The organism is Maribacter sp. Asnod1-A12 (genome assembly GCF_045063735.1).
Lineage (GTDB): Bacteria > Bacteroidota > Bacteroidia > Flavobacteriales > Flavobacteriaceae > Maribacter.
In genome coordinates this window covers 1-115343 of record NZ_JBEFNZ010000006.1, presented here as the reverse complement: position 1 = coordinate 115343, position 115343 = coordinate 1, and the positions used below count along the sequence as shown (strand labels likewise).

The 115343-nt window shown below is 34.0% G+C and carries 90 protein-coding genes and 1 tRNA gene (1 of these 91 running past the window's edge); 42 read left to right on the top strand and 49 right to left on the bottom strand.

The features are described 5' to 3' along the window. On the top strand, positions 1 to 702 hold the 3' portion of the coding sequence (locus ACJJVP_RS00490; protein WP_405416106.1) for an ABC transporter permease. Its footprint begins 1797 nt before the window's first position; only the last 702 of its 2499 coding nucleotides appear in the window; its start codon lies off the left edge, out of view; the stop codon is at positions 700 to 702. Positions 703 to 733: 31 nt separating this feature from the next. On the opposite strand, the gene ACJJVP_RS00485 is transcribed toward ACJJVP_RS00490, so the two are convergent. Beyond that, on the bottom strand, positions 734 to 1324 hold the full coding sequence (locus tag ACJJVP_RS00485) for a hypothetical protein (RefSeq protein ID WP_405409919.1): 591 nt from the start codon (positions 1322 to 1324) through the stop codon (positions 734 to 736). Positions 1325 to 1389: 65 nt separating this feature from the next. Between ACJJVP_RS00485 and ACJJVP_RS00480 the strand changes: the two genes are divergently transcribed. The 3 genes from ACJJVP_RS00480 (at position 1390) to ACJJVP_RS00470 (ending at position 3656) form a co-directional block, all read left to right on the top strand. Beyond that, positions 1390 to 1641, top strand: a complete 252-nt coding sequence (locus tag ACJJVP_RS00480; protein WP_405409918.1) for a PLDc N-terminal domain-containing protein — start codon at positions 1390 to 1392, stop codon at positions 1639 to 1641. 128 nt (positions 1642 to 1769) lie between these two features. After that, a complete protein-coding gene (locus tag ACJJVP_RS00475) occupies positions 1770 to 3125 on the top strand; it encodes a DEAD/DEAH box helicase (protein WP_405409915.1) in 1356 nt (451 codons plus the stop codon). Between the two features lie 273 nt (positions 3126 to 3398). Continuing rightward, a complete protein-coding gene (locus ACJJVP_RS00470) occupies positions 3399 to 3656 on the top strand; it encodes a hypothetical protein (protein ID WP_405409914.1) in 258 nt (85 codons plus the stop codon). 167 nt (positions 3657 to 3823) lie between these two features. Here the strand turns inward: ACJJVP_RS00470 and ACJJVP_RS00465 are convergent, their stop codons facing one another. From ACJJVP_RS00465 to ACJJVP_RS00415, 11 genes are all read right to left on the bottom strand, one after another. Beyond that, the gene (locus ACJJVP_RS00465; RefSeq protein ID WP_405409913.1) at positions 3824 to 5413 is read right to left on the bottom strand and encodes an amidohydrolase family protein; all 1590 of its coding nucleotides are present in this window, start codon (positions 5411 to 5413) and stop codon (positions 3824 to 3826) included. A 114-nt stretch (positions 5414 to 5527) separates the two neighbouring features. Further along, positions 5528 to 6748 (bottom strand): sensor histidine kinase, encoded by a 1221-nt coding sequence (locus tag ACJJVP_RS00460; RefSeq protein ID WP_405409910.1) that lies wholly within the window; start codon positions 6746 to 6748, stop codon positions 5528 to 5530. 313 nt (positions 6749 to 7061) lie between these two features. After that, positions 7062 to 10421 (bottom strand): preprotein translocase subunit SecA, encoded by a 3360-nt coding sequence (secA, locus tag ACJJVP_RS00455; RefSeq protein WP_405409907.1) that lies wholly within the window; start codon positions 10419 to 10421, stop codon positions 7062 to 7064. A gap of 216 nt (positions 10422 to 10637) precedes the next feature. Further along, positions 10638 to 10862 (bottom strand): DUF2795 domain-containing protein, encoded by a 225-nt coding sequence (locus ACJJVP_RS00450; RefSeq protein ID WP_027064442.1) that lies wholly within the window; start codon positions 10860 to 10862, stop codon positions 10638 to 10640. Between the two features lie 133 nt (positions 10863 to 10995). Continuing rightward, on the bottom strand, positions 10996 to 11571 hold the full coding sequence (locus ACJJVP_RS00445; protein WP_405409905.1) for a cob(I)yrinic acid a,c-diamide adenosyltransferase: 576 nt from the start codon (positions 11569 to 11571) through the stop codon (positions 10996 to 10998). 73 nt (positions 11572 to 11644) lie between these two features. Next, entirely contained in the window at positions 11645 to 11794 is a 150-nt protein-coding gene (locus ACJJVP_RS00440) for a hypothetical protein (protein ID WP_396635081.1), read from the bottom strand. Between the two features lie 30 nt (positions 11795 to 11824). Then, complete coding sequence (locus ACJJVP_RS00435; protein ID WP_405409903.1) at positions 11825 to 12319, bottom strand: hypothetical protein; 495 nt, start codon at positions 12317 to 12319, stop codon at positions 11825 to 11827. A 147-nt stretch (positions 12320 to 12466) separates the two neighbouring features. Beyond that, the gene (locus tag ACJJVP_RS00430) at positions 12467 to 12727 is read right to left on the bottom strand and encodes a hypothetical protein (RefSeq protein WP_405409901.1); all 261 of its coding nucleotides are present in this window, start codon (positions 12725 to 12727) and stop codon (positions 12467 to 12469) included. A 413-nt stretch (positions 12728 to 13140) separates the two neighbouring features. Further along, the gene (locus tag ACJJVP_RS00425) at positions 13141 to 13401 is read right to left on the bottom strand and encodes a hypothetical protein (RefSeq protein WP_405409899.1); all 261 of its coding nucleotides are present in this window, start codon (positions 13399 to 13401) and stop codon (positions 13141 to 13143) included. A gap of 155 nt (positions 13402 to 13556) precedes the next feature. Continuing rightward, entirely contained in the window at positions 13557 to 15428 is a 1872-nt protein-coding gene (locus ACJJVP_RS00420) for an ABC-F family ATP-binding cassette domain-containing protein (protein ID WP_405409898.1), read from the bottom strand. A 16-nt stretch (positions 15429 to 15444) separates the two neighbouring features. Continuing rightward, complete coding sequence (locus tag ACJJVP_RS00415) at positions 15445 to 16629, bottom strand: DUF4105 domain-containing protein (RefSeq protein ID WP_405409896.1); 1185 nt, start codon at positions 16627 to 16629, stop codon at positions 15445 to 15447. Positions 16630 to 16851: 222 nt separating this feature from the next. On the opposite strand from ACJJVP_RS00415, the gene ACJJVP_RS00410 reads away from it, so the two are divergent. The 5 genes from ACJJVP_RS00410 to ACJJVP_RS00390 are packed head-to-tail and all read left to right on the top strand — an operon-like array spanning position 16852 to position 22398. Then, complete coding sequence (locus ACJJVP_RS00410; protein WP_396635076.1) at positions 16852 to 17589, top strand: CDP-alcohol phosphatidyltransferase family protein; 738 nt, start codon at positions 16852 to 16854, stop codon at positions 17587 to 17589. A gap of 27 nt (positions 17590 to 17616) precedes the next feature. Further along, a complete protein-coding gene (locus ACJJVP_RS00405) occupies positions 17617 to 18129 on the top strand; it encodes a DinB family protein (protein WP_405409895.1) in 513 nt (170 codons plus the stop codon). A gap of 31 nt (positions 18130 to 18160) precedes the next feature. Next, on the top strand, positions 18161 to 19225 hold the full coding sequence (locus ACJJVP_RS00400; protein WP_405409893.1) for a flavin monoamine oxidase family protein: 1065 nt from the start codon (positions 18161 to 18163) through the stop codon (positions 19223 to 19225). A 7-nt stretch (positions 19226 to 19232) separates the two neighbouring features. After that, positions 19233 to 20177, top strand: a complete 945-nt coding sequence (locus ACJJVP_RS00395; protein ID WP_405409892.1) for a tRNA dihydrouridine synthase — start codon at positions 19233 to 19235, stop codon at positions 20175 to 20177. A gap of 40 nt (positions 20178 to 20217) precedes the next feature. Continuing rightward, the gene (locus tag ACJJVP_RS00390) at positions 20218 to 22398 is read left to right on the top strand and encodes a B12-binding domain-containing radical SAM protein (protein ID WP_405409890.1); all 2181 of its coding nucleotides are present in this window, start codon (positions 20218 to 20220) and stop codon (positions 22396 to 22398) included. A 53-nt stretch (positions 22399 to 22451) separates the two neighbouring features. On the opposite strand, the gene ACJJVP_RS00385 is transcribed toward ACJJVP_RS00390, so the two are convergent. Continuing rightward, positions 22452 to 24149 carry an alkaline phosphatase D family protein gene (locus ACJJVP_RS00385; protein ID WP_405409888.1) on the bottom strand — a complete coding sequence of 566 codons (1698 nt, stop codon included), beginning with the start codon at positions 24147 to 24149 and terminating at the stop codon, positions 22452 to 22454. Positions 24150 to 24279: 130 nt separating this feature from the next. Here ACJJVP_RS00385 and ACJJVP_RS00380 point away from each other — a divergent pair, with 130 nt between their 5' ends. Genes ACJJVP_RS00380 through ACJJVP_RS00370 form a run of 3 tightly spaced genes read left to right on the top strand, consistent with a single transcriptional unit; the run spans position 24280 to position 26427 of the window. Beyond that, entirely contained in the window at positions 24280 to 24783 is a 504-nt protein-coding gene (locus ACJJVP_RS00380; RefSeq protein WP_405409887.1) for a GyrI-like domain-containing protein, read from the top strand. Continuing rightward, the gene (locus ACJJVP_RS00375) at positions 24780 to 26063 is read left to right on the top strand and encodes a nitrate/nitrite transporter (protein ID WP_405409885.1); all 1284 of its coding nucleotides are present in this window, start codon (positions 24780 to 24782) and stop codon (positions 26061 to 26063) included. The genes ACJJVP_RS00380 and ACJJVP_RS00375 overlap by 4 nt, the downstream gene beginning before the upstream one ends. Next, entirely contained in the window at positions 26041 to 26427 is a 387-nt protein-coding gene (locus ACJJVP_RS00370; protein WP_405409884.1) for a DUF4345 domain-containing protein, read from the top strand. The genes ACJJVP_RS00375 and ACJJVP_RS00370 overlap by 23 nt, the downstream gene beginning before the upstream one ends. Positions 26428 to 26439: 12 nt before the next feature. On the opposite strand, the gene lptB is transcribed toward ACJJVP_RS00370, so the two are convergent. From lptB to ACJJVP_RS00350, 4 genes are read right to left on the bottom strand one after another with little or no spacing between them, the layout of a single operon-like run. Further along, entirely contained in the window at positions 26440 to 27180 is a 741-nt protein-coding gene (lptB, locus tag ACJJVP_RS00365) for an LPS export ABC transporter ATP-binding protein (protein ID WP_036153061.1), read from the bottom strand. A gap of 51 nt (positions 27181 to 27231) precedes the next feature. Next, complete coding sequence (locus ACJJVP_RS00360; protein WP_036153063.1) at positions 27232 to 27582, bottom strand: carboxymuconolactone decarboxylase family protein; 351 nt, start codon at positions 27580 to 27582, stop codon at positions 27232 to 27234. Continuing rightward, complete coding sequence (tatC, locus tag ACJJVP_RS00355; RefSeq protein WP_036153066.1) at positions 27566 to 28447, bottom strand: twin-arginine translocase subunit TatC; 882 nt, start codon at positions 28445 to 28447, stop codon at positions 27566 to 27568. Before tatC ends, ACJJVP_RS00360 begins: the two co-directional genes overlap by 17 nt. Beyond that, positions 28447 to 29424: an SIS domain-containing protein gene (locus ACJJVP_RS00350; protein WP_405409882.1), complete on the bottom strand. Its 978-nt coding sequence runs from the start codon at positions 29422 to 29424 to the stop codon at positions 28447 to 28449. Before ACJJVP_RS00350 ends, tatC begins: the two co-directional genes overlap by 1 nt. Positions 29425 to 29597: 173 nt before the next feature. Between ACJJVP_RS00350 and recQ the strand changes: the two genes are divergently transcribed. After that, entirely contained in the window at positions 29598 to 31808 is a 2211-nt protein-coding gene (gene recQ / locus ACJJVP_RS00345) for a DNA helicase RecQ (protein ID WP_405409881.1), read from the top strand. A gap of 87 nt (positions 31809 to 31895) precedes the next feature. Here the strand turns inward: recQ and ACJJVP_RS00340 are convergent, their stop codons facing one another. The 4 genes from ACJJVP_RS00340 to ACJJVP_RS00325 form a co-directional block, all read right to left on the bottom strand. After that, positions 31896 to 33206 carry a carboxypeptidase-like regulatory domain-containing protein gene (locus tag ACJJVP_RS00340; RefSeq protein WP_405409879.1) on the bottom strand — a complete coding sequence of 437 codons (1311 nt, stop codon included), beginning with the start codon at positions 33204 to 33206 and terminating at the stop codon, positions 31896 to 31898. A 95-nt stretch (positions 33207 to 33301) separates the two neighbouring features. Continuing rightward, positions 33302 to 34045 carry a 23S rRNA pseudouridine(2604) synthase RluF gene (rluF, locus tag ACJJVP_RS00335; RefSeq protein WP_405409876.1) on the bottom strand — a complete coding sequence of 248 codons (744 nt, stop codon included), beginning with the start codon at positions 34043 to 34045 and terminating at the stop codon, positions 33302 to 33304. A 16-nt stretch (positions 34046 to 34061) separates the two neighbouring features. Next, a complete protein-coding gene (locus ACJJVP_RS00330) occupies positions 34062 to 35195 on the bottom strand; it encodes a serine hydrolase (RefSeq protein ID WP_405409875.1) in 1134 nt (377 codons plus the stop codon). A 15-nt stretch (positions 35196 to 35210) separates the two neighbouring features. Next, positions 35211 to 35450, bottom strand: a complete 240-nt coding sequence (locus tag ACJJVP_RS00325; RefSeq protein WP_405409874.1) for a hypothetical protein — start codon at positions 35448 to 35450, stop codon at positions 35211 to 35213. Positions 35451 to 35675: 225 nt separating this feature from the next. Here ACJJVP_RS00325 and ACJJVP_RS00320 point away from each other — a divergent pair, with 225 nt between their 5' ends. The 7 genes from ACJJVP_RS00320 (at position 35676) to ACJJVP_RS00290 (ending at position 49811) form a co-directional block, all read left to right on the top strand. Then, complete coding sequence (locus ACJJVP_RS00320; protein WP_405409873.1) at positions 35676 to 36557, top strand: peptidyl-prolyl cis-trans isomerase; 882 nt, start codon at positions 35676 to 35678, stop codon at positions 36555 to 36557. Then, positions 36526 to 37989, top strand: coding sequence for a peptidylprolyl isomerase (locus tag ACJJVP_RS00315; protein WP_405409871.1), 1464 nt, complete (start codon positions 36526 to 36528; stop codon positions 37987 to 37989). The genes ACJJVP_RS00320 and ACJJVP_RS00315 overlap by 32 nt, the downstream gene beginning before the upstream one ends. Positions 37990 to 37993: 4 nt before the next feature. After that, entirely contained in the window at positions 37994 to 38947 is a 954-nt protein-coding gene (locus ACJJVP_RS00310; protein ID WP_405409869.1) for an AAA family ATPase, read from the top strand. Positions 38948 to 39316: 369 nt separating this feature from the next. Next, positions 39317 to 42094, top strand: coding sequence for a bifunctional aconitate hydratase 2/2-methylisocitrate dehydratase (locus ACJJVP_RS00305; protein WP_405409867.1), 2778 nt, complete (start codon positions 39317 to 39319; stop codon positions 42092 to 42094). A 320-nt stretch (positions 42095 to 42414) separates the two neighbouring features. Then, complete coding sequence (locus ACJJVP_RS00300; RefSeq protein WP_405409866.1) at positions 42415 to 46689, top strand: RICIN domain-containing protein; 4275 nt, start codon at positions 42415 to 42417, stop codon at positions 46687 to 46689. A gap of 215 nt (positions 46690 to 46904) precedes the next feature. After that, positions 46905 to 49178, top strand: a complete 2274-nt coding sequence (locus tag ACJJVP_RS00295) for an aconitate hydratase (protein ID WP_405409865.1) — start codon at positions 46905 to 46907, stop codon at positions 49176 to 49178. Between the two features lie 78 nt (positions 49179 to 49256). Continuing rightward, positions 49257 to 49811 carry a TlpA disulfide reductase family protein gene (locus ACJJVP_RS00290; RefSeq protein WP_036153091.1) on the top strand — a complete coding sequence of 185 codons (555 nt, stop codon included), beginning with the start codon at positions 49257 to 49259 and terminating at the stop codon, positions 49809 to 49811. A 24-nt stretch (positions 49812 to 49835) separates the two neighbouring features. Here ACJJVP_RS00290 and ACJJVP_RS00285 read toward each other — a convergent pair whose 3' ends face one another. The 4 genes from ACJJVP_RS00285 to ACJJVP_RS00270 are packed head-to-tail and all read right to left on the bottom strand — an operon-like array spanning position 49836 to position 53499. Then, positions 49836 to 50282, bottom strand: coding sequence for a beta-carotene hydroxylase (locus ACJJVP_RS00285; protein WP_405409862.1), 447 nt, complete (start codon positions 50280 to 50282; stop codon positions 49836 to 49838). Next, positions 50282 to 51121: a phytoene/squalene synthase family protein gene (locus tag ACJJVP_RS00280; protein WP_405409860.1), complete on the bottom strand. Its 840-nt coding sequence runs from the start codon at positions 51119 to 51121 to the stop codon at positions 50282 to 50284. Before ACJJVP_RS00280 ends, ACJJVP_RS00285 begins: the two co-directional genes overlap by 1 nt. A gap of 6 nt (positions 51122 to 51127) precedes the next feature. Next, positions 51128 to 52585 (bottom strand): phytoene desaturase family protein, encoded by a 1458-nt coding sequence (locus tag ACJJVP_RS00275; RefSeq protein ID WP_405409859.1) that lies wholly within the window; start codon positions 52583 to 52585, stop codon positions 51128 to 51130. A gap of 14 nt (positions 52586 to 52599) precedes the next feature. Beyond that, positions 52600 to 53499, bottom strand: a complete 900-nt coding sequence (locus tag ACJJVP_RS00270; protein ID WP_036153101.1) for a MerR family transcriptional regulator — start codon at positions 53497 to 53499, stop codon at positions 52600 to 52602. A gap of 252 nt (positions 53500 to 53751) precedes the next feature. Between ACJJVP_RS00270 and ACJJVP_RS00265 the strand changes: the two genes are divergently transcribed. From ACJJVP_RS00265 to ACJJVP_RS00250, 4 genes are read left to right on the top strand one after another with little or no spacing between them, the layout of a single operon-like run. Continuing rightward, positions 53752 to 57525 (top strand): leucine-rich repeat domain-containing protein, encoded by a 3774-nt coding sequence (locus ACJJVP_RS00265; RefSeq protein WP_405409856.1) that lies wholly within the window; start codon positions 53752 to 53754, stop codon positions 57523 to 57525. A 4-nt stretch (positions 57526 to 57529) separates the two neighbouring features. Further along, positions 57530 to 58753, top strand: coding sequence for a DUF2201 family putative metallopeptidase (locus tag ACJJVP_RS00260; RefSeq protein WP_405409855.1), 1224 nt, complete (start codon positions 57530 to 57532; stop codon positions 58751 to 58753). Between the two features lie 12 nt (positions 58754 to 58765). Then, entirely contained in the window at positions 58766 to 59887 is a 1122-nt protein-coding gene (locus ACJJVP_RS00255; protein WP_405409853.1) for an AAA family ATPase, read from the top strand. 6 nt (positions 59888 to 59893) lie between these two features. Continuing rightward, positions 59894 to 62425, top strand: coding sequence for a leucine-rich repeat domain-containing protein (locus ACJJVP_RS00250; protein WP_405409852.1), 2532 nt, complete (start codon positions 59894 to 59896; stop codon positions 62423 to 62425). A gap of 122 nt (positions 62426 to 62547) precedes the next feature. Here the strand turns inward: ACJJVP_RS00250 and ACJJVP_RS00245 are convergent. Continuing rightward, positions 62548 to 62631, bottom strand: a tRNA-Leu gene (locus ACJJVP_RS00245). Positions 62632 to 62713: 82 nt separating this feature from the next. Continuing rightward, positions 62714 to 63559 carry an AraC family transcriptional regulator gene (locus ACJJVP_RS00240; protein WP_405409849.1) on the bottom strand — a complete coding sequence of 282 codons (846 nt, stop codon included), beginning with the start codon at positions 63557 to 63559 and terminating at the stop codon, positions 62714 to 62716. 133 nt (positions 63560 to 63692) lie between these two features. On the opposite strand from ACJJVP_RS00240, the gene ACJJVP_RS00235 reads away from it, so the two are divergent. From ACJJVP_RS00235 to ACJJVP_RS00185, 11 genes are all read left to right on the top strand, one after another. Beyond that, entirely contained in the window at positions 63693 to 64610 is a 918-nt protein-coding gene (locus tag ACJJVP_RS00235) for a dihydrodipicolinate synthase family protein (protein ID WP_405409848.1), read from the top strand. A gap of 120 nt (positions 64611 to 64730) precedes the next feature. Beyond that, the gene (locus ACJJVP_RS00230; RefSeq protein WP_405409846.1) at positions 64731 to 66308 is read left to right on the top strand and encodes an aldehyde dehydrogenase (NADP(+)); all 1578 of its coding nucleotides are present in this window, start codon (positions 64731 to 64733) and stop codon (positions 66306 to 66308) included. Positions 66309 to 66329: 21 nt separating this feature from the next. Then, on the top strand, positions 66330 to 67337 hold the full coding sequence (locus ACJJVP_RS00225) for a 4-hydroxyproline epimerase (RefSeq protein ID WP_405409844.1): 1008 nt from the start codon (positions 66330 to 66332) through the stop codon (positions 67335 to 67337). Between the two features lie 10 nt (positions 67338 to 67347). Continuing rightward, the gene (locus ACJJVP_RS00220) at positions 67348 to 68595 is read left to right on the top strand and encodes an NAD(P)/FAD-dependent oxidoreductase (protein ID WP_405409842.1); all 1248 of its coding nucleotides are present in this window, start codon (positions 67348 to 67350) and stop codon (positions 68593 to 68595) included. A gap of 124 nt (positions 68596 to 68719) precedes the next feature. Beyond that, positions 68720 to 69121 carry a response regulator gene (locus ACJJVP_RS00215; protein WP_405409839.1) on the top strand — a complete coding sequence of 134 codons (402 nt, stop codon included), beginning with the start codon at positions 68720 to 68722 and terminating at the stop codon, positions 69119 to 69121. A gap of 80 nt (positions 69122 to 69201) precedes the next feature. After that, positions 69202 to 69744: a heme NO-binding domain-containing protein gene (locus ACJJVP_RS00210; protein WP_405409837.1), complete on the top strand. Its 543-nt coding sequence runs from the start codon at positions 69202 to 69204 to the stop codon at positions 69742 to 69744. Continuing rightward, complete coding sequence (locus ACJJVP_RS00205) at positions 69737 to 71713, top strand: PAS domain S-box protein (protein ID WP_405409835.1); 1977 nt, start codon at positions 69737 to 69739, stop codon at positions 71711 to 71713. The genes ACJJVP_RS00210 and ACJJVP_RS00205 overlap by 8 nt, the downstream gene beginning before the upstream one ends. Positions 71714 to 71724: 11 nt before the next feature. Beyond that, on the top strand, positions 71725 to 72855 hold the full coding sequence (locus ACJJVP_RS00200) for an FIST signal transduction protein (protein ID WP_405409833.1): 1131 nt from the start codon (positions 71725 to 71727) through the stop codon (positions 72853 to 72855). Continuing rightward, complete coding sequence (locus ACJJVP_RS00195; RefSeq protein WP_405409831.1) at positions 72855 to 73919, top strand: ATP-binding protein; 1065 nt, start codon at positions 72855 to 72857, stop codon at positions 73917 to 73919. Before ACJJVP_RS00200 ends, ACJJVP_RS00195 begins: the two co-directional genes overlap by 1 nt. Then, positions 73916 to 74236 (top strand): Hpt domain-containing protein, encoded by a 321-nt coding sequence (locus ACJJVP_RS00190; protein ID WP_405409830.1) that lies wholly within the window; start codon positions 73916 to 73918, stop codon positions 74234 to 74236. Before ACJJVP_RS00195 ends, ACJJVP_RS00190 begins: the two co-directional genes overlap by 4 nt. Beyond that, positions 74237 to 74950 (top strand): LytR/AlgR family response regulator transcription factor, encoded by a 714-nt coding sequence (locus ACJJVP_RS00185; protein ID WP_405409828.1) that lies wholly within the window; start codon positions 74237 to 74239, stop codon positions 74948 to 74950. Positions 74951 to 74973: 23 nt separating this feature from the next. On the opposite strand, the gene ACJJVP_RS00180 is transcribed toward ACJJVP_RS00185, so the two are convergent. The 3 genes from ACJJVP_RS00180 to ACJJVP_RS00170 all read right to left on the bottom strand — a co-directional run bounded on the left by ACJJVP_RS00180 (position 74974) and on the right by ACJJVP_RS00170 (position 79487). After that, positions 74974 to 75387, bottom strand: a complete 414-nt coding sequence (locus ACJJVP_RS00180) for a response regulator (RefSeq protein WP_405409825.1) — start codon at positions 75385 to 75387, stop codon at positions 74974 to 74976. Next, positions 75384 to 77177 (bottom strand): ATP-binding protein, encoded by a 1794-nt coding sequence (locus tag ACJJVP_RS00175; RefSeq protein ID WP_405409823.1) that lies wholly within the window; start codon positions 77175 to 77177, stop codon positions 75384 to 75386. The genes ACJJVP_RS00180 and ACJJVP_RS00175 overlap by 4 nt, the downstream gene beginning before the upstream one ends. Before the next feature lie 249 nt (positions 77178 to 77426). After that, positions 77427 to 79487 carry a tetratricopeptide repeat protein gene (locus ACJJVP_RS00170; RefSeq protein WP_405409821.1) on the bottom strand — a complete coding sequence of 687 codons (2061 nt, stop codon included), beginning with the start codon at positions 79485 to 79487 and terminating at the stop codon, positions 77427 to 77429. A gap of 488 nt (positions 79488 to 79975) precedes the next feature. Between ACJJVP_RS00170 and ACJJVP_RS00165 the strand changes: the two genes are divergently transcribed. From ACJJVP_RS00165 to ACJJVP_RS00150, 4 genes are all read left to right on the top strand, one after another. Further along, a complete protein-coding gene (locus ACJJVP_RS00165; RefSeq protein WP_405409819.1) occupies positions 79976 to 81205 on the top strand; it encodes a glycosyltransferase in 1230 nt (409 codons plus the stop codon). A gap of 269 nt (positions 81206 to 81474) precedes the next feature. Continuing rightward, complete coding sequence (locus ACJJVP_RS00160; protein ID WP_405409817.1) at positions 81475 to 82614, top strand: response regulator; 1140 nt, start codon at positions 81475 to 81477, stop codon at positions 82612 to 82614. Positions 82615 to 82650: 36 nt separating this feature from the next. After that, on the top strand, positions 82651 to 83907 hold the full coding sequence (locus ACJJVP_RS00155; RefSeq protein ID WP_405409814.1) for a sugar isomerase: 1257 nt from the start codon (positions 82651 to 82653) through the stop codon (positions 83905 to 83907). Positions 83908 to 83968: 61 nt separating this feature from the next. Then, on the top strand, positions 83969 to 85198 hold the full coding sequence (locus ACJJVP_RS00150) for a glycosyltransferase (protein ID WP_405409812.1): 1230 nt from the start codon (positions 83969 to 83971) through the stop codon (positions 85196 to 85198). Positions 85199 to 85266: 68 nt separating this feature from the next. On the opposite strand, the gene ACJJVP_RS00145 is transcribed toward ACJJVP_RS00150, so the two are convergent. The 3 genes from ACJJVP_RS00145 to ACJJVP_RS00135 are packed head-to-tail and all read right to left on the bottom strand — an operon-like array spanning position 85267 to position 91127. After that, the gene (locus ACJJVP_RS00145; protein ID WP_405409810.1) at positions 85267 to 86808 is read right to left on the bottom strand and encodes a glycoside hydrolase family 2 TIM barrel-domain containing protein; all 1542 of its coding nucleotides are present in this window, start codon (positions 86806 to 86808) and stop codon (positions 85267 to 85269) included. Next, positions 86789 to 88036 carry a hypothetical protein gene (locus ACJJVP_RS00140; protein WP_405409807.1) on the bottom strand — a complete coding sequence of 416 codons (1248 nt, stop codon included), beginning with the start codon at positions 88034 to 88036 and terminating at the stop codon, positions 86789 to 86791. The genes ACJJVP_RS00145 and ACJJVP_RS00140 overlap by 20 nt, the downstream gene beginning before the upstream one ends. A 1-nt stretch (position 88037) precedes the next feature. After that, a complete protein-coding gene (locus ACJJVP_RS00135; RefSeq protein WP_405409805.1) occupies positions 88038 to 91127 on the bottom strand; it encodes a hypothetical protein in 3090 nt (1029 codons plus the stop codon). A gap of 285 nt (positions 91128 to 91412) precedes the next feature. Between ACJJVP_RS00135 and ACJJVP_RS00130 the strand changes: the two genes are divergently transcribed. Continuing rightward, the gene (locus ACJJVP_RS00130) at positions 91413 to 92579 is read left to right on the top strand and encodes a response regulator (RefSeq protein WP_405409803.1); all 1167 of its coding nucleotides are present in this window, start codon (positions 91413 to 91415) and stop codon (positions 92577 to 92579) included. 114 nt (positions 92580 to 92693) lie between these two features. Beyond that, positions 92694 to 94940, top strand: coding sequence for an FUSC family membrane protein (locus ACJJVP_RS00125; protein ID WP_405409801.1), 2247 nt, complete (start codon positions 92694 to 92696; stop codon positions 94938 to 94940). Positions 94941 to 94950: 10 nt separating this feature from the next. Here the strand turns inward: ACJJVP_RS00125 and ACJJVP_RS00120 are convergent, their stop codons facing one another. The 16 genes from ACJJVP_RS00120 to ACJJVP_RS00045 all read right to left on the bottom strand — a co-directional run bounded on the left by ACJJVP_RS00120 (position 94951) and on the right by ACJJVP_RS00045 (position 109893). After that, entirely contained in the window at positions 94951 to 95577 is a 627-nt protein-coding gene (locus ACJJVP_RS00120) for a CatA-like O-acetyltransferase (RefSeq protein ID WP_405409799.1), read from the bottom strand. Positions 95578 to 95668: 91 nt separating this feature from the next. Beyond that, on the bottom strand, positions 95669 to 96805 hold the full coding sequence (locus tag ACJJVP_RS00115) for an SMI1/KNR4 family protein (protein WP_405409797.1): 1137 nt from the start codon (positions 96803 to 96805) through the stop codon (positions 95669 to 95671). A 219-nt stretch (positions 96806 to 97024) separates the two neighbouring features. Beyond that, positions 97025 to 97873, bottom strand: a complete 849-nt coding sequence (locus ACJJVP_RS00110) for a hypothetical protein (RefSeq protein ID WP_405409795.1) — start codon at positions 97871 to 97873, stop codon at positions 97025 to 97027. A gap of 194 nt (positions 97874 to 98067) precedes the next feature. Continuing rightward, on the bottom strand, positions 98068 to 98658 hold the full coding sequence (locus tag ACJJVP_RS00105; protein WP_405409793.1) for a GNAT family N-acetyltransferase: 591 nt from the start codon (positions 98656 to 98658) through the stop codon (positions 98068 to 98070). Between the two features lie 258 nt (positions 98659 to 98916). Further along, entirely contained in the window at positions 98917 to 99780 is an 864-nt protein-coding gene (locus ACJJVP_RS00100) for a hypothetical protein (RefSeq protein WP_405409791.1), read from the bottom strand. Positions 99781 to 99789: 9 nt separating this feature from the next. Continuing rightward, a complete protein-coding gene (locus tag ACJJVP_RS00095) occupies positions 99790 to 100500 on the bottom strand; it encodes a hypothetical protein (RefSeq protein ID WP_405409789.1) in 711 nt (236 codons plus the stop codon). An 85-nt stretch (positions 100501 to 100585) separates the two neighbouring features. Then, positions 100586 to 101347 carry a DUF4272 domain-containing protein gene (locus tag ACJJVP_RS00090; protein ID WP_405409786.1) on the bottom strand — a complete coding sequence of 254 codons (762 nt, stop codon included), beginning with the start codon at positions 101345 to 101347 and terminating at the stop codon, positions 100586 to 100588. A gap of 318 nt (positions 101348 to 101665) precedes the next feature. Then, complete coding sequence (locus tag ACJJVP_RS00085) at positions 101666 to 101965, bottom strand: hypothetical protein (RefSeq protein WP_405409783.1); 300 nt, start codon at positions 101963 to 101965, stop codon at positions 101666 to 101668. A gap of 485 nt (positions 101966 to 102450) precedes the next feature. Continuing rightward, a complete protein-coding gene (locus ACJJVP_RS00080; RefSeq protein WP_405409781.1) occupies positions 102451 to 103110 on the bottom strand; it encodes a hypothetical protein in 660 nt (219 codons plus the stop codon). Positions 103111 to 103126: 16 nt separating this feature from the next. Continuing rightward, the gene (locus ACJJVP_RS00075; protein ID WP_405409779.1) at positions 103127 to 103573 is read right to left on the bottom strand and encodes a hypothetical protein; all 447 of its coding nucleotides are present in this window, start codon (positions 103571 to 103573) and stop codon (positions 103127 to 103129) included. A 477-nt stretch (positions 103574 to 104050) separates the two neighbouring features. Further along, entirely contained in the window at positions 104051 to 105295 is a 1245-nt protein-coding gene (locus tag ACJJVP_RS00070) for a mechanosensitive ion channel family protein (protein ID WP_405409776.1), read from the bottom strand. A gap of 394 nt (positions 105296 to 105689) precedes the next feature. Further along, a complete protein-coding gene (locus ACJJVP_RS00065) occupies positions 105690 to 106304 on the bottom strand; it encodes a hypothetical protein (RefSeq protein ID WP_405409774.1) in 615 nt (204 codons plus the stop codon). Between the two features lie 119 nt (positions 106305 to 106423). Beyond that, entirely contained in the window at positions 106424 to 106783 is a 360-nt protein-coding gene (locus ACJJVP_RS00060; protein WP_405409772.1) for a hypothetical protein, read from the bottom strand. Between the two features lie 17 nt (positions 106784 to 106800). Then, positions 106801 to 107184 carry a GreA/GreB family elongation factor gene (locus tag ACJJVP_RS00055; protein ID WP_405409770.1) on the bottom strand — a complete coding sequence of 128 codons (384 nt, stop codon included), beginning with the start codon at positions 107182 to 107184 and terminating at the stop codon, positions 106801 to 106803. Positions 107185 to 107476: 292 nt separating this feature from the next. Continuing rightward, positions 107477 to 108802 carry a sigma-54-dependent transcriptional regulator gene (locus tag ACJJVP_RS00050; protein WP_405409768.1) on the bottom strand — a complete coding sequence of 442 codons (1326 nt, stop codon included), beginning with the start codon at positions 108800 to 108802 and terminating at the stop codon, positions 107477 to 107479. A gap of 2 nt (positions 108803 to 108804) precedes the next feature. After that, positions 108805 to 109893, bottom strand: coding sequence for a sensor histidine kinase (locus ACJJVP_RS00045; RefSeq protein WP_405409765.1), 1089 nt, complete (start codon positions 109891 to 109893; stop codon positions 108805 to 108807). An 840-nt stretch (positions 109894 to 110733) separates the two neighbouring features. On the opposite strand from ACJJVP_RS00045, the gene ACJJVP_RS00040 reads away from it, so the two are divergent. Then, positions 110734 to 115343 (top strand): hypothetical protein (locus ACJJVP_RS00040; RefSeq protein WP_405409763.1); only part of this gene is annotated, 4610 nt, incomplete at its 3' end.

Genomic DNA, 115343 nt, shown 5'->3' with positions numbered 1-115343 from the left:
GCAGATAACGTGGCAAATGATGCTTTAGTCACTATTGGTGACACACTGGTATTTAATGTACAAGGGAAACTTATGACTACTGTTGTAGGTAATATTCGTCAAGTAGATTGGGCACGTATGCAACTCAATTTCTCTATTGTATTCCCAAAGGGAGTTTTAGAGAATGCACCACAGTTTCATGTGGTAACTACAAATGCCCCAGATAAAAAATCATCAGCAGGTTTACAGCGAGAGTTGGTAAAGAAATTCCCTAATGTTTCTATCATAGATTTAAGACAGGTAGTAACCTTGGTCGAAGATATTTTAGATAAAATTTCATGGGTCATATCTTTTATGGCATTCTTTAGTATTCTTACAGGTATCATTGTATTGATAGGATCTGTTCGTAACAGTAAATACCAACGAATTCGTGAAAGTGTTTTACTAAGAACACTTGGTGCTCAGAGTAAACAGATCTTAAAAATTAATGCTCTGGAATATTTGTTCTTAGGTGTTTTAGGTACTGGAGTAGGAGTAGTACTTTCTTTACTAAGTAGTTTCCTATTGGCTTATTTTGTTTTTGATACCCCGTTTGTTCCATCTTGGGTGCCATTTTTGGTGGTATTGCCGGGTATTACATTATTAGTCTTGGCAATCGGTTTAATGAATAGTAGAGGAGTATTAAATAGTCCGCCACTGCAGGTGTTACGAAAAGAGGGGTAATATGGGAATGTTTTAACCTTTAAATATTCGATTAGTTATTGGTTGAAGTAGGTTGGCCAATATAGGTATAGTAAGTGTGTTCTGTATTCGGGTCTAGAAATCTATACAGTTGTGTTCGTATTGTTGGTAGTTGAAAGTCTTCTTCATTAAATACCTCTAATAATAGTGATGCATAATCTGAACGGTTAAATTTTCCTTTTTCTTTAGTAATTTCAGATGCTCGTTGATTAAATAGTATGCTTTTTGGCTGAGCTTTATTTCTATACTGTATTAATGGCACCGTTTTCATAGTTTGGGCGAGTTTATACTTATAGCGCTTAGCATTTATCTTTAAAGAATCTCCCAAAGCAAAATCACTTACTATTTCATAAGTACTATCATTACTTATTTCGTTTAATAAGCTGACATAGTTTTTATAAGTACCATCTGTAATTATGTTTTTGGAAATCAATTCTTTTTCAAAATCATCTAATATGGTTAATAGGGCGGCGTGGTATTCAGGATACTCTTTTTCTATGGCGCTATTGATAGCTTCGTCATATGTCATATTAGTTGCTTGGGCGGCTAATTCATTAAAAAATATAAAAAACATAAATATGAATAAGTATGTGTGTGTTTTCATGAAGTAAGTATATGTTGTTCTATTTGAAAAATATTATTTTCTATGTTGTTAATTTTTATAACTTTATGAAATACGTGATTTTTATAAATCATGCAATTATGAATATACCAGCAGATTTTTCATTTACATTATTTTTTTGGCAAACTTTTTTAATTGCAGCGCTGTTTGTTTGGGTGTATTGTTTAGTTGATATTGCGCGCCATGAATTTAAGAATGACGGTAAAATCACATGGTTGCTAATTGTACTATTTCTACCCATTTTAGGTTCGGTTCTTTATTTATCCACAGGAAAAAGTAGACGTATTTTAAAAGTCTAACTTTAAACTCCTTTAATATTTTCTGCTTTCATAGTTACTTTTGACTTAATTACCGATAAATCTCTCACTATTCGTAATTTGTCAACTAATCAACATAGCTTTGCACTTGAAATACAAAAGTGATTGTTATGCCGTTGTTTACCGATTTAAAAATATCTAGAAACTTAGAAAAAGCTCTTGATGATTTAGGTTTTGAAAATACTACTCCCATTCAAGAAAAAGCTTTTCCTATAGTAATGAGTGGTAGTGATGTAGTTGGTATTGCACAAACAGGTACGGGTAAAACTTTTGCTTATTTGCTTCCTATTTTAAATACACTGAAGTTTTCTAAAGATATTCACCCTAAGGTTATTATTCTAGTACCTACACGAGAGCTTGTGGTACAAGTAGTGGTAGAGGCGGAGAAGTTGGCTAAATATGCAGGTATTCGCATTCTTGGTGTATTTGGCGGTAAGAGTATGTTGCGTCAAAAAGAGGCTTTGGCCTTGGGTACGGATGTTCTCGTAGCAACACCTGCAAGATTGTATGATTTAATTCTTACCAAAGCAGTTCAATTAAAACAAGTGAAGAAGCTTGTAATTGATGAGGTCGATGTCATGCTTGATCTAGGCTTTAGGTTTCAGCTCGTAAATATTTTCGAGCTATTACCACAGAAGAGACAGAATATTATGTTTTCTGCGACGATGACCGATGATATTGAATTGTTCATTACCGATTTCTTTACCGGCGTTCAAAAAATTGCCATTGCCGTTAGTGGAACTCCTTTAGAGAATATTACTCAATATGGCTACGCTACAGCTAACTTTTATACAAAAGTAAATTTGTTGGTCCACTTATTACAAGATGAAGAAACCTACCATAAGGTTTTGGTATTTGTTTCAAGTAAGCGAAGTGCCGATTTACTGTTTAAAGAGTTGGCAGAATTCTTCAGTGAAGAAATCTGTATAATACACTCCAACAAAACACAGAATTATAGACTACGTTCCATAAATCAGTTTGACGAGGGTAAGAACCGTATTTTGGTAACTACAGATGTTATGGCACGTGGATTGGATTTACAAGAGATATCTCACGTAATTAATTTTGATACGCCAACATACCCAGAAAACTACATGCACCGAATTGGTAGAACGGGTAGGGCAGAGAAAGAAGGTACTTCAATTTTAATGTATACACCAAAAGAAGAAGAAGCAAAAGACGCTATAGAAGAGTTGATGTCGCATAAGGTAAATCTACAACCTTTGCCTGACGGCGTTGAAATTGCCACTCAACTTACTTTTGATGAGCAGCCAAAGCATAGAGAGCGAGAAAATCCGCTTAATATAAATGAAGAGGAACGTGGAGCAAGTTTTCATGAAAAATCCGATAAGAATAAGAAAGAAAATCAAGGTGGTTCTTATAAACGTATTATTAAAAAGAAATACACCAAACCAAAGACCCGTGGAGATAAGAACTACGGTAAACGTGGTAGAAACAAAAAATAGGAATATTTACTTCATTATAATGAATTCTTTTTTCCACTTCTATAGTTGCTTTTAGAGCCCAATTATAGGGGTGTCGTAAATTTCATGTACTCAAAAATATCGATTAAATACACTTCAAATCGGTGTGTTGTTTTTAGACCAAAAACCATTCGTCGACACTTTTTGTCTATTCGTCACAGATTTTTACGCTAGCCGAAAATTATAGCAGTTTAGCGAGGGGAAGAGGCATTATCCTTGACCTGAAACTACTTTTATATTGTTCAATATTACAATATGAAAGCAATATTCACCTTACTGATAGTTATTTTCGCCGGAGCATTAGCATTGGCACAAACTCCCCTGACAGATGATAAAATTAACACTACTGAAGTGGGTGTTGTTTTGGCTGATAGCTCTGACAATACTGGCAACGAAAAATCGTTTGAAATCACTGATGAAACGTCAGTAGCGCGTTTATACAGATACGCAAATGCTAGAATTAACAAAGAATTAGCGTTCGCTACAAAGAAATCATACGGTAAGTTGGCATAATCTTTGCCATATATTAAAAGGTGCAATGAAGCACCTTATAAATTTTAAATTATGATGATACTTTCAATTTTAATACCAGCACTTATTGTTATTGCAACTATTGCTTTTACTTCAAAAAACGAAAAAAAAGTACGTCCTATTAAAGTACCTGTAAACAAGCGTAAATTTTAATTTTTAACGCCAGGCTGCTTAATAGTATAGTTACTTTTAGCTTTAGCTTCATCTACTTGGCGCTTTACATCTGCCAGTAGCGCTTTGGAATCATAAATGATTCCGTCTTTTACGGTGTATTTTACACCACCAACCCGAACCACCTCATTGTCCTCGGTAAGTTTTATAGCTCCCGTACCATATAATACTTTGAAATTTTGTAGCGGATTTTCCTCAACAATGACAAAGTCTGCCAATTTGCCTATGGTTACCGAACCTAATTTGTCATCCATACCTAATGCCTCTGCACCTTTTAATGTTGCAGATTGTATAATTTCTAAAGGATGAAACCCAGCTTCTCGCATTAATTCCAGTTCTCTTATATAGGCAAATCCGTATAATTGAAAAATGAATCCGGAATCTGATCCTGTGGTTACTCTACCACCTCTGTTTTTATATTCATTGATAAAGGTCATCCAAAGTTTATAATTTTTTCTCCACGCAACTTCTTGTTCCGTTCCCCAATCATGCCAGTACGATCCATGAGATACTTTGCTAGGCTGATAAAACTCCCATAAAGATGGTAATGTATAATCTTCATGCCATTCAGCACGTCTAGCTCGCTGCAAATCTCTACTAGCCTCATAGATATTGAAAGTTGGGTCCAAGGTGAAATCAAGTTCCAATAGTTCGTTCATTACATTGTTCCAATGTTCAGAATAAGGTGCTGCAGCTTGTTCCCATAATTTACCTGCATTTTCAAAGCGATCTTGTTCGTTTTGGTAATTGTAGTCCAACGGAAAATCTTGTACCGTTCTATCGTCGAACAAAGCTTCTGGAAGTCCGTACCAATGCTCCATAGAGGTTAACCCTGCTCTGGCGGAATGTAAAACATTCCAACGGGCAACACTCATTTGTGCATGGTGGCAAGCAGAGCCTAGTCCTAATTTTTTGTTCTCGTCTAATGCCGCTGCCATAATTGCCGGTTCTGCTCCAAAAAACTTGATGCCATCAGCACCTTTTTTAGCATTGGCACGTACCCATTCTCTTGCTTGATCAGGGGTAGATATCGGAATATCATTTAACGGATTAAAAGATTTACTCGTTTGCCCAAAGGCTGTGTAGGATATAATACGCGGAGCTATAATTTCATTTTTTTCGCTTTTGCGTTTTAAGTCAAGGGTGACATCAATACCTCTACCGGCAACTTCGCGCGCGGTAGTTACACCATGAGCCATCCAAAGTTTAAATACATAATCAGGGTCTGCACCTTGAGCATCACCGCCAATATGTGTGTGCATATCAATAAAACCAGGCATTAAATACATGCCGGTGCAATCTAGTTCTTTTCCACCTGCTTTTAATTGCGGTCTTTTAGAATCATCGATTGCTACACCAGGGTAGCCAACAACTTTTACGTCTTTAATGATATTGTTTTCTACTACTATGTCTATTGGACCTTGTGGTGGTGCACCGTTGCCATTAATAAGCATTACACCTCTAATAATCAATTGCGAATGTGGACCATCGCCTTCTAATGATTGAGCATTAACGGAAAGCAAGACTGAAAAAATCAATGCCGTAGTAAGCAATAATTTGCGGAACATAAAGTGGTTGTTTGAGTTAGTTACCTTAAATATAACCAAAGCATCAGAAATTGAGGTAACTGTATACCAACTTTAAGTGTGAATAATGAATTTGGTATTTAAGGGGTATATTCTTTAAGCAACTGGAGATAATTCTTGCTTAATTTCTTGAAATCTAATAACATAATTAGTCCCTTTCTTAGAATTATCGCGTTTTATAGTGCCGCGTAATTGTCTTGTAAGATTATGAATTAATTTTAAACCTAAAGACTTTGTGTTTTTATGATTTATAGTTTCGGGGAAACCTATACCATTATCACCAATTTCTAGGATATAACAGTTTTCTTTTTCTATATCCTGTTGAAGCTTAATACTGATTTCACCTTCGTTATCACTTTCAATGCCATATTTTAAGGCATTGGTCAATGTTTCATTAATTAAAAGTCCTAATGGAATGGCGGTATCTATACCCAATTTTATATCGGGAATATCAATTTTTAAGTCAACATTGTTGTCATTGCCTTTTATGGAGCGAATTAAATACTCTCCTAACTCTTGTACATAAGATTTGTATTCAATATGGCTGATATCATTACGCATGTATAGCATTTCATGAACCATTGCCATGGCGATTACACGATTTTGAGTGCCCTTTAATAGCCCTTTCATCGGACCTGTTTCGATATTTCTAGATTGAAGACTTAATAAACTAGACACGGTTTGTAAATTGTTCTTAACCCTATGGTGAACCTCTTTTAAAAGATTTTCTTTCTCATGTACTTGGTTTGCCAATGCCCTTTTTGAACTATACATAGCATTATACGTTTTCAAAAGTGTTTTGCCCAAAGTGTTACCTAAAATGAAAACAGCAAATAAAACGGATACAAGACTAAAAACAGAACTCGATTCTTTTGGAACTAAATTTTCTGTAATACGTAATTCAGGTATAGATTGTGTAAAAACCAAAAGAATCAGTACGGTTATTATGTTAAAGTAAACTCTGCCATATTTAGTACTATTTATGAATCCGCCAAAGGCTATTAAAGGTATCATGAATATAAACGGACTATTAATTCCGCCACTAAAAAGGGTTACTGATACTGCAGTAATTAAACCTATTATAGATGAAAAATTAAATGTTGGTACTATATTTTTATGGAATCTAAAGTATAATAAATTAATAATATTTAAAATAGCAAAACCTGCAAGTGCAAAAGGTATAATTTGAGTAATGTTCAAAAAGAAATAGCATAAGGCTCCAAATAGTATGGAGATAATGCTTGTGGTATAATTTACCCTTAAAAATAGTTTGGTTTTATCCTGTAGACGTTCTTTGTCAATGGTAAATCCGGACATAGATATTATTTATGTACTAGAAAACATACGTATTACGTAATGTAAATCTAATTATGTTTTTATCATTATACTAGTATTTTCTACTTAAGTATGATAAAATCGACTATTATTATTTTGAATAACATATTTTTTCAGCCTAAATTTTGGTTAAAAATATGAAATGAACTGTTAATGATTCAATTCAATACATAATCTTGAAAAAAGATTTAATTGTAAATGAATTTCTATTTTGTTTATTTATAGCTTGTTATAAACAGTAAATAAAAAAGACATCCATTTGGATGCCTTTTTAAAACTTATAATGCTATGTGAATTAGTCTTGAGTCAAAACCCATGATCCATTTTGTAAAAGTGGTTCTGCTTGTTTAAACTTTACCGTTTTACTCTCGCCACTCATTACATTTTTAATGGTAACACGCTCATTTCTTCCAATTTTTGGTTGTTCCCTTGTAATAGTTTCGGTAACTGCAGGACGTTCAGCCTGATTTTGACTAACTGCTCTACTACGTGCTGCTAATTCATCACTATTGGGAATTTCCTCTTTTGTAGTCTGTAAATTCTCTTTACGTTGAACATTTCTTTCCTCTTGGATAGCACTAGCATTTTCAGAAGGTAATTCTCCTTTAAATAAGAAAGAAACAACATCTTTATTCACTTTCTCTATCATGGATTTAAAAAGTTCAAATGCTTCGAACTTATAAATCAATAAAGGATCTTTTTGTTCGTGAACCGCTAATTGAACCGATTGCTTTAACTCATCCATCTTACGTAAATGTGTTTTCCAAGAATCATCTATAATAGCTAGTGAGATGTTCTTTTCAAAATCCGTAATCAATTGCTTACCATTAGTATCGTAAGCCTCTTGAAGGTTGGTTACTACATTCAAACTTTTTATTCCGTCAGTAAAAGGAACTACAATACGCTCAAAGTTATTGGCATTATCTTCATGTACCTTTTTAATTACCGGAAAAGCTGCAGCGGCATTGCGCTCCATTTTAGCATTGTAATGTTCGTATGCTGCCTTATAAATTTTACCTGTAATTTCTTGATTGGACAATTTGCCAAACTCAGCTTCATCTACTGGTGCCGTAATAGAGAAGTACTTGATCAATTCAAATTCTAAATTCTTATAATCACTAGCAGCTTTATTACTTTCTACGATAACTTCACAGGTATCATAGACCATATTAGCGATATCTAGCTTTAAACGCTCGCCTTGTAATGCGTGGCGCCTTCTTTTGTAAACAACTTCACGTTGCGCGTTCATAACATCATCATACTCCAATAAACGCTTACGTACACCAAAGTTGTTCTCTTCAACTTTTTTCTGAGCACGTTCAATAGATTTGGTCATCATGCTATGCTGAATAACTTCACCATCTTCCAAGCCCATTTTATCCATCATCTTGGCAACCCTGTCCGATCCAAATAAACGCATTAGGTTATCTTCCAATGAAACATAGAATTGAGAGCTTCCTGGATCTCCTTGACGTCCGGAACGACCACGTAACTGTCTGTCTACACGACGAGAATCATGTCTTTCCGTACCAATAATCGCCAGTCCGCCTGCTTTCTTAACAGCGTCAGACAATTTAATATCCGTACCACGACCTGCCATGTTGGTTGCAATGGTTACTACACCGGCATTACCTGCCTCTGCAACTACATCTGCCTCTTTCTTATGAAGTTTAGCGTTCAGTACATTATGCGGTACTTTACGAACACTTAATAATTTAGATAATAATTCTGATATCTCTACAGAAGTCGTACCAATAAGAACAGGTCTGCCTGCGTTACTTATTTTGGTTACTTCTTCAATTATAGCATTGTATTTTTCTCTTTTTGTCTTGTAGATAAGATCATTTTTATCTTCTCTGGCTATAGGTCTGTTGGTTGGGATTTCCATTACATCTAACTTGTAGATTTCCCAGAATTCACCAGCTTCCGTAACCGCCGTACCTGTCATACCGGCAAGCTTACTATACATTCTAAAATAGTTCTGTAAAGTAACCGTTGCAAAAGTTTGAGTTAATGCCTCAATTTTCACGTTTTCTTTCGCTTCTATTGCTTGGTGTAATCCGTCAGAATATCTACGACCGTCCATAATACGACCGGTTTGCTCATCAACGATCATTACCTTATTATCCATTACCACATATTCGGTATCCTTTTCAAATAGGGTATAAGCCTTTAACAACTGGCTCATGGTATGTATACGTTCACTCTTAATAGTGAAATCTTTAAAAAGCTCTTCTTTTAATTCTGCCTCTTTTTCAATCTCTAGATTTTGACTTTCAATTTTGGCAATCTCTCCACCAATATCTGGCATAACAAAGAAATCTTTATCCTGCTCACCAGAAATATAATTAACTCCTTTATCGGTCAATTCTATTTGGTTGTTCTTCTCGTCGATTACAAACAATAAATCTTCATCAACAACCGGCATTTCCCTGTTGTTGTCCTGCATGTAATAATTCTCTGTTTTTTGAAGCAATTGCTTAACACCCTCTTCACTCAAGAATTTAATTAATGCCTTGTTCTTTGGTAGACCACGGTAAACTCTTAGTAATAAGAATCCACCTTCTTTAGTGTCACCTTCCGCAATCAGTTTTTTAGCCTCTGCCAAAACTCCCGTTAAATGCTGACGTTGCTTTCTAACGATCTCGTCAACCTTTGGTTTTAGTTCATTGAATTCATGACGGTCACCCTCTGGTACCGGACCAGATATAATCAATGGTGTACGGGCATCATCTACCAATACAGAATCGACCTCATCTACCATGGCATAATTATGTGGGCGTTGTACCAAATCTTTTGGTGTGTGCGCCATATTATCCCTTAGGTAATCAAAACCGAATTCATTATTGGTACCGTATGTAATATCCGCATTGTAAGCTGCACGTCTACCATCAGAATTTGGTCTGTGGTAATCAATACAATCTACAGAAAGTCCATGAAATTGGAATATAGGTGCCATCCAAGCACTATCTCTTTTTGCTAAGTAATCATTTACAGTTACCAAATGGGCACCGTTACCACTTAAAGCATTTAAGTATAACGGCAATGTTGCAACTAGGGTTTTACCTTCACCCGTTTGCATCTCTGCAATTTTACCTTGGTGCATGGCAATACCACCAATAAGCTGTACATCATAATGCACCATGTCCCAAGTAACTTCTTTACCGGCAGCATCCCAAGAATTTTTCCAAACTGCATTGGTGCCTTCAAGAGTAACATAGTCTTTAGTACCTGACAAAGTTCTGTCATATTCTGATGCTGTCACCTCTAAGGTTTCGTTATTGGCGAAACGCTTGGCAGTTTCCTTAACAACGGCAAAAGCTTCAGGTAATATCTTATTTAAAGTCTCTTCAGAAATCGTGTAAGCTTCTTCTTTTAACTTATCTATTTCTGTATAAATGTCTTCGTTTTTATCAATGTCTGTAGAGTTCTTTACCTCTTCTTCCAAAGCACTGATCTGATCGGTTTTTTCTTTGATAGATTCTTGAATAGCCTTCTTGAAATCTATTGTTTTCTGTCTAAGTTCGTCATGACTAAGACTTTCTAATTTTGATTCGAACGACTTTATCTGGTCTACTAAAGGCTGCAATTCCTTTACATCTTTTTGTGATTTATCACCAACGAATGCCTTTAGGATGGAATTAATGAAACTCATATATTTTAATCTATTAGAATTGAAGCTTTTCTGACTAATATATTAGCTAGAATAGCTTTCAAAATATTTTATAATCGACAATTGTAATCGATGCTGTTAAAGAGCAAAAGGTATTCCAGTCTTGATTTTTCGACCAAATTACCTAAGAACCTGTCAAAATTACATAAAAAAAAAGCCTCCGAGGAGACTTTTTAGTAGTTATTATGATATCGAATATTAATATTCGTCCTCGTTCCAGAGGTAGTCTTCTTCCGTTGGATAGTCAGGCCAGATCTCTTCGATAGATTCATATATTTCGCCACCTTCTTCTTCCATAGATTGTAAATTTTCTACAACTTCAAGAGGGGCTCCAGTTCTGATGGAGTAATCTATTAACTCATCTTTACTTGCCGGCCAAGGTGCATCACTTAAATAAGATGCTAATTCTAATGTCCAATACATAGTAATTGTTTGATTTTAATTTTTTGCAAAAGTAATTTTTAAATTGAGACAGCAAAGAAATTAATAATAAATTTCGTCATAGCTCATGCTTTTTTTGCAATTATTAATTGATAACGAATAAATTACGAATTTATTAGTCCTTTTTTTTAGGAACCCATTTAATTTCATCCGCTTTAGTATTATACGACAATTTTCGTGCCAATACAAAGAGATAATCTGAAAGTCTATTTATAAAAGATAACACATTTTTATCAAACGGTTCATTTTGGTGCAATAAAGTTGAAATACGCTCAGCTCTTCTGCATACTGTACGGGCAATATGACAGTATGACACGGTTGTATGACCACCAGGTAGAATAAAATGGGTCATTTGCGGTAATTGCGAATCCATTTGGTCAATAGCGTCCTCCAAAAAGTTGATTTCAGCAGTACCTACTTTTGTTATTTTTAAACGCTCCGTACCATTTTTAAGCATTTCTTTTTCAGGATTGGTAGCTAAAATAGCACCAACGGTAAACAAATGTTCTTGTATTGCAATTAGTTGATGCTGGTATATTGGGTCAATATCTTGATCTCTAATGAGTCCGATCCAAGAATTTAGCTCATCTACGGTACCATAACTGTCAATTCGTATATGATGTTTTGGTACACGTGTGCCACCAAATAGTCCGGTAGTTCCGTCATCGCCTGTTTTAGTATATATTTTCATTGAAAGTGAGTGTTAGAAAGAAGTAAAGATTAAACTGTGGTTAACATAAAGGTTTAAAATAATAGCTTGACTTTTATTCTTTGCCACCTTTATTTTTTCTTTCATAATCACCCATAAACTTTCTTGATTTACGGTCTTTAGATTTTCCTTTACTGGTAATACGTATAGCTAAGTAGATAGCGAAAACGACACCAAGGGTAATGTATATAGTATTACTGCTCATTAAGATTTGCTTTAGTCTAAAATTACTGGTTTATATCCGTATTTTAAAATGTTCCTTTACTTGTTCTCTTCTAAAGAATACGGCGCCACAATAAAACATATCTATTGTGACCTTAACATGATTTTCTGCTTTAAGATTTTTCCAAATTTCTAGATTTTTTTTGTTTTTATGTATTCCGTCTAAAAGAAGCATGCAGTCGTTAGATAGAGTATTACGGTTTAGATTTATTCTTTTTAGGTCATTGATATTTGAAAGAATAATATCTGGATTATTTTCAACGGTAGATATATTAGAACAATGTTGTTTAATGAGTTCTTCGGATGTTTTATAATCACCCACAAGAAAAATAGACTTGTAATTAAAATAGTCTATACTCTTAATAAGGACTTTTAAGGTAATGGGAAGTTTTAATTCTCTTTTCTTATAAAGACAGTTGGTAATGTATTCATACACAAATGGCGAATGAATTCCGTGCTGATTATTAGACGTAAGAAGAAATTTAATATAGGATATAAAACGAAACACTAGTTACCTTTTCTAATTTTGTCAAAAGTAAAGATTGTCATTGAACTAGAGTTTGATTTTTGAATTTGACTTTGTATTTAAAAAGTAGGTAATGGTAAGAAATGGGGTAGGTAAGATGTGGGGCGAAAAGGAAATTGAATTATTGTATTAAGAAAGTTTAGCGCTGTTTATTTTTGTTGAGAATTTTAAAGCTTTGATTACTCTGTTGTTTTTGTTCTTATATAATCTAGCAACTTCGATTGTATTTTTAGTTTCAATTGTAGGAACAACCATATCATTACTTTCAATTGTTTCAACCATCTCAACTTGTACAGTTTCGATCTCTACAGAAACGTTCTCATTGTTAGCTTGTGCCTGAGCGAAGAAACATGTGAAGAAAAGAGCGGTTAAAAGAATAATTGATTTCATAATATTTGTTTTACACTGCTAAAGTACAGGCGAGCCCAAACATATTTTGTCGCTCGTCGTTGGGCATCATTTAACTATAGACGAATGGTAATTAGGCATCGTTTATTAATTTTATGGAAAATCAGAAGTCAACTGTCTTCTAGATATTATAGTTCGCTCAGTTACTATAGGTATTAGTATTGCCTGTTTATGTGTTTACGTTGCAGATATTAATAGAAGAATGGATGTTGCCAGGTTATACGGTTAGCTTGATCCAGATTTTTAAACTTAAGCTTGGGTTTGAATTTGAGTTTGTATTTGTATTTGAACTTGATTCTTGAACTTGTTATTTTTGTTTGTATTTTAAAAAGTAGGTAATGGTAAGAAATGGGGATAGGTAAGATTTGAGGAGAAAAGGGAATTGAATTATTGTATTAAGAAAGTTTAGCGCTGTTCAATTTCGTTGAAAATTTTAAAGCCTTGATTACTCTGTTGTTTTTGTTCTTGTACAATCTTGCAACCTCGATTGTGTTTTCAGTTTCAATTGTTGGCACAACAATATCATTACTTTCAATTTTTTCAACCATCTCTACTTGTACAGTTTCGCTCTCAATAGAAACGTTCTCATTGTTAGCTTGTGCCTGAGCTAAGAAACATGTGAAGAAAAGAGCGGTTAAAAGAATAATTGATTTCATAATATTTGTTTTACACTGCTAAAGTACAGGCAAGCCCAAACATATTTTGTCGCTCGTCGTTGGGCATCATTCAACTATAGACGAATGGTAAAAATCATTCGTCTACGGTTTATGTAATTATAAAATCTATTTGGAAATTAACGGATTATTGAAGTCTAACCTTCCATTAATGCAGAAAGCTCAAACCAACGTTCTGTTTTGGTTTCTATGGCATCAGTAACCTCTTTAAGCTCAATAGATAGGCTCTTGATATCATCGCCACTTAAAGAGCTATCAGTGAATTTTTCTTGTAATACTACTTTAGATTTTTCCAATTTTTGAATCTCTCTTTCTAACTTTTTGTACTCTTGCTGTTCTGAATATGAGATTTTTGGCGAAGCATCTGGTTCTTTCCAACTGGTTTTGGTAGTTGTTTGTGTTTCTTTTTGTTCTCTCTTTTCTAAAATCTGACTGTCTTCATAAGCTCTGTAATCTGAATAGTTACCCGGGAAATCTTCTACAACTGCATCACCTCTAAATACAAATAGGTGATCTACAATCTTATCCATAAAGTAACGGTCGTGAGAAACTACCATTAAACATCCTTGAAAATCCATTAAAAAGCTTTCCAATACGTTTAATGTTACAATATCTAAATCGTTGGTAGGTTCATCTAATATTAAGAAATTAGGATTCTGTATCAATATGGTACACAGGTACAATCGTTTACGCTCACCACCACTTAACTTATCTACAAAATCATACTGCTTTTTTCTGTCAAATAGAAAACGCTCCAATAACTGCTGTGCAGAAATCTGTCTGCCTTTCATTAGCGGAATGTAATCACCGAACTCACGAATAACATCGATTACTTTCTGACCTTCTTTTATTTCAATTCCTTTTTGTGTGTAGTACCCAAATTTGATGGTTTCACCCACAATCACCTTACCGCTGTCCGGTTGGTCGCGACCACTTAGAATATTTAAGAAAGTAGATTTACCGGTACCGTTCTTGCCAATGATACCAATACGTTCTCCTTTTTGAAATACATATTCAAACTTATCAAGAATCGGTTTATTCGGAAAAGATTTTGAAATCTTGTGAAGTTCAAGAATTTTGCTTCCCATACGCTCCATGTTCAATTCTAACTGAACTTGGTGGTCTTTTCTACGTTGACTTGCTTTGTCTTTAATAACGGCAAAATCATCTATTCTAGATTTAGACTTGGTAGTACGGGCTTTAGGTTGCCTGCGCATCCAATCCAATTCCTTCTTAAATAATAATTCTGTTTTGTGCTGCTCTACCGCCTCTTGCTCTATACGGGCTTCTTTTTTTTCTAAGTAGTATGAATAGTTTCCTTTATACGGATAAAGCTTTCCGTTTTCTAGCTCAATAATTTCATTACATACACGCTCTAGAAAGTAACGGTCGTGCGTTACCATAAATAGTGTCATGTTTTCTTTAGCGAAGAATTCTTCTAACCACTCGATCATTTCAAGATCTAAATGGTTGGTTGGTTCATCTAGCACTAAAAGATCCGGTTTATTAATTAGCGCATTGGCAAGTGCTAAACGTTTCTTTTGTCCACCTGAGAGTTTGCCGACCTTCGCATTTAAGTCATCTAGTTTTAGCTTTGAAAGAATCTGTTTGTACTGTGTTTCAAAATCCCAGGCTTCAAAACGATCCATTGCATCAAATGCCTTTTGGTAAGCATCTGCATCTTCAGGGTTTAGTAACGCCTTTTCGTAATTGGCCAATACTGTCAATACCTCATTGTCTGAAGCGAAAATAGTTTCTTCTACGGTTAAGTTTGGATCCATTACCGGCTCTTGAGCTAAAAAGGAAACTCGTGTAGATTTACGATAGTTCACCTGACCAGAATCGGGGGTGTCAGCTCCTGACAGTATATTAAGTATAGAAGTTTTTCCTGTACCGTTTTTGGCGATTAAAGCAATTTTTTGGTCTTTGTTGATCCCAAAAGATAGGTTCTCAAAAAGAACATTTTCGCCATAGGATTTCGATATATTTTCAACGGTAAGTAGATTCATGTAGGGTAACTTAATTTTATTTTTTTGCTAGTTGTTTACTCTTAAAATAATAAATCAGATATAAATAACGGATAGCCAATGCTAGTAATACGATAATTAGTAAAATGGAAAAAACTTGAATTTTAAACATCCAAAGTATACAGGTAATGCCCAGTAATATGGTTAAAAATATGATGTAAGTGATTATCCATGACGGAATTTGCTTTTTTATCATCATAAATGCTAAAATAATGTTTGGTGCAAATGCCCACAGCGAATTAAAATTTCCCTTAGTTGCTAAGTGGTCTGTGCCAAACCATAGAAAAAGAATAAGAATACCAGCTAGTCCCGTAATTGCGAATAGCCCGAAGTCCAGCCATTTATTTCTTCTTAAGTTTTTATAATCCGTATAAGTAATATAACAGACCAGCACCAATACTATGCTAAGCCAAAATAAAGGAGTTAGAAATATAGGAGAGCGGAATTCTTGTTCAGGGATATCTAAAATGACGGACTCAGTTTTAACTATCGGCTTTTCTGCTAATGTGGTATGTTTCATTTGTTCGTACACATAAATTGGTAAGAATAAATGTTCGTAGGGCGTTGCTTCTCTATCAATTACAGAACCTAATGCAAGGTCAATACCGAAATTGGACCACGAATTCGGATTTAGTTTCAAACGGATTAACTGACGAAATGTTAGTTGATCTTCTAAATAGTTGTAATCAAAATCAAACGTACTTCCTAATGTCTTTTCAAATACCATTGGTATTCTTGTAGCACAATTGTCAAACAAAAAGTCATACTTGTACTTTTTGTTTTCTGGTAGTAAATTGTGCTCTAAGAAGGTGACAATGCTTTTACGTTGTTCTAAATTGACATCTAGAACTTGCTCTCTGACCCAACGTTTTTCCTGTTTATAGGAATATTCAAAGTATTTAAACGGAATTCTAGATATGGTATACGATAATTTTCCTCTAGTGAAATTAAGATAAAAATTCGGGTCTTCAAAATCATAGGTTCCGTAACCGTACACTTCATCAATACCTAAAGTAGGATCTTGTAGCCTTATAGCACTATGACCAAATTTTGCAGCCAAGTCCTCACCTGTACCTACTGTCAATAAACTAATTTTTGATAATGGAGATAGCTGTGCATTTTGAGTATGTCCCAAAAATACAGTAAAAAGAAATATTAAAAAGAGTATAGTTTTTCTGAACATACCTTAACTAGTTCATACCAACTGCAAAGATGCGAATAATAAGATATTTAATTCCAAAAGCTTCTATAATTTACAAATAGAACAGGAATATAGATTCATATTGAATTTTAAAGTTATCTACTTTAATCTCTATAAAAGTTAGAACCAATAGAATTGTCTTATTTTTATGGCATATTCTGAAGTGAAAATTATTTAAGCAGTTTCTTTGAAAATTAAATTTCTATGAAAAAACATATACCCAATTTTATTACTCTTTTGAATGTGTTCTGTGGCTGTGTGGCTACTATGTTCGCTGTCATGAATAAATTAGAACTTGCAGCTATATTCGTTGCACTAGGTATTTTCTTTGATTTTTTTGACGGATTGGCTGCGCGTGTTTTAGATGTAAAAAGTGAACTGGGTTTACAGTTAGATTCTCTGGCGGATATGATTACGAGCGGACTTGTACCTGGTGTTGTCATGTTTCAATTATTGGCAATGTCTCAAACTAGCGGATGGGGAGATGGTGCTCACTTTTTTATGGAGGCAGGTAAATTTCAATACATTCATTTGATACCGTTTTTTGGATTTATAGTGACAATGGCTTCTGGATACCGATTGGCAAAATTTAATATCGATGAAAATCAGACGTCTTCTTTTATAGGTCTGCCAACTCCTGCAAATGCACTTTTAATTTTGTCACTACCATTAATTCTTCTGTATCAAAACAATGATTTTTTAAATAGCCTTATACTTAATCAGTGGTTCTTAATCATCTTAACTTTGGTAAGTGCCTATCTGCTAAATGCTAATTTGCCGCTCTTTGCTTTAAAATTCAAGAATACAAGCTTTAAGGATAATGCTATGCGTTATATCTTTTTGATAATTAGCTTAGTGCTTATCGTTACCATGAAGTTCATGGCAATTCCTTTAATTATTCTGTTTTACGTAGTAAGTTCTGCTATACAAGAGAGACTTTAAAAATAGAATTATTTAGGAAGATTGATTATGGAAAATGAAGAATATGAATTTTGGTTAAGTGGGCCTATTCAGAGTGTGCCAGATTTGTTGCAACCAGCCGCACATGCCTTATTACAGTCGGAAAGAGAACTTAAAAAGTATACTCAAGATTTCCCAAAAGAATTGCTTTGGGCTAAAGCTGCAGGTAGAGCTTCTGTTGGGTTTCATATGAATCATATTACAGGCGTTTTGGACAGAATGTTGACTTATGTTAAAGGTGAATCGTTATCAGAGGAGCAGTTTCAATTTCTAAAAGCAGAAGGTTCTTTTAATTTAAACACTGAAGTATCTGATTTGCAAGAGCAATTCTCAGTAAAGGTGGCCGAAGCTTTAGCATATTTTAAAACGTTACCAGAATCTTCACTTACTGAAAAAAGAACGGTGGGTAGAAAGAAATTACCGTCTACCGTAATCGGTCTCTTATTTCACGCTGCGGAGCATAGCCAAAGGCATATTGGTCAGTTATTGGTGACCGTTAGCGTACTCCAATCAAAGCTTTGATAAATTATTTTAATTAGTTTTTACTAATAGTATGAATACATCGGTAGTTATTATCGGCGCAGGATTATCGGGTTTGTTAACTGCGTATCGGCTGCAAGAACTTGGATTTGATGTCAAAGTATTAGAGGCACGAGATAGAATAGGTGGTAGAATACATACGTTACAATCTGGGAATACTAAAGTTGAAATGGGAGCTACTTGGTTCAATCAAGCTCATTACCATTTGGCAGATGTTATAGACGAATTTAAAGTTCCGTACTTCGAACAATTTATGACAGGTACATCTTATTTTCAAACATTTTCAAATGTACCACCACAAGAAATAGCGGTTCCAAATGATAGTCCGAGTTACCGATTTAAAAACGGAACTATTGATTTACTCAATTCAATAGCTGCTAAAATAAAACCAAATACTATCTTTTTAAGTGAAGAGGTCAATGAAATAAATGTGAATGATGATGATATTGAAGTGAAGACCAATTCTCGCACATTAAATGCAAATATTGTTATCACTACATTGCCACCAGCAGCGTTAATAGATCAAATAACATTTACGCCTCAGTTACCAAATGAATTGGTTTCATTGGCAGAAGAAACCCACACTTGGATGCAAGATTCCATTAAAGTTGCTCTAGCCTATAAAAAGCCGTTTTGGAGAGCGCAAGGTAAGTCGGGTACGATATTTAGTAATGTTGGTCCGCTTACCGAGTTTTACGATCAATCTAATCTAGAAAATGAGTCGTACGCCTTAGTCGGTTTTGCTTCTGGTAGCTGTGCTCGTTTTACTAAAGAACAACGAATTGAAAAAATCGAGGCACAATTGAAATTGGTTTTTGGGGATGATGCCTTAAATTATGAATCGTATCATGAAACGGCTTGGTATAATGAAGAGTTTACCAAATCTCATAGACAAGCAGATAATTTGTTTCCGCATCAAAACGGAGGTCATGCACTGTATCAAGTACCCTTATTTAATAATAAATTGTTTATTTCTGGTGCAGAAACATCAAAACATCACTCTGGTTACATGGAAGGCGCTATTTTTGCAGCTGAATCTGTTGTTGCAAAACTGAAAGGTTTGCATCAAACCCAGTAATCTATACATGTCAATTACCTTATTATCATCCCCATTACAGGGCTTTACCGATTTTAGATTCCGAAATGCATTCCATAAGTATTTTGGAGGTATCGATACCTTTTACGCGCCATACATTCGCTTAAACGGTAAAATGGTGATTAAAAATTCGTATCAGAAAGATTTACAGCGAGAGAATAATACCACCTTAGAAGTAATACCACAGGTAATGACCGGTGATGCCGATGAATTTCTGTTTGTGGTAAAATATATTCAGAGTTTAGGTTACAAGGAATTGAACTGGAATTTAGGTTGCCCTTACCCAATGGTAACGAAGCAGGGTATGGGTAGCGGACTCATTTGTAACCCCGAAAAAATAGATCATATTTTAAAACGAGCTCATGAAGAAACAGATGTGGTGGTTTCTATGAAAATGAGAATGGGGTATGAAAATGCAGAAGAGATATTAGATGTTTTTCCTATTCTAGATACCTACCCGTTAAAGAATATTGCTATTCACGCACGTATTGGAAAGCAATTGTATAAGGGCGGAGTAGACCTTGATGCTTTTCAGAAGTGTGTTGAAAGTACCAAACATACATTATACTATAACGGCGATATTACTACAGTAGCGAAGTTTCAGGAAATGAAAGAGCGCTTCCCCACAATTGAAAACTTTATGATGGGAAGAGGTTTAATTGCCGACCCATTTCTGCCAAGTATGATTAAAAACAATACGACGGAATATCCAAAAGACCGTTGGAAGATTTTTTCAGAATTTCATGACACCATCTATCAGCAATATGATGAAGCATTATCAGGGCCAACTCCTATAAAAATGAAAATGCGTGGTTTCTGGGAATATTTTGCACTTTCAACTTCTAATCCGCATAAGGCATTCAAAAAAATAAAAAAGGCTAATAATCCAAGAGCATATCAGCAGGCGGTGCGTGAGATATTGAATAATGAATGAGGTAACTGTTATCTTTGCAGCATTGTTCTAAAATAACTTTGTGAAAGACCTTCTTTTAATAACACCACCTTTTACCCAATTAAATACTCCGTATCCGGCAACGGCTTATATTAAAGGTTTTTTGAATACAAAGAGTATTTCTTCTTTTCAGTCCGATTTAGGGATTGAGGTGATTCTAGAACTCTTTAATAAAGATACATTTCAGCAACTTTTTGACATGGCTTTTTCTTCGGATGCCATAGTGACTGAAAATTGCCAAAGAATTTATGCCCTTCGTAATGATTACTTGAAAACCCTAGATGCTGTCATTCTCTTTTTGCAAGGAAAAAATGACACCTTGGCTAGGCAATTATGTACCGATAATTTTTTGCCACAAGCTTCTCGTTTTGAACAGTTAGATGATTTAGAATGGGCTTTTGGTAATATGGGTATGCAAGATAAAGCCAAACATTTGGCAACCTTATATCTTGAAGATCTTTCAGATTTTATTGTAGAATGCATAGACCCCAATTTCGGATTCAGTAGGTATGCAGAAAGATTGGGGCGCAGTGCCAATTCATTCGATGAGCTTTATAGTCATCTTAACGAAGAACCCACTTTTATTGATGAGTTAACGCTAAAGATTTTAAAAGAACAGTTAGAAGAAGTACAACCAAAATTGGTGTGCTTTTCGGTTCCTTTTCCGGGTAATTTATATAGTGCTTTTCGTTGTGCGCAATTTATAAAAGCTAATTATCCTGATATAAAAATTGCTATGGGTGGCGGATTCCCAAATACAGAACTACGTAGCCTTACTGATGTTCGTGTATTTGAGTTTTTTGATTTTATTACATTAGACGATGGTGAGCTTCCTTTAGAATTGGTACATCAATATGTGGTCAATGGGGAAGGGGAATTAAAGCGTGCTTTTCTTTTAGAGGATGGTAAAGTCGTTTATAAGAACGATAGTTTAAGGCAAGATTACAAACAGCAAGATGTTGGTACACCGGATTATGCCGATTTGCAATTAAGCAATTACATTTCGGTTATTGAAATCGCCAACCCCATGCACAGTTTATGGAGCGATGGGCGTTGGAACAAACTGACCATGGCTCATGGTTGCTATTGGGGCAAATGTACTTTCTGCGATATCTCTTTAGATTATATAAAAATTTACGAACCTTTAGCGGTTAGTTTGTTGGTTGACCGTGTAGAAACATTAGTGGAACAAACCGGGGAATCCGGATTTCATTTTGTGGATGAAGCGGCACCACCTTCTTTAATGAAAGCTTTTGCTTTAGAGGTTTTAAAAAGGAATTTAACCATTACCTGGTGGACGAATATTCGTTTTGAAAAGAATTTCACACAAGATTTGTGCTATCTACTAAAAGCATCGGGTTGTATTGCGGTTTCTGGTGGATTGGAAGTGGCATCTGACCGATTGTTAAAACTCATAGATAAAGGTGTGACGGTTGAGCAGGTGGCGCAAGTAACACGCAATTTTACCGAAGCCAACATTATGGTGCATTCCTATTTAATGTACGGCTACCCAACACAAACCATTCAAGAAACGGTTGATAGTTTAGAAATGGTGCGTCAGTTGTTTGAATTGGGTATTATTCAATCTGGTTTTTGGCATCAATTTGCATTAACGGCTCATAGTCCAGTTGGTTTGCATCCAGAGGAATACGGAGTTATGCCAGATTTAAAAACTATCAGCTTTGCGAACAACGATATTGACTTTAAAGATAAAACAGGGGTTGACCACAGTAAGTTCAGTTTCGGATTAAAAAAATCGCTTTTCAATTTTATGCACGGTATCGGTTTTGATATGAGTTTGCAAGAATGGTTCGATTTTAAGATTCCACCTTCAACGATTTCCGCAGACTATATCTATAATTGCCTGCAACAAGAAATTGTTCTGAATACAAAATCTACGGCTAAAATAGCATGGATAGGACCAATGCCTATTGCCAATGAACGTGTGAAGAAGAAAAAAGGCATGACTTGGCAGCAATTAGAATTGGGTTTTCATACAAAGACAGATATGTATGAAATAATAGTAGATAAGGATAAAGGAGAATGGTTGCTTGCTACTCTAGAACAATTGAAACCTGAAAATAAGCCTTTAAGTTATGGTCAGTTGAAAAAAGATTACGAATCTCAATTAGAAGATTTTGAGTTGTTTTGGTATTCTAAGCAAGTAACAGGTTTACGTGATCATGGACTATTGGTATTATAAAAAAATGTCGCGTTGAACATGCAACACGACATTTAATTTTATTTTAGAATTATTTAGGAGTAGCTTAAAGAATATCCTATTTCTGTTGAATAACTTTCTGATAATAAGGTGTTTACAAAAATCCATTCAGACGTTACATCTGTAGTTGTAAATGTTGTCATCATATATCCTCTTCTTGATGCATCAAAATAATTTAATCCGTCTATTAATGCTACTAAAGCTTCTTGAAAACCGGCAATTAGCTCTGGTGAAGAATTTGCACCAAGATATGTTTCAAAGCCTGGTGAGCTAATTGAGGATGTTGCCAATTCTATACCTACTTCCGTTCCATTTTCTGAAGTCAACGTATTTTGCCAAGCATTATGGGTGTCGCCAGCAAAAGTTACTATCTTTTTGCCGTTCAATGCACTATAAATAATCTCTCTGTCAATTGGGTAGCCGTCCCAAGCATCTAAATTATAAGGTATAACGGTAGTTACTCTCGCAATTTCTTCTGCACTTAAGCTAGGGTCATTATTTAATAATCTTAACTTGATGGTCACAAGTTCTGTTAGAATGGCACCAAAATTTTCAGAACCAAATGCAGTTAATAACTCCACCGGTATGTTCATTTTACCCATGAGTACTTGTTGACCTAAAACCTGCCATTTGGCAGAACTACTATTTAGTTCAGATATAATCCAATCTCTCTGTGTTACTCCTACTATAGAACGGTTTGGGTCTGTCAATGCAGTTTGAAATGCTAGGGCATCAAAGCCTGTTGCTGTATAATAATCGCCAATATTTAATTGCTTATCCCTACCTATTAGACGGGTGTCCATTAAAATAAGATTAACAAGGTTGCCAATATTTACAGAACGGTAAATAATGCTATTGTCATCTGCAGTTATTCTGGAGAAAGGTAAAAACTCGCTATATGCTTGTAAAGCATTTTGCTTTCTGACTTCAAAACTGCCTTCCGTAGCTTCATCATGATTTTCTGCTCCTTCTTTATAGGTGTCATTGGCAATTTCATGATCGTCCCAAACACAAATGAACGGTTTCTTTTGGTGGGCTAATTGTAAAGAAGCATCTGATCTATATTGCTTGTATCTAGTTCTATAATCATCTAGAGAAATAATTTCTCCCGCAGGTTCATGAAAACGGTTTAAGAAAGCGTTCTCTTCAGTAGAACCGTATCCTCCTGCACCATATTCGTAGAAGTAATCACCTAAGTGCACAATGATATCTGCGTCTGAATTTGCCATGGCATCATACACATTAAAAAGACCTGCTTGGTAATTTGAACAAGAGCATACTGCTAATTTAGCCTGAGTGGCATCCGTAGGTAATGTGATGGTTTCACCGACAACGGAAATTGAATTGTCTGTTGTACTAATAAATCTATAATATAGTTTTTGGTCTGCATCTAGCTCTGTTAATTCAATGGCCAGAGTGTTGTCCCTAGAATCTTCAGTTGTTATTTTTCCGGTTCTTAATATATTATTGAAATCCGATTGCGTAGAAACTTCCCAGATAATTTCAACATTTGCGGTATTAAAACGGCTCCATATAATAACTCCGGAGCTACTTGGGTCAAAACTGGCTACGCCATAATTGAAGTTTTGTACCGTTAATTGCGATTCGTCATATTCAACTTGTATATTATCATCCTCGCTACAGCTTATAAAGTTTGGAGCTAAAATTAATCCTCCGGAAGCCATTAAGGTTTTTTGAATAAAATTTCTTCTTGTATTTTTCGTCGTTTTCATCTGGTCATTTAGTTTCCTCAAAATTGTTTTAATTCTGATGAATCAACGTTAGTTGAAGTTTATGTTTATGTTATTGAAACTATAGTAGATTGCACGTCTGCTATATTTCGAGATTTTAAATGAATTGGTTATGTTTGATTATTATACTAGGGAGATGGATGTAAGAATTGTAGAAAGTAAAGAACGAAAATTGATTGGTCTTTCACAGGAAATGAGTTTGATAGATAATAAAACTTTTGACCTTTGGAAGAATTTTAGAGGGCGAAGTAAGGAAGTGCTAAATAGGTCGTCTGATGATTTTATATCTCTACAAGAATATCCAGTGGATTATTTTAAAGCGTTTTCTCCTGCAAATAGATTTGTAAAATGGGCTTGTATTGAGGTGGAGGATTTAGAGTTCATTCCAGAGAAAATGAATAGTTTAATTTTAGAAACTGGCTTGTTTGCGGTGTTCAATTACAAAGGAACTGCACAAAATGCGCAGGCTTTTTTCCAATTACTTTACGGAGAATGGATACCAAATTCTGATTATATCTTAGATAACCGTCCTCATTTTGAAGTGCTGGGAGCTAAATATAAAAACAATGATCCAAACTCAGAAGAAGAAGTTTGGATTCCGATAAGAGAAAAATGAAAGACCCCGAAAAAGCGCCTTGGTATTATCTGTTGTTATTGATTTTAGCAGGGGAGAGTGTCTTTATTTTGCCTTTTGTATTACAGCGTGTCTTTAGACCTACCGTTTTAAAAGTATTTGAACTTGATAATGTTTCGTTGGGTTTATGTTTTTCCGTTTATGGCTTTGTTGCATTGGTTTCTTATTTATTAGGAGGGCCTTTAGCCGATAAATTTCAGCCAAGAAAATTAATAGCCATTGCGCTTTGGATGACCGCTCTTGGCGGATTGGTTTTTGCTACATTCCCAGACTATTTAACCTTGCAAGTACTTTACGGCTTTTGGGGTTTTACTACAATTTTTTTGTTCTGGTCGCCTATGATCAAAGCTACCCGTGTTTGGGGTGGTAGTGGTTCTCAAGGCAAAGCTTTTGGTTTTTTAGATGGTGGTAGGGGATTGGTAGGTGCACTATTTGGAACATTGGGAGTGCTTGTTTTTTCTCACTTTATGTCGGCAGATCTAGAAGTTGCCACTTTAGAAGAAAGCAGGTTTGCTTTTCGGTATGTAATATTGACCTCTTCAGCTATAGTATCTTTTATAGGTGTTCTTGTCTGGTTTTTTATGAGATTACCTGAAAGCCTTGAAAACGAGATTGTCGTAGAAAGAATCACCGTTTCTCAAATTAAAGAAGTACTGCGTTTACCTTCGGTTTTACTATTAATGATTATAATTCTATGTGCTTACGTAGGGTATAAAATCACCGATATTTTTTCGCTTTATGCGCAAGATGTAATGTTTTACAATGAGGTGGAATCTGCGGAAGTAGGTACCTTTTTATTATTCGCAAGACCGGTAATAGGTGTTTTTATAGGTGTGATAGCAGACCGTTCTAGACCAACTCTATTTCTATTGATAGGTTTTGTAGTTGCACTGTTAGGTTCTTTGTTGTTCGCATCGGGTATGGTTGCCAATGTTTCATATTTCGTATTCTTGTTCTCTATCATGATTGTGGCATTGGGCGTGTATGCTATTCGTTCTTTATACTTTGCGGTAATGCAAAGCGGAAGAATTCCCTTGGTGCTTACTGGAACTGCGGTGGGGTTAATTTCGTTGATAGGATATACTCCCGATATTTTTGCGGGTCCGGCAATGGGGTATTTATTAGATGCATCACCTGGCTTAGAAGGGCATCAACATGTATTCTGGATGCTAGCCCTATTTTCATTTATTGGAGGAGTAGCAGCATTTAGATATTTTCAACTTTATGGAAAACCATTCAATGACGAATCAGAAAAATCTTAATTTATTGTTATCAGGGGTTGTTGTTATTATAGCCGGTGTAGTTTATGGTGGTCACCCAACATATATTATGCCCGAACTTTTGGGTTTTGAAGTGGTTGATTTGGAGTTAAAGAATATGCTACGTGCGGTAATGGGTATTTATATGTGTGTGGGATTATTTTGGGTATTGGGGTCTCTTAAACCAAAACTTTGGTACGCTGCAACATTATGTAATGTGCTCTTTATGGGCGGAATTTCTTTTGGTAGAATAGTAAGTACGCTCTTTGATGGAGTATCACCATTATTCACTCCCGCCTTATTTTTAGAATTGTTATTCTTTGGTTGGGGATTATATAATCTTAAAAAGTATAAGGAAATAGAGTAGGTATAGCACTTATTAAAAATCCAATTTCTTCTTTCTTAGTTCAAAGTTCTGACCCAGATAAACTTTACGTACCATTTCATCTGCAGCTAATTCTTCTGGTTCTCCTGATTTTAGAATACCACCTTCAAACATTAGGTAAGAACGCTCTGTAATAGCAAGCGTTTCCTGTACGTTGTGGTCTGTAATAAGTATTCCAATGTTTTTGTCTTTTAACTGCGCTACAATACGTTGAATATCCTCTACGGCCACGGGATCTACCCCGGCGAAAGGTTCATCTAGCAAAATAAATTTTGGATCCGTAGCCAAAGCTCTAGCGATTTCTGTTCTTCTTCGCTCACCACCTGATAATAAGTCACCACGACTTTTGCGTATATGACCTAAACCGAACTCTTCTATAAGCGACTCCATTTTCATGTGTTGCTCTTTTTTGCTCAATTTTGTCAATTGAAGTACGCTTAAAATATTCTTTTCAATACTTAGCTTTCTAAAGACAGATGCTTCTTGTGCCAAGTACCCAATACCATTCTGAGCTCTCTTGTACATAGGAAATTTGGTGATTTCCATATCATCTAAATAGATGCTGCCGCCATTGGGTTTTACAAGCCCAACGATCATATAAAAGGAAGTGGTCTTACCGGCACCATTAGGTCCAAGTAACCCTACAATTTCACCTTGATTAACTTCAAGAGAAATTCCTTTAACCACCCTACGACCTCTGTAGGACTTCATTATATTGTCGGCACGTAACTTCATGTTTTCAAATCTATTGGTTATTGGTCTGTTAGAAAAGTAATTGGCGATTTTTTAACCTTGTTGGTTTTCTAATTCTTCCCAATATTCATAAGCTCTTCTCAAATGTGGAATTACAATTGTACCGCCAACTAAAGTGGCAATACTTAAAGTTTCCATGACCTCTTCTTTAGAAACGCCTTCGTTGTAAGAACTTTCTAAATGATATTTTACACAATCGTCGCAACGCAATACGGTTGATGCAACAAGACCTAATAATTCTTTGGTTTTAACATCTAAAGCACCTGCAGCAAATGCATTGGTATCTAAATTAAATATACGTTTTACAACTTTATTGTTATCTGCCAGTAACTTATCGTTCATCTTAGAACGGTAGGCATTAAATTCTTCAATTTGGTTTGACATTTCTATTTTTCTTTTTTTCTTTTTCAGCTTTTTTTCTTTCTTTTCTCAATACCATCGCAGATATAAAAATACTTATCTGGTATAGTACAATTACCGGTATGGCAACTATAATCTGACTTGTAACGTCTGGTGGTGTAATTACCGCAGAAAGTATCAAAACAACTACCAAGGCAATTTTTCTGTACTTCTTCATCAATTCAGGTGTAACTAAACCTACTTTAGTTAAAAAGAAAATGATGATCGGTAGTTCAAATAATATACCACAAGCAAGTACGGATATTTTTAATGTCCCAATATAAGAGTCCAAATCGAACTCGTTTAAAACGGAGTCACTAACAACATAAGACCCTAAGAAGTTAATAGAAAGTGGCGCTACTATGTAGTATCCAAATAAAACTCCTATAAAAAATAAGATAGATGCAATTAAAATAAAACCGCGGGAGTTCTTGCGTTCGTTGGCATGTAGCCCCGGACTAATAAATTTCCACATTTCATATAATATGTAGGGAAATCCAAGAATAACACCTGCCCAGATGGAAGTCCATATGTGGGCAGAAAATTGTCCGCCCATTTCACGACTCTGAATGGTAAATGGAAATTCATCGGCACAGAAAGAGGAATCTATTACCGTAAAAGATTGCACTTTATTCAACCACGTAGCAATATCACAAAAGAAGCGATACGTGGGGAAGTTCATATTTTTTGGTCCGAATATTATAGTGTCAAAAATGAAACCTTTCATTAAAAAGGCAACACTTCCTATGATAACAACTGCCAATACAGATCTTATTAAATGCCATCTTAGTTCTTCTAAATGATCAAGAAATGACATCTCATTCGGTGGCGTGGTAGTTTTGGAACTCATTATAAAATACCTTCGTTTATTAAATTATGTAAATGGATAACGCCAACATACGTATCTTCATCCATGGCTAACAATTGTGATATTCCCTTTTTTTGCATGTGTTCTAAAGCCTTAATAGCCAAGGTGTTTGCAGGTATGGTTTTAGGGTTTGTAGTCATGATGTCTTCTGCAGTCAAACCTTTAATGTTGTCATGTTTGTTTAGCATGCGTCTAATATCGCCATCGGTTACGATACCAACAACTTTTTTGCCATCAAGTACAGCTGTTACGCCCAACATTTTTTTAGAGATTTCAATAATTACTTTTTTGACCTCTTCATCTTTTTGAACTTGTGGGACTTGATTTTTACTTACCAAATCTGCAACTCTTAAATATAATCTCTTTCCTAAAGATCCACCAGGATGATATTTTGCAAAATCAGAACTGCTAAATCCTTTGATTTCTAAAAGAACAATTGCAAGTGCATCACCCATAACTAATTGAGCTGTAGTACTTGTTGTAGGAGCTAGTCCGTTAGGGCAAGCTTCCTTCTCTACATGTGTATTTAAAATAAAATCTGCTTGTTTTGCCAAAAAAGAATCGGTGTTCCCCGTCATGGCAATTAGCTTGTTCGTACCTCTTTTTATGAGCGGAACCAACATCTTTATCTCTGGTGTATTTCCACTGTTGGAAATACAGATAACAACGTCATTGTCTTGTACGGTTCCCAGGTCTCCATGAATGGCATCTCCAGCATGCATGAAAATTGCGGGAGTACCAGTAGAATTCAGAGTAGCGACAATTTTGGTGGCAATGATAGCGCTCTTACCGATACCTGAAATTATTACGCGTCCTTTGGCTTCAATAATGCAGTTAACGATGCTAGCAAAATCATCGGTTAAAAGTGAGGAAAGTTGTGCTATAGCATCACGCTCAGTTTCAATGGTTTTTCTCGCTAAGCCAATAATGGTGTCCGTTGCAATCAATCTATTATTCAAATTATGGATTGTATTCCTAAAAGAATGTATTATCTTTAAGATGACAAAATTAAACAAACTTAATTTTAAATGCCGATTATCGCATAATAATTTAGAAACGCCTAGCTAGGCAATTTGTAATTTTGTTCGCTTATAAAATTTTAAAGTAAGTAGTGTCCCCTTAAATGTAAAATGTGACAGACAGTAAAGAATTTGACAATATCGATTTACATTCCTCATTAAAAAAATATTTTGGTTTTTCTCAGTTTAAAGGACTTCAAGAAGAGGTAATTAAAAATGTTTTAAAGCAGAATAATACGTTTGTAATCATGCCAACTGGTGGTGGTAAATCTATGTGTTACCAGTTACCTGCCCTTATGCAAGAGGGTACGGCAATTATCGTATCTCCGTTGATCGCTTTAATGAAGAATCAGGTAGATGCCATACGTGGGGTTTCTTCTGAGGTAGGAATAGCCCATGTTTTAAATTCCTCATTAAATAAAGGGGAGGTAAAACAGGTGAAAGAAGATATCACAAATGGAGTCACTAAACTATTGTATGTTGCACCAGAATCTTTGACTAAAGAAGAGAATGTAGAATTTCTACGTTCGGTAAAGGTCTCATTTGTAGCGGTAGATGAAGCGCATTGTATATCTGAATGGGGTCATGATTTTAGACCTGAGTATAGAAATTTGAAATCTATAGTTGCACGATTAGGAGATGATATTCCTATCATCGGACTTACAGCAACGGCAACCCCAAAGGTTCAAGAAGATATAATTAAGAATTTAGGTATAGGTGGAGCAAAGCTTTTTAAAGCTTCTTTTAACCGACCTAATTTATTTTACGAAGTACGAACCAAGACAGAGAATATAGAAGCGGATATTATCCGTTTTGTGAAACAAAATTCTGGTAAATCAGGAATTATATATTGCCTTAGTCGTAAAAAGGTAGAAGAGTTAGCTCAAGTATTGCAGGTAAATGGAGTAAGTGCCGTGCCATACCATGCAGGTTTTGATGCAAAAACAAGATCTAAATATCAAGACATGTTCTTGATGGAAGATGTAGATGTGGTTGTTGCCACCATTGCCTTTGGTATGGGTATAGATAAGCCAGATGTGCGTTTTGTTATTCATCATGATATTCCAAAAAGTATTGAAAGTTACTATCAAGAAACAGGTAGAGCTGGTCGTGATGGTGGAGAAGGGCATTGTTTAGCTTATTATTCTTATAAGGATATTGAAAAGCTAGAGAAGTTTATGTCTGGTAAACCTGTTGCTGAACAAGAAATAGGAAATGCTTTATTGCAAGAAGTGGTGGCGTATGCAGAAACCTCCATGTCTAGACGTAAGTTCATGCTTCATTATTTTGGAGAGGAATTTGACGACGTAAATGGTGAAGGTGCCGAAATGGATGACAATACCAGAAATCCTAAAGAGAAAGAAGAGGCGAAGGATAATGTTGAGAAGTTGCTTAAAGTAGTAACGGGTACAAGTGAAAAGTTTAAATCTAAAGAGATTGTAAACGCCTTGCGTGGTAAAACAAATGCAATAATATCTTCACATAAGACCAATGAAAAAGAGTTTTTTGGAATTGGTTCTGATAAAGATAAAAGCTATTGGATGGCACTTATTCGCCAGACATTGGTTGCCGGATTATTAAGAAAAGAAATTGAACAATACGGCGTATTACATGTAACGGATAATGGTAAGGAGTTTTTAACTAAGCCATCATCTTTTATGATGACCAAGGATCATGTTTACAATGCCGAAAATGATAATGCTATTGTTGGTGCCGCTAAATCTGGTGGTATTGCCGATGAGAAATTATTGAAGCAATTGAAAGATTTGCGAAAAGCGCAAGCAAAGAAAATAGGTGTTCCACCATTTGTAGTTTTTCAAGACCCTTCATTGGAGGATATGGCGTTGAAATATCCTATTTCACATGAAGAAATGTTGAATGTTCATGGAGTAGGAGAAGGTAAGGCTAAGAAATACGGTAAGCCATTTATTGCTTTTATTGCCACTTACGTTGAGGAAAATGAAATCATTAGACCAGATGATCTTGTAGTTAAAAGTACAGGGGCTAATTCTGCCTTGAAGTTATATGTTATACAGAATGTAGATAGAAAATTACCTTTGTCTGATATTGCATCGGCAAAAGGATTGGAAATTCCTGATCTTATCAAGGAAATGGAGCAAATTGTATATAGCGGTACAAAGTTGAACCTTAATTATTGGATCGATGAGATTTTAGATGAGGATCAACAAGAAGAAATACATGAGTACTTCTTAGAGGCAGATAGTGATAATCTTGAGGAAGCAATGACCGAATTTGACGGTGAGTATGAAGAAGAAGAGTTAAGATTGTATCGATTAAAATTCATCAGTGAAGTAGCGAACTAAACAATAATACCCCTAGTAAATAAAAATCCCTTTGTAATTCTGTTATAGAATAACAAAGGGATTTTTTTTAACACTACTTAAAACTTTCTATCTCGCAGCTGTACCACTGATAGATTTACCTTTTCTTAATTGTCTTTGTATTTTTTTGATGGCGGATTCTATTGATTTTTCTGGTTCAATAATATTATATTCTCCCCAGAAATCTGGATCAGCAAAGCCAATAGCTTCATCACTTAGTATAATGGAAGACTTCATTCTATCTTTATATTTGGGGAAGGCATTGTCAGTATTTTTCTCCCAATCTGTAATGGCCATTTCACAATTCATGCTGTATACCGAGTTGAATAAGCGTTTGTCCCAATCTATTTTAAACTCTAATAGCACATTGCTATACCCATAGTACCATTTTCCATCTTTTTCTCTGTAGTCTACACGGTAAGAAACCTCTGTTGGCCATACGTCAGCGTTTTTTGGTTTTCTTCTTACAAACATTTGAGATGCCAATCTTTTATCTGTAATGTTTAGAGAGTAAATAGCACTGGTTAAAATCTTGTTTTCAGCATCGATATATAATTTACCGTTATATAATGGGTCTATAATTTCAGGCTTTTGCTTGAAATCAATAACATAAATTAGTTGGTCATTTACTCGTGTAGAAGTGTCAAATGAGAAATCATAATAAGCTAATGTCTCCGGAGTAAAAATGTAGTTAGGGTATTTTACCATGTCTACGAACAAGGTATTGAACGGTCCTCCTTGAAGTTTTAAAGCAACAGTATCTAACTTAGCGTAGTCAGTGCTTTTTCGTGCTTTATAAAGTTCCAGCGCATCTGTTTTTTTAGATGAATACGGAGTTTTGTAAATATTCACTACCGCTTCGGAAAGACTTACGTTTGTTCTTCTTTTTTTAATAGTTTCTCTGTAAAAGGCAGTCATTACAGTACTTTCGTTTAAATAATTGTCCCCTTTTTTGTTCAGTGTCTCTTTTACCAAGGCTTCAGCATCATTTGGGGCATCTATACTTGCCTCTGATAAAGCCATAACAAATTCTGTCATGAAGATTTTATTCTTCTTTTCCTCTAATTCTGTAATAGAAATTTGTTTCGTTTTATATCCTAAAAAGGCAATAGTTAAGTTGTTCTCAGTGTACTCATTTGGAACTTTCAGCGAAAACTGTCCTTCAGAGTTGGTGATGGTGGTTACATTGGTGTTGTCAACGGTTAGTGTAGCGAAAATTAATGGTTTCTTACTATCAGCGTCTAAAACTTCACCGGTGTATTCGGTGTAATTACTAGTCTGTGCCCACATATTATTTGCTCCTATTCCTATTGAAAAAAGAAATACCAATAAATACTTTATGGAATGGTTCTTAAATGAAAAATTGTATTCTTGTGACATAACGCATCTTTTCTTTATAAGGTAGTGATTAATAACCAATTAAAGGGGTGTTTACTGTTAAATCATTAGTGTTGGGAAATGATAATATGGCGAAATTACTTTTTGCCATCAAATGTTTTAGATGAGGTACTTACCAGTCTATTGATTTCCTTTAATTCTTCTTCGGTAAGATCACGCCATTTTCCAACGGGTACATCTAATTGCACGTTCATAATTCTAATGCGTTTCAACTTCTTTACCCTATAATCTAAATATTCGCACATTCTACGAATTTGCCTGTTTAGACCTTGAGTTAGAATGATCCTGAATTGATACGTACTTACTTCAAAAACTTCACATTCCCTGGTTACTTGATCAAGAATTGGAATTCCTTTTCTCATCCTATTTAAAAAATCTATCGTTATAGGTTTGTCTACCGTTACCAAATACTCTTTCTCATGATTGTTACGCGCGCGTAGAATCTTGTTTACGATATCGCCATCATCGGTTAAAAATATAAGTCCCTCACTTGGTTTGTCTAATCTCCCAATTGGGAAAATACGCTTTGGGTAGTTAATGTAATCTATAATATTATCCTTTTCTACACCTGTATCTGTGGTACAAACAATACCGATGGGTTTGTTGAATGCCAAATACGTAGATTTTCCCTTAGGTCCTTTAATTAATTCGCCATCAACTTTAACAACATCACCGGCTGATATTTTAGTTCCCATTTCTGGCACTTCTCCGTTTATGGTTACTCTGCCTTGGTCAATCAATTTGTCTGCAGCCCTACGTGAGCAATAACCAGCTTCGCTAAGGTATTTGTTTATTCTAGTTTTATTGGTGTTGTCTTGCATAATCAGCGTGCTGTTTCTAATGTTGATTTCGATTTACTTCTTGTTGGTAGATCTCTCTTCCTAATTGTGCTAAAAACGGAATTCCGATTTCGTCATACTCATAGGCATCGTCATTGAAGATGCCGTCTTTATTCACTAAAATTGTTGCGGTTAAAAGAAAGTCGATATTCCTTTCCGTGTCTTTTATATATGCGCAATCGGTTAGCGTACCGTAGGCAAATCCTACTTTATTATAAATTTCAATTTGCTGGGGAATGTCTTTTCTAGTATCGCCATATATGAAAAACTTACAATAGCCATCGTAATATGTGGTTGGGTCATAACCTACTTTTTGAGGAACGGTATGCATTGCTGTCAATAAATGTTCACGTTGTTCATTACTAAGGTCAAATTGTTCTGATGCTTTATACTTTTGAGGAAATATCACTCTTTTTAAAAGGTTGTGTTGCGATTGAATAGGGAAATAGTTTTTCAAACTAAAATCGAATGGTTCTTTAATTAACTCTTCATCTTCATAATAACCTACGCCCTTTTCAATATCTAAGAGTTCTAACTTTTTAGGTGTTTTGTTGAGTAATGAATTGGTAATGCCCGTTGTTGAATCGTTTAAATAGATAATTAAGGGCTTTGTTCTTAAATCATCTGAATGATAACCTAATCTGTGGCTAAGTCTAACAGGTGATATTTTTTTATTGTTTAAACTCTCATTGATGGCTTCAAATCCTAAGAATTCCACCAATCTATTGTTTGCTAAATTATCGCTAACAGCAAAAATTTTGGATACATCTTTGGCAAACGTACTTTCAATAGTGTCACCTTCTATGTAATACCTGGTATTTATAGTTAAGCTGTCTATATTATTTAACTTTTCTAGAGCTAGTACGGCAGTTGGGAATTTAACTGTGCTTGCAGGATAAAAATACATGCTGTCGTTTACCTGAAAATCATAATCGGTAAAAAAGACGCTATCATTTCTTCTATCAATTTGTGTGTATCTAATTTGAACTTGATAGTTTTCAACACTATCCATCACCCTTTTTATTTTAGGATTATCAGAAGATAGTGCAACCTCAAGAAAATTTAAATTCCGTTGTTCTTGAGCGCAAGAAGATAAAAGGACACCACATATAAAAAGAAGAAAGTGCTTCATGTTACTATGTTTTATTTATGGAATATAGACTTCACCGCGGTGAGGTTTCAATAAGTCTCTGACCATAATCATTTCCTTTTCCTCCACGACCATAAATGCAATACTGTACATGTCGTTTATTTCCTTAAAACCGGTAATGCTTAAAGCTGTTTTTTCTGAAGCTATGAATTCATTTAGGTGCTTAACATGATGTTCTGCCGTTTTTAATGCAGCAGGACCTCTAAAGTCCCATATTAGTTTTATCTGTCGGTTCAAGAATATGTTGTGTTAGGTTATAAAATAAGTAGCAAATTTACCTAAAAAATGGCAGTTTGTGGTTAGTAATTAATGAGATTACTAAGGGGAGAATTACTATTTTTAGTTGATTATTAGCTATTTGTTATATCTTGTGAGACCTAAAAAAATGTGTTAAGTAAATCCTTATGCATTTGCATACGATTTGGTTATTGCTATTTTTGCTCGATGTTTTTTAAGAAATCAATGTTTTTACTACGTAAGTTTTACCCTATTGTGACCATAGGGCTAATTTCTTTTGCTTTCGTTTCTTGTGACGGTCTGTTTAAGAAAGATGAGGAAAAGAAGGTTATTGCTAGGGTAGGCGAGTCTTTTTTATATGAAGATGATCTGGCGCCGTTAATCACAGAGAATATGACAAAAGGGGATAGTGCTTCTTTTGCCGTTAACTATATAAATAATTGGGCTTCTAAGCAGTTGTTACTTTCTAAAGCAAAAATTAATCTATCAGAAGAAAAACTGGCAGAATATAATGCTTTGGTAGATGACTATAGAACTGAACTATACACAAGTGTTTATAAAGAAGCGTTGGTGGCACAGGCTACGGATTCGGTAATTACGGACGAGCAGTTAAATGCGTTCTACGAAAATGCCAAAGAGAATTTTAAGCTTAAAGAGCGTATTGCAAGAATACGTTTTGTTGCTTTGCCAAAAGGATTTTTAGATCAAGATGAGGTAGGGAAACGGTTAAAAAGATTTAAAAAAGACGATGTTAGCTATTTAGATTCTATTGGTGTTCAGTTTACTAAATTGAATTTTAATGATTCTATATGGGTGCGCTACACTAGAATATTTGAAGAAATACCCCCAATTAACCCAGACAATGCTAATAAGTACTTAAAAAATTCACAATTTTTTGAATTAGAGGATTCAATCGGGGTATATTTGGGAAAAATAGAGGAAACTAAAGATGTTAATGACATAGCACCTTTGTCCTTTATTAAACCTACAATTGAACAAGTTTTATTAAGTCGTAGAAAAATGGACTACCTACGCAAATTAGAAACTGAATTATTAGATGAAGCAATCAAGGATAATGAATTTGAAGTTTTCGAAAATAAAAAATAGTATTTACATAGGGGCGGTTTTACTGTTCTCAGGTATGGCAACAGCGCAAGATTCTATACCGAATGTTTCTGCTGATGAAGCAGAGCCAATGGAAGCTATAGCTGAAGCAGCGCCAGTAAAAAAAGACTCCGCAACTAATTTTAAAAGAATTAAACTAGATGGTATAGCCGCGGTTGTTGGTGATTACGTAATCTTAGATTCTGATATTGAAAAAACATTGATCGATCTTAAAAGTCAAGGGGCATCTACAGAAGATATTACTCATTGCGGACTTTTAGGTAAGTTGATGGAAGATCGTTTATACGCTAACCAGGCAGTTCAAGATAGTATCTTGGTTTCAGATGATGAGGTAAACGCTACTGGTGATCGACAATTACAATCTTTGGTACAACAAATTGGTTCAATGGACAAGGTTTTGAAGTACTATAAGAAAACCGACGAAGCTAGTTTTAGAGAAGAACTTTATAAGATTAATAAACTGCGTATGCTATCTGAGCGTATGCAACAAGACATTATTAAAGAGATTGAAATTACACCTGAAGAGGTTCGTCAGTTCTTTAATAGGATTCCTGAAGATGAGCGCCCGGTATTTGGTGCTGAGTTAGAAATTGCTCAGATTACTAAGGAACCAGAGCCATCTGATGAAGAAAAGCAGAAGGTAGTAGATAAGCTGAATCAGATTAAGGCCGATGTTGATGATAACGGCTCTAGTTTTAGTGTTAAGGCTATTTTATATTCGCAAGATCCAGGTTCTAAGTCTAAAGGTGGTTTTTATAGTATTACGAAAGACACAGGTTTTGATAAGAAGTTTAAAGATGTTGCCTTTAGTTTGAGAGAGGGTGAGGTTTCTGAGCCATTTGAGACTACTTTCGGGTTTCATATTATTTTTATCGAAAAAATTAGAGGTCAAGAACTAGATTTAAGACACATATTGATTCAACCGGAAATCTCTCAAGATGTTCTGGACCAAGCCAAGGCGGAATTAGATACTATCCGTAAGAAAATCATTAACGAAGAATTCACTTTTGCTGAAGCTGCGTTAAATTTTTCCGATGAGAAAGAAACTAAATTTGATGGAGGTCTTTTGCGTAATCCTGTAAACTTTGATTCTAAATTCGAATTAACGAAAATGGATCCTACATTATACAACCAAGTTCAGAATTTGAAGGATAATGAAATTACATACCCTGTATTAGAACAGGATCAAAGAGGTGGTGCTCCAAAATATAAAATATTAAAAATTACCAACAGGTATGATGAGCACGTTGCTGATTTCTCTAAGGATTATACTAAAATTCAAGAATTGGCATTGACTGAAAAGAAATATAATGCCATTAAAAAATGGATGGATAAACATATTGAAGATACTTATATTAGCGTTAATGATGAGAACAAAGGTTGCGATTTCGCTAATAAATGGGTAAAAGAATAAATATATGTCTGACGTTGCTGCAATAGAACGACTAGTAATAAAACATGCTGAGCTTAAAAAAGAAATAGCCAAAATCATTGTAGGTCAAGATGAGGTTATTCAACAAATATTGCTTTCCATTTACTCAGGTGGTCATTCATTGTTGGTAGGCGTGCCTGGCTTGGCAAAAACTTTGATGGTAAACACCATTGCTCAAGCCTTAGGTTTAGATTTCAAAAGAATACAGTTTACTCCAGATTTAATGCCAAGTGATATTCTTGGTAGTGAAGTTTTAGATCAGAATAGAAACTTTAAGTTTATTAAGGGTCCGATTTTTTCAAATATTATTTTGGCAGATGAGATTAATAGAACTCCGCCAAAAACTCAGGCAGCACTTTTAGAGGCTATGCAAGAGAGAGCGGTAACGATAGCCGGTCATCAGCATAAATTAGATTTACCATACTTTGTGCTGGCAACACAAAACCCAATTGAGCAGGAGGGAACTTACCCTTTGCCAGAAGCTCAATTAGACCGTTTTATGTTCGCCATAGAATTAAAATACCCATCTGTAGCCGAAGAAATTCAAGTAGTAAAAAATACAACAGCAGATAGAAAACAAGTGGTGAAGCCGCTGTTCAATGCAAAAGATATAATTGCTATTCAAGAATTGGTACGTAGAATACCAGTTGCTGATAATGTTGTAGAGTATGCTGTTAAATTAGTAAATAGTACAAGACCTAATCTAGATTCTGCTTCAGATTACGTAAAACAATATTTAGATTGGGGAGCAGGACCAAGAGCATCTCAAAATCTAATTTTGGGGGCGAAGGCAAATGCTGCTATTCATGGCAAGTTCTCTCCAGACATAGAAGATGTACATGCCGTAGTTAAAGGTATTCTTCGTCATCGTATAATCAAAAACTATAAAGCAGAGGCTGAAGGTATCAATGAAGAGGATATTATAAGTAAGCTACTTTAAAAACCAGCTTACTTTCTGCATTTTTGTGAAGAATTAAACAAAATAATACTAAGTATTGTTTGATATCTATCAACTTTCTACTTCATTTGAGAAAAAGCACCTAATCATACTTATTTAATTTCAAATGCGTTCTATATTACGTAATTTTACGGAATTGCGTTAACTTAAAATTAATTAACAGATGACATTCGGCATGGGTAGATTTAGAAAGGTATATGTTGTTCTTATTCAGTAAAATATATATTTAAAATTAATTCAATCTGTTAATTTGTTGTAATAATGATTTTCATTTCATCAACAAATCTTCAGAAAGAAATACAAAATCATATTACATGGCTATGTACAAATTAACATACAAATTACTTTTTAATGAGCATTTATAAAGATTACCTAAAGGAGATAGAAGAGCGTAAAAGTCAAGGTCTTCATCCAAAGCCAATTGATGGGGCAGAATTACTTAGTAAGATAATCGAACAAATCAAAGATGTAGATAATGAGTACAGAGAAAGTTCTCTTGACTTTTTCATCTATAATGTTTTACCTGGAACTACTAGTGCTGCCGGTGTCAAAGCAAAATTTTTAAAAGAAATTATTCTTGGTGAAACAGTTGTAAAAGAAATTACGCCTTCTTTTGCTTTTGAACAATTGTCTCACATGAAGGGTGGACCCTCTGTTGAAGTATTGTTAGATATCGCTTTAGGTGATGATTTAGATTTGGCAAAACAGGCTGCTGAGGTTTTAAAGACTCAGGTATTTCTTTACGAAGCAGATACTGCACGTTTAGAAGAAGCTTTAGGGAAAGGAAATGCTATCGCAAAGGGAATTATAGAGAGTTATGCAAAAGCAGAATTCTTTACAAAGTTACCAGAGGTTGATGAAGAAATAGAAATTGTAACTTTTGTAGCAGGTGTTGGTGATATTTCTACCGATTTATTATCTCCAGGTGCAGATGCACATTCTAGATCAGATCGTGAATTACATGGTCAGTGTATGTTTGAGCATAACAAAGAAATGCAGAATGAATTGTTGGCTTTAAAAGAGCAACACCCTGATAAGCGTGTAATGTTAATTGCCGATAAAGGTACAATGGGCGTTGGTTCTTCTAGAATGTCCGGTGTAAATAACGTAGCGTTATGGACGGGAGTTCCTTTTAGCAAGTATGTGCCATTTATCAATTTTGCTCCGGTAATTGCCGGTACAAATGGTATTGCACCAATTTTCTTGACTACGGTTGGTGTAACCGGTGGTATAGGTATCGACTTAAAGAACTGGGTGAAGCAAAAAGATGCTGAAGGAAATACTATTGTTGATGAAGATGGAGAAGCAATATTAAAAGAAGAGTATTCTGTAGCTACAGGTACGGTTCTTACTATCAATACAAAAACAAAGAAATTATATAACGGGACTACAGCGTTAAAAGATATCTCTACAGCTTTAACGCCACCAAAAATGGAGTTTATTAAAGCGGGTGGCTCTTATGCTGTTGTCTTTGGTAAAAAACTACAAACTTATGCTTGTAAAGTTTTAGGTATAGATGTTCCTCAAGTATATGCTACTTCAAAAGAAGTTTCTATTGAAGGACAAGGTTTAACCGCTGTTGAGAAAATTTTTAACAGAAATGCAGTTGGTACTACACCAGGTAAAACATTACATGCAGGTTCTAATGTTAGAGTCGAGGTAAACATTGTAGGTTCTCAAGATACTACAGGTTTAATGACTTCTCAAGAGTTAGAGATGATGGCTGCTACGGTTATTTCTCCAATTGTTGATACAGGGTATCAGTCAGGATGTCATACAGCTTCTGTTTGGGATGATAAGTCTAAAGCTAACATTCCAAGATTAATGAAGTTTATGAACGACTTCGGATTAGTTACTGCACGTGACCCTAAAGGGAAATATCATGCAATGACCGATGTAATCCATAAAGTATTAAATGATATTGCAGTTGATGATTGGGATGTAATCATCGGTGGAGATTCACATACGCGTATGGCAAAAGGAGTTGCCTTTGGAGCCGATTCGGGAACAGTTGCTTTAGCATTGGCTACAGGTGAGGCTACAATGCCAATTCCAGAGTCTGTAAAGGTTACTTTTAAAGGAGAAATGAAATCTTATATGGATTTCCGTGATGTGGTTCACGCTACCCAAGAACAAATGTTGAATCAATTTGACGGAGAGAATGTTTTCCAAGGAAAAATTATCGAAGTACATATTGGTACATTGACTTCTGATCAAGCGTTTACTTTTACAGATTGGACGGCAGAAATGAAAGCAAAAGCTTCTATCTGTATTTCAGAAGATGACACGTTGATCGAATCATTAGAAATCTCTAGAGATCGTATTCAGATTATGATCGATAAGGGTATGGATAACCCAAAACAAGATCTTAAAGGATTAGTTGATAAGGCAAATAACCGTATCACAGAAATTAAAACAGGAACTAAATCGGCATTAAAGCCAGATGCAGATGCTAAATATTATGCAGATGTTGTTATTGATTTAGATAAGATCGTTGAACCAATGATCGCTGATCCAGATGTAAACAATGAAGATGTATCTAAGCGTTATACGCATGATAATATTCGACCATTATCTTACTACGGGGGTACTAAAAAAGTAGATTTAGGCTTTGTAGGGTCATGTATGATTCATAAAGGTGATATGCAAATTTTGGCTCAAATGTTGAAAAATATTGAGGCACAACATGGCAAAGTAGAGTTTAATGCGCCTTTAGTTGTTGCTCCTCCTACATACAACATTGTTGATGAGTTGAAAGCAGAAGGTGACTGGGAAATATTACAAAAATATTCAGGTTTCGAATTTGACGATAGCGCACCAAAAGGTTTAGCGCGTACTAAATATGAAAACATGTTGTATTTAGAGCGTCCAGGTTGTAACCTATGCATGGGTAATCAAGAAAAAGCAGAACCAGGAGATACGGTAATGGCAACTTCCACACGTTTATTCCAAGGAAGAGTGGTAAAAGATACAGGTGAGAAAAAGGGAGAATCTTTACTGTCCTCTACACCAGTAGTGGTGTTATCAACTATTTTAGGAAGAACCCCTACAATGGAAGAATATGAAGCTGCTGTAGACGGTATTGTGTTGACTAAATTTAAGCCTTCTCAGAAGCAATTGGTTATGTAAGTCTATATAAAAAATTATGTACTAAAAGCCTGGGTTAAGACCTCAGGCTTTTTTTGTGGAAAAATTTATCATATTAATTTTTTTATTTAACCAATTACAGATTTTATGAAACACATGTTGTCTATTAAAGGATATTTTTTTGTTTTAATTGATAATATATCTTCATGTTCAATAGATTTTTTTGGTTGTCTTTTTATTGGAATTTTTTTTACGTTTATGGAATATTAATGTGCAGTTTAACGGATATTATGAAAGTTTATAGCGCTTTATTTAACATTTTTTAAACAAAGTTTATTTTTCTGTTTTTAAAATAGATTATAATGTTAAAATTGACTAAAAAACGAATTATCTTCTTCAGCGCATCAATTGCGTTGTTTTTAACTTTTGCATTTTCCCCCATAATGTTTGGGCCCGGTATTGAAAATGCATCACCCATTGGAGCATACCTAAATGGAACATTTCCAAATGATACGCCTTCTGGAGGTTTAGAAGTTGAAGTGAGTTATACGGTTAGCAATGCCTTTCCTAACTTAACTTTTATTGATCCTGTAGATATGGTTGAATTACCTGGTCAAAATGAGTTTTTGGTAGTTGGCGTACAAGGTCATATCTGGAAAATTGCCAATGATGAAAATACAAGTGAAAAAATAGAACTACTAGACATATCTGACAAGGTAGTTACTTATCAAGATGGAGGTATGCTAGGGGTAGTTTTGCATCCGGAGTACGGAATTGAAGGTTCGCCAAATGCTGAATATGTCTATGTTTTTTATCGTTATAGTCCTGTAGATGGTACCGATCGAACAAGTCATAGGGTAAATGGTTATATGCGTTTGTCTAGATTTAATCTACCTGTAGGGGCAAATGCAATAAATCCATCAAGTGAAGAAGTCTTGATCAATATTTTTGATAGACATGATTGGCATAATGGTGGAGATATGTTTTTTGGACCTACAGACGGATTTCTCTATTTAAGTGTTGGCGATGAAGGTTTGGCAAATGATTTTTATGGAGTAACACAGCAAATAGACAAATGGTTATTTAGTGGAGTTTTGAGGATTGATGTTGATCAAAGAGGAGGTAGTATTAGCCATCCAATTAGAAAACAACCACAAAATGCAGGTATACCTCCAGATGGATGGCCTGATTCATTTACTCAAGGATATTATATTCCTAATGATAATCCTTGGCAAGATGTTAATGGAGGTATTTTAGAGGAATTTTATGCCATTGGTACTCGTAGTCCACACCGTATGACTTACGATGCGGTTACAGGTGATATATGGTTGGGAGATATAGGACAGGGATCAAAAGAAGAGATTAGTCTGGTAAGTAAGGGTGATAACTTACAGTGGCCTTATAGAGAGGGTGATCAAAATGGAGCTAAGGCTATGCCGGATGTCTTGATCGGAAACGAAAAGGAACCTATTTACGCTTTTGGGCGATCAATAGGTAGATCAGTTATAGGTGGCTTCGTATACCGTGGCAACAAGTATCCAGAGCTCTATGGTAAGTATGTTTTCGGTGACCATGAAACACAAAATGTATGGTCATTGACAAAAACAGGTGAGAATAGTGGTGATGTAAACTACTTGTTAAATGTACCTACTCATGGTACTGGTAGTAAAGATGGTATTTCCTCGTTTTTTATAGATTCGGATCAGTATATGTATATTTTAGATTTGTATGGCTCTGCAACCGATGGTGGTGTTATTCGAAAAATAGTTAGAACTGGAGCAATTGTAGATCCACCAGAACAATTATCTCAATTAAATGTTTTTTCCGATTTAGAAAGCTTAACACCTGTAGAGGGACTTATTCCTTATGATGTAAATGCACCTTTATGGTCAGATGGGGCTGCTAAGAAAAGATGGATTGCGCTTCCTAATAATGGAGATCACAATACAGATCTTGAACAAATAGATTTTGAGAAAGAGGAGAATTGGAAATTTCCTTCCGGTACTGTACTGATCAAGCATTTTGAGTTGCCCGTAAACGAGAACAATCTAAATGAAGTAACTAAACTAGAAACGCGATTTTTGGTTTTTACCGAAGATAATAATGCTTATGGAGTAACGTATAAGTGGAATGACGAACAGACTGATGCTTATTTAATAGGAATTGACGAGGAGGTTTCCCAAGACTATACCGTAACAAAAGCAGATGGTACTCAGCAGACTCAGACTTGGAATTTTCCAACAAGGGCACAGTGTATACAATGTCATAATAGTGTAGCGGGTTATGCGCTAGGTTTAAAGACAAGACAGCTTAATAAAGATTATACATACCCTAATGGTATTACTGGTAATCAGTTAGAAACTTGGAATCATTTAAATATATTCAGTAATGATATTGGTGACGAAGCTAAGTTGCCAAAATCTGCGAATATCAATGATGCTAATTCCAGTACGGAAATGAAGGTACGGTCTTATTTAGATGCAAACTGTGCCTATTGTCATAGACCTGATGGCGTGGAAAGTGCATTTGACGGTAGGTCATTAACTGCTTTGTACGATCAATATATGATCGATACTGAAGTGGTTAGCCATGCTTCTTTACCAGGTTATCAGATTATAGAGCCTCATGATTATGAAAACTCTATGATGTATATGCGAGATGCTAGTATGGGAGATGATCGTATGCCTCCTATAGGTAGAAATCTAAATGATGAAGATTATCTTCAACAATTAATAGGTTGGATCGATGGGATTGATTCTAATGGTCCGGCTAGTATTGAAGATGGCTGGTACACTTTTCAAGCAAAGCATAGTGCTAAATTTTTAGCTGTTGAAAATGCTGAATTGAGTAGCAATGCTAAAGTAGTTCAACTAACATCAAGTGTTGATGACAATGCAAATTGGTATGTTGAGGCCATGGGCAATAATAAATATAGAATCATGGTAAGACATTCTGATATGGCATTGTCTTTAAGTGATCTTAGAACTGCAAAAGGGGCTGATGTTGTACAGGAATCATGGAGTGGGGAACAACACCAACTATGGTATTTTGAAGAAAACGAACAGGGCGGGTATTATATTGTAAATGCATATAATGGCTTGGTGCTTGATGTTTTTAGAAACCGGGTAACAGATGGTACAAAGATTCTAAATTGGATAAAAAAGACTGAGAATATTGAAAATCAAACCTGGATTCTGAATAAGTCCAGTTCAGATTTTGCTAGTATTGGAGAAATAGGAAAAGTTAGTGCTGACGATAATTGGTTGAAAGTATCTTTAGATAAAGTGTATTTGGATCCGGTCGTAATTGCTGGTGGCGTGGGATATAATGGCTGGCATCAATCTACAGTTCGTATCCAAAATGTAACAAGCGATAGTTTTGATGTTCGTATTGATGAGTGGGAATGTTTAGACCAGACGCATACTTTTGAAGATATTTCATATATCGTCGTCGAGGCCGGGGTTTACGAATTGCCCAACGGTAAAAAGTTACATGCAGGAAATATTGATGGAGTTGATGATAGCTGGTATACCCATCAATTTTCATCAACCTTCGAAAACGTGCCTTTGGTTTTTGGGCAATGTATTACAGAAAATGAAGCAGAAGCTGTAAATGTTTTCATTGATGAACAAAATACTAATAGTTCTCAGTTACGTTTAAAGTTAAAAGAACAAGACAAAGCAACTGGAGGGCATTCTTTAGAACGTATTAGTTGGCTTGCGGTAGAGGCTGGTTCACACGAAGATGAACAGATTAAATTTGAAATAAAAGGTACTGGTAGAACCATTGACCACAATTGGGAAACTATAAGTTTTACCCAAAATTATAATGATGATTTAATTTTTATAGGAGAAATTGGTTCAGAATATGGCGGAGATGCTGCAACACTTAGGTATCGAAATTTAACCGGTAGTACAGTAGATCTTTTTGTAGAAGAAGAAAGTTGCGGAGATTCAGAAACGAATCATACAACAGAAGAAATTAATTTTATGGTTTTTAATGAACCAGGTGTTTTTTATGGCACAGCGCAAGAGGAAAATCTAGTGGCTACAACTATCAGGGCAAATCTAACATTTGAAAATGATTTTTACTTTACTAATGTTTCAACCCGATCAGATTCATATGTAGTAGATTTAAATTGGACCACTTTGGCCGAAGATAAAATTTCATACTATCAAGTAGAACGTTCATTAGATAATTATAATTTCAATATTGTTTCTGATCAGCCAAGTATGCAATCTCTAGAAGGGTCAAGTTATTCTGGATATGATGAAAACCCGATTATAGGTGATTCATTTTATCGTATAGCAGCTGTTACCGTTAGTGGAGAAAAAATATATTCACAAACGGTTGATATGGATTTTGAAATATTTGATGTAAATATACTGGTATATCCTAATGCCGTTAAGAGAAATGAAATGTTGACATTAGATATTTTAATGGCAGATAGGCAGAATGAAGAATTAATGATCAGTTTGTATACGATGAGCGGTCAATTGATTACATCTTTTAATAAAACAATGGTAAACCCTCAAGAATTTCATCAAATTGATACTGCACGTTTAGAAAGTGGTACTTATATTTTAAATGTTAGAGGTTCTAATTGGTCTCGTTCAAAAGTATTCATTGTTAATTGATTAAATTTTATTTTAGAGACAGGTATGTTTTTCTAATATAATTTGTAAAACAAAGTTAATTACTTATCTGATTTTAAATATAGCCCGGGGTTTTATACTCGGGCTTATTTTTGCTTTTTATAATCATTCTTAATTTCATATGCGCTCTTAAAATCACCTTACATTTTGTATCTTGTACAGGTAAGACAGATTAACAATTTTTATAAATAAATTTTATGGCTTTTGACATAGATATGATTAAAAAGGTTTACGCTTCCATGTCGGAACGTGTAGACAAGGCAAGAGAGGTGGTAGGTAAGCCACTTACGCTTTCAGAAAAGATTTTATATTCTCATTTGTGGGATGGTAGCCCGACCGAAGCATTCACCCGAGGAAAGGATTATGTTGATTTTGCTCCGGATCGTATTGCTTGTCAAGATGCTACTGCCCAAATGGCTTTATTGCAATTTATGCAAGCCGGTAAGCCAAAGGTTGCAGTACCAACAACAGTTCATTGTGATCACTTGATCCAAGCTAAAAATGGTGCTACTGCAGATTTAAAATCAGCGAATACGACTAGTGCAGAGGTTTTTGACTTCTTGGAGTCTGTTTCAAATAAATACGGAATCGGTTTTTGGAAGCCAGGTGCAGGTATTATTCATCAGGTAGTATTAGAGAATTATGCTTTCCCGGGTGGGATGATGATTGGTACGGATTCACATACTGTTAATGCAGGTGGGTTAGGTATGGTTGCTATTGGTGTTGGTGGTGCGGATGCTGTTGATGTAATGGCAGGTATGGCTTGGGAGCTTAAGTTTCCAAAATTAATAGGTGTTAAGTTAACCGGTAATATTTCTGGTTGGACAGCACCAAAAGATGTTATATTAAAAGTTGCTGAGATTCTTACCGTAAAAGGTGGAACAGGGGCTATAGTGGAATATTTTGGCGAAGGAGCCAAAAACCTTTCTTGTACAGGGAAAGGAACTATTTGTAACATGGGAGCAGAAATAGGGGCAACCACTTCTACCTTTGGCTATGATGAGTCTATGGAGCGTTATTTAAGAGCTACCGATAGGGCTGATATTGCAGATGCTGCAAATACAGTGAAAGAACATTTAACCGCAGATGCTGAGGTGTACGCAAACCCTGAGCAATATTTTGATGAGGTTATTGAGATAGACCTTTCTAAATTAACACCATTATTAAATGGTCCTTTTACGCCAGATTTATCTACGAAAGTAGGTAGCGATATGACAGAAAAGGCTACTTCTCAAGATTGGCCTTTGGCTGTTGAATGGGGATTAATCGGTTCTTGTACGAACTCTTCTTATGAAGATTTATCTAGGGCTTCCTCAATTGCTCAACAAGCTATTGATAAAGGAATTAAAATGAAGTCGGAATTAGGAATCAACCCTGGTTCTGAACAAGTAAGATATACAGCTGACCGTGATGGTATCCTTGGAATATTTGAAAAGTTGGATGCCAAAATATTTACTAACGCGTGCGGACCATGTATTGGTCAATGGGCGCGTTACAATGACCCTAAAAATGCACCTAAAAATAGTATTGTCCATTCTTTTAATAGAAACTTTGCTAAACGTGCAGATGGTAATCCAAATACTCACGCCTTTGTTGCTTCGCCGGAAATTACGGCGGCAATAGCTATTTCAGGACGATTAGACTTCAATCCGATGACGGATAAGCTAATTAACCAAAAAGGAGAGGAAGTTATGTTTGATGAGCCTACGGGATGGGAATTGCCGCCTAAGGGTTTTGCAGTAGAGGATGCAGGCTACCTTGCTCCCAATGAAGATGGGTCGGGCGTAGAGGTAAAAGTAGCTTCTGATTCAGAAAGATTACAATTGCTAGAGCCATTTATTCCTATAAAGGATGAAAGTTTAATGGGCGCTAAGTTATTGATTAAAGCATTTGGTAAGTGTACTACGGATCATATCTCTATGGCAGGACCATGGTTGCGTTTTCGTGGGCATTTAGATAACATTTCTAACAACTGTTTAATTGGTGCCGTAAACGCATTCGGCAAAAAGACCAATATGGTCAAGAACCAATTGAACGGAGAGTTTGGCGGAGTGCCAGATACTGCACGCGCATATAAAGCGGCAGGTATAAGAAGTATTGTTGTTGGTGATCACAATTATGGTGAAGGATCTTCACGTGAGCATGCTGCAATGGAGCCACGTCATTTAGGTGTTGCTGCAGTAATAGTTAAATCGTTTGCTCGTATTCATGAAACAAATCTTAAAAAGCAAGGTATGCTTGGGTTAACGTTCGCTAATGAAAGCGATTATGACCTTATTCAAGAAGACGATACTTTTAATTTTATAGACATAGCAGAATTTGCACCGGATAAGCAGTTGACCGTTGAGGTTGTTCATGCCGATGGTAGCAAAGATGTTATCAAAGTAAACCATACTTACAATGCAGCTCAAATAGGGTGGTATAGAGAAGGTTCTGCTTTAAACGTTATTAAGAGGGAAAATGCCTCATAATTCAACAACTCAAAATTTGTAAGGAAAACTCCTGATATTAATCAGGAGTTTTTTAGTTTTGATGCCTATCTAACTTTTATGAAGAGACAAACGGTTTTTACCTTATTGATCATTGCTTTTGTACTTTCTTTTTTTGTTACCCCTTTAGGTGATTATAGCAAGATTATTCTCAACAGGGTTTTTGCCACATCCCCAACTATTATACAACCAGAAAACCGAGGTAAGATAACTGACTACGACTGGAAGTTGAAAGATGCAAATTGGAAGTTTTTTAATTTTGACGAAGCCAAAGGGCAGGTTGCCTTTATTACTTTTTGGACATCGTGGCATATGCCTTCTCAAGCGCAATTGAAAGACATACAATATCTTTATGATACTTATGGTGACAAGATGAAGTTCTATGTAATTACCAATGAAGAGAGGGCTCCAGTAGAGCTTTTTATGGAAGAACAGGGTTATACTTTTCCTGTAACTTATCAAATTATTGGAGAACCAAGCCCTATATCATTACTAAAACCACCAGGGTCTTATGTAATTGATAAAAATGGTGCCATTGTAATTCACCAAAATGCCATTGCTGATTGGGATAATGAAAAAGTTGATGAGCTTCTAAATCAACTTATCGCAGAATAAATATTGGTGCTATCTACTTAAAACTTATTTTTTAAAATATTTAAAGGGTACAAAAAGCATCCCAAAACATTCGCCATCCCCTTTACCAATATGCTTATGATGCATTTTATGCGCTCTTCTAACCCCTCTGCTATACCAATTATTAGCGTTTCTAAAGAGTTTAAAACGTTGGTGAATGAAAATGTCATGCACTAGAAAATAGGCTATACCATAAGCTAGTATCCCGAATCCTAATGGGTAGCCATACCAAAAACCGGTAGTGCCTGCATAAAACAAAGACATACTAACGATAGCGTAGAAAATAAAAAAGGCATCATTCCTTTCAAACCAAGAATCGTGGTCTTTTTTATGATGATCTTTATGAAGACTCCATAAAAAACCATGCATTACATACTTGTGCGTGAACCACGCCATAAATTCCATGAACAAGAATGTTCCTAGAAAAATCAATATCCAAATCAATATATTCATTATACTAAGTTCATTTTAAATTTAACATAAGAACGCGCCAGTAGTCCAAATTTTTGATAATTAGGTACTCGTATCCGGGCGTTTTTAATTTCCAAAGAGGGTGTGCCTTGTAATTTTTTAAGCAGTTTATAGTAATACTTGTAAGCGGTATAGACTCCAAATTTAGCTTCAGCAGGTAAATCTACGATACCTTGGTAGCCTAATTTAAAATCAGCTTTAATCTCCTCAACGATTCTTTTTTTAGAAGCTTCGTCCAATTCCTTTAAATTGGTATTTGGAAAATAAGATCTATTTAATTCTTCAAAATCGGCTTTAACATCGCGTAAAAAATTCACCTTTTGAAATGCCGAACCCAATGCCATGGCAGATTCTTTCAACTTGTTATATTCTTCAACATCACCCTTTACAAACACCTGTAGGCACATTAAACCAACTACATCAGCAGAACCATAAATGTATTCTTTGTATTCAGCATCGGTACGGTAGATATTCTTAACTAAATCCATTCGCATGCTTTTCATAAACGAATCAACCAAATGTTTAGGAATACTATACGTGTGGAAGGTATGTTGAAATGAATTTAAAATTGGATTGAGACTGATTTTATCTCTTAAAGATGCTTCAAGCTCTTGTTCAAATTTATCAAAAAGTATTTCCTTATCATAGTCATGAAAAGTATCTACAATTTCATCGGCAAAACGTACAAAACCGTAAATATTATAAATATGAAAACGAATAGATGGGTGAAGCATCTTTGTTGCCAAAGCAAAAGAAGTACTGTATCGTTTGGTAACGACTTTACTGCACTGGTACGAAACTTGATCAAAAGTATCTTTCATATATCACTAGTTGTCCTTAATAATTAATTCTGACACTAATTTTCCAGATATTAAAGCTGGTGGTACTCCGGGGCCAGGTACTGTCAGTTGTCCTGTAAAGTAAAGGTCGGTGACCTTTTTACTTCTTAAATTTGGTCTCAAAAAAGCGGTCTGTGTTAAGGTGTTTGCCATACCATAGGCATTTCCTTTGTATGAATTGTAGCGTTCTACAAAATCATTTACACAGAATGTTTCTTTGAATATAATATTATTTCTAATGTCTTGACCGGTTCTTTCTTGAAAACGATCCATTATAATGTCAAAATATTGTTTTCTTAGTTCCTCGGTGTCTTCTAACGCTGTTGCAATTGGCACCAGGAAAAAACCTGTTTCACAACCTTCTGGCGCCATGCTCGCATCTGTTATAGAAGGAAAATTAGCATAGAATAACGGATTTGTAGGCCATTTTGGATTGTCATAAATTTCCTTGGCATGTAACTCAAAATCCGTATCAAAAAATAAATTATGATGTTCTACATTATTTAATTTTTTGTCAAATCCAATATAAAATAAAAGAGACGAGGGTGCAAAAACCTTTTTCTCCCAATAATTCTGACTGTATTGCTGGTATTTTTCATCCAACAAACTTTCTGAATGCTGATAATCTGCACCGCTTAAAACTTTGTCTGCCTTGTAGGTTTTATCATTACATATTACACCGGAAGCTTTGCCGTTATCAACTATAATTTTACTTATAGGTGAATTTGTATGTATTGTTACACCCAATTCTATTGCTAAGCTTTCCATAGCTTTGATTACCTCATACATGCCACCTTTAGGGTGCCATGTACCTAAGCCAAAATCTGCAAAATTCATGAAATTATAGAATGACGGTGTATTACTAGGCTTGGCGCCAAGAAACAATACAGGAAATTCTAACGTTGATACCAATTTTGAGTTTTTAAAAGACTTACGTACTTGTGAGCTAATAGTTTTAAAAAATTGGTCGACTTTTAAAATCGTTTCTTTAGTTACCAATTCTAAAGGTGATAATCCTGGTCTTAGAACCACTTTATTGATGGCAATGTCATAATTTTCTTGCGCTTTATCAATAAACTTTTTTAGCGCTTTTGAGCTACCTGGCTCTATGCGTTCAAATTCCTCGCAAATTTTATTCATGCTATCACCAATGGTAATAACATCATCTGAAAAGAAAATTTTATAGGCCGGACTCAACTTGTCCAATTGATAGTAATCTGATGTTTGTTTATTGAAATCAGCAAAAAACTTATCAAAAATATCGGGCATCCAATACCAGCTAGGACCCATATCAAAAGTGAATCCGTCTTTTATAAATTGCGATGCACGACCACCAACGGTATCATTTTTTTCAAATATGGTTACGTCCCACCCAGCTTTTGCCAAGTAACATGATGCTGATAATGATGAAAAACCAGAACCGATTACAATACAACTTCTATTCATTTATTTCTGTAAGATTATAGGTTGTTAACTAAGCTGTCAATAGAAGTAAAAGTTCTACAGAAGTTGGGTTTTGTATCTTCTTCAATGAAATTTGTCTGTCTACCTAAAATCCAAAAGTTTGGATTGTTATACTTGGAAACTAATTCAGAAAAGTCTTCTAGATATTTGTTAACCTTATCTTTTTCTGGAAAAACTGTAAAATAAGATACAAAATAGATGTCATCAAAATACTTCAGCACATCTTCTAGATTCTCCATAGGTATTGTGGGACCTAAATAGATGCATTTATATCCTTTTAAAATGATTTCGTAGTTAATATATAATAAGCCTATATCGTGAATTTCGTTCTCGGGTAAAAAAGCCACAAATACTTTATCCTTTTTTGTAGGTTCTAAATGTTGAAGCTTTTCGGTGTTTAATAAAATCTTTTGTTTAATTAAACTACTCATAAAATGCTCATGAGCCGGACTAATAGTATCCGTCTGCCATAGCAATCCAAGTTCATTTAATAAAGGAACAAAAGTCTCTTTAAAGATTTCTCTAAATGAATTTTCACTTAATAGGGCATTGTAAGTATTAAAGAACATAGTCTGATCAAAATTGACCATGGCTAGTTTAAAAGCATTAATTGCCTGACTTTTATGACTGTGTTTTGCTACTATTTCGCGAACCACGTACGGAATATCCTTATCAGAAATCTTAGCAATTTTAGAAATTTTATGTCCGTTGTTATAAAGTAGTGTAACATTAAGTAGCTTTTGAAGGCTAGAAAGGCTATACGTTCTAATGTTAGTATCGGTACGTTCAGGAGATAAAAGATTGTATCTTTTTTCCCAAATTCTAATGGTGTGTGCTTTAATTCCAGAGAGGTTTTCAAGGTCTCTAATACTAAATTGCTTTTTTACATTGTTCATGCTTTCTGAAAAAGGATTAAACAAATCTACAATTTATTAAAATGCCATGGGGTACTTAGTAGTTAAAATTATCAAAATAAAATTGTGATTTTGATTTTGAGATTATTTGTAATTGAAAAAAGGTATAAGGTTTGAAAAAGATATTTATAAAAAAATCGGATATATAGATTTAAAGCAAAAGGTAATACAGGAATTAATTGCTAATAATTAATCAAATATATTAACGTTAGAGTTATATCCTAAATATAGATTATGCAATATCAAAAGATGCCGGCAAATGATGAATTAATTGAAACAGGTGATTTACGTAGGGTAAAAAGTTTAATAGGTAACAAGGTTCGTTTTGTGTTACAGAATCGCAAGTTGAAAAGGTTAGCTATAAATACAACTGATTTCAATATGTTACCTCATCTTGAGTTTGATTTAAGCTATAATAAAACATTAAATCATGAAGAATTATTTATTCAGTTGTCTAAATTAAAGAACTTAAAAGGTCTTGGATTAATTAAAAATGCAACAAAAGAATTGCCTGAAAGCATTGGAAATCTCAAAGCCCTTGAAATTCTTGACCTAAGGAGTAATGGCTTAAAAATATTGCCACCATCTTTTTCTTCTCTAGATTCATTGACTTTTTTAAATTTAAGGAACAATAATTTAACTACATATCCTGAACAGTTAAATGGATTTAAAAATCTTAAGTATTTAAATCTTCGTTTTAATAAACTAAAGAAATTACCGGCTACTTTTTTTAATTTAAAAAATCTTGAAGAACTTGATCTTTCCTCTTCAGGTTTATCAGTTTTGCCAGTGGAGATAGGGAACTTGACTAATTTAAAGGTGTTGTATCTTGAATCGAATAAATTAAAATCACTACCTAAAGAAATTGCTAATCTAAAAAATCTTGAAACTATACATTTAAAAGGTAATGCTGAACTTGACCTAGAGCAAGTATGTAAAGTATTGGCTGGGTTACCTAGTCTGAAACACTTCAGTTTTAGGCAATGGAAACTTAAAGATTTACCAGAATCATTAGGAGATATGACACAGTTGGAATCTTTAGATTTAGAAGAAAACAACCTAGTTGTACTTCCTGATTCTTTGAAAAAATTGAAAAATCTAAAAGAGATAAAATACCAAGATAATCCGGAATTAAATCTTGAGTCATTAATAAACAATTTAGCAAGTTGGCCACAAATTAAAGAATTCAGGTTTTATAGAATGTCATTGTATAGTGATGAGGAAGCTCGTCAAGATTCACCTAATAATTTAGGATTACTTAAAAATCTTGAATCACTATCATTTAGTTATCTAAGAGGATTGAAGAATATTTCTGAAACTATAGGAGAATTAAATGACCTTAAAAGTTTAAACATTATAAGTACGGGAGTAATTGAGCTTCCCAAAACCATTGGTAAGTTAGAACAATTGGAATCTCTTGTAATAAGAAATAATCCTGATCTTACCCAAATTCCAGAATCATTATACAACCTAACAGATTTGAAAGAGTTGCATTGGTTAGGTAATGGTTTAGCCCTTAATTTTTTAAAAGTAGTAGCTTTTGAGAAGCTTGAAAAAATTACTGCAGGTACAATATCGAATGCAGATTTTAAACTAATATCACAACTATTAAACTTAAAAGAAATATATTGGCGTGATGAGGAAATAACTAGTTTTCCTGAAGAGTTTTACAGCTTAAAACATATTGAATCTATACAATTTTCAGCTTTTCCTAACTTAGATATTAATCAGGAAATTGACAAACTGGCAAAAATGAGTTCCATTAAAAAGCTGGAATTTAATTTCAGGGAACCACGTACTTTAGATTGGTACATAGAAAATCTTCAACAATTTCCTAATTTGGAATACGTTCAAATTGTAACTCAAGATAAGGTAATTCCGTCTTCAATAGTAAAATTATCATTTATAAAGGAATTGAAAATTGACATCCAGGGTAATACTTATAATGATATTAAAGACATTCAATTACCACTAGAGTATGCAATTCTACCTCAAGGCTGGATAAAGTTTACAAGGCTGTTTAAAGTACTAAAAAGTGCAGAAGAAGCTCTTATTACAATTGATAAACTACAGATCAAGTCTGAGCAAGAAAGAATGATTGCTTTTGCTCTTTTATCTGGTTACTACAAACCACTTTTTGAAATTTTAAAAAACCCTTTTGAAGAAGGTTTTACAGATGGTTCGGTGGTATATGTATCAGGTAAACCTAGTATGGGAACCCTTAAGAATTTAAAGGATATACTAGGTGAAAAAGGCTTCAAAGTTAAAACTAAACCTATAGATGTTTCTTATGTTCTTATAAACCCAAAAGTAGATTTGAAAGATATTGAGAAGTTATTCAATAAAGGTTTTAACTTCTTTCTTGAAGATCATTTAAAAGAGCAACTTATAGAAGAAGATACGCCTTATTTATTAGAAGAAAGTAGTACGGAGCTTATACAACAGATTACTCGATTGTTAAAAGCCAAAGATGAAGATCAATTAGCTTTAATACTTCCCGTAATTGAGGGTGGAGGTGCTAATAGGTTAATTATAAGCTATCTCGTAGCTATCCATTTGTTTCATACAGATATTGGAATAAGAAAAACTTCTCGTAATCTTTTTAAAAAATATGCTTCTTCAGATTTACAAAATCATATAAAGAATACTTGGAAAGATAGTTATAAGAAAAAAGAACTTGAAAATTTCAAAAAAATATATCATCATGATGAAATTGATCTATGTGCTTTTATTTTAGCCTTTAAAATGATTAGATGGCACCAAGCCAATAAGGAAGGTAGAATTAGTGATTATTTTATAAATTCTTTTGGACGTGTATACTTAGAAAAGGTAGGGTTTAACCAAATAACAGAGTCGTTAAACGAATGCGATTTTATTCACACTTTAAGAATAATGCCCTCTGAACCAATACGAGAAGAGTTTCTAAGAAAGAAAATACATAAACTACCACTGCATACACTAAATGTAGAACAATCAATGGATAGTTTTCCTGCCTCGTTCCTTGAAATACCAACATTAGAAAAGCTTAGTATTGGTCACTGGCAAGCCTCTGGTGATATGCGAATTCCCGATTTGTCTCAAATAAACAGTTCTCTGAAAGAGCTGATTATTGTCAAACTTAATTTAAAAGATGTAGACAATTTAAAAAGTTTAATAAATATAACTCGTTTACATTTAAACTATACAGGGCTATCCAATATTTCATTTATTGAATCTTACAAGAAATTAGAATTTTTGAATTTGAGTAACAATCAAATTACAGAGCTACCATCGTTTATTGAAACATTTGAATCATTAGATTTTTTATCGCTTGATCAAAATCCTTTAGAAAATATTACGATTAACTTTAATAAACTTCAGAAGTTACGTTCCCTTAATTTGTCAGATTGTAAATTAAGCGACTTACCAGATACTTTTGAAAATTGTTTGAGACTAGAAGAGGTTACTTTAAGAAACAATGAATTAAAAAATTTACCAGTAAGTTTATTCAGTACTAAGGGTTTGTCTTACAGAGGTCGAAGCATAAATGCACAGAACAATCATTTGAGTTCTATTGGGGTCGTTGAGAAAGGAAAGAAGCACGGTTTTTTAGGTTCTTTATTTCAATCGAATGAAAAGACAAAACATGATTTAGCATCTGTAATGCTCAATAGAATTAACTTAAATCAAAACGACTTTAAAGAGATCCCTACTCTATTCTTTTCTTTTAAACAGATAAGAGAATTAAATATGCAGGAAAATGCTATTGAAAAATTGCCTGACGAGTTCGAGAAACTAAAGGTTGATGAAATAAGGTTAAGCAAGACGATTATTTCTAAAATACCTATTTCAATATTTAGATCTGAAGCAAGATATATTGGTATACTTAGCGATGCTGACACTATTGAAATACCTGACGAAAGTGATATTCCGTTTCACGATTCCAGAATTTTTGTTGATGGTTCTGAACAAGAAAAAGAGAAAATGACCAACTTTAGAAAAGCGGTAAACGAGAAACAAAATAGATGATTTTATGAGTATTGATAATGGAAGAATACTTGAAGAAGTCACAAGAACAAGCATATCCTTGTTATTAAAAGAGCCTTTTTATTCTCATTTGTTTAGTTGCATGAATAAAGAAATTGTTGATTCTGATGACGATGTTCAAACAATGGGGGTTGGTATTACGGGAAATGCACACACGCTATATATCAATCCTATATTTTGGGATAATTTCTTAACTGATGAAAAACATAGGTATGGAGTTATTAAGCATGAGGTGTTACATATTATCTTTAAGCACACGTTGGTCAATGTCAAAAACTTTAACAAGCATCTTTTAAATATTGCTATGGACATAGTTGTAAATCAGTTCATAGAAAGAAATCAATTGCCAGATGAATCCATTTTTTTAGAAACGTTTCCTGAGTTGCAACTGGAAAAAGATAGAACACACCACTATTATTATGATAAACTGATCGAGCTTAAAAATGAATTAAATGGCAAGTTTAAAGATTCAGAAGCAGCAAAAAATTATAATAATATACAGGAAACTTCACACGGACTAAATAGACATGACAAATGGGTTGAAATTTATTCGCAAAATAATATAGATAAAAGCTTAACAGAAGCTCAAATAGAAAACCTCATTAATATTGCAAATAAGAAAACTTCGGTTAAGGTTTTTGGAAATTTACCTGCAGGTTTACGATCCTGGCTTGAACAAATACTAATAAAACCAAAACCTTTAGTTGATTGGAGAAGGGTTGTTAAACTTTTTTCTGAAAGTAGTTGTAAAACCAAGATTAGAACAACACTTAAAAGACCTTCTAAAAGGTTTGGCACTGTGCCTGGTATTAAAATTAAAAAGCTTAAAAAGCTATTAATTGCAATTGATACATCAGGGAGTATACATAAAAGTGAGTTAGCTGACTTTTTTAATGAAGTATATCATATTTGGAGACAAGGAGCAGAAATAGAAGTTGTAGAGTGCGACGTTGTGATAAACCGATCTTATGCCTATAAAGGCGTTACACCAACTTTTGTGACAGGCGGTGGAGGTACTGATTTTAATGCTCCTATAGAATATGGAAATAAAACCTTTAAACCAGATGGGTTAATTTATTTCACCGATGGGGTTGCACCAAAACCTAAAACTCATTCGCGCTTCCCTATTTTGTGGGTTATCAGTAAAGAAGGAATTGAAACAGATAGTAACGACTTTAAAAAGTTACCAGGTCGTAAAGCAAAATTATAAGTATAAGCTAATATGGAAAAAAATAATCAATTTAATTACATAACCTATGGGGCTACTGTAAATGCCGATAAAGTAAGGGATTTTTTAAAACATTTGACAGATTGTAGTTTTGGAAAAAAAAGTCTAAACAGGCCTACACCAGCTTGTATTTGGGGAATGCATGGTATTGGAAAAACTGAATTGGTAAAAGAATTTGCTTTAGAGAATGGGTTTGAATTTATATATATAGCACCTGCTCAATTCGAAGAGATGGGCGACTTGGTCGGTATGCCGCAGATTAAAGATGTTAATGATAAAAACACCACCCAATTTGTAGCACCAGACTGGGTTCCTACCAAGAAAGGACCAGGAATTTTACTTATTGACGACATCAATAGAGCTGATGATCGAATATTAAGAGGGATTATGCAATTACTTCAAAATTATGAATTGGTTAGTTGGACCTTGCCAGAAAACTGGATGATAATTTCGACCGCAAACCCAGATGGCGGTGATTATTCTGTTACTACAATGGATGATGCTATGCTTACAAGAATGATTCATGTTTCTATGGAATTTGATGTGAAAACATGGGCTAGATGGGCAGAGAAAAAAGAAATAGATCCAAGGGGTATCGCCTTTGTTTTAAATTATCCTGAGGTTGTAACCGGTCAAAGAACAACGCCACGTTCTTTAGTTCAGTTTTTTCAGTCCATTAATTCTATATCTGATTTAAAAAAATCTCTTGATTTAGTCAAAATTATTGCAGATGGTTGTCTTGATCAAGAAACTTCTGTGGCTTTCATTAATTTTATTAATATGGATTTGGATAAGCTTGTTGCGCCTGAAGAAATTCTTAATACTATTGATTTTAAACTAATTAACGGAAGATTAAAAGAATTGATAGATGGTAAAACAAAACGATTAGATATATTATCAGTAATTCTCACCCGTTTAACTAACAGTTTGATCTATAATAAAACTGAGCTTAGCAATAAACAGTTTGATAATCTGCATAAATTTATAATGTTGCCATTTATTCCTAACGACCTACGTTTATCTATGGCTCAAGACCTAGTAAACGCAGATAGAAAAGATTTAAAAAGACTTTATGCTATTCCTGAAATAGGTAAACTTATTTTAACAAAAATGTAAATTGCTATGTTTAAAAAACAAACCAATATTTCTGGGAAAGTCGAAACGGAATTAAAAGAATCGATTGATTATTCAGAATTTGTGTTTTATAACGAGACACATCTTCAAATTAGAGATTATAAAAAAAAGCTGTCGGTTTTACCTAATGATTTTTTTGAACAATTTTCAGATGCAACAACATTAGATCTTAATGCTATGGCATTAATAGAAATTCCAACTTCTATTCTAGCCTTAAAGAAATTAAAAAGAATATCTTTTTTAGGAGGTAAATACAAGTCATTACCAGATTTGTCTGAACTACATTTATTGGAATCAATTTCCATAGATAGAAATAACCAAATAAATTTAGACAAGGATATTGCTAAGATTAAGCATTTACCAAACCTTCTGCATTTTAAATTAGGTAGTTATAGAGGGAAAAAGTTTCCGAGTGTTCTATCTGAATTAAAGACACTTAAGCATCTTGTACTTGGTTATGGGCTTGAGAAAAAGAAGGATATGGATGGGTTGGTTAGTGTTGTAAAGAAAATGCCCTGGTTAGAAAGTTTAAATATTGACTTTAATCTAAACCCTGAAGATATACAACCTAATTTTCTTGAACTTGATTTTTTGAATTATTTAAATTTTAGAAGTTATTTTTCTGAAGATAAAACGCCATTATGTCTTGGCTTAACTAGGCATGTTGAATTTAAGGAAAATAAGAGGCTTAATGACTTAGTGACTTCTTTTAGGCATAAGTATATCAATTCTGAATTGTCGAATGACACTAAACAAACGCTGTTTTGCTTTTATAAAAAGAATTTTCTTGAGCTGAAAGATATATTGCCTGATAAATTGGATTCTGCTTTGGAGAGTAACGAAATAACTGGTATTGTGTTACTTACAAAAGTAAAAGGGTTTACAAAGAAGAAATGGGCAGAGTTACTTAATGATACGTGTTTTTATTTGGCAGACGAAAGTGATAAAGAGAATAAAGTATTTGTGGTTGGTAGTGAAACCGAATATAATGACTTTGAAAAGCTTATTATTAGTAATAAGAATGTTGTATTTAAAGATCACTTGCAAGATTTAATCGTAAAGCTTGAAGATCCATGGTTATTACAGGATGACAATGCAGGTCTTAATGATCAGTTATTAAAACTCTTGTCAAGCAATTTAGATGAGAACTATAAAATTGCATTTGAAATTATTGAAGGCGGTGGGGCTAATAAAACGATTCAGTCACTACTTGCCGCAATAATGACTACCCATCCTGACAAAAAGATAGCTAAGAAGGCAACAAAGTTATATGAAAAATATGGTTCACAACTTTTTGTTCAACATGCTAAAGTAGGTGTATCTGGAAGTTTGCGAAAATCGGGCAGCACGCAACATAAATTAGCTCATTTGCTAAATCACCCAGAAATAGATGAGTTTGTTTTTAGGTTTATGCATCATGCTATAGCAACATCTAATCGAAATATTAAAGATGTTTTACATAATGTGTTCGAGGTAAAGAAAAACACTATTAAAGTAATTCCAGAAGAGATCAAATATTTTAATCAGATTCAAACACTTCGTTTTTATTCATGTCCTAATTTAGATCTTAATTCTGCTATTCCTCATTTTAAAGAGATGGCATCATTAAAACACTTGGTTTTGAACGGTTCACATTTGACTATACCGAGGTCGGTGGGTGAATTAGTTCATATAGAATCATTGGAGGCTGAGCAAAATGAATTTGAAGATGTATCTGAATTAAAGAAACTTGAAAATCTAAAAACATTGAACGTAGCGGGTTGTAAGCTTGTTGATTTAAGCTGGTTGTCATCTTTGAAAAATTTGAAGTCTTTGAATTTGAGTAGTAATAAAATAACTCAACTCCCAAAAGAGTTAGAAGAATTGAAGCAACTTACTGAAATTCATATAAAACAAAATAAATTAAGCAAGATGGATACCGGGTTGCTTAGTTTACCGTATTTGAAACTAATAGATTACTCAAACAACTTAATTAAAGAGATTGATTATAATTTCTTTAAGCATAAACTTGAAGTTCTCTTATTGAGGTCTAATAAAATAGCATCATTTGATATACAAGAATTTGAAAAACATAATATTACAACTGTGTCATTGAAAAAGCTAAATTTTGCTTCTAATCAAATTGCAGCGTTTAATTTAGGTGATGTTAATTTTTTTCAACTTGGATCTCTCGATATATCTAAAAATAAGATTAAAGAGTTACATTCTTCGGTGTTTTTAAAAACAAGAGTGCATGAATTTTTTGCAAGCAACAATCAAATAGAAGATATACCTGATAGTGTTATTAAACGACCTTATTTTACCAAATTTTGGATTCAAAACAACAAAATAAAAGAGTTAAGAGAATCATTTGCCAAAATCCGTATTGATAATGCAGATTTAAGTAACAATGAGATTGAAAAAATGCATTCTGATTTTTTTATTAAAAAAGAAAAAGATTATTCAAGATTATATTGGAAGATAAAAAACAATCCTATTTCTATTGAATTAAAAGGTGCATCAGGTCTGTACGGGAGGTGAAGAAATACTTTTAGCTAGAATAAAGTTAACAAGAGTTTATTTAATTCAAGAGTAATTTTGACTGTTGATAAAGCTTTGGTTTATATCATAAAAAAAGGTTAGACCTAAATCTAACCTTTTTGTGCCCACGACTGGAGTCGAACCAGCACGTCCTTACGAACACTACCCCCTCAAGGTAGCATGTCTACCAATTCCACCACGTGGGCATACCTGTAGTAAATTGAATGGCAAATATAGAAACCTATATTTCAATTTAAAATTAATACCGTTATAAATAATGAAGTTATCTTAAGATGAATTAGACTGTTGGTATTGCGTAGGTGTAATTCCTTTTATTTTTTTAAACTTTTTATTGAAATTAGAAATAGAATTGAACCCAGAAAGATCGGCTATCATATTAATATTCAGCTCTTTATTGGAAATCAATAATTGGCAGGCATGTGCAACACGTAGTTCTATTAGAAATTGAAAAAAGGTCTTGTCTGTTCGTTGTTTAAAAAAACGACAGAAGGCATTTGGTGTCATATATGCCATTTTTGCTATCTCATCTAATGAAATTGGTTGATGGAAGTTTTTGAATACGAAGTCAAAAATGTCTTGTAACCGCTTACCTTCTGTAGAACTCAACGTTTTAGAGTATATAAACTTACTAAGAGGTTCTATATTTACTTTACTTAGTTCTTCTAAAAGATATAAAAAGGAAACAAAAAGGTTTAGTTTTTGTTGCGACTGTATTTCTAATAGTTGTTGAGCAATCTTTTTTTGATTTGATGTTACTTTAAATCCGCCGGCGGCATTAGCAAAGAAGTTGCCTAAGTCATTTAAATATGGTAGCTTAAAGAATGATGTGCCAAAGGATTTTTCAGTAAAGAATACAGTTAACATATGCGCATCTTGCTGCCCTGGTATGCTTTTAAAAACATGTGGCATGTTACTGCCAATAACGTAGATATCTCCCATAGAGAATTGATGAATGCTATCGCCTACCAACAACTTTCCGTTACTGTTTATGATGTAGCTTATTTGTATTTCTTCATGTTGATGAAGCTTGTTATAAAAAACAGGTTCCTTATCTACTTGAACTATTAAATGTTCATCCAAGGGCTTTGGTATTTTAAAAGGAAATACTTTCATATGCATCTAATTTATCACTATAAAATAAATATTGAATGATAAGATGGTAGAATAGTACCATGTCTGGATAATATGACAACATATAGTTCAACATGCTATAGCTAATTTTGGATATTAAATAAAAGAAAACAAAATGAGTATTTCATGGACAGGGGTAATGCCAGCAGTTACCACAAAATTTACAGATAAAGATGAACTTGATCTAGATATGTTCTCCATAAATATTAAGGCCCAACTAGATGCAGGTGTAAGTGGAATAATTTTGGGTGGTACTTTGGGTGAAGCTAGTACACTTACCTATGAGGAGAAGAAAGTTTTAATGAGGGAGACCGTAAAACTGGTAGAAGGAAAAGTACCCGTTATCATAAACATTGCCGAACAAACAACTAAGGGTGCTATACATGCTGCGAAAGTAGCTAAAGAATGTGGTGCTACAGGTTTAATGATGTTACCTCCAATGCGGTATAAAGCAAATGACCATGAAACAGTTACGTATTTTAAAGAAACTGCCAATAGTACAGATTTGCCGATTATGATTTATAACAACCCTATAGATTATGGTATAATGGTTACTCTTGATATGTTAGAGGTGTTAACGGTTTGCGAGAATATACAGGCGGTAAAAGAATCTACTAGAGACATATCTAATATTACCCGTATTAAAACAAGATTTGGAAATAGACTTAATGTGTTAACAGGTGTTGATACTTTAGGTTTAGAAAGTACACTAATGGGAGCCGATGGTTGGGTTGCCGGCTTGGTATGTGCTTTTCCGGCAGAAACTTGTGCAGTTTTTGAACTGGCCAGAGCTGGTAAAATTAAAGAAGCTTTAGAAATTTACCGATGGTTCTTACCATTATTAGAGTTGGATATCAGTCCGCAATTGGTGCAGAACATAAAAATGGCAGAGGTTGCAACGGGTATTGGCACAGAAAATGTCCGTGCACCAAGATTACCTTTAGTGGGCGCAGAACGAGAAAGAGTAGCGGCTATTATAAAACAAGGAATGGCAACTAGACCAACATTGCCAAATTATAAGGAAATCAATTAAGCAAATAGTACTTTTTGATATCTAAGTAAGAAATATGCATATGGATAGAAATGTAAGGAAAGAATAGAAATTTGTTTCAGCATCTTTATTTACTTTTGAGTAACACCATAAATATAGAAAATGATAAGCGGTACAAATGCAATAGGGAGCAAATCTTCAAAGAAAGGAAATAAAACTTTTAAGACTTTTGATCCTAAACAAAATAAGGATACAGAGTGGACATTCTACGAAGCATCTGCTAACGAAATTGATGAAGCCGTTGATTTGGCAACAAACGCTTTTAAAGTATATAAAGATTTTTCAGGAGCTAAAAAGGCAGGGTTTTTAGAAGCTATTGCCGATGAAATTGAAGCAATTGGAGATGACCTAATATATACCTATTGTAAGGAATCGGGTTTACCAGATGGTAGGGCAAGAGGTGAGCGTGGACGTACCATGGGGCAACTTCGTGCTTTTGCCAATTTATTAAAAGACGGTTCTTGGGTAGAGGCTGTTATTGAAAAAGCACAGCCTAATAGAGAACCCATGCCAAAATCTGATATTAGAAAAATGCTATTTCCTCTAGGTCCGGTGGTGGTCTTTGGTGCAAGTAATTTTCCATTGGCATTTTCTACAGCTGGGGGAGATACGGCAAGTGCTCTTGCTGCAGGCTGTCCAGTAATTGTAAAAAGTCACCCAATGCATGCTGGTACCGGTGAACTGGTATCTTCTGCTATTATTAAGGCAGCTGAGAAAACGGGTATGCCAAATGGTGTATTTTCTAATTTGAACAGTAGCGGTATAGAAGTAGGGCAACAATTGGTGAAACACCCAAAAGTAAAAGCTGTTGGTTTTACTGGAAGTATAAATGGTGGTACGGCATTGTATAGATTGGCAAATGAAAGAGATGAGCCTATTCCCGTATTTGCAGAAATGGGGAGTATAAACCCAGTGGTTGTATTACCATCAGCTTTAGAAAACGATGGTGATGCTTGGGCAACTAAATATGCTTCTTCAATTACTTTAGGTGCTGGTCAGTTTTGTACCAATCCTGGTTTGGTGTTGGCAGTTAAGGGAGATAAGTTAGATGGATTTATAAAAACATTATCAGAAGAAATAGTAAAACTGGAGCCTACTTGCATGTTGCATCCAAACATCTATGCAAAGTATAATGAAGGTAAAAAGGAATTGTCAGCACAGAGCGGAGTAACTATTACTGCCGATTATAAGAAGGATACAAATGCGAATACTGCTAAACCATCGATTTTAAAAGTGAGTGGTGCAGATTTTTTGGCAAATACAAAATTACATAGAGAAGTTTTTGGACCATTTTCCGTAGTAGTTGAGTGTGAGAATACGAGTGAATTAGAAGCTATCTTAAATCATCTAGAAGGGCAGTTAACAGGAACTATTTTAGGCTCTGAAGAAGATTTAGAGAATAATTCTGGCGTTGTAGATGCTTTACAGAGTAGGGTAGGGCGAATTTTGTTCAATGGTGTACCAACTGGTGTAGAGGTTAATTCTTCTATGGTCCATGGAGGTCCGTTTCCTGCAACTACAGATCCTCGTTTTACATCTGTAGGTACATCGGCTATTAAAAGGTGGGTGCGTCCCGTTTCTTTTCAAGATTGGCCAAATAAATTATTACCATTGGCTCTGCAAAATGAAAACCCTTTTAAAATTACCCGATTGGTAGAAGGGGAATACACTAAAAACTGAAACATATAACACACTCTTAATATGGCCAGTAGCACTTTTGTTTGTATCGATGCTCATACTTGTGGTAATCCTGTTAGGGTTATAAAACAAGGCGGTCCAGATTTAGTTGGTGTTACTATGAGCGAGAAACGTCAGCATTTTCTAAGGGATTATGATTGGATAAGAAAAGGGTTGATGTTTGAACCAAGAGGTCATGATATGATGAGCGGTAGTATTTTTTATCCGCCAAGCGACCCAAATAATGATTTCGGTATTTTGTTTATTGAAACTAGCGGATGTTTGCCCATGTGCGGTCACGGAACTATTGGTGCCATTACCATTGGTATTGAAGAGGGGTTGATACAGCCTAAAACTCCTGGTGAAGTTCGTATGGAAACTCCTGCTGGTTTGGTACATATTACATACCAGCAAACCGGAGAAAAAGTTGATTGGGTAAAATTGACCAATGTAAAATCTTACCTTGCAGCTACCGAACTAACGGTTGACTCTTCTGCGTTGGGTGTATTGGTTTTTGATGTATCGTACGGAGGAAATTTTTATGCCATTGTAGATTCACAAAAGAATTTTACCGGTATACAAGACTATTCTGCCAATCACCTAATTCAGTTCAGTCAAGAAATTCGGGAAAAAATCAATCTGAAATATCCTGATTTATTTATACATCCAGAAAATGCAACCATTAAAGATGTGAGTCATATTTTGTGGGCGGGGAAAACAATATCCGATAAAGCTACTGCTAGAAATGCTGTGTTCTATGGCGATAAAGCTATTGATCGCTCTCCTTGTGGTACGGGAACATCTGCCCGCATGGCGCAATGGTTTTCCAAAGGAAAATTGAAAGTAGGTGATGATTTTATACATGAAAGTTTCATAGGGTCTCAATTTATAGGTCGTGTAGAAAAAGAAACTACTTTAGCGAGTATCCCTGCTGTAGTACCTAGTATAAAAGGGTGGGCAAAAATATATGGTCAGAATACGATTACTATTGATGATGATGATCCGTACGCTCACGGTTTTCAAGTAATTTAATATACAGAAAATGAAAAGTGTTGTTGTTATTGGAGGAGGAATTGTTGGGCTCAGTACTGCGTACTATCTACATAAAGAAGGTTTTGAAGTAACGGTCATTGATAAAGGCGACATAACTACTGGCGCATCATTTGTGAATGCAGGTTACATTACCCCAAGTCATATTATACCACTGGCATCGCCAGGTATGATAGCTAAAGGTATTAAGATGATGTTCAATTCTGCTAGTCCGTTTTACATGAAACCGAGATTAGATACGGATTTTTTAAAATGGTCCTGGTATTTTCATAAATCATCTACACCTGAAAAGGTTGAAAAGGCAATTCCGGCAATAAAAGAAATTAACCTAATAAGCAGAGAATTGTTCACCGATATTAAAAATTCTGGAGATTTGGGTGATTTTCAACTTGAAAGAAAAGGACTTCTAATGCTTTACAAAACTGAAGCTGCTTACCTACATGAAAAGCAAGTTGCGGAAAGGGTAGCCTTTGAAGGACTAGAAGTGTCTGATTTGAACAAGTCAGAATTGCTAAAGCTAGAACCTAACGTAAACATAGCTGCAGAAGGAGCTATACATTATGAATGTGATGGCCATACAACACCAACGGAAATTATGCCCAAATTGCTGGCATACCTTCAAGGTGAAGGTGTCGTCATTAAAACAAATGAAGAAGTTGTTGATATAAAGAGCTCAGGCAACAAAATAATAGAAGTTATTACAGATAAGGATAATTATCAACTAGATGAGGTAGTATTAGCTGCAGGTTCATGGAGTGGGGAACTTGCTAAAAAAATGAAACTAAAACTGCCTTTGCAAGGTGGTAAGGGGTATCGAATTAATGTAGAGCGTGATACGGGAATTTCAATACCGGCTATTTTAATGGAATCTAAAATGGCGGTTACGCCCATGAACGGGTTTACTAGATTTGCAGGTACCATGGAGTTTTCTGGCAATAATAACATTGTACGAGACGTACGCGTAATGGCCATTGCAAATGGAGCCCATTCTTTTTATCCAGATTTGACAATCAACGAAACTGAAATTAAAAATGTAAAAACAGGTTTAAGACCGGTTTCACCAGATGGCTTGCCTTATATTGGCAAATCAACTAAAATTAAGAATTTAACGATAGGTACAGGTCATGCAATGATGGGGTGGAGTTTAGGACCCGCAACAGGTAAGTTAATTGCAGAGTTATTGTCTGGTTATAAGACGTCTATGGATATAGCTGCTTTTGATCCTGACCGTACATTTTAAGTAAACCGCTAAATGCTCAACGGTATGTATTTACCATTCACCGACACTTAATTGACATTCGTCTATACTGGTCAAATTATTTAAAACTAATCTTCCACCTTTGTAGTATCAAAAATAGACAACAATGGACATCCTTTTAATAGAAGACGATTTAATAGAAGTAATGAAGTTGAAACGTACAGTTTCTAAACTTAATTTAAAGCATAATATCGTAGAAGCCAAAAATGGCGAGTCAGCATTAACATATTTACGTTCTGGTGAAAAATTACCAGATATTATATTGTTAGATTTAAATATGCCAAGAATGAACGGTATTGAATTTCTATCTATTTTAAAGGCAGATGAACAATTGCGTTATTTACCTACAGTTATTTTAACCACATCTGAAAATAGAGCAGATTTACTAAAATGTTATGAAGTTGGTATAGCAGGTTATGTAATTAAGCCTTTAAAATATGAGGATTATGAGTATAAGTTAAATGCTGTTTTAGAGTACTGGACCGTTAATCAACTAGTGAAAGGCTAACAAAAAAGCGCATTTCACAACATTTTCCTTCATTTCTGTATTAATTTTCCTACGTTTGATAATAAATCAAATGTTCTCAAATGAAAGGTATAGTATTCACGGAGTTTTTAGAAATGGTCGAATCCGAGTTCGGGTTAGAAACTGTTGATAATATTATTGAAAAGTCAAATCTTCCTTCAGAAGGAATTTACACATCTGTTGCCACCTACGAATTTAACGAAATGGTGGCATTGATTACCCAATTAAGTAAAGAGGTAGACTTACCAGCTGGAGATTTGATTTATGCATTTGGACTTTATCTATTCTCAAGTCTTAAAAATGCACACCCAGAAGTCATTCAAAGTTACCTGTCACCAATTGGTCTACTATATTCTATAGAAGACCATATTCATGTACATGTAAAAAAGCTTTATCCTGAGGCTGAACTGCCTACATTCAAAATTTTAGAAAAGACCGATAATTCAATTTCAATGATATACTCTTCTTCTAGAGGATTATATAGATTGGCTCATGGTCTTATTGAAAAAGCATTTGAGCATTTTAACGGTAAGGCAGATATTACCTACGAATTACTTAAGGATGATGGTACCGAAGTAAAATTTGACGTTGTACAACATGGATAGTAAAGAAGTTACTCTTCTTAAGAAAGCCCTAGAAAGGCAAAAAAAGGCAAGACAGCAAGCCGAAAGAATTCTGGAGGAAAAGTCTCATGAGCTTTACGAAGTTGCTAGTCATTTAAGAGAGTCTAATCATAAGCTAGAAAATTTATTGAGCCAAAAGACCTCTGAACTAGATGGTGTTTTTATTAATATTATAGACCCTTATGTGGTGATGGATTTATCATATAATGTGATAAGTATGAACCAGTCTGCAAAAAACTTCTTAGGGTTCGATAATAATAAAGAAGAGATCAATCTTTGGAAACTGGTACATAAAGATTACATGGAATATACCATGGAATCTTTTAGTAGCCTGCGAGAAGTTGGTATGCTTAAAAATTATAGAGCCAAAATTTTAATTAAAGGCGGTGCTGAAAAGTGGGTCGAAATTAATGCTGGTTTGGTTTTTGATAAAGATAAAAAACCGATTGCTGCACAAGGTATAGTAAGGGACATTACCCAAGAAATGGAAGTTAGGGAGTTATTGTCGGAACAAAAGCGCCAATTAGATATTATCGTTAATAGTTCACCTTTAGGTATCATTTTAGCAGATGTAAATAGTATTATTAAGGTCAATCATACCATGACTTCATTGTTAGGATATTCCTATGATAAGTTTATGAACATGAACGTTAAGGATTTTACCGATGCAGAAAGTTTAGAAGAAGCCGACAAGCTTTTAGCAAAACTTAATAACGGTGAAATAGATAAATATAATATTCACCAGAGATTTATTAAAAGTAATGGGGAGCAATTGATGGTGAAGCTATCTGTGAGTGCAGTTAGGAATATCTATAAAGAAATCAGCTATATCGTAATGATGGTTGAAGATATCACCAAGCAAGTCGAGGCAGAAGAGCGTTTAAAAGCAGAAAGGGAAAAGTATAGTGGTATCATTGCCAATATGAACCTTGGTTTATTAGAAGCGAATCGAGAAGGTGTAATTCAATTGGTAAACCAAAGCTTTTGTGATATGATCGGCTTTGAAGAAGGCGAATTGCTTCATACAGATGCTAAATCTTTTGTAAGTTTTGAAGATAAAAATAAGGTTGCCGAACATATTAAGACCCGTGCAAATGGGAAATCAGACTCTTATGAAGTGCAAGTAATTACAAAATCTGGAGAAAAAAGGTACTGGATGATTAGTGTTGCACCACGTTATAGTAAAGATCATGAGGTAATTGGATCTATTGGTATTACCATGGATATTACAGAGCAAAAAACACTAGAACTTCAAAAAGAACAATTAGTAAAAGATCTAGAGAACAGTAACCAAGGTTTACAAGAGTACGCGCACATAGTTTCCCATGATCTTAAATCGCCGCTTAGAAGTATAAGTGCATTGGCAACTTGGTTAAGTGACGATTATAAAGATGTGTTAGATGAAGGTGGTAAACAGAATCTTGAATTGATGCAGGAGAAAGTCGCCTCTATGGATAAATTGATCCACGGTATTCTAGAATATTCTACAGCTAATAGTTCAGCTTTAGATGACTCTAAAGTAGATTTAAATGGGGTAATATCAGATATTGGAGAAACCATATTTATTCCTGAGCACGTAAAATTAGTCGTGCCTGAAACGCTACCTGCCATTATGGCAGATAGAATTAAGGTGCATCAAGTTTTTCAAAATATTATTGGTAATGCCGTTGTGCATATTGAAAGAGAGGTAGGGCTGGTTGAAGTGCTATTTAAAGATGATGGCGAATTTTGGCAATTTACTATTAGAGATAATGGTGTTGGTATCCCAGAAGAGTATCATAAGAAGATATTCGACATCTTTCAATCCATCGGTAATAATGAACGATCAACGGGTATTGGACTATCTATCGTTAAAAAGATTATTGACCGTTACCAAGGTAAGGTTTGGGTAGATAGTGTTGTTGGTGAAGGAACCCAATTCCATTTTACAATTAAAAAAGACCACAATTAATAACGCTTCATATGAAAATAGTTCAAGCAATAAAAAAGGCTAATGAGTCTTTTGTACTTCAAAGCACCACAAAATTAAAAGAGCCATTAGTATTGGTTTTTGGTAATAGATATCTATTGGAAAGTGAACATATTTTTAATGAAGTAAGAGAGCTTTTTCCTGATGGGCATATCGTTTTTGGTACTACATCTGGAGAAATTATTGAGGATAAAGTATTAGAAGGCACGGTAGTATTGACAGCTATTGAATTTGAAAAAAGTGCTATTGTTGTAAAACGATGCAATGTAGCCGATTATAATAATGATGATAAAAAAATGGGAATGAGATTGAAATCTCAGTTTCCAAAAGAGAATTTAAAGCATTTGTTCGTTATTTCTGAAGGAAGTACGGTAAATGGTAGTGCACTAATCGAAGGTGTTGAACACGTAGAAAATACAAGTTTTGGTTTATCTGGTGGATTATGTGGCGATGATGATCGTTTTGAACGTACCCTTGCATCTTATAACGAAAACCCAAAAGAGGGTGAAATTGTCGCCATAGGTTTTTATGGCGATACCTTAGAAATTTCTAGTGCCAATTACGGAGGGTGGACCACCTTTGGGCCAGAACGTATTATTACAAAGTCTAAGGGAAATGTTCTCTTCGAGCTTGATGATAAACCCGCATTAGACCTTTATAAAACCTATTTAGGTGAGAAAGCTGATGAACTACCAAAGTCTGCATTGCTTTATCCATTAAGTGTAAAAGCAACAGAAGACTCAGATCCTTTGGTACGAACTATTTTGAATATAGATGAAAAAGAAAATACGATGACACTTGCAGGAGATGTACCTGAAGGGGCTAGAGTGCAATTAATGATGTCGTCGGTAGATGATATAGTAAATGGAGCTTTTCATGCAGCAGAATTGGCTATGAAAGACAGAAAGAGCTCTCCTGAACTTGCTTTGTTAATTAGTTGTATTGGTAGAAAATTAGTGATGGACCAACGAACAGAAGAAGAATTAGAGGAAGTGAAGGCGGTAGTAGGGGATAACACAGTAATAAGTGGGTTTTATTCATATGGGGAAATGGCACCTTTTAGTGGGCAAGATAGTTGTAAATTGCACAATCAGACCATGACACTAACTTTATTCAGTGAATAATGCATTCTCTTTTAAAAAGACAAATACGAAAATACTTACCTGCTAAACTAAGGGAGCATCCAGAAATGGATGGTTTTTTAGAAGCTATAGAAAAATCATATGAGAATTATGATGATAAATTTTCTATGCTTCATAGAGCCTCTACCATTAGTTCTGACGAACTATTTGAGGCTAATAAAAAATTGCAAAAAGAAGCTTTACAGCAAAAAAGTATTTTGGTCTCTTTAGAAGATGCCATTCGAAGTTTAAGGAAGAATTTAAATGAAGATCAATCATTTGATATTGATTTTCAAGATGAGCTAAATACAGAAGAGCTTGCATCTTACATTAGCAGTTTAGCATTGAAGGTTTCCGAGATGACGAGTGAAAAAGATAAGTTGGTCACTAACCTAGAAAACCAGAACGAATCTTTAAATAATTATGCCCAAATGGTATCGCATGATTTAAGGTCGCCAATACGAAATATTAGTGCCTTGATGAATTGGATAATGGAAGATGAAAAAGATAATTTTTCTGAAGCAAGTAAGGAAAACTGCTCATTAGTATCTGACAATCTTACAAAAATGGATAAGTTGGTTACGGGTATACTCAACCATGCTACAATGGGTGAAACCAATGAGCAACGTATAACATTTCTTTTAGAGGATAGTTTAAGGGATATTGAAAAAACAATTTTTGTTCCTGACAACTTAACGTTTAAATATCCTGAGAATTTACCTAAAATGGAATTTGAGAAAGAACGGTTAGAACAATTGTTCATGAACCTGTTCTTAAATGCCATTACGGCTACAGAACATTTAGCAAATGGGGAAATTAAAATTGGTTATGAACCTGATGAGGTGTTTTGGAAGTTCAGTGTTTCAGATAATGGAAAGGGAATACCTAAAAAACACCAAGATGGCATATTCCAAATGTTTAAAAAATTAGAAACCAGTAATAACGCTACAGGTATCGGACTTGCAATTGTAAAGAAAATTACGGTTCTTTATGAAGGTAGTGTATGGTTGAAGTCTGAAGAAAATGTAGGAACTACATTTTTTATAACTTTAAAAAAGAATTTATGATAGAACAACCAAACCTACACTATGTTGACGAACTTGCAGGTGACGATGTTGAGTTCAGAGGTCAGTTCATAGAAATAATCAAAAACGAATTTCCCCTAGAAAAAGAAGAATATATTGGACACATTTCTAATGCCAGGTTCAAAGAAACTGCAGAAATTGTTCATAAATTGAAGCACAAATTTAATATTTTGGGCATGCAAAATTCTTATAAACTAGCCGTTGCCTATGAGATGGAATTGTTGGAAGGTAAGCACGATAGTAAATCTGAGTTTAATGAAGTTCTAGATACTATTGAAGAATATATTAAAACCATATAAATGAACTGTATTATTATTGATGATGAAGCAATGGCTAGGGCAATTGTAAAGCAACTGTGTTCAAAAGTTCCAGAGCTAGATGTCATTGAAGAATTTGATAATGCCATATCTGCCATTAAGTTTTTAAACCAGAACACTATCGATGTTATCTTTTTAGATATACATATGCCAGGATTTAGTGGTGTTGATTTTGTGCAGACCCTTAAAAACCCTCCCAAAGTGGTCATGACCACATCTGATACCGATTTTGCAATAGCAGCTTATGAATATGAGTGTATTGTTGATTATTTAGTGAAGCCAATTACATTAGAACGTTTTGAGAAAAGTATAGATAAAGTTAAAAACAGTCTTGCTCAAAAGCCACAGGCTCAGATGCCAGCATCTCAACAAAATTCTCCAGAGGGCGAAGACTTGTATATAAATATTGATAGAAGGTTGATAAAATTGAAGCTTAATGAAATTTTGGTCATTGAAGCTAAAGGAGATTATATTGATGTTAAAACAGAGAAAGAAGAACACAGGGTACATACTACCCTAAAGAAAATAAAGGAGAAATTACCAGAAAAGTTATTTCTTCAGATACACCGTTCTTACATTATCAACTTTACCAAAATTATTGATATTGAAGACAATAGTGTATTGATTGCCAAAAATGTTGTACCTATTAGTCGCTCTAATCGTCCAGAATTAATGAGGCGATTAAATTTGCTTTAAGGCTTAAGACAAGAAAATCTTTTTCACCAATTTTCGTGATAAATCTTTTTAAATATTTCTGCTAATTGAACTTTGTCAACTGGTTTGACTACATACCCAGTTAGCTCTTCAAAGTGCGAAGCTCTTTTAATATCACTATCGCGCATAGATGAACTTACCATATATATATTTATGTTGTTAATGATTTTTGATTTGAGTTTTTTAAACTCATTTAAAAACCCCCAACCATCTAAAAAGGGCATGTTAATGTCTAAAAATATGACCTCAGGTAACTCTATTTTTTCATTGGTACAGTTAGATATATACTCTACAGCTTGTTCACCATCTGTAAAAGTGCTTACTACCAATTCTTTTGATAATTGATGGATGGTTTTTTCCATTAAATATAAATACAATTCGTCGTCATCGACTAGCAAAATGTTTGGTTTCGTGTTCATTTTTCGAATATTAATTTAAATGTAGTTCCTTCTCCTACTTTACTATCTATTGTTATTGTTGCATTCAATGCTTCTAATTGAGATTTTACCAAGAATAATCCCATTCCTTTTCCAGAGATATTTCTATGGAATCTTTTATATAATTTAAAGACATTTTCACCATGTCTACTAAGGTTTAAGCCTATACCATTGTCTCTAACATATAGCACTTTTTGGTTGTTTTCCAGGGCAGATTCAAACTCAATGTATGAATCAACGTTATCTCTTTTATACTTTATCGAATTAGAAATAAAATTATGTACAATACTCTGCAAATAGAGTTTTGAATAGGTAATATGATTCCATCCCTTCAAGTCTAGCCGTACTTCAAAACCACTATTGTTCAACAGTGTTTCTGTAAATTCATGTTTCACCTCTTCTATTAGTTCTTCCAAATTTATGTCTGCTATTTTTATCTCTTTATTATCGAGAATAGATACATAGTCGTTGATGTCTTCAGTTAAATGAGTTATGCTTTTGGCAACATCATCAAGTTTAGGTAATAATTGATGTAATACCTCTGGGTTTTTCTCTTTCTGAATCATTTCTACAATTACAGACATACTAGTTACCGGTGAACGTAGATTGTGAGAAATCAAATAGTTGAAATCACTCAATTGCTTATTTCTAATTTCTAAGCTATTGTTCATTTCATTGACCATAACGTTATTCTCTTCTAACTTGTCTTTACTTCTGGTTAATAAAATGTTCTTACTTTCTAACTCTCTGTAGAAAAGTTCTTTTTCTATTTTCTTTTTTTGAAATACATAGCATAGCATAAGAAGACCTGCTATAGAAATGATATTAAATATCAACAGACTTCGAAATAAAGGTTGTAATTCGGCTTTTACTACTCTGGGAGGAACTTCCAAAGCCATAAGCAAATTAGACTGGGTTATTACTTCTGTAGGTAGGTTAGATTGAGAACCAAACGTAAATGTCGCTCCATTTAAATTAATGGATTGCTGCGTCCAAATATGACCATTTTCAACAAAAGTGCTGTCTCGAATATGAGTTATTGCTTTGGTGTTTAAAATACCGTCTATGTACCTATTTTTATTTTCAGATTCATAGGGTAAATCTTCTTCTATGGTACTTGCTGTTATAACTTTAAAATTCTCATCTAATAAATAAATATTTTTTTCTTCAACTTTGGCTTTTATTTGGTCTAGAATTTTTTTCATTTTAAAATTGATGACCACTAAACCAATTTGATTTTCATCAATATCAAAAATAGGAGCCACAGCTCTCATTACTGGTTTATGCGGTTTTTCAATTTTCCCATTTTCCTTATTTAAGCTTATTTGAGAAAGATATATTTGATTTTTTTTTAATTGTAACCCTGCTTGAACATAGGTATGTTGATTTTTATCTTGTAAAGGGTTAATAATAAGAGTATCGTTTCCTACCCGTTGGGCTCTAAAAAATTCTTTTCCTTCTAAATCTATAAAGCGAAATTGATCATAAATAGTTATATATTCAATAAGTTCTAGATATGCATTTAAGAAAGAAGAATGCTCTGCTAAAGGATCAAAATTCTTTGGATATTTTAAACTGGCCCAATATTGGGTATTACGTAAAAAAGAATAGTACTTTTCTTTAAAAGAATCTTTCTTCATCGTGTTTGCACGAATCTGACGCTCCATAATAGCATCAATTTGTTCTGCCTTTTGAGAGTGATATAAAAAAAGGGTAAGCGCAAAAAGTGGCACATAAAGGCCAATAAACAATTTTAAAACTCTCTTCCACATATAAGCACATTTATAGGCTCATTTCCAATAGTATTTCTAGTGCAGGGGATGCTTTCTGTTCTTACGCTAAATTAAGTAATTTTCTTACATTAATGATGGTATTAGCAAGGTTTTTAATAAGATTTATAGATTTTAATATAAGATGGAAATTTTTTGTAAGAATTTCTATTTTTGTAGTCCGCTAAATATCTTATCGAATAAAGATGTTTGAAACGGTATAAAAATTTGTAATTGAATATTGGATTCTGACTACTCTAAATCCAATTTTTTATAAAAAAGTGGTTTCTTTAGAAACAACCATTTAGCCTTTAAACCTATTTCGGTGAACTCAAAACCAGCAGCGGTCGCAGAGGCAATGTTGCTGTATTTACCATAAACGTTTAGACTAAAACGCTTAGAAAACTGATGTTGAACAGAAGCTTCTGCCCTAAATATATTTGTGTTAGGGTCATCTTCAACTTTTTGAATACCGGTAGCGGCACTTGCTATGTAGGTTGTTTTCTCAGATATTTTACCACGTACATCGGCAAAAAGTTCAACAGCCTGATATTTTTCAGGACTAAAATAAATGGTAGGTACTTGTTCTTTAAAAGTAATGTATTGGTAATTAATACCCATTTTTAAAGCTGGTTTTTTAAGTACGTTATAATATAGAGAAGTAAATAATAAATTTCTAATATTATCGTCACTTTGCTGTGTGTGCATTAATTGCGTATACCAACCAAAGTTAACATTAGTGCCTAAATTGTAATTTAAACCATAATGATTCTGAACAATTTCTTGTTCAATTAATTCGGCATTAAAACTTTGTACTTCTCTTTGATAACCAAGTGTTAGATTCTGTAATTTAAATGGTTGTAAATCTAATTTAACATCTAAAACAGGTTGTGTATAGGCGTCATCTGAAAACCTTGAATTGTTTAAGCCGAGTACCGTCTTTAAAATCGTTTTCGGAAAAATCTTATATTGTAAACCAACTAGTGCTACATGCGATGTCGCTTTATTGTCAGTAACCGTATTTTCTGTGGATCGAAAGAAGTAAGAAACTGTTGTTCTAAATTTGGTGGAGAAAGGTACGTCTATGGTAGTATTTGTATAAAAGGCGGTATTATTACCGTTATCAAAAGTGTAAGCGGCATGCTCTTCGATTGTTGGTGTATGCATTATATTCAACTTCTCAATAAAACCTTTGGCATCTTTTTGATTTTCATAAAATTTTAAAGTTTGATTGGCCATATTGTACGCTGGTATAATCTTATCTGATGCAAACAGGGCATTTGCTTTCCCTAAATTACCGTCAAAAGAAGCACTGTCGTTCACTAAAATTCTGTCATAACTTTCTACACTTGCTTTTGAATCACCAGTGTACAGCCCCAAAGTAGCTTTTAAGGCATGTATCCAATTTCTATTTGGAAAATGGGCTTCTAAACTATCTATTTTTTTACGGGCAGGTATAAATTTTTTATTCCAGATCAAGGCTTGTACGTAACGATCGTAAGTGTTTTCAGTAAGTGGTACGTCATCAATTTTATCCACTTTTACAGTTGCGCCTTTAGCAATAATTAGCGCCTCTTTGTCATTTTCATCTAAATGTTCTGCCAAAGCAATACCATTTAAAGCGGTAATGGAATCTTTTGGAGTGGTGGCATACCTAACATACATGTTCTTTGCTTTGTCTGCCTGTTTTGTAATTAGATAAAGATTAGCCAAGTTGATGAGTACATCTTTATCTTCAGGGAAATCTTCAAATATTTTTTTAAGTATCTGCTCTCCCTTACCATACTGTTGGTTATTTACATAGGCATTGGCATAACCTAACCTCATAAATTTTCTGGAGACTTTTGCACTTTCATTATCTGGCTGTAATGCTATCGCTTTTTCAACCCAGCTTAAGGCAGATTTATATTCTTTTAAATTACTCAATGTATTTGCATAACCTAATACGGCACCAAATTTAGTAGGGAATTTTTCAACTAAATCTGCGTACAAGGGTTTAGCCTGTTCATATTCTTTAGCCCATAAAAAAGATTCATTGTAGTTGATCAATATCTCAAAATCGCCAGGGTAATCTTCTAAAAGGTCAGAAAAAAGACCTGTTGCCTTTTTGGGTTCTCCACTTAGTCCAACAGCTCGTCCATAACAAAGTAACGCAGTTTTATTATTAGGGTCGGTTTTAAGGTATTCACCAAAAAAAAGTTCAGCTTCTTGAAAATCACCTTTCTCCAATAAACCAAAGCCTTTGGTCATATCAGACTGTGCTCTTAGAAAGCTAGAGGTTATAAGAATAAGAAATACTACTTTACGAATCATTTAAAAGTCAGATTAATACTACAAATACCTAACGGTAATTATTGAAATTTATTAGTCCATTTCAATATTGTAAGAATAAAATAGTACCCTCTATTATAAATAGGGGATAACAGCATTGAAAGAAGGTGACTGTGTTTGTGCTTAAACGCTTTATTGTAAAATGATATCATTTCTGCAAATTTGGTTAGAATCAGGAAGGTATTTATTTTAAAAATATTCGAATAGATATATTGTCATTTAGGGCTGAGAATGGTTTTATGAAATTACCAATCTTTTAATTTTATGTTATTCTTACCTTAGTTAGTTATGATAATATTGAATGTAAGTACCTGATGTTCATGTTTGTAAATACTTCTGGTTTAGTTAAACGAGCTATTGTTCCCATTCGTCTACAGTAACGCTTCATCCACCCAAAATAGCCCCAATAACCTTTGTCTTAGTTGGATATTTGTATCAGAATTAACCCAAGGGAATTTAAAACTTAACCTATGAAACTTGCAATTGTAACCGCTTATCCGCCAAGTAAAGTGACATTGACCGAATACGGCTATCACTTAGTAAGACATTTTAGACTTCAAAAAGAAGTAACGGAAATTGTTTTAATTACTGACAAGACCGAGGGTGCTAAGGATCTTGCTTTTAATGAAGAAGGATGTAAGATTACTGTAAAAGAATGCTGGAATTTTAATGATTACAAAAACATATTCAAGATTAACCGTGTTATTAAAGAAACAAAACCCGATGCTGTCCTTTTCAATCTTCAGTTTTTAAAATTCGGAGATAAAAAAATACTTGCTGCAATGGGGTTAATGGTACCACTAATATGCAAATTAAAAGGTATACCTACTATATCATTGCTACATAATATTTTAGAGCAAGTAGATTTGGAGAATGCTGGTATTACTTCTAATAAGCTAATGCAGAAGGTTTATAATGGTATTGGAAATGTATTAACAAGATTTGTTTTGGCTTCCGATGTTGTTGCGGTTACCATTAGTAAATACCAAACCATATTAGAACAAAAATATCAATCTAGAAATGTAGCCTTAATTCCACATGGTTCTTTTGAAACTCCACTAGAGCCTGATTTTACATTACCCGCTGGACCAAAAAAAGTAATGGCTTTTGGAAAATTCGGTACTTATAAAAAGGTAGATATTTTGATTGAAGCGGTAGAGCTGATTAGACAACGTACCAAACAGGACATTGAAATTGTAATTGCCGGTACAGATAGTCCTAATACCCCAGGGTATTTAGATAGTATGAAAAATAAATATGCAAATGTTGATCAATTACTTTTTACAGGTTATGTAGCTGAAGAAGATGTTCCTGTACTATTTGGTGAAAGCGCGGTTGTTGTTTTTCCTTATACATCTACCACAGGCAGTTCTGGTGTATTGCACCAAGCAGGTAGTTATGGTAAAGCTGTTGCATTACCAGATTTAGGAGATCTTAGCATTCTGGTTAAAGAGAAAGGTTATAAAGGCGAATTTTTTGAGCCTGAAAGTGTCGAATCTTTGGCAGACGCCATTGAGAATATTCTTGAACATGACTCGTATAGAAAGTATTTGGCCAAAGAAAATTATAAAGCGGCTTGTTCACTACCCATGTCAGCAATTACAAAAATGTATGTTGAATACTTTAAAGCTTTGCAGTTAGCAAAATCTAAAGGTTTTACGTTAGATGTACCTTTAGTAGAAAAAGAAATAATGTCTTAAGTTTTTGGTTAGGTTTAGTGTAAAGGGGGTAGTGTGGTTAGCTACCCTCTTTTTTTTTGTAAAAATTTCAAAACTCCATATAATTTAGATGTTAGATTTCTTAAGTGAAATTCCTACAATAAGAAAAAATTTTATTTTTTCTTATTTATGTTATTAATCAGTTGATTACGATAATTGTAGTAAAAATTTTTTTCTGATTATTTTGTAAAACTTACAATTTTTTTAAAATATTACGTTATATGTAAGTTAAATCTTACCTAATAAAAAACATGAAAATACTAACTATTGACGATCAGCAACTTATATTACTGTCTGTTGAAAAACGACTTACCGAATTAGGCTATGATGTAAAGACTGCTGATTCTGGATTAAAAGGAATAGAATTATATGATTCTTTTGAGCCAGATTTAGTTCTGGTAGATATTAATATGCCCGATATTTCTGGGTTAGAGGTCGTACGACATATTAAAAGTGGTGACCGAAATAATACACCGGTTTTAGTGATGTCAGGAAATACCGAAGAAGCTATTATTATGGATGGCTTTACCTTGGGTATTGATGACTATATGAAGAAACCCGTGAGTTTATCTGAAATGTCCGCTCGTATAAAAAGACTTATTGGTGCTCCAGTTATTGAAATGAAGATAGAACCCACCAGCAGTGGTCGAATGTTACAAAAAAACTGTGTTGGTGTAGTTATACCTTGTTATAATGAAGAAGAACGTCTTTTAGGTAAAGAGTTCAGAGATTTTGCACATAGTAATCTGGGCTACCACCTATGTTTTGTAAACGATGGTAGTACAGATAAAACTCTTGAAGTATTAGAAGAGTTGAAAAAAGGGAACGAAAGCAATATTAGTATATATGATTGTGAGAAAAATGGAGGTAAAGCAGAGGCGGTTCGTCTAGGTATGCTACATATGGCTAAAGACACACAATTAGATTATATAGGCTTTTTAGATGCTGACCTCTCTACCGATTTTAGAGATTTTGATGATTTGGTAGAAACGCTTGATAAGTCAAATTTTAAGATCGTTAGTGGTTCAAGAATGAGTAGAATGGGTGCCGATATCACCAAAGAGTCTGCTCGTAAGATTATTAGTATGACTATTAATTTAATCATTAGAACTATTTTACGAATGCCTTTTAATGACACACAGTGTGGCGCCAAAGTAATGGACCGCTCTGTAGTACCATTACTCTTCAACAAACCTTTTATTACCAAGTGGTTGTTCGATGTTGAGATGTTTATTCGTATGAGAAAACATTATGGTAAAAATGAAGCGATTAAGCTCATTTGTGAACAGCCTCTTAAAAGATGGATACACGCTGATGGATCTAAACTATCCATGAAAGATTCAGTGAAAATTGTTGGTCAACTTGCTAAAATTGCGGTTGTATATAGATAATAACACCTCATAACCACCAAAAACTACCCTATCAAAATGACAGCAATTAAACTAGCTTTAAAGCGAATCTCCTCTAAACAATTGTTTATGGGTAGTGCTTTGCTTGTAAATGGCGGAAATTACCTTTACAATCTACTGCTAGGTAGGTTGTTAGGTCCAGAAGCCTTTGCAGATGCTGCATTATTGGTCACTTTGCTATTAGTACTTTCTTTTGTTGGTATGACATTTCAATTGGCGACTACAAAATTTGCGGTTTTATTTACAGATTATACGTGGGTCGCTTTTAAGAATACCATGTATAGGTATGCATTGATATTTGGTGTATTTACAGGTATTCTTGTGCTCATTTTTTCCAAGAATCTTCAAGAACTGTTCAATACCCAAAATCATTATATGTTTATGATTTTTGCGGTTGCTATACCTTTGTACTTTGTTATGAGTGTAAATAGAGGAAGATTTCAAGGTGGGCATGATTTTGGAAAATTGGCAGGTACTTACCAAACGGAAATGTGGAGTAGACTACTGCTTACTTTTGCCCTTTTGCTTTTGGTGCCTTTTGAACCGGGTATTTTAATTGCAACTGGTATCGCACTTTCTTTTGTGTTCGGACTTTTTCCGTCAGATTTTAAAGGTGTTCAGGTATTTTCTAAAGATAAGTTAGCCGCGGTAGATTTAAAGCAGGTTTGGATATTCATTGGTCTTACTGCTGGTTATGAACTTACCCAGATCATAATAAACAATAGTGACATTTTATTGGTCAAGCATTACTTTGATGATAAACAAGCTGGCTTGTATTCATCATTGGCATTGATAGGTAGGGTAGTGTACTTTGTGGCTTGGATGTTTGTAATGCTATTAATGCCAACAGTCATTCAGAAACAAAAAGATGGCGAGCCAACGGCTCCGGTGCTGTTTAAGTATGTATTCTTTATTGGTGGCTTGTCTACCTTTATTGTATTTGTGTGTTTTCTTTTTCCGAACTTGATTATCACCTTAATGTTCGGTGATGCTTATTTGTCTATTGCACATTTGTTATGGAAGTATGCCTTAGCAACTTCATTATTTGCAGTATCTAATATATTCGCTTACTACTTTTTATCATTAAATCAATTCTCGCCCGTAATACTATCTGGATTGTTAGGCTTCTCTCAAGTTGCTTTGATCATGCTATATCATGATAACCTAGAAACGGTAGTTCATATGCAAATCATTGCTATGGTCATTTTACTGGTAGCTCAACTACTGTTTTTTATCATCAAGAATAAAGCGGATTCTAAAGTCATTAAAGAATAAAAGAATCAAAAAGGGATTGGTCCCCAATAAAAAAAGTCCTGTTTAATAAAATATAACTCAAATGAAATTAGCAATTGTAACCGCATACCCACCTAGTAAAGTAACCTTAACAGAATATGGTTATTATTTGGTAAAGCATTTTAGACTACAAGAAGAGGTGACAGAATTAATTTTGATCACCGATAGAACTGACGGACCTAAAGATTTAAATTTTGAGGGCGAAGGCTGTAAGATTACAGTGAAAGAATGTTGGAGTTTTAATAGTTATAGTAATATTTTCAGCATCAATAAAACCATATCTAAGGTGAAACCAGATGCGGTTTTATTTAATCTTCAGTTTTTAAAATTCGGAGATAAAAAAATACCGGCTGCAATGGGCTTAATGCTTCCTTTTATATGTAAAACCAAGGGTATACCAACTATTTCATTATTACATAATATTCTTGAACAGGTAGATTTAGAGAATGCAGGTTTTACCAATAATAAAATACTACAAAGTATCTATAATTTTATTGGTACTACGTTGACGAAGTTTGTTTTAGCTTCAGATGTTCTTGCGGTTACCATAAGTAAATATGTAACTACATTAGAAGATAAGTATAAGGTTAAGAACGTAGCTTTAATTCCGCATGGTGCATTTGAAACTCCTCCAGAGCCAGATTTTAAACTTCCTGCAGGTCCAAAACAGGTAATGGCTTTTGGTAAGTTTGGTACATACAAAAAAGTTGAAATTCTTATTGAGGCGGTAGAAGAGATCAGGTCGAGAACCAATGAAGATATTGCAATTGTTATTGCTGGTACAGATAGCCCTAATACACCTGGCTATTTAGATGAAATGAAACAAAAATATAGTCATGTTCCTCAAGTGAGATTTACAGGTTATGTAGCAGAGGAAGATGTTCCAAAGATATTTGGAGATAGTGCAGTAACTGTTTTTCCATATACGTCAACAACTGGTAGTTCAGGAGTTTTACACCAAGCTGGTAGTTATGGTAATGCCGTTGCTTTGCCAGATTTAGGCGATTTAAGTGTATTGGTTAAGGAAGAAGGTTATGTAGGTGAATTTTTTGATGCTCATGATACGTCATCTCTGGCTAATGCCATTGAAAAGATTATTACAGATGATTCATATAGAATTCAGTTGGCAAAACAAAATTATAAAGCGGCATGTTCATTACCAATGTCTGCTATTACACAGATGTATATAGACTACTTTAAGGCTATACAGAAATCTAAAGAAACAGGTTTCAATATAGACATATCAACTGTGGAGAAGAAATTGGTTCATTAAGAATCGATATGGTTAGTATTTGAAGGCTGGTGTGGTAACCAGCCTTTTTTTTGTACCTAAATTTTATCTTATTTATTCTTTATAGCTAGTTCATAGTAAGATGGCTTTTTATTACCTAAAGAATCCAAGCAACCAAAGAAGTGTTGCTTTTTTGTTCTCCAAGGTAGGCTACCGGCAACGGAGCTTGGTACTTTTTCAAAGTCATAAAGTGTCCAGAATAAAAAGGGAATGTTCCCATCTTCTAAATACCCTTGCATTTCTTTATAATAAGCGGCTTGTTTTTCGTCCGAGCCTGAAAATAAGCTCCACATACCATCATAAGAAGAGTCTCCGTATTCCTGTAAAACAATAGGTTTATTTGGAGTTAAATACCTTAATACCTTATAAGATTCTAAAAAGTACTGTGGCTTTTTGTAATAGTGAAATGAAATAAAATCAACTTCTTTAGATAGATTCAAGGCAGCCTCTGGGTTAGACCAACCAATGGTTATTGGGTTTTTAGTATCCCAATTTCTAATTTCTAAAATCAATTGATTTAGCCACTGTATTACATTATCCTTACCACGGGAATCAAAATCTAGATCGGGTTCGTTTTTTATATCCCACCCTAAGAGCGCTGGGTGGTCCTTTACTGCATTTACAATGGCTTCTGCATGTCTGTGTGTCAATGTCCAATTAGATATATCGTAATCACCATAAAAATCGAATAGGGTTATGAGGACATCCAACTTATTATCTTCTGCTTTATCTAAAAGTTTCTTTAAAAGTTCCAACTTTTTGGCATCGACCCTATTTTTTCCAAAATCTTCATATTGAATAAATACACGAATTGTATTTAATCCCATTTCACTAATAATTTGAAAATCATCATTGATTATGGTATCGTTAAAACGCTTTCCAAAAGTGTCCCAAGGGGAGTCTTTTGGATAATAGTTTAGACCTCTTTGCTGTTTTATTTTTTCAAGTTTAGCCTGTATGTTTTTCTTTTCTACATTAGAAGTGTCAATTGGGTTTGGTATCTCTTTTAAGTGCCTAATTCGCCAAAATCCGTCCTCTAAGAGCATCATTACTTGGTAACTAGTAGTGTCTTTTTCTTTAAAAAGGAGGGTTTCACCTTCATAGGTTTCTTGGTACTCCTCTACATTATAGTCTTTAAACACCACCATAGTGCCATCTGCCGTGTAAAAATCTAATGCGGGATTATGGTTTAGGGTAGTGCGCTTGTACCAATGGTTATTCTTTACATTCAAATCAATATTATCATATAATCTAACCCGTGCACTGTCAGTATAAAAATCTTCTATACCGTAACGGTCATTTTTCTTGAATGCAATATTTCTAACATGCCATGCATTCATATAATCATTGGTAATCTCTCCTAATGCTTGCTCTTCCATTGGTCGCCCTGGATTGTCAATATTTAACCAGTTAAGATTTGGCTTATAGACATCATCCATAGGCACTTCTAAATGGAGCATAGAGGTTTTATCTGCACCGGTATTCATAAATGCCCAGGCAGCTCCTATACCATATAGAATAAGTCCGTTGATAGCCAAAAAGGTGACTATTAACACAGTTCTGTATAATGTTTTATTTAACTGTATCGCCATGTATATTCTTTGTAAATTCTTTAGTGATCCCTGCAGCGGTCAATTTTAATATATAGTCGCCCTCTTCAAGAAAATGCTCGCCTAAGAAAATATTGGATACTCCGTTTTTAGATGTAGTTTTTTTGGTGTCTATAAATTCTCCATTGGCATCGTATATGTCTAATTGTAATAGTAATCCGTCAGGAATCAGTTGTTTCATAAAACTTTCAAACGGACCAACATCAATATTTCTATTTCCTTTAGAAAAATGTACGGCGTAGTCTTTTATCGCAGATTGGAATTCAAATTTTGTGGTATTACTTTCAGCGGCTCCTGTTACAAAAGCTTGTACCTCCCATATGGCAGCTTTGTCCGGGTGTAAGGTTTTAGCTTCTGCTACACCGTTAATAGTGGTGCCAATGGTATATAAATATTGGTCTTTTTCATTTTTGATTACAAAAGTTACCAGTGTGCCATTTGTAACTGTATTGCCAAACTCATCTTTTATAATATCTGATATAAAGGTTACAATTTGGTTGCCATCAGCAAAATTATGGGCACTAGAACTGCTAATTGAAAAGTTGACTGCATTTGCAGGGTATACAATGGTTGCCAATTCTTTAGAGGTGGTGCCATTACATTCTGATGTTACTAATATTCTACCGGATTTTAAGGTAGAGGCTACATTATACCATGCAATAAAGCTTTCTGTCGTTATTTGTAATTCATCAATATTTTCTAAAAATTGATATTTAACGGTAACCTCTGTGCCGTCATCCAAAGGATTGTCATAAGCATCTGTAGGTGAGATGGTCAACATAGAGAAATCATTTCTACCTGCTGTTACACTACGGGGACCAAAATATGATTCTACATACGTAGCCTTTGGTGCATTTGTGGCAATAGTATGCGTGCCTTCTTCCAACACCTCGCCATTTAAAACCAATTTCCAATTGAAAGGACCGGCAATTCTAGTAAAGTTTTTAGGAATGCTAAATTCAATGTTATCCGTTTCTTTTTCGTTGGAGTCTAGTAACACACTACCATAAGCATTTTTAACATGTAATTTATAGGTTTCATTGGGGGATTCTGTTTTGAAGGATATGTTGATAGTATCACCTGCAATACTATTTTTTACTTGCGATAGTAGCTCAGTTTGGGGTATATAGGTTTCCTTGGGCTGTTCTTCTTTTTTTTCTGAACAACCAAATAGTACAAGACTTAAAAGTAGTATAATGGTGTTGCGCATACTATTTTGGATTACCTATATAACTGTTGATCTCAAATTTTATAAACTCATATCCTTTTCCTTTAAAGGGTTGGGTTTGCTGTTTGCCGTGTACCAACTTTCTATTAGGGAATAATTTATCGGCAATTGCCTTATTGGGTGAGCCATTAACAAAGCAGTTTTCTAAACTACTGCTAATTACTTCTAAGCTATCTAGTTCTAATGGTTTATAATTAAAGAATTGCTTACGTTGAATTCTAACCCCTTCGGTTACAAACTTATGATCTACCCAAAGTAGTTCGCTATTTTCATCGTAATAAGATATAATCAATTGCGGAATGGTTACTTCTTGCACGCCTGAATTAAACAAAACACCATTAAAACCTTGTTCCGTGTATTCTAAGTCTTGCAAAGCAACATGCTTATATAAATCTGTGTTTGCAGTATTACCCGCAGATTGTAGGTTGAATTTTGTGGGTTGTTGTTCAAAGCTTACAGGGGTAAATTGGTCAGGATCAAACGTTGGTGGTAGGGTGTCTTTTGTAGACGACCATGCTATGCCTTCAAAGTTAATTTTAAAGGTCGTTGTTTCTTTTGGCATCAACTTATGTTTTATCTGATGCTTGGCATTGTAATTCGCTAATTCCTTATTATCATCATTATATAACGTGGCTTTAATTACAATATCTGCTGGGGTATTATCAACATTTTGTAACTCACCAATTATACTATACTGTCCTTTGTATTTGACCAATTTAGCCGATAGAATTTCTAGAACAGGTTGTTTTAGCACATCTTCATGATAGGTTTCTTGGGTGGTGATTTTTCGTCTACCATGATTATAATAGGTGGTGCCATTGGCAGTAAATAGTTGATCTGGTGGTATGTCATTATCGACCTTTAATGATTTTACGTACCACTTATTCTTTCGTTTTACCAGTTCATAAAATTCATTGTTGAATACATTCTCCAAAGGGGTGATCCAACGTGTAGCAACTTTTGCCTTTGCGCTATTTTCTGTTTCATCATAAATTTCTATGCCTAAGGAATCTAATTTTGCATACGAGCTTAAAATACCATCTGTAACCGAAACCTCTAGCATATACTGGGCAATATCAATATTTTCCTCAGGGTCAATGTAGGAGTGCGCCCTGGAAAACTCCTTGAAATCTAATGCGTCATAGTAAGATTCCACCACATTATTGGGTGAAAGCTGGGTAACGTTTTTTACATAAAAAATATACATGCCATACCCCATACATACCAGCACAAGTAATGCCCACCAGTGCGAAAAGGTCAATAGTTTTGATGGAAATTTATTATATGGTAGTTCTAATTTCATGAATGAATGAACCGGTACTTTTCTAGACTTTAACAACCGGACCCATATCATCTGAATATTGACAAAAATGGAGATGAGTACGGTTGATAGCGGAATGATACCCCACATAATTTTCATTATAGTGGGTACATCTTGCTTAGGCATTATTTGCGGTATGGGTGCCACGTTTAGCTTTTCCCAAACCATAATTCCGTTTTCTAGTTGCTGCAGTCGTTGCCAGCCACAGTAGTATAGAATGGGGTCATAGAACTTATCGTTAGAGAATATATATTTTAAATTATATTTTTCTGGTACGGTCAAGAACTGTTGTAATGAACCAATACCTTCAACACCTCTAAATTTAGAGTTTTCTATACGTTCTATTGCCCTTGTTGTTAGTTCTGGTAATCGGCGTGCGGAGTGATAATTCCCATCAACGGTCATTGCCCTAGTCTGTGCAGAAAGCCATGCCATTTGATCGCCAAAACCTAAAGGTAAATATCGCCAAGAGTCATGTGAATCTGCCCCAAGAAAGTTAACAATAGGCAGCATTTTTATTTTAGCGGGTTGTGAGGGTCTAAAGTAACCAAGCGTCATGGTAAATATTACCATAAACAACATACCACCAGCAATTAAGCCACCTAGTACTCTATGATATACGCCACCAAATTTTTCTTGAATTAAGGTTTTTAGATCACCTTCCACCATCCGGTATGCAAACTCTGCGAATAGGGGAAGCGCCATAATTGTCGCCCACAATGTGAATCTATCTAGAGTAAGAATATTAAAGGCCATTTCCCCTAACATCATACGTGGTATCGGGGTTGTACCACCTGTACCTAGTATTGTCAATAGTGCGAAAGATAATCCGAAGAATACATATCTTTTACTAAAATATCGGTAAAAAAAATAGGGTAGAATAAATAGAAAAACACCCCAGGGAATGATGAAAAATACAAGTCCTGATGAAGTTATTTCCAAAAAGTTATCTCGCGAACCATGCGGAATCGCAACTTGGGTAATGGGGTTTCTTTTAGAATTGTACCAGTAGGGGAAAATACAGAATACAAGTAAAAATATTGCCGTACCGCCAAACTTGGCAATACGCCAAAAATGCTGTAATGTGGTACCCCAGAAGACCTTAAATGTTAGAGCTTTGTAAGATGCTACTTTTTCTCTAGCAGCATCCATTACCGCCATACCCATTAATGGAGCGATAAAAAATACCATCCCAAAAAGGGGAGTTACATGGTGAGATGTAACGGTTACCGCAAGCATAGTCGCCGAAGTAATAAAGTAGCGTGTTTTACCAGTTTTGATCCATAAATATATTTCGGTCATGGAATGAAGCAAAATGGATAGTGCCGATATACTGGGTAATTGTCCAAAAATATGAAGGGTCTCAACGAATGTTGAAGAGAAAACAGCCATTACAGCGCCGTAACCTGCTATTCTTCTACTACCGGTCATAAGCAGGGTATACCTATAGGCACCGGTAATAAATAGAACTATGGCTATTAACGCAACAGTATACATGCCAAATTTTAGTCCACCGATGTAAGAGAGTATACCTATGAGTTGATGTACCAATGGTGGATACGACTGTACCGTAAAACCAGTATACCATCTATATTCCCAAGGATCAAACCAACTACTGGCATAATGATCAGCAAAAAATAAATGAATTAATGCGTCATAAGTAGATTCTAAGGTGAAGAAAATCGCAGAACCATGAAAAGCGAGCCCTACAATTAAAGCTAGTATTAAGAGGGTGTTGGTTTTTTTTTTCAAAGGTTAGATTAGAATCAAATTCTACATAAAGGTATTAAATATATAAGATGATGATTACAATTAAAAGGGAATACTTTGAATTTTAATAATAGATTACCTACAATATTATTAGCGATTTTTTAAAAATTAATAAAAATTGAGGCTGTTTGTTTTTAAAGTTGTAGTAGTCGAATATTATAAACCACTCGTCCACAGCAAATAACCACCCACCTTATTTAGATAAAATCTTGAGTTTTGTCAAGTAAATTTGTTGGGGTAAACTATAAAGTAACCAAAACTTAACTTATGAAAATTCTAGCCATAGATGACCAAAAACTTATTCTTCTTTCTGTAGAAAAACGATTAACAGAAATAGGTTATGAAGTTAAAACGGCCACTTCAATTGAAACGGGGATAAAACTATATGATTCTTTTAAACCAGATTTGGTATTGTTGGATATGAATATGCCAGAGATGTCTGGATCTGAAATGGTGTCTTGTACCGGAACAGAAGTAGTAAAATATATTCGAGTTTTTATGAAAAAAAATACTCCGATCCTTGTAATGTCTGGAAATACAGATGAGTCGCTTATCATGCAGAATTTTGATTTAGGTGTTAATGATTACATGAAAAAACCAATTAGCCTAGATGAAATGGCGGCTAGAATAAAAAGAATTATCGGTATACCTGCTAGTAAAGGGATGACAAGAACGGTTTTGTCAGATACTCGAATTTTACAGAAAAATTGTGTTGGTGTGGTAATACCCTGCTATAATGAAGAAGAGCGACTTTCAAGCGAAGAGTTTAAGAATTTTGCCCACAAAAACTTAGGTTATCACCTTTGTTTCGTTAATGACGGTAGTAATGACAACACATTGGCGGTATTAGAAAAGTTAAAACAAGAAAACCCTGCGAATATTAGTATTTATAATTGCAAGCAAAATGGTGGAAAAGCAGAGGCCGTTAGACAAGGAATTTTACATTTGGTGAAAGATGAGCAACTTGATTATATTGGCTTTTTAGACGCAGATCTATCAACAGATTTCAGGGATTTCGATGATTTGGTAAAAACAATCGAAAGTTCTGACTTTAAAATAGTAAGTGGTTCTCGAATATCAAGAATGGGAGCTAACATTACGAAAGAATCGGCACGTAAGATTATTAGTTTGACGATTAATCTTATCATTCAAACTATTTTAGGTATGCCTTTTAAGGATACCCAATGTGGTGCAAAAGTTATGGATCGTGAGATTGCCTCTCAAATGTTCAAAAAGAAATTCGTTACTAAATGGTTGTTTGATGTGGAGCTATTTATGAGAATGAAGAAATATTTTGGTAAAACTGAAGTAAAGAATATGATTTGCGAACAACCTCTGAAAAGATGGATACATGCAGATGGCTCTAAATTATCTATGAAAGATTCCGTTAAAATTGTTGGTCAATTAGCTCAAATCGCGGTGCATTATAGATAAATTCTTTTAAAATTAAGAATTACCATTTCAAGTTTACAAAAGTGCTGAGATTTAGTTATATCGGCACTTTTTGTTTTTATAGTGCTCAATTCTTCTTACTGCCAAAGCGTATCTTTGCGATATATAAAACAGGTGTTGAGCAAAATTCAAAAATATATTTCTGGTTCTTTTAAAGAGCTCTTACAATATTTGGGTAGTACCAATTTTTCAAAGTCGGTACTTACCGTAATTGCTGTAATTACACCTTTGTCGATTGGTATAACTACCGGATTTGCTGAAATTGGTGTAGCCGTTTGTTTTGGGGCTTTTTGGTGTAACCCCAGTGATGTCAATGGTAGTCAGAAGCATAAAATTTACGGTATACTTTTCTCGGCAGCTTTAGTAATGGTCGTAAGCTTTATTGGGGGTTATTTACACTATTCTACTTGGTTTTCTCTTATAATTTTAGGTGTTGTTAGTTTTGGCATTTCTTTAATTTCTTCTTATGGTTTTAGGGCGTCGCTTATAAGTTTTTCTGGACTCTTAGCTTTGGTCTTAAGTTTCGCCCACATTCCAGATAAATTAAATGTTTATGAACACGCATTGCTGGTCGGGCTTGGTGGACTCTGGTATTTGACTTTATCACTCTTGTGGTTCAAAATAAACCCTAAAGGGCAGACCGAAGAAGTTTTATACAATACCATAGGTAATACTGGTAAATTGTTGAAAAAGAGAGGAAAGCTGATTAATAAAAAAGCTAATAGAAAAAAATTGCAACAAGCACTTTTTTTAATACAAAGTGAACTAACAGATCAACATGAAACCCTTCGTGAAATTCTTATTCATTCTCGTAAGAATACGGGTAGATCAACCTATAATGGAAAACGAGTATTGGTATTAGGCCAATTGATAGAAATGTTAGAAACTGCAGGTGCCAACCCGGTAAATTACACGAAGATGGATGAGCAGTTTACAAGGTATCCAGAATTTACCAGGCTTTTTCAAAATACGGTTTTTGAGATGGCAATTCAACTTCGATCGATTTCTGAAATCGGAAATAAACCCAGTCATTTACCTAAGCATGATGAGCTTACCAATCACTTTGAAGAGTTACGAAATAAGATTTCTATTCTAGGTACGGTAAAAGAAGCGAAAGCCTATGAGGCTTTTATTATGTTTCAGAATTTGTTGGAATATCAAGAAAAGCAATTCGATAAGCTTAAAAGAGTAAAGTGGTTATTAAGTGATCACGATGTAGCATCTGAGGAGTTTATAGATAAAGAAATTCTCAAACGATTTTTGATTTCACAAGATTATAGTCCACGAATATTGCTAAGAAATCTTAGTTTTCGATCTACTATATTTCGTCACTCTCTACGTTTGGCAATTACGTTGATGATCGGTTTTGTTTTGGGTAATATATTTTCGTTTCAAAATCCATATTGGATTTTGTTGACGATTATTTTGATAATGAGACCGAGCTATGGACTTACCAAAACCCGTTCACAAGACAGAACTATTGGTACTATTATTGGTGGAGTCATTGCAACCGTAATTGTTTACCTAGTACAAGATATTTATGTGTACGCGGCACTTGCACTGATCTCATTTATTATAGCACTCTCAATGCTGCAGAAGAACTACAAACTTTCGGCAATATACGTTACCCTTAGTATTGTATTCATATACGGCATTTTACAGCCCAATGTCATGACGGTTATTCAATACCGAATTTTAGATACACTCGTGGGTGCGGGTTTATCTTATTTAGGTTTTTTGTTTTTATGGCCTAGTTGGAGCTTTCAAGAAATACAGAACGATGTTACCAAGAGTGTTGAAGCTAACAGAATGTATTTGTCTAAAATTTCAGATTTTTATATTAACAAAGGTAATGTGCCTACAAGCTATAGATTAGCACGTAAAAATGCTTTTTTAGAAACTTCAAATTTGAGTTCGGCATTTCAGCGTATGACACAAGAACCACATTCAAAACAAAAAAATCTGAATAAAATATATGAGCTAGTAGAACTGAATCATAACTTTTTATCATCTCTGGCATCATTGAGTATCTATATTCAACATCATGCAACCACAGAAGCATCTGAACGATTTAATAGTATTGTTTATAAGATTGATGAAAACCTTAATTTGGTAAAGCAATCTCTTTCTAAAGGTACTGCAAATGATGAAGAACCAAATTTCGAAGAGGTAGGTTCGTTTGAAAAACAATTGCCAAAGTTCGAATCTGAGAATGTGAATTTAAATGCAGCAGATAATAATACGCTTAAACGAAATCACCAAGAAGAACAATTGATCTGGGAACAGTTACGTTGGTTATATTCTTTAAGTTCTACTATGTTGAAATTGACATCAAGTTTATAACGTGTTTGCCCTAATTCTCAAACATCAATGCTTGAAGCTTTTCAAAGAATTGCCCAACATGTAAACCATCCATTAAACCATGATGTACGTGAACTGATATTGACATCATTTGTTTATCATTTACATCGACCATTTTACCAAAACTTATTTTTGGGCAACTATCAGGAAAATCATAGTGTCTTGCATGAGATAGTGAGGTGAAATCTACCCAAGGTAAAGCAGAAAAATGAATTACATTTTCTCCAGATAGTGCTGGCATTAGACTATTAGAGTTTCTGACTTCTTCAATTCTAGGGCTCGCTAAATCGCAAAATGTTTTAAAGTCTTTATGGTAATCAAGATAAGAAAATCCAAAAGAGCCGTTTTCACGATTTATCGTTGGTGATGCATTTATAGTTTCATATTCAAAAACTTTTCCATCTACAATTCTATACCTAAATGGTTCTATCGTATTGACTGCTACCAGAGTCTTATGTAGGTAGTATAAAAAAAAAGAATAGCCATTCTGTTTTGAGATTTTGTAGGCTAACGTACAATCAATCTTAGCGGTTATGCCGAAAAATGGTTCGCTGAACTTAGAGAAAAATTCGAAGTGATCTTTTCTATACCATTCTTTAATGTTTAATTCTTTACGCATTGTTTTGAAGTGTTGGTATTCGTATTTGGTTTTAAAGTGTGAAGTTGATGGATAGCTTTTTAAGTTTTAATAATATGCTGAACGTTTAAATCTAAAATCCATTATTCATAACATCTTTACCATCGATCCATTGTTGTAAAAAATCTTTCATGTCTTCGGCAATGAATCTTATTTTGGTTTCATCAGCACCAAAAGCAATAATCTGACCTGAAGATCCTTTACTACCAGGAGCGTAATCTATAGCTATAAAATTACCGCCTGCCGTGCTAAAAAATGGAACCCAAAAAGGGTTAGTATACATACCTATTGTTTTTCTACCGTCTGGGTGGTTATTTCCTGTTAAATCAGAAAGCATCCAATTAGGGTCATCATATATGGATTTCCAATTTTTCCATTCTTTAAGAATTTCTTCAGCTGTTAAAAAGCCGGTATTTTCAATTCCTGAATGGTAGTGTAATAAGGTTTTTAATTCTTTAGGTAATGAATAGCCAGCCAAAGACTTAAAGTCATTATAGACTTTTTCGTTATTTGTCGGGGCATTTGCTTTTAGATTTTTTGTACTTATAAGTGTATTAAATAAATTTTGTATTTCTACTTCGTTTAGATTTGCACCACTATGATCTTTATATTTTTTTAAGTAATTCTGTTTTTCTTTGGCAATCTTAACTTCATTATACTGTCTAGGTGCTTTTTTATATAGATAGTTGCCAGTATTTTCATAAGGTCTTTCATCTACCATCATTCCAGAATTCACCCATTTTATAGAATATTGGCCTTTACCAAGTGTTAACAGAAACTGAGGGTTTTGATTAAGTTCTGGCTGTCGTTCAAATTGACCTTCAGCTTTATATTTTTCTACTTTTTCATATTGCTTTTTAAAAATGATATCCATCCATTGATTAAAATAAGCATTGCCAGATAATCGAACAGCTACTATATTTTTGTTGGCCAAATAGGCAAAAGCATCATAAGGTGATTCTTTTATATGTGGAGTAATTATTAGTAGTTTAACTACGCTAGCGCCAAGTTCATTTGATAATTGTTTTAAAATAATATCTCTAAACCCTAAGGTGTTATAAGACCAATGTGACCTTTGAGAAGAGCCGTTTTTTGAGTTGTCGTTAACATACGGTTCAGTTATCTGATTTAAGCTAATAGCATTAAAAGTGATGTCTTCAAAAGACATTTTTTTTATCTTGTTGTCAAAAGGTATAGCCTTTACTTCCATTTTTTTCGTGCAATTGGTTGTAGCGAATATTAAAATCAAATAATATAAGTATTTCATTTAAAGCATTGGTGTTATAAACTTGATACTTAATTTAAGAACTGTTGCTTGAAAAATAAGTGTTTATTTTTTATCCAAGAAGTAAAAATTGAAATAGCATTAATTTAATAAATATGCTATAGCACATTAAACTGACCTTTTTAGAATTCGATTGTTGAATTATTATTGTTTTACCAGATTATCGTTTTCATTAAATTCAATACTTTTTGACTGTAGATAATCCCATATTTCTATTGAACTTCCTGCTTGGGCAAGTTTTAAAAAGTCATCTTGAGAAATACAGTAGGTTAAAAATCCTTCAAAATTAGATTCTGGAATAAGAAAACTATCTAAGATTACTTTTTTAGAAAATTTATCGATGATATTTTTTTTCAATACTGTCTTTTCATCACGTTTTACCATTTCCTCTAACGATTTAGTTCTTCCAGAAACTTTGTTCATGATTTTATGAGTATTTACTTTAATAGATAAACCAACGTAACTCAAAATTTCATTTAGCTTCCCGTACTCATCCATTGTTTGCAGGCTTACATACTTTCCTCTATCAGCTTCTTGCAATAATCGTTCGCTTTGGGTCATTTTGGTGACATCTGCATTTTGTAAACCTATCGAATATGACGTTACTGTAGGCTCTATTTGCAACCTGTCTATATCTCTGTAAATATCTCCCGTTAAATTATAAGGGGTTACCGTAACTTCATTTAAATCAATAATATTGTCAATGAGCTGTATAGTTATTAAGCTACTTTTCATATGAGATTGGCTAATTACTATTTCTTTTGGCAAGTATTGCACTGCAGTAATACGTATTGAATCATTTAGCTTCACTTCTATAGAGAATACCCCTAAAGAATCTGTAATGGTAGATTTTTTAGAATTTAGATTTACCACTAAAACGTTGCTTATATCATTTTTAAGACTAGTAACCTTACCATTGAAGGAACTGTAATTTTCTTGACTGAAACACGATAGCGAAATGGTTAACAATAATAGAGATAATTGTTTATGCAATAGCTGAATTTTGGTTTAAAAATAGATCGTATTTTTTTAAAAAATGAAAAATTTTAGTTAAATGTAACATGTTGATTATGAACAGGTTTAATTTAAATTTTATAAAAAGTACTACGTTATTTTAATAGTTTAAAACCCATATAAGCCAATTTAAAAATAGTAGGTCAGTTTATGTGTTAAAGGTTTTGAGTACATTAAAATTCATTAAAATATTTATTTTTTAATGAACACCAATCTTCTTTAATTATACTGAAATAGACATCATTTTTACTCTTGCCATTTTGATCAATATAATTATTCCTGAAAATTCCCTCTTTTGAAGCTCCTAGTTTTTCAATAGCTTTTTGCGATCTTAAATTTTGTTCATCTGCACTGAATTGTATTCTTCTGAATGCAATACTTTCAAATCCGAATTTAAGTAACGCGTATTTGCAAGCTTTGTTTAGACCGGTACCTTGAAATTCTTTTCCATACCAGGTCCAACCGATTTCACATTTCTGGCTTACTTTATTTATGTAGCCATATCTAGTGCTGCCTGCAACACGATTATTTTTCTTGTCAATGATAATAAAGGGGTGGCACACGCCATTAAGTTTGTCTTTAGCTGTTTTTGCTAAATAGTTATCAAAATCTCTTTCGGTTTTCATGCACATACCCATATATTTCCAAATATCATCTTCGAAAATTATTTCTCTCAGTTCTTGAACTCTTTGATTATGAAAAGGGAGTAGAAGTACCCTTTCATTTTCAAGTTGAATATCAGTATTTAAAAGGTTCGTGTACATTTAATTTAATGCTTTATCAAATCTTTAAATATATGATATGTAGGTCAGGGGAGAAATTTTATTAGATTTTGTAATCTCTTTCATGAGTGTTGTCATAAAGTATAAAATTTTTAGTTTTTTAAATAATAGATACTAACCCTAAGCTTTTAACAAACATTGGTTTTTCTATACTTATCGTGTTCTTCATTTGGTAAGTAATTATAAATATTGAACTTCTTAAAATAAGGAATTCACCTAGTTGATAGCCAGCATAATTTCTTAAACTGACTTAGATTTTATATTGTAGGTAAATTGTAGTACCCTTAAATTCCATAAAGTTAAGGTCTGTATGGCTGTTATACTTTTATTTTTAGAGCTGACCACTAATTTATCTTTAAACGACTTAATGAATTTAGTCCATAAGTTTCCTTTAGAGTCGTTCACTAGAAAATAGAATCCGCTATCGCCGATTTTTTTGCCTGACGAGTTTAGAATAAGTTCACCATTTTCACCTACTAGTGGGTATAGTATAACGGTAGCACTACCGTTAGGTAAAGGAAAAATAGCTTTTATGCAGCCAGTGCCATTAGGTAGCGTACACGGTTCATATACGCCAGAATATACTACTTGACCAGATTTCTTGAAAGTTCTTAGCCATATCGTTCGCTTAACTACGTTCGTTTTTTTGTCTATTAAATGAATAATTTCACTCTGTAAACTTTCGGAATCTTTATCTGCACCCATAGGGATATTTAGCTGCTGAATACGATTGCTGAATATGATTTTTAACAACCCTCCAAATACTTTAAATAAGGGGTTCCATTTTACCTTTAAATCAAAATCATAATTGCTTGTATTTTCGTAAAAGTCAATTACATTTTTTGATAACCTATTTAGGTCATTTTCTGGTAGGTTTAATTGTTTGATAGACTGCAACAATCCTTTGTCTACTTGTTTATTATCTAGTTGTAAATTTTCATTTTTTACTAATTGTTGAATAAATTTTATGCCTATACCATTAGTCTTGCCAAAAGGACCCAATAAGTATTGGTAATCTGCATCATTAATTTTTTTACCAAATAAAATTACCCATTGTTGGGTTATCCAATCTTGAAGGTTTTGTTTAAAGAGTGCAAATGCCATTTACATAAATTATTTAAATTGGGATCTAGGAATAAAATTTCGTCGCTTTTTCCATTCCCCAAATTCAGAGATAGGCTTAAAGCGTAGTGTGGTGAACTCGAAATGAAAGTCTTTTCTGTCTCTTTCTTTCATAGCGTTTGAATGTCTTTTGGGTTTGGGCATATTACTATGACCATGAACCATATTGGTCATTTCTTTTTCAGTTTTCCAGATTGAAAATGTCGACACTGTATTTGGTAATTTAATTGAAGCCAATGATAATAAAGTTCCAGAATGATCTCTAACCAATCTTTCAACCGGTCTTCCCCATTTTAAAAACCTGGGTATGGCGAAGGGTCTCATTCTTGCAATGGTAATTGCAACTACAGCAGATGATTCGTTTTCTAAAGTCGCCTTTTGTTGTGGTATATTGAAGCCACCTATTTTACCCCATTCTCGCATAAATAATAAACGAATATGCCATCCTTTGGATAAAACCTTACCAAATTTTTCATTTTTCAGATAATTCTTAAGTGCCTGTTCATTTTCCCACTGTGCAAATACCGCAACCTGGTTAATGAGAAATCTAGAAGTAGAAATAATAGGAGAGCCTAATGTCATTGCCGACATATATTCGCAATGAACTAAACCTTTTGTTTTCTTATGAACGGGATTAATAAATAACCCCTTTACTGCTAATGGAAATGGTATTTTGATAAGATGATAAGAAAATATGGTCATGGTAGTTTATAGTAGAATACTCATTTTATAGACTTACGAAAAGTTCTTTAAACTTTTACTGAATGGAATGAAAGAAGATACAATTTTAAGTACTCAAATCAGTATCTTCCCAACTTGTACCTTTAGAAACCATATAAGTTAACGAATGTCTTCGTTCGTGGATTACGCCACCATTGCCCATAGGATCAAAACCAGAAGGAACTGAATCGCTACCTAACTGAGCACTTCTAACTGCGTTATGTACACAGTAGAATAAGTCTTCTTTCTGCATCAATTCTTCTTTCGATATTGTCTCTTTGTCTTTTACCCAATCATTTATGCTATTATCTAATTTACATGTATAATTACTTAAAATGTCTTGCATTTGGTCTCCGGCCATCATTTGCCCGCTTATTTCAGGTTCTTTGTATCCAAAATACCAAGCTAAAGGCCATGCGTTTTCAAATTTCCAGCCGATAGCGTTTCTTGCTTGTTCGTCATTTCTTTGTACGCTTAAAATTTCTTTTTCTTCTTGGGTCATGAAATCTTGAAGTTTATTGTTTTCAATAAAACTTAAGATGTGTTCTTTTGGTAAATTTTCTTCAGGTACCATTAACCATAGTACCAAAACTTTTATAGCATGTAGTCTATTTGCTATTTCTATAGAAGGTCTTAATTGTCTGCCTAAATCCGTAGGTAATGAGATGGTAGGTTTAAAGCCACCATTAAAACAGATGTCTAAATTTTCTCTTCTTAAATCTGTCATCCAAGAGATGTCATCATAAGATTTCGAAATAGGTTTGTTTTGATTTACCTTTTTTGGTTCTATATTATCTTTTGAACCGAATAGATTTTTGAATATGCCCATGGCGTTGTTGTTATTTTAGATTTTTTTAACGTTTCTGGATATGCTTTGTTGTCTCAGTTCAGACGCAATTAAACTAATACGGCTTCTCTTTTGTCTGAGAAGTTTTCATATTTAATTTGGTTATAAATTTTCTATAAGGGTGGTCTTAAGTTTGTAATTGATATGCAATTGTTTTGTTATATAATTTTTAATTCTTGGTATGAGGAGTATCTAAAAGCAATAATAGCAGTATTTCTTATGTTCTGCAATTTCAATTGATAATAGTGAACATCTAGTTTGTAATTAAAAAGCATGGCTAACCCACCGAATGATAGTTATTTAAGCTTCAATTACATCAGTTTTAATTATATCGGAAGGGATTTTTGGCTCTTTTTTAAGCTGTTCTACTGTAAAAAAAGCACTCAGTGCTGCCAATATTAATGCAGGTAAAACGGCAATAAAAATACCATTGTCTATATCAGTATTTGTTAGTGCAAAAATTAAAATTATAGTCCCTATTTCTACACCGAACCAAGTAAGAACCAACCTCCAAATCCATTTACTAGGTTTTATATTTTTTTCATCAGCTATTGTTCTGATTTTTTTGGTAAAATAACCAATTGCGAGAATTTCTAACATAGACACTTATTTAAGGTTCGTGAATTAATTGATTATATATAACCTTAAAATGCTATTTATATTTCTTTTACCTAGCAACTTTTTATAAGCGTAGTTTTTTTATTTACAAGTCTAAGAATTGGGTTGAGGATAAGTTTTTAATACGTAAAGCAAACTATAAATATATATTGGATAATGAGAAATCTTATTTTTTTGTCAATTTAATAGCCTCTACTTATTTTCTCTTAAATAAAAGCAGCATTTTAACATTGGGGATTAACTTTTTTAGAATTCAATTTGTCTTTTTTAATGTGCTACTGCGCTGTATTTAGCTAAAGATAGCTACTTTCTATATCTCAAATACCTAACCAAACATCGGGTTTTAAAGTTGTAAATTTACTTTATGATCTTGACTTTGTATAAAAGATAAACTGGTTAATAAAAGAACGAATACAAATAGTATAATTTTCATTTTTGCAGATTGTTGGCATGGTGAGTTCTGCTTTTTATTCCGTAATAATTATGCTAAAAATATTTCCTTTCCAGAATAACTTTTTATCTGTTTCTAAAGTATTTACAAACTCAAAATCAAATACAGCTTTTACAATTCCCTTTTCAAAAAGTGTCTTATCTATTTTAATAGTTCCGCTTTTTAAAGGAAAAGTGTGAATCCCTAAATCTCTTATACTGTTGAAATAGACAGAAGCAGTTAATGAATTATTTTTTAGTTCTAAAATTAAATTACTGTGTGTAGAAACGTTGTTTTGAGATTCTCCTTTTATAGTTCCATTCTTTAGTTTCTTAAACTCAATAAAATCTGTACCTGAATATTCATACATTCTATTTTCTGACTTTAATGAATGGTATACGTGAGTAGTATCTATTAGCTTATAAAATGCTTGTAACGAATCTTTATAAATTTTACCGGTATTATCTTTCATTCTGTTAATTGCTGCAGGGCAATTACCATCACAACTTACTTGACCATGACTGTTTTTGTAAACCCCTTCTTTATAACTCCAATTTTCTTTAAAAGAAAAGTCTCCTTTTAAATCTGTCGTCCATTCAATTTTAATGTTTGGGTTAGAAACCGTCTTCTGCTCTTTTGTTTTGCAAGAGAATGTAGTTATAATAAGTAAAAATGTAATTGAGATCTTGTTTTTCATATTAGTGTTCAAGATGCTATTTTATTACATACAATTTAATTGACTTTTTTTTGTATTCAAATAAAATAAAATTTGCCTTTTTCTGAGTTATAAATTTTATATCATCTTTAGTGACAACATAACTAACTTTTGTCATCCATCTATTAGAAACATTTGAATAATCTGATTCAATTTCTGTTATATCAGAATCTAGAATCAGTTCATTGTTATCGCCAATAAAAGATAATTTTGCACCTTTAAATGTTTTAATATTTTCTTTACTTAAAATTGTAGATTCTAAAAAGTCAAACCCAGCTAATTCCTGAAATTCAGCGAATAATTGACCATCTTTAGATTCGGCAATTTTTACTCCAGATATATTTGTGATTAAGTTTTCGGTAAAGGTGTCAATATGAGTTCGCTCTAATGCTTTTATATTTCCAAAAGCACCAAGTACTTTATCAATTTTTCTAAAAATGCTCATATTTTTTTGGTTGGTTTTTAAATTCTATTATCAACTAAAATGCTGTTAATTATTAAAGATAAATTCTTAAAAATTTGACTAACAACTGTTCAATTCAATTATTCTAAATCCACCCATATTGCTAATAGAAATAGAATTATATAGATTAAAGTAACATATTTTGAAATTGAACTTTTTTCTTTCGAAAAAAATCTTGAAATCTTACTTCCTAATTTTGGATTTATTTTATTAATTCTTTTAACAAATCGATTATCATTTAATTCCCCTAATTTCTGCCAAATAGGTATAGCTATAATGAAGGCTATAGAAATAATAATTTTAGTCTTGAATTCCAATTAATTCCTGTTTTGAGCTTTTTGAGGAAATTATAGTATTTAATATTCAATAATAGTAGTACCCAAGAAAGATACAATTTTCAACTAAAGCCAACATAGCTAGTAGATTAAAAATTAATCGAAGAAAACAAATGGCAACTAGTTATGAAGTCGCAATAGGCACTGGTATTTCATACACTTGTAAATCGAAATAGGGTAGGGCAGACAATAGGTGGTCAAAGATATCTGCCATTACATACTCGTAGTTCTCCCAACGTTTGTCAGAGCTAAAAGCGTATACCTCTAAAGGAATACCTTGCGGTGTAGGTGCTAATTGACGCACCATTAAAGTCATACCTTTATTTACTGCAGAATGGTTTTGAAGGTAATCGTTTACGTATTTTCTAAAAACCCCAATATTGGTTAGGTTTCTACCATTTATAGCTAGGTTCTTGTTAATATTATTTTCTGTGTTGTAGGTATTGATCTGTTCTGCTCGTGTATTTAAATACGGCTGAATTAATTGAATCTTTTGAAATTCTTCAATATCGGTATCAGACAGAAAACGAATGCTTTTTTGGCTAATAATCAAGGCACGTTTTATACGTCTACCGCCAGATTCTTGCATTCCTCGCCAGTTTTTAAAAGAATCTGATATTAATGCATAAGTTGGTATAGTCGTAATAGTATTATCAAAATTCTGAACTTTTACAGTGGCAAGAGATATTTCGACCACATTACCATCGGCACCGAATTTATCAAAACTGATCCAATCACCGATACGTACCATATCGTTGATGCTCACTTGTATACTTGCCACAAGACCGAGAATCGAATCTTTAAAAATCAATAATATTACAGCAGATCCTGCTCCCAGAGCGGTAAAAAACTTCCAAACTTGTATTTCTGTGATGATAGCAAAAATGGTAAATATACCCACCACCCATGCGAAGATCATAAAGACTTGAATATAACTGCCCATTGGTTTATCTCTGAACCTAGCCTTTGTTTTTAGATAATCGTTGATACTTGTAAATACACTTTTAACGACATAAAGTGTAAGAATAACAAATAGTACATTTAAAAATTTTAAAGCTATTTTTTCGGCATAGTCAAAACCTATAAAGCCAAAGGGTACGAGTTCTACCAATATACTCAAGGGTATAATGTGTGCTATATACCTTGGTACTCTATTGGCTACCAAAAAATTATCGAAATTGGTTTTGGATTTTCTAGCGAGCCTTAAAGAAACTGAACGCAATACCTTCCAAATGATCAGATCTAAAAAATATGCCAATACCAAAGCTAAGACAAATAAAATGGCAAGGTTTAAATAGGACGCAAACGTTTCGCTTAGCCCGGTTTCTACAAGATAATTATAAAGTATTCTATGAAATTCGTCGTCCATTATCGCTATTCATTTTAATAATACAAAGGTACGATATGCAATGAGCAGAAACGACGATAAAGTGCTTAAAAAGACTATTTTGAATGTAGGGTCAACACGTGTACGTTTGCATAATAATCCAATTTATTAAGAGTTCGTTCATCAATGCCTAGTCGCAACACAAATGATTGTTTTGTATCTATGTAGCTAATAAATTTCGAATTTCCTATTATAAAAAAGAGCTTAATTTAAGTGTATTGGTGATGTCGAATAAATATACGTATGTACTACACGACAAAATAGAGTTCTGGTATTTTGTTCATGGAGCAATGTATCATTTTTGTATAGGTAGCGTATAAGCTATGTATACAATTTTTCATTGCGCTTAATTTATAATGATTTAGTAATTGATTTTCTATTCTAAAATAGGTTGTTGTGCTTTTATGGGGTAAAGAATTAAGACTAATAAGGCTAATCCGATTAGTATTAAAAAAGCAAATGATAATTTAGACATAAGTAAGTTACTTTCTAAAGCTTTGTTTGAGAGTTGCGTCATTTGCCTACTTTCTTCAAGCTGTATAGTTGCAAGAATATTTAATTGTTGATTTATTACTTCTAAGAAATTTAGGGGCAGTGCGCTAATATTTCCTTTTAATTGCACGGTTTTTTCTTCAGATTTTTTAAGCTTTTCGAATTGTAAAGTCAATTCATTTAAAGCTTTGTGTTCTTCGGTAGTTAGTTCTGTTATAGCAAAATCAGATAAAATTTTATTTACTTTTTCGTTTTCAGATGTTATTGGTGTAAAATCACCTGCAGTGATAAACCTTATTTGTTTAATTTGGAAAATATTGTTTAATTGATAAATATAATCTTGAACCTTAATTCTGTCTTCATATACCGAGTTTACCGTATTTTGTAAAGTAGAGAAATGTCTTTGATATAATCTGTTAGAACCTAAAACCAATAAAAACGCAATGGCCAATATAAAGCCAGCATGCAATCTTTGAGGAATTTTTAGTTTTGTAAGCATGAGTATAGTTTTGTGATTAGACCTTAGAGTTCTTTTTTTAGAAAACCCACTTGGTTGATTCTTAATAAATCAGCCAACTTATTTATAGTAACCAAGTGGATTTTTAACTAACTAAAACATTACAGGGTTTTTAATTCGCCCGCGGTAATGGCGTCTTTAAAGTCGGCTGTTACAACAGTATGACTGCCAAAGAAGCGACCACCGTCATTGCGCTTAATTTTAATTTGTGTTGTACCGTCTTTTAATTCTTTCACGGCGGTAACCACAACTTCTTCGCCATGGGCGCGCCTATAATTGGCTATGCCACCACGTTTAATAATGAAGTTTTCTCTTGGAAAATCTATGTGTTTGTATTTGTTAGATTCTGGTTTTCCTATTTCAAAAATATCACCAACGTTAACCTCGGTTTGGCTTGTGTTGTTGCTTTGTGCGTTTAATAGACTTATAGAAAATAATAGGGTAATTGCGTATTTTAACATAACTGAATAATTTAAAATTAGTGAATTGTTTCTCTTTTGGTCTTAAAAACTTCAGTAGTGTTTTTGTTGGCTGGGTTTGGTTGGGTTACTTTGGTAATTGTCAATGATATCAGGTCTCCAGGTAGTCCGTAAGAAATTTTATCTCCTACAGCACGTCCAATTACTGAAGCACCTAAACTGCTGATAACTGAAATTTTATTCTGTTTAATATCTTCTTTGTCTGGAGATACTATTTGGAGTGATCGATGAAAACCAGATGCTCCACTGACTTTTATAATTGAGTTTAGAGTGATTATGTCAAACGGAATATTTTCTGCATCCAAGCACATAGCAAGGGTCATATTTTGACTAAGAATTTCTAACAGATTATTGTGCGAATAGTCTTCTATGGTATTGTTCATTTCTTGATATTTTTTAATTATCAAGAATTCATTTTTTTTAAAAACTAAACTGCCGTACTTCATCTTTCACTATTTATTACCTTTTCTAATGTGTTTATATATAGCCTTGTTCGTATTAGATAGTTGTTTTTCTTTACGTAATCTAAAGAGCAAATGATATGCCTACTATATAAATAATCAAAAGTTTTTATTGTAATAATCTGAAAATCAGAATATAATAAAAAGTAACTTTTTTTTGAGTGAAATTTATATTGGGGATAAGTTACCCGTGTGAGGAGAAATTACCCGATAATTATTTTAGTTTTTTACGCAATGTTTTGCGGTCTATTTGAAGAATTTCGGCGGCTTTAGTTTTATTGCCTTTCGTATGAGCAACAACACGGCTTATATATTCTTTTTCTACGTCGCGAAGTGGACGTAATTCACCATCACTGAAATCAATTTGATATTTTAGAGTATCGGGTAGGTCTTTGATTTCAATAATTCCATCGGCCATAATTACAGCTCGTTGTATAATGTTTTCTAGTTCTCTAATGTTGCCAGGCCAGTTGTACCTTTTGAGAATTTGCAGGGCTTCTGGAGAAATACGTAGTAATCTATCTTTAAATTCGATTCCGTACTTACGTAGAAATTTCTCAGTCAAAATTACGATATCAGATTTTCGTTCTCGTAAGGGTGGTACATTAATTTCAACTACCGTTAACCGATAGTATAGATCTTCTCTAAATGTATTTTTTTTAATAGCTTCCCTTAAATTTGCATTTGTCGCCGCAATAATTCTGATATTGACTTTTTCAATTTTATGTGATCCAACTCTAGTAATTTCTTTTTCTTGAAGCGCTCGTAGTAATTTTGTTTGAACTGCTAATGAAGCCGTGCCTATTTCATCAAGAAATAAGGTGCCACCTTTTGCTGCTTGAAAAAAGCCGTTTCTATTTTCATTAGCACCTGTAAAGGCACCTTTCAAGTATCCGAACAGTTCAGACTCCTGTAAATTTTCGGGTATAGCCGCACAGTTTACAGCAATAAAAGGTTCTCGAGAAAATTTACCAGAGTAATGAATTGCCCTTGCGACCAATTCTTTACCGGTACCGCTTTCTCCGGTAACTATCACTGTAGCTTTATTGTCTTTTACACGGTCAATAATATTGGTGACTTTTCTAAAACCTTCAGATTCGCCGACCATATCAGAATATACGTTCGGTTTTTGGTTTATTGCTTTTATTACTGCTTTTTTTCGAGCTAAATTTTGTTGCAGCCCTTTTTCTACAGCTTCTTTAAGTTCTAATTTGGTAAATGGTTTAGTTAAATAATCAGTAGCTCCAGATTTAATAACTTCTAATGTTCCTTCAACCGATGGATAACCGGTAACCACCAGTTTTGGAATTTCAGGGTAATGTTCGTTTGAGAATTTTAATAATTGTAAACCATCAATTTCAGGCATTTGTATATCGGTAATTAGCAGGTCGATGAACGTATCTTTAAGTATGAACAAAGCTTCTTTTACCGAAACCGCTTTGTAAGTATGATAGTCCATAGATTTTAAATGCCTTCGTAAAAGCTCTAAAATATCAATATCATCATCTACTATTAGAATATTCTCTTTACGCAAATCCATTATTATAATTTAGGAAAGTCGACGGTAAATATAGCTCCTTTCGGTGTGTTCTTTTTATATGCAATTCTACCTTTATGACTGGTAATAATACCGTGTACAACGCTTAATCCAAGTCCAGAACCTTCACCAATAGGTTTTGTAGTGAAGAAAGGTTCAAAAATTTTGTCTTCTAATTCGTTCGGTATCCCTTCCCCTTGATCTAAGATTTCAATGCTAAAATGACTTTCGTTTTCCAAAACATGTACGGTTATAATACCATTAACAGGAGAATAGTAAATGGCGTTCATAATTAAATTGAACATCACTTGCGTCATTTGTACCGTATCTGCCCTAAGCGCGAATTTGTCATTATCAAAGACCGTGTTAAGTTTCAAATTTTTAGCCTGTAAAGAGGGTCCAAGAAGTTTTATGACGCTAGTTATTAATGGAACAAGTTTTACTGTTTTCATTTCCTGTGGCATTTCACAAGCAAAAAACATGAGCTTTTTTACGATTTCTCGACTAAAAATAGTACTATCAATTATCTTTTCTAAATCTCTTATGTTCTCTTTATCAGCAATTTTATCGGTAAGTAATTCAGCAAAGCCAAGTATATTGGCTAGGGGAGTATTAAGCTCATGGGCTATGCCTGCCGTAATTTCTCCAAGAATATGCAAACGATCTGTACGCTCCATTTGTCTTCGGGTAATGGCCTCTCTATCACGTATCTGTTTTCGTTCAACAAGATTGCCAATATCTAAAGCTACATTATTCAATAAAGTCTGTTCTTCAACTAAAAAATCTTTCTTGGTAAACGTATCAGAAGGATAACCAACTACTACCTCACCTTCAATTTTGTTAAAGACTTTGATATTAGATACTATAGTGACCATATTATTCTTAAAATCATCGGTCTGTTCTTGGTATTGACCTACTTTCAAAAAGACTTCTGTTTCATTTTCATACTGCCAAGCTCTTTTAAGACAATAAACGATAGCTTCAAAAGAAGTTTGTAATTGGTCATAATCAGAATTAACAATAATGGAAGTAACTTCATAAAGACAGGTAAGTTCTTTTACACGCTCTTTTAGTTTTGCTTCTGCTGAGGTCATACCAATTACATTTCTAATCTAAAGTTCAACAATATTTAGGTAGTTAGAAAACAAGTACCTTTTAAATCAATATTTTTAACAGTTTTACTAGTTCAAAATTGGAACGAGAATGAAATAATAGTTAATATATTAATTCATTAATACTTGTAGGAAATTGAATTAAGCATTTGTAGAATTCGTTAATGTGATTTTTGTAGGAAATAGTGTTTGACAAATTTTGGGTGCGCCTGCTTTTTACACTTGTTGACCAAGATTTTAATAAATTTTAAATATTGTTTTTTACCCCTGTATAGTCTAGTAGCATTGACTTTTTAGTAAAAAAGGGTTTTTTAAGCGAATTCTTTAAAATGGTTATGTGTTGTTAAGTACTGCTATAGTTGTGTTTATCGATAAAGCGCATTAATATTAGAATCGTACACATTAAGTTTTGAGTATTTGACATACAACTATCTTCATTTCACAACAAAAAATAAAAATCATTTTAGTCTTCAACTAAATTTGTAATTATAATCACACACTTGTAGTCCTATGCTTACTTTTTATGTAGTACATTAAGAGTGGCACTTAATTTTAAATTTGAAACTTTTATATAAACCATTCAACGACACTTTTACAGAGATTCGACACAATTTTTTTTACAATCAACAACAAAATTGGCAGAAATATTTACCGTTTATGTTGATTTGTAGAATATTAAATAACTACTTAACCAAAATTTGAATTATAGTATTACGGTATATATATGTTTTCAAAAAATGATTTGTTAAATGATATATTATTTTCATTTGAATTAACCCTATCCTTCATATTTATATAAACAACCCTGGAAAACCTTTAATAATGAAATCAAAACTGGTCAATATAAAAATTAGAATAATATTATTATTTCTAGTACTTTTTTCTATAAGTAAAATTAGTGCTCAATTAGACAATACCCATTATTTACCTCCAGTAAAAGAAGGTGTAACTGGGTCAGGAATTCAATATCAAGATATTTATTTTTCTACGGCAGTCACTACATCATTTGATGTTATAGTTTATAGAGGAACTAGTACAGTTCCATATGCCACCGTTACAGGTTTGTCAGCTACTTCTCCTCAAAGGTTGAGTACGTTTATGTCTACAGATTTTCCGATAAGTGGAACGCCTAGTTCTACCATTAATGAAATAACGAATATATCAGATGCTAATACTGGTGTGATATTGACTAATGCTGGTTTACGATTTGAATCTTCAACAGGCGACGATTTTTATGCAAATTATAGGGTCAGAAATAATAATCAATCAGATATCATGACCTTAAAGGGTACAAAGGCTTTGGGTAATGAGTTTAGATGGGGAGGCATAACGCAAGGTGCAGATTCTGGAGGTGCCTCTACAAGTTTAGGTATTTATGCAACTGAAGATGGTACTACGGTTACTATATCTGGTTATGATACTAGCATGGTTTTTAGATCAGGTACAGATAATTCTGCTATTACTGATGATATTATTACAATAGCTCTAGATAAAGGAGAGACTTTTGTTTTAGAAGCTGCAACTAGTGCTAACGCTTTAAATAATGGGTGGTTAGGAGCAACTATTTTATCTAATCAGCCCATTGCAATCTCTAATGCGCAACTAGTTGCCACTGCTTTAACGGGTGGAGGTGATGATGCTATGGATCAACCAGTGCCAGTTACTTATTTAGGTAATGATTATATTTTTGTAAGAGGTGGTTCAACTAATGATAATGAAGAATATGCAATTATTGTAGCTACAGTAGATAATACTGAAGTTTTTGCAGGTGGCACTTCACTTGGTACAATAAATAATGGAGAATATCTTTTTGTTTCTGGTTCTAATTATAACGGAACTACTGCTGGAAGCAATATGTATATTAACACTTCTCAAAAAGCGTATGCTTATCAGTCTACCTCTGGTGTGACCGGTGGTCCTAGAATCGCAATGAATTTTATACCCCCTGCAAATTGCTTGTTACCAAGTTCAAACGAAGGGATATCGTTTGCTGCTGATTTAGCAGGAGCTAACGCTAATGGAGGTGTTAGCTATACTGCATTAACTATAATAGCTTCTGTTGATGTTACACAAACAGATTTGATTATTACAGATAACGGAGTATCAATTCCTATTCCAGCTCCAATTTCAGTTACTGGCAACTCAAATTACCACACTTATTTTATCGATGAAGATTTTGATAATACTAGTAATTTATCTATAACTTCAACTGGTGGATATCCATTAGCTGCAGGAGTATTTGGAAGGTTAGGAAGTATATCTGGTTTCTCAGGTTATTTTTCTGGTTTTGATACTGTTCCAGAAGTTAATATCGCTTTTTCTGGTCCAGAATGTTATGAAGTAGGTGGTGATCCTATAACATATACAGCTCCTTCTGGATATATTAATTATCAGTGGTACAGAGATGGTATAGAAGAATCTGGAGCAACGTCATCATCATACAACCCAACCGCACCCGGCGCTTACACAGTAAGGGTAGAACAAGCTGCTGGTTGTTACTTTTATTCCGATACACGTACTTTTTTAAATTGTATAGAAGCAATAGATGATAATTTTATAGGTGTTTTTGCCTCTGGTGAAACCACTACAGCAAGTATTATTGACAACGATGAATTAGCTGGGAACACTCCTGTTATAGGCACAGATGTAACAATAACTGTTGACCCTAATGGTACAAATACAATAGGAACTATTGATCCTGCTACTGGTTTAATTAATATAGATGCTAATACCCCAGATGGAACTTATACTTTAGAATATCAAATTTGTGAAATTATAGAGCCTACAAATTGTAGTATTGCGACAGTGACCATTACAGTGGCAGATGCTGACAGTGATGGTGTAAATGATGCAAAAGATTTAGATGATGATAATGACGGAATTTTAGATACTGAAGAAGAGAATTGTGATCGATTGAGATTCGGTTTAACTGCAGATGATACAGCACCATCAGGAACTGTATTTACAGATTCAGATACTGGAATTTCTGTTACTCCGACCTTTACCGACACTTTTGGTATAAACAACACTAATGCTGTTTCAGATTCTGATGCATTTGAAGTATCAAATACATATAATAATTTTGATGAGTATGTTACTTGGGACATTGATGTTTCTCCTACAAGTGAAGATTTATATTTAATATTTACCGATTTTGATCAAAATAATGCTGCCGATATAGGGGAAACAGTCACTGTATCTTTCTATAACGGAGCCAATGAAGTAAATTACTATGTAAGTGAAATAGGTGCTAATATTTCTCAATCAGAAAATACATTTTCTGCATTTCAAAATGGAAATAACGCTACAACTTCACCTACAGGAAATACTGATGCTTTGGATAATACGTTAATTATTACTATTCCTAACCAAATAGATCGTATTGTTGTTCAGGTAACTATTACTTCTTATGGTGCAGCAACACCTTCATCAGGAAATGCTAATACAAACTTCCGTATTGGTTCTTGTTTCAATGATACAGATTTAGATGGTACACCAAATTATTTAGATTTAGATTCAGATAACGATGGTTGTTTTGATGTTTTGGAATCAGGAGGTACTGATACTGATAACGATGGAATTTTAGACGGAGATGGTTTAAATTCTGATGGACAAGTAACCACAGGTGGTAGTATAACTGATGGTTATGATGGTGTAACTGGAAATGAAACAGTGGCTACAGAAGCAAATGTAGATGCTACAGCATTAACTGATCAATTAATAGTTACTGGTGGTAGCACAACTTTTGAAATAACAAGTGCAACTGCTACAAGTACAGAAACTTTTACAGGAACAGCTCCTAATACAACACCTGATTATACAACCGGAGAAACTGATGTTTCTTCAGGTTTAATATATCAATGGCAAGAAAATGGTGTAAACCTTACAGATACTGGAGTATATTCAAATACTTCTGGTTCAGGTGCTACACCTCCTACTCTAACAATTAGTGATGTAACTGGTTTAGATGGCAATGAGTATACCCTAGTAGTAACACATACTGACAATATTTGTTTTGAAAATACAAATAGTGCTACACTGAATGTTGATCCAGACAATGATAATGATGGCATTGGTGATACTACTGATTTAGATGACGATAACGATGGAATTTTAGATTCTGATGAATGCTTCGGTCCAGTAGAAATTACCCCAGCAGATTTTGGTTTAACAAATAATACTACAGGAAATACGGTCTCTAATCAAGACCTTAGCGCTAATTTTGGATACCCAGCAGGGAGTATTGTAATTACATTGACCAATACAAATGTTCATTCAGGAGGAAGGTGGTATACCACCAGTTCTGCCGTACCTAAATTCGAATCAACAGGTACTGTAGACGTAAGTGTTCGTGTGGTTCACGGTGGTGTGATTTCTGGTAGCGGCAGTAATAAATATGATGGTGTTAAATCATTAGATGGTACATCATATACAATGATAACAGCTTTGGACCCCACTAAATATGTTGAAGATAATAGTGTAGTAAATGAGTTTAGAGTAGAAAGGATTACGACAAGTACCGAAAATAATAATTCCGCTGGAGGAGATTTTATTTGGAATTCTATTGGTAGTGCTTCAGAGTTTGAAGTTATTACTACAGGTGGTGGCCAGTCGCAATTTGATATATTTCTTGAATCTGATTGTAATATTGATACAGATGGAGACGGCATACCAAATAGTATCGACCTGGATTCAGACAACGATGGTATTCCAGATATTACAGAAGCAGGTGGTACAGATACAGATGGTGATGGTCATATAGACTACCCAACTGCTGGTGACCCAACATCTATGGTAGATACCAATGATGATGGTCTTGCAGATGAAATTGCAACGACTCCTTTACCAGACGAAGATTCAGATAATGATGGTATAAAAGATCGTTTAGACTTAGATTCAGACAACGACGGTATTCCAGATGTAACCGAAGCTGGTGGTCCAGATACTAATGGTGATGGCGTTATAGATACTTTCGCTACAGATACAGATAATGATGGTCTTGCGGATAGTGTAGACCCCGTTGGTCCTGCTACTCCTGGTACACCTTTGGAAAATCCAGATACGGATAATGATGGCTTAGATGATAGAATAGATTTAGATTCAGACAACGACGGTATTCCAGATATTACAGAAGCAGGTGGTATAGATACAGATGGTGATGGTCATATAGACTACCCAACTGCTGGTGACCCAACATCTATGATAGATACCAATGATGACGGACTTGCAGATGAAATTGCAACGACTCCTTTACCAGACGAAGATTCAGATAATGATGGTTTAAAAGATCGTTTAGACTTAGATTCTGATAACGATGGTATTCCAGATGTAACCGAAGCTGGTGGTCCAGATACGAACGGTGATGGTGTTATAGATACTTTCGCTACAGATACAGATAATGATGGTTTGGCAGATAGCGTTGATCCAGTTGG

What these genes read in the sequence shown, in the direction of transcription:
- ACJJVP_RS00485 (WP_405409919.1), bottom strand. Translation starts at nt 1,324, where the DNA reads ATGAAAACACACACATACTTATTCATATTTATGTTTTTTATATTTTTT.
- ACJJVP_RS00480 (WP_405409918.1), top strand. Translation starts at nt 1,390, where the DNA reads ATGAAATACGTGATTTTTATAAATCATGCAATTATGAATATACCAGCA.
- ACJJVP_RS00475 (WP_405409915.1), top strand. Translation starts at nt 1,770, where the DNA reads ATGCCGTTGTTTACCGATTTAAAAATATCTAGAAACTTAGAAAAAGCT.
- ACJJVP_RS00470 (WP_405409914.1), top strand. Translation starts at nt 3,399, where the DNA reads ATGAAAGCAATATTCACCTTACTGATAGTTATTTTCGCCGGAGCATTA.
- ACJJVP_RS00465 (WP_405409913.1), bottom strand. Translation starts at nt 5,413, where the DNA reads ATGTTCCGCAAATTATTGCTTACTACGGCATTGATTTTTTCAGTCTTG.
- ACJJVP_RS00460 (WP_405409910.1), bottom strand. Translation starts at nt 6,748, where the DNA reads ATGTCCGGATTTACCATTGACAAAGAACGTCTACAGGATAAAACCAAA.
- secA (WP_405409907.1), bottom strand. Translation starts at nt 10,421, where the DNA reads ATGAGTTTCATTAATTCCATCCTAAAGGCATTCGTTGGTGATAAATCA.
- ACJJVP_RS00450 (WP_027064442.1), bottom strand. Translation starts at nt 10,862, where the DNA reads ATGTATTGGACATTAGAATTAGCATCTTATTTAAGTGATGCACCTTGG.
- ACJJVP_RS00445 (WP_405409905.1), bottom strand. Translation starts at nt 11,571, where the DNA reads ATGAAAATATATACTAAAACAGGCGATGACGGAACTACCGGACTATTT.
- ACJJVP_RS00440 (WP_396635081.1), bottom strand. Translation starts at nt 11,794, where the DNA reads ATGAGCAGTAATACTATATACATTACCCTTGGTGTCGTTTTCGCTATC.
- ACJJVP_RS00430 (WP_405409901.1), bottom strand. Translation starts at nt 12,727, where the DNA reads ATGAAATCAATTATTCTTTTAACCGCTCTTTTCTTCACATGTTTCTTC.
- ACJJVP_RS00425 (WP_405409899.1), bottom strand. Translation starts at nt 13,401, where the DNA reads ATGAAATCAATTATTCTTTTAACCGCTCTTTTCTTCACATGTTTCTTA.
- ACJJVP_RS00420 (WP_405409898.1), bottom strand. Translation starts at nt 15,428, where the DNA reads ATGAATCTACTTACCGTTGAAAATATATCGAAATCCTATGGCGAAAAT.
- ACJJVP_RS00415 (WP_405409896.1), bottom strand. Translation starts at nt 16,629, where the DNA reads ATGTTCAGAAAAACTATACTCTTTTTAATATTTCTTTTTACTGTATTT.
- ACJJVP_RS00410 (WP_396635076.1), top strand. Translation starts at nt 16,852, where the DNA reads ATGAAAAAACATATACCCAATTTTATTACTCTTTTGAATGTGTTCTGT.
- ACJJVP_RS00405 (WP_405409895.1), top strand. Translation starts at nt 17,617, where the DNA reads ATGGAAAATGAAGAATATGAATTTTGGTTAAGTGGGCCTATTCAGAGT.
- ACJJVP_RS00400 (WP_405409893.1), top strand. Translation starts at nt 18,161, where the DNA reads ATGAATACATCGGTAGTTATTATCGGCGCAGGATTATCGGGTTTGTTA.
- ACJJVP_RS00395 (WP_405409892.1), top strand. Translation starts at nt 19,233, where the DNA reads ATGTCAATTACCTTATTATCATCCCCATTACAGGGCTTTACCGATTTT.
- ACJJVP_RS00385 (WP_405409888.1), bottom strand. Translation starts at nt 24,149, where the DNA reads ATGAAAACGACGAAAAATACAAGAAGAAATTTTATTCAAAAAACCTTA.
- ACJJVP_RS00380 (WP_405409887.1), top strand. Translation starts at nt 24,280, where the DNA reads ATGTTTGATTATTATACTAGGGAGATGGATGTAAGAATTGTAGAAAGT.
- ACJJVP_RS00375 (WP_405409885.1), top strand. Translation starts at nt 24,780, where the DNA reads ATGAAAGACCCCGAAAAAGCGCCTTGGTATTATCTGTTGTTATTGATT.
- ACJJVP_RS00370 (WP_405409884.1), top strand. Translation starts at nt 26,041, where the DNA reads ATGACGAATCAGAAAAATCTTAATTTATTGTTATCAGGGGTTGTTGTT.
- lptB (WP_036153061.1), bottom strand. Translation starts at nt 27,180, where the DNA reads ATGAAGTTACGTGCCGACAATATAATGAAGTCCTACAGAGGTCGTAGG.
- ACJJVP_RS00360 (WP_036153063.1), bottom strand. Translation starts at nt 27,582, where the DNA reads ATGTCAAACCAAATTGAAGAATTTAATGCCTACCGTTCTAAGATGAAC.
- tatC (WP_036153066.1), bottom strand. Translation starts at nt 28,447, where the DNA reads ATGAGTTCCAAAACTACCACGCCACCGAATGAGATGTCATTTCTTGAT.
- ACJJVP_RS00340 (WP_405409879.1), bottom strand. Translation starts at nt 33,206, where the DNA reads ATGTCACAAGAATACAATTTTTCATTTAAGAACCATTCCATAAAGTAT.
- rluF (WP_405409876.1), bottom strand. Translation starts at nt 34,045, where the DNA reads ATGCAAGACAACACCAATAAAACTAGAATAAACAAATACCTTAGCGAA.
- ACJJVP_RS00330 (WP_405409875.1), bottom strand. Translation starts at nt 35,195, where the DNA reads ATGAAGCACTTTCTTCTTTTTATATGTGGTGTCCTTTTATCTTCTTGC.
- ACJJVP_RS00320 (WP_405409873.1), top strand. Translation starts at nt 35,676, where the DNA reads ATGTTTTTACTACGTAAGTTTTACCCTATTGTGACCATAGGGCTAATT.
- ACJJVP_RS00315 (WP_405409871.1), top strand. Translation starts at nt 36,526, where the DNA reads ATGAATTTGAAGTTTTCGAAAATAAAAAATAGTATTTACATAGGGGCG.
- ACJJVP_RS00310 (WP_405409869.1), top strand. Translation starts at nt 37,994, where the DNA reads ATGTCTGACGTTGCTGCAATAGAACGACTAGTAATAAAACATGCTGAG.
- ACJJVP_RS00305 (WP_405409867.1), top strand. Translation starts at nt 39,317, where the DNA reads ATGAGCATTTATAAAGATTACCTAAAGGAGATAGAAGAGCGTAAAAGT.
- ACJJVP_RS00300 (WP_405409866.1), top strand. Translation starts at nt 42,415, where the DNA reads ATGTTAAAATTGACTAAAAAACGAATTATCTTCTTCAGCGCATCAATT.
- ACJJVP_RS00295 (WP_405409865.1), top strand. Translation starts at nt 46,905, where the DNA reads ATGGCTTTTGACATAGATATGATTAAAAAGGTTTACGCTTCCATGTCG.
- ACJJVP_RS00290 (WP_036153091.1), top strand. Translation starts at nt 49,257, where the DNA reads ATGAAGAGACAAACGGTTTTTACCTTATTGATCATTGCTTTTGTACTT.
- ACJJVP_RS00285 (WP_405409862.1), bottom strand. Translation starts at nt 50,282, where the DNA reads ATGAATATATTGATTTGGATATTGATTTTTCTAGGAACATTCTTGTTC.
- ACJJVP_RS00280 (WP_405409860.1), bottom strand. Translation starts at nt 51,121, where the DNA reads ATGAAAGATACTTTTGATCAAGTTTCGTACCAGTGCAGTAAAGTCGTT.
- ACJJVP_RS00275 (WP_405409859.1), bottom strand. Translation starts at nt 52,585, where the DNA reads ATGAATAGAAGTTGTATTGTAATCGGTTCTGGTTTTTCATCATTATCA.
- ACJJVP_RS00270 (WP_036153101.1), bottom strand. Translation starts at nt 53,499, where the DNA reads ATGAACAATGTAAAAAAGCAATTTAGTATTAGAGACCTTGAAAACCTC.
- ACJJVP_RS00265 (WP_405409856.1), top strand. Translation starts at nt 53,752, where the DNA reads ATGCAATATCAAAAGATGCCGGCAAATGATGAATTAATTGAAACAGGT.
- ACJJVP_RS00260 (WP_405409855.1), top strand. Translation starts at nt 57,530, where the DNA reads ATGAGTATTGATAATGGAAGAATACTTGAAGAAGTCACAAGAACAAGC.
- ACJJVP_RS00255 (WP_405409853.1), top strand. Translation starts at nt 58,766, where the DNA reads ATGGAAAAAAATAATCAATTTAATTACATAACCTATGGGGCTACTGTA.
- ACJJVP_RS00250 (WP_405409852.1), top strand. Translation starts at nt 59,894, where the DNA reads ATGTTTAAAAAACAAACCAATATTTCTGGGAAAGTCGAAACGGAATTA.
- ACJJVP_RS00240 (WP_405409849.1), bottom strand. Translation starts at nt 63,559, where the DNA reads ATGAAAGTATTTCCTTTTAAAATACCAAAGCCCTTGGATGAACATTTA.
- ACJJVP_RS00235 (WP_405409848.1), top strand. Translation starts at nt 63,693, where the DNA reads ATGAGTATTTCATGGACAGGGGTAATGCCAGCAGTTACCACAAAATTT.
- ACJJVP_RS00230 (WP_405409846.1), top strand. Translation starts at nt 64,731, where the DNA reads ATGATAAGCGGTACAAATGCAATAGGGAGCAAATCTTCAAAGAAAGGA.
- ACJJVP_RS00225 (WP_405409844.1), top strand. Translation starts at nt 66,330, where the DNA reads ATGGCCAGTAGCACTTTTGTTTGTATCGATGCTCATACTTGTGGTAAT.
- ACJJVP_RS00220 (WP_405409842.1), top strand. Translation starts at nt 67,348, where the DNA reads ATGAAAAGTGTTGTTGTTATTGGAGGAGGAATTGTTGGGCTCAGTACT.
- ACJJVP_RS00215 (WP_405409839.1), top strand. Translation starts at nt 68,720, where the DNA reads ATGGACATCCTTTTAATAGAAGACGATTTAATAGAAGTAATGAAGTTG.
- ACJJVP_RS00210 (WP_405409837.1), top strand. Translation starts at nt 69,202, where the DNA reads ATGAAAGGTATAGTATTCACGGAGTTTTTAGAAATGGTCGAATCCGAG.
- ACJJVP_RS00205 (WP_405409835.1), top strand. Translation starts at nt 69,737, where the DNA reads ATGGATAGTAAAGAAGTTACTCTTCTTAAGAAAGCCCTAGAAAGGCAA.
- ACJJVP_RS00200 (WP_405409833.1), top strand. Translation starts at nt 71,725, where the DNA reads ATGAAAATAGTTCAAGCAATAAAAAAGGCTAATGAGTCTTTTGTACTT.
- ACJJVP_RS00195 (WP_405409831.1), top strand. Translation starts at nt 72,855, where the DNA reads ATGCATTCTCTTTTAAAAAGACAAATACGAAAATACTTACCTGCTAAA.
- ACJJVP_RS00190 (WP_405409830.1), top strand. Translation starts at nt 73,916, where the DNA reads ATGATAGAACAACCAAACCTACACTATGTTGACGAACTTGCAGGTGAC.
- ACJJVP_RS00185 (WP_405409828.1), top strand. Translation starts at nt 74,237, where the DNA reads ATGAACTGTATTATTATTGATGATGAAGCAATGGCTAGGGCAATTGTA.
- ACJJVP_RS00180 (WP_405409825.1), bottom strand. Translation starts at nt 75,387, where the DNA reads ATGAACACGAAACCAAACATTTTGCTAGTCGATGACGACGAATTGTAT.
- ACJJVP_RS00175 (WP_405409823.1), bottom strand. Translation starts at nt 77,177, where the DNA reads ATGTGGAAGAGAGTTTTAAAATTGTTTATTGGCCTTTATGTGCCACTT.
- ACJJVP_RS00170 (WP_405409821.1), bottom strand. Translation starts at nt 79,487, where the DNA reads ATGATTCGTAAAGTAGTATTTCTTATTCTTATAACCTCTAGCTTTCTA.
- ACJJVP_RS00165 (WP_405409819.1), top strand. Translation starts at nt 79,976, where the DNA reads ATGAAACTTGCAATTGTAACCGCTTATCCGCCAAGTAAAGTGACATTG.
- ACJJVP_RS00160 (WP_405409817.1), top strand. Translation starts at nt 81,475, where the DNA reads ATGAAAATACTAACTATTGACGATCAGCAACTTATATTACTGTCTGTT.
- ACJJVP_RS00155 (WP_405409814.1), top strand. Translation starts at nt 82,651, where the DNA reads ATGACAGCAATTAAACTAGCTTTAAAGCGAATCTCCTCTAAACAATTG.
- ACJJVP_RS00150 (WP_405409812.1), top strand. Translation starts at nt 83,969, where the DNA reads ATGAAATTAGCAATTGTAACCGCATACCCACCTAGTAAAGTAACCTTA.
- ACJJVP_RS00145 (WP_405409810.1), bottom strand. Translation starts at nt 86,808, where the DNA reads ATGGCGATACAGTTAAATAAAACATTATACAGAACTGTGTTAATAGTC.
- ACJJVP_RS00140 (WP_405409807.1), bottom strand. Translation starts at nt 88,036, where the DNA reads ATGCGCAACACCATTATACTACTTTTAAGTCTTGTACTATTTGGTTGT.
- ACJJVP_RS00130 (WP_405409803.1), top strand. Translation starts at nt 91,413, where the DNA reads ATGAAAATTCTAGCCATAGATGACCAAAAACTTATTCTTCTTTCTGTA.
- ACJJVP_RS00120 (WP_405409799.1), bottom strand. Translation starts at nt 95,577, where the DNA reads ATGCGTAAAGAATTAAACATTAAAGAATGGTATAGAAAAGATCACTTC.
- ACJJVP_RS00115 (WP_405409797.1), bottom strand. Translation starts at nt 96,805, where the DNA reads ATGGAAGTAAAGGCTATACCTTTTGACAACAAGATAAAAAAAATGTCT.
- ACJJVP_RS00105 (WP_405409793.1), bottom strand. Translation starts at nt 98,658, where the DNA reads ATGTACACGAACCTTTTAAATACTGATATTCAACTTGAAAATGAAAGG.
- ACJJVP_RS00100 (WP_405409791.1), bottom strand. Translation starts at nt 99,780, where the DNA reads ATGGCATTTGCACTCTTTAAACAAAACCTTCAAGATTGGATAACCCAA.
- ACJJVP_RS00095 (WP_405409789.1), bottom strand. Translation starts at nt 100,500, where the DNA reads ATGACCATATTTTCTTATCATCTTATCAAAATACCATTTCCATTAGCA.
- ACJJVP_RS00090 (WP_405409786.1), bottom strand. Translation starts at nt 101,347, where the DNA reads ATGGGCATATTCAAAAATCTATTCGGTTCAAAAGATAATATAGAACCA.
- ACJJVP_RS00085 (WP_405409783.1), bottom strand. Translation starts at nt 101,965, where the DNA reads ATGTTAGAAATTCTCGCAATTGGTTATTTTACCAAAAAAATCAGAACA.
- ACJJVP_RS00080 (WP_405409781.1), bottom strand. Translation starts at nt 103,110, where the DNA reads ATGAAAAACAAGATCTCAATTACATTTTTACTTATTATAACTACATTC.
- ACJJVP_RS00075 (WP_405409779.1), bottom strand. Translation starts at nt 103,573, where the DNA reads ATGAGCATTTTTAGAAAAATTGATAAAGTACTTGGTGCTTTTGGAAAT.
- ACJJVP_RS00070 (WP_405409776.1), bottom strand. Translation starts at nt 105,295, where the DNA reads ATGGACGACGAATTTCATAGAATACTTTATAATTATCTTGTAGAAACC.
- ACJJVP_RS00065 (WP_405409774.1), bottom strand. Translation starts at nt 106,304, where the DNA reads ATGCTTACAAAACTAAAAATTCCTCAAAGATTGCATGCTGGCTTTATA.
- ACJJVP_RS00060 (WP_405409772.1), bottom strand. Translation starts at nt 106,783, where the DNA reads ATGTTAAAATACGCAATTACCCTATTATTTTCTATAAGTCTATTAAAC.
- ACJJVP_RS00055 (WP_405409770.1), bottom strand. Translation starts at nt 107,184, where the DNA reads ATGAACAATACCATAGAAGACTATTCGCACAATAATCTGTTAGAAATT.
- ACJJVP_RS00050 (WP_405409768.1), bottom strand. Translation starts at nt 108,802, where the DNA reads ATGGATTTGCGTAAAGAGAATATTCTAATAGTAGATGATGATATTGAT.
- ACJJVP_RS00045 (WP_405409765.1), bottom strand. Translation starts at nt 109,893, where the DNA reads ATGACCTCAGCAGAAGCAAAACTAAAAGAGCGTGTAAAAGAACTTACC.